Annotated in this window: 98 protein-coding genes, 4 tRNA genes, 1 other RNA gene and 3 pseudogenes (1 of these 106 running past the window's edge); 43 read left to right on the plus strand and 63 right to left on the minus strand. The window is 62.7% G+C overall.

From position 1 onward, the window contains the following. Window positions 1–77: 77 nt before the first annotated feature. Both CCZ28_RS11285 and CCZ28_RS11290 read left to right on the plus strand, forming a co-directional pair. On the plus strand, window positions 78–878 hold the full coding sequence (locus CCZ28_RS11285) for a cytochrome C assembly family protein (protein ID WP_058763829.1): 801 nt from the start codon (window positions 78–80) through the stop codon (window positions 876–878). Window positions 879–1,067: 189 nt separating this feature from the next. Then, a complete protein-coding gene (locus CCZ28_RS11290; RefSeq protein ID WP_140218077.1) occupies window positions 1,068–2,369 on the plus strand; it encodes an MFS transporter in 1,302 nt (433 codons plus the stop codon). Window positions 2,370–2,417: 48 nt separating this feature from the next. On the opposite strand, the pseudogene CCZ28_RS11295 reads toward CCZ28_RS11290, so the two are convergent. The 4 genes and pseudogenes from CCZ28_RS11295 to CCZ28_RS11310 form a co-directional block, all read right to left on the minus strand. Beyond that, window positions 2,418–3,746 (minus strand): annotated as a pseudogene (locus CCZ28_RS11295) (IS4 family transposase). Window positions 3,747–3,868: 122 nt separating this feature from the next. Beyond that, entirely contained in the window at window positions 3,869–5,050 is a 1,182-nt protein-coding gene (gene purT / locus CCZ28_RS11300; protein ID WP_058767427.1) for a formate-dependent phosphoribosylglycinamide formyltransferase, read from the minus strand. Window positions 5,051–5,071: 21 nt separating this feature from the next. Beyond that, window positions 5,072–5,269 (minus strand): DUF1289 domain-containing protein, encoded by a 198-nt coding sequence (locus tag CCZ28_RS11305; protein ID WP_058763835.1) that lies wholly within the window; start codon window positions 5,267–5,269, stop codon window positions 5,072–5,074. A 77-nt stretch (window positions 5,270–5,346) separates the two neighbouring features. Beyond that, entirely contained in the window at window positions 5,347–5,934 is a 588-nt protein-coding gene (locus CCZ28_RS11310) for a CoA pyrophosphatase (RefSeq protein WP_140218079.1), read from the minus strand. 127 nt (window positions 5,935–6,061) lie between these two features. On the opposite strand from CCZ28_RS11310, the gene CCZ28_RS11315 reads away from it, so the two are divergent. Next, window positions 6,062–6,616 (plus strand): NUDIX hydrolase, encoded by a 555-nt coding sequence (locus tag CCZ28_RS11315; protein WP_140218081.1) that lies wholly within the window; start codon window positions 6,062–6,064, stop codon window positions 6,614–6,616. 86 nt (window positions 6,617–6,702) lie between these two features. Beyond that, on the plus strand, window positions 6,703–7,176 hold the full coding sequence (locus CCZ28_RS11320; RefSeq protein WP_437179218.1) for a L,D-transpeptidase family protein: 474 nt from the start codon (window positions 6,703–6,705) through the stop codon (window positions 7,174–7,176). A gap of 46 nt (window positions 7,177–7,222) precedes the next feature. Here the strand turns inward: CCZ28_RS11320 and CCZ28_RS11325 are convergent, their stop codons facing one another. Genes CCZ28_RS11325 through CCZ28_RS11340 form a run of 4 tightly spaced genes read right to left on the minus strand, consistent with a single transcriptional unit; the run spans window position 7,223 to window position 10,673 of the window. Beyond that, complete coding sequence (locus CCZ28_RS11325) at window positions 7,223–8,377, minus strand: ABC transporter ATP-binding protein (RefSeq protein ID WP_140218085.1); 1,155 nt, start codon at window positions 8,375–8,377, stop codon at window positions 7,223–7,225. A 10-nt stretch (window positions 8,378–8,387) separates the two neighbouring features. Then, window positions 8,388–9,047, minus strand: a complete 660-nt coding sequence (locus CCZ28_RS11330) for an ABC transporter permease (protein WP_058763843.1) — start codon at window positions 9,045–9,047, stop codon at window positions 8,388–8,390. A 3-nt stretch (window positions 9,048–9,050) separates the two neighbouring features. Beyond that, entirely contained in the window at window positions 9,051–9,953 is a 903-nt protein-coding gene (locus tag CCZ28_RS11335) for a glycine betaine ABC transporter substrate-binding protein (protein WP_140218087.1), read from the minus strand. A 9-nt stretch (window positions 9,954–9,962) separates the two neighbouring features. Next, window positions 9,963–10,673, minus strand: a complete 711-nt coding sequence (locus CCZ28_RS11340) for an ABC transporter permease (RefSeq protein ID WP_058779883.1) — start codon at window positions 10,671–10,673, stop codon at window positions 9,963–9,965. Window positions 10,674–11,403: 730 nt separating this feature from the next. Here CCZ28_RS11340 and CCZ28_RS11345 point away from each other — a divergent pair. From CCZ28_RS11345 to CCZ28_RS11360, 4 genes are all read left to right on the plus strand, one after another. Further along, window positions 11,404–11,586: a hypothetical protein gene (locus CCZ28_RS11345; RefSeq protein WP_140218089.1), complete on the plus strand. Its 183-nt coding sequence runs from the start codon at window positions 11,404–11,406 to the stop codon at window positions 11,584–11,586. 457 nt (window positions 11,587–12,043) lie between these two features. Further along, on the plus strand, window positions 12,044–13,093 hold the full coding sequence (locus CCZ28_RS11350) for a glycoside hydrolase family 5 protein (RefSeq protein ID WP_140218090.1): 1,050 nt from the start codon (window positions 12,044–12,046) through the stop codon (window positions 13,091–13,093). A gap of 287 nt (window positions 13,094–13,380) precedes the next feature. Then, the gene (locus tag CCZ28_RS11355) at window positions 13,381–14,556 is read left to right on the plus strand and encodes an acyltransferase family protein (RefSeq protein WP_140218092.1); all 1,176 of its coding nucleotides are present in this window, start codon (window positions 13,381–13,383) and stop codon (window positions 14,554–14,556) included. 135 nt (window positions 14,557–14,691) lie between these two features. Beyond that, on the plus strand, window positions 14,692–15,561 hold the full coding sequence (locus tag CCZ28_RS11360; protein WP_140218094.1) for a hypothetical protein: 870 nt from the start codon (window positions 14,692–14,694) through the stop codon (window positions 15,559–15,561). Between the two features lie 429 nt (window positions 15,562–15,990). Here CCZ28_RS11360 and CCZ28_RS11365 read toward each other — a convergent pair whose 3' ends face one another. After that, the gene (locus tag CCZ28_RS11365; protein WP_140218096.1) at window positions 15,991–16,734 is read right to left on the minus strand and encodes a hypothetical protein; all 744 of its coding nucleotides are present in this window, start codon (window positions 16,732–16,734) and stop codon (window positions 15,991–15,993) included. A gap of 345 nt (window positions 16,735–17,079) precedes the next feature. Continuing rightward, on the minus strand, window positions 17,080–17,223 hold the full coding sequence (locus CCZ28_RS24440) for a hypothetical protein (RefSeq protein ID WP_167509232.1): 144 nt from the start codon (window positions 17,221–17,223) through the stop codon (window positions 17,080–17,082). Window positions 17,224–17,436: 213 nt separating this feature from the next. Between CCZ28_RS24440 and CCZ28_RS11370 the strand changes: the two genes are divergently transcribed. Then, a complete protein-coding gene (locus tag CCZ28_RS11370; RefSeq protein ID WP_140218098.1) occupies window positions 17,437–19,020 on the plus strand; it encodes a peptide chain release factor 3 in 1,584 nt (527 codons plus the stop codon). Window positions 19,021–19,098: 78 nt separating this feature from the next. Then, window positions 19,099–19,173, plus strand: a non-coding RNA gene (locus tag CCZ28_RS11375) — sX9 sRNA. A 74-nt stretch (window positions 19,174–19,247) separates the two neighbouring features. Here the strand turns inward: CCZ28_RS11375 and rmuC are convergent. From rmuC to recC, 4 genes are all read right to left on the minus strand, one after another. Further along, window positions 19,248–20,813: a DNA recombination protein RmuC gene (gene rmuC / locus CCZ28_RS11380; protein WP_140218100.1), complete on the minus strand. Its 1,566-nt coding sequence runs from the start codon at window positions 20,811–20,813 to the stop codon at window positions 19,248–19,250. 74 nt (window positions 20,814–20,887) lie between these two features. Beyond that, window positions 20,888–22,969: an exodeoxyribonuclease V subunit alpha gene (gene recD / locus CCZ28_RS11385; RefSeq protein ID WP_140218102.1), complete on the minus strand. Its 2,082-nt coding sequence runs from the start codon at window positions 22,967–22,969 to the stop codon at window positions 20,888–20,890. Continuing rightward, window positions 22,962–26,624, minus strand: coding sequence for an exodeoxyribonuclease V subunit beta (gene recB, locus CCZ28_RS11390; RefSeq protein WP_140218103.1), 3,663 nt, complete (start codon window positions 26,622–26,624; stop codon window positions 22,962–22,964). The genes recD and recB overlap by 8 nt, the downstream gene beginning before the upstream one ends. Beyond that, window positions 26,621–30,052: an exodeoxyribonuclease V subunit gamma gene (recC, locus tag CCZ28_RS11395; RefSeq protein ID WP_140218105.1), complete on the minus strand. Its 3,432-nt coding sequence runs from the start codon at window positions 30,050–30,052 to the stop codon at window positions 26,621–26,623. Before recC ends, recB begins: the two co-directional genes overlap by 4 nt. 181 nt (window positions 30,053–30,233) lie before the next feature. On the opposite strand from recC, the gene CCZ28_RS11400 reads away from it, so the two are divergent. After that, window positions 30,234–30,731 (plus strand): hypothetical protein, encoded by a 498-nt coding sequence (locus tag CCZ28_RS11400; RefSeq protein ID WP_140218107.1) that lies wholly within the window; start codon window positions 30,234–30,236, stop codon window positions 30,729–30,731. 13 nt (window positions 30,732–30,744) lie between these two features. Here the strand turns inward: CCZ28_RS11400 and yacG are convergent, their stop codons facing one another. The 5 genes from yacG to pilB all read right to left on the minus strand — a co-directional run bounded on the left by yacG (window position 30,745) and on the right by pilB (window position 35,539). Next, on the minus strand, window positions 30,745–30,942 hold the full coding sequence (gene yacG / locus CCZ28_RS11405; protein ID WP_058767413.1) for a DNA gyrase inhibitor YacG: 198 nt from the start codon (window positions 30,940–30,942) through the stop codon (window positions 30,745–30,747). After that, a complete protein-coding gene (coaE, locus tag CCZ28_RS11410; RefSeq protein WP_140218109.1) occupies window positions 30,939–31,550 on the minus strand; it encodes a dephospho-CoA kinase in 612 nt (203 codons plus the stop codon). Before coaE ends, yacG begins: the two co-directional genes overlap by 4 nt. Further along, entirely contained in the window at window positions 31,547–32,419 is an 873-nt protein-coding gene (locus CCZ28_RS11415) for a prepilin peptidase (RefSeq protein WP_140218111.1), read from the minus strand. Before CCZ28_RS11415 ends, coaE begins: the two co-directional genes overlap by 4 nt. After that, window positions 32,419–33,636 carry a type II secretion system F family protein gene (locus tag CCZ28_RS11420; RefSeq protein ID WP_140218113.1) on the minus strand — a complete coding sequence of 406 codons (1,218 nt, stop codon included), beginning with the start codon at window positions 33,634–33,636 and terminating at the stop codon, window positions 32,419–32,421. The genes CCZ28_RS11415 and CCZ28_RS11420 overlap by 1 nt, the downstream gene beginning before the upstream one ends. A gap of 208 nt (window positions 33,637–33,844) precedes the next feature. Next, entirely contained in the window at window positions 33,845–35,539 is a 1,695-nt protein-coding gene (gene pilB / locus CCZ28_RS11425) for a type IV-A pilus assembly ATPase PilB (RefSeq protein ID WP_140221328.1), read from the minus strand. Between the two features lie 212 nt (window positions 35,540–35,751). Here pilB and CCZ28_RS11430 point away from each other — a divergent pair, with 212 nt between their 5' ends. The 3 genes and pseudogenes from CCZ28_RS11430 to CCZ28_RS24695 form a co-directional block, all read left to right on the plus strand. Further along, the gene (locus CCZ28_RS11430; protein ID WP_140218115.1) at window positions 35,752–36,288 is read left to right on the plus strand and encodes a pilin; all 537 of its coding nucleotides are present in this window, start codon (window positions 35,752–35,754) and stop codon (window positions 36,286–36,288) included. Between the two features lie 166 nt (window positions 36,289–36,454). Further along, window positions 36,455–37,308, plus strand: a pseudogene (locus tag CCZ28_RS24835) (IS5 family transposase). Between the two features lie 176 nt (window positions 37,309–37,484). Then, window positions 37,485–37,727 (plus strand): annotated as a pseudogene (locus CCZ28_RS24695) (IS481 family transposase); the annotation flags it as partial. A 263-nt stretch (window positions 37,728–37,990) separates the two neighbouring features. Here CCZ28_RS24695 and CCZ28_RS11440 read toward each other — a convergent pair. Beyond that, entirely contained in the window at window positions 37,991–39,058 is a 1,068-nt protein-coding gene (locus tag CCZ28_RS11440) for a hypothetical protein (RefSeq protein ID WP_140218117.1), read from the minus strand. Window positions 39,059–39,277: 219 nt separating this feature from the next. On the opposite strand from CCZ28_RS11440, the gene CCZ28_RS11445 reads away from it, so the two are divergent. The 6 genes from CCZ28_RS11445 (at window position 39,278) to cyoE (ending at window position 44,532) form a co-directional block, all read left to right on the plus strand. Then, a tRNA-Thr gene (locus tag CCZ28_RS11445) sits at window positions 39,278–39,353 on the plus strand. A gap of 407 nt (window positions 39,354–39,760) precedes the next feature. After that, window positions 39,761–40,684, plus strand: coding sequence for a ubiquinol oxidase subunit II (cyoA, locus tag CCZ28_RS11450; protein ID WP_140218119.1), 924 nt, complete (start codon window positions 39,761–39,763; stop codon window positions 40,682–40,684). A gap of 3 nt (window positions 40,685–40,687) precedes the next feature. Further along, on the plus strand, window positions 40,688–42,676 hold the full coding sequence (gene cyoB, locus CCZ28_RS11455) for a cytochrome o ubiquinol oxidase subunit I (RefSeq protein ID WP_140218121.1): 1,989 nt from the start codon (window positions 40,688–40,690) through the stop codon (window positions 42,674–42,676). 4 nt (window positions 42,677–42,680) lie between these two features. Beyond that, entirely contained in the window at window positions 42,681–43,295 is a 615-nt protein-coding gene (locus CCZ28_RS11460) for a cytochrome o ubiquinol oxidase subunit III (RefSeq protein ID WP_140218123.1), read from the plus strand. Further along, entirely contained in the window at window positions 43,295–43,633 is a 339-nt protein-coding gene (gene cyoD / locus CCZ28_RS11465; protein ID WP_059316080.1) for a cytochrome o ubiquinol oxidase subunit IV, read from the plus strand. The genes CCZ28_RS11460 and cyoD overlap by 1 nt, the downstream gene beginning before the upstream one ends. A gap of 11 nt (window positions 43,634–43,644) precedes the next feature. After that, window positions 43,645–44,532, plus strand: a complete 888-nt coding sequence (gene cyoE, locus CCZ28_RS11470) for a heme o synthase (RefSeq protein WP_240795263.1) — start codon at window positions 43,645–43,647, stop codon at window positions 44,530–44,532. A gap of 69 nt (window positions 44,533–44,601) precedes the next feature. Here the strand turns inward: cyoE and CCZ28_RS24555 are convergent, their stop codons facing one another. The 11 genes from CCZ28_RS24555 to rluD form a co-directional block, all read right to left on the minus strand. Then, entirely contained in the window at window positions 44,602–48,519 is a 3,918-nt protein-coding gene (locus CCZ28_RS24555; protein ID WP_240795264.1) for a pilus assembly protein, read from the minus strand. Continuing rightward, a complete protein-coding gene (locus tag CCZ28_RS11480) occupies window positions 48,516–49,124 on the minus strand; it encodes a pilus assembly PilX family protein (RefSeq protein ID WP_140218125.1) in 609 nt (202 codons plus the stop codon). The genes CCZ28_RS24555 and CCZ28_RS11480 overlap by 4 nt, the downstream gene beginning before the upstream one ends. Beyond that, a complete protein-coding gene (locus CCZ28_RS11485; protein WP_140218127.1) occupies window positions 49,121–49,915 on the minus strand; it encodes a PilW family protein in 795 nt (264 codons plus the stop codon). The genes CCZ28_RS11480 and CCZ28_RS11485 overlap by 4 nt, the downstream gene beginning before the upstream one ends. 3 nt (window positions 49,916–49,918) lie before the next feature. Then, window positions 49,919–50,515 (minus strand): type IV pilus modification protein PilV, encoded by a 597-nt coding sequence (pilV, locus tag CCZ28_RS11490; RefSeq protein WP_140218129.1) that lies wholly within the window; start codon window positions 50,513–50,515, stop codon window positions 49,919–49,921. Then, window positions 50,516–51,049: a GspH/FimT family pseudopilin gene (locus tag CCZ28_RS11495; protein WP_140218131.1), complete on the minus strand. Its 534-nt coding sequence runs from the start codon at window positions 51,047–51,049 to the stop codon at window positions 50,516–50,518. 330 nt (window positions 51,050–51,379) lie between these two features. Next, window positions 51,380–51,455: transfer RNA gene (locus tag CCZ28_RS11500), tRNA-Lys, on the minus strand. Window positions 51,456–51,460: 5 nt separating this feature from the next. Further along, window positions 51,461–51,537 (minus strand) — tRNA-Pro (locus tag CCZ28_RS11505). A gap of 10 nt (window positions 51,538–51,547) precedes the next feature. After that, window positions 51,548–51,623 (minus strand) — tRNA-Asn (locus CCZ28_RS11510). Between the two features lie 162 nt (window positions 51,624–51,785). Further along, complete coding sequence (gene clpB / locus CCZ28_RS11515) at window positions 51,786–54,350, minus strand: ATP-dependent chaperone ClpB (RefSeq protein WP_140218133.1); 2,565 nt, start codon at window positions 54,348–54,350, stop codon at window positions 51,786–51,788. Window positions 54,351–54,480: 130 nt separating this feature from the next. After that, window positions 54,481–55,212: a peptidoglycan editing factor PgeF gene (gene pgeF / locus CCZ28_RS11520; protein WP_140218135.1), complete on the minus strand. Its 732-nt coding sequence runs from the start codon at window positions 55,210–55,212 to the stop codon at window positions 54,481–54,483. Then, complete coding sequence (gene rluD, locus CCZ28_RS11525) at window positions 55,209–56,168, minus strand: 23S rRNA pseudouridine(1911/1915/1917) synthase RluD (protein ID WP_058779643.1); 960 nt, start codon at window positions 56,166–56,168, stop codon at window positions 55,209–55,211. The genes pgeF and rluD overlap by 4 nt, the downstream gene beginning before the upstream one ends. Before the next feature lie 188 nt (window positions 56,169–56,356). Between rluD and CCZ28_RS11530 the strand changes: the two genes are divergently transcribed. Further along, entirely contained in the window at window positions 56,357–57,382 is a 1,026-nt protein-coding gene (locus tag CCZ28_RS11530; RefSeq protein ID WP_140218137.1) for an outer membrane protein assembly factor BamD, read from the plus strand. Between the two features lie 111 nt (window positions 57,383–57,493). Here CCZ28_RS11530 and CCZ28_RS11535 read toward each other — a convergent pair whose 3' ends face one another. Further along, window positions 57,494–59,116 carry an NAD+ synthase gene (locus tag CCZ28_RS11535; RefSeq protein WP_140218139.1) on the minus strand — a complete coding sequence of 541 codons (1,623 nt, stop codon included), beginning with the start codon at window positions 59,114–59,116 and terminating at the stop codon, window positions 57,494–57,496. A gap of 134 nt (window positions 59,117–59,250) precedes the next feature. On the opposite strand from CCZ28_RS11535, the gene CCZ28_RS11540 reads away from it, so the two are divergent. From CCZ28_RS11540 to CCZ28_RS11550, 3 genes are read left to right on the plus strand one after another with little or no spacing between them, the layout of a single operon-like run. Further along, complete coding sequence (locus tag CCZ28_RS11540; RefSeq protein WP_140218141.1) at window positions 59,251–59,499, plus strand: PP0621 family protein; 249 nt, start codon at window positions 59,251–59,253, stop codon at window positions 59,497–59,499. Then, on the plus strand, window positions 59,483–61,045 hold the full coding sequence (locus CCZ28_RS11545; protein WP_140218143.1) for a sensor histidine kinase: 1,563 nt from the start codon (window positions 59,483–59,485) through the stop codon (window positions 61,043–61,045). Before CCZ28_RS11540 ends, CCZ28_RS11545 begins: the two co-directional genes overlap by 17 nt. A gap of 2 nt (window positions 61,046–61,047) precedes the next feature. Further along, window positions 61,048–62,388 (plus strand): sigma-54-dependent transcriptional regulator, encoded by a 1,341-nt coding sequence (locus CCZ28_RS11550; protein WP_140218145.1) that lies wholly within the window; start codon window positions 61,048–61,050, stop codon window positions 62,386–62,388. On the opposite strand, the gene thiO is transcribed toward CCZ28_RS11550, so the two are convergent. Continuing rightward, complete coding sequence (gene thiO, locus CCZ28_RS11555; protein ID WP_140218147.1) at window positions 62,389–63,492, minus strand: glycine oxidase ThiO; 1,104 nt, start codon at window positions 63,490–63,492, stop codon at window positions 62,389–62,391. A gap of 97 nt (window positions 63,493–63,589) precedes the next feature. Here thiO and CCZ28_RS11560 point away from each other — a divergent pair, with 97 nt between their 5' ends. The 7 genes from CCZ28_RS11560 (at window position 63,590) to CCZ28_RS11590 (ending at window position 71,124) form a co-directional block, all read left to right on the plus strand. Further along, window positions 63,590–64,117: a GspH/FimT family pseudopilin gene (locus CCZ28_RS11560; RefSeq protein ID WP_167509297.1), complete on the plus strand. Its 528-nt coding sequence runs from the start codon at window positions 63,590–63,592 to the stop codon at window positions 64,115–64,117. A 90-nt stretch (window positions 64,118–64,207) separates the two neighbouring features. After that, the gene (locus CCZ28_RS11565; protein WP_240795265.1) at window positions 64,208–64,702 is read left to right on the plus strand and encodes a GspH/FimT family pseudopilin; all 495 of its coding nucleotides are present in this window, start codon (window positions 64,208–64,210) and stop codon (window positions 64,700–64,702) included. Then, a complete protein-coding gene (pilV, locus tag CCZ28_RS11570) occupies window positions 64,699–65,202 on the plus strand; it encodes a type IV pilus modification protein PilV (protein WP_140218151.1) in 504 nt (167 codons plus the stop codon). Before CCZ28_RS11565 ends, pilV (CCZ28_RS11570) begins: the two co-directional genes overlap by 4 nt. Next, window positions 65,199–66,227 (plus strand): PilW family protein, encoded by a 1,029-nt coding sequence (locus tag CCZ28_RS11575; protein WP_140221331.1) that lies wholly within the window; start codon window positions 65,199–65,201, stop codon window positions 66,225–66,227. The genes pilV (CCZ28_RS11570) and CCZ28_RS11575 overlap by 4 nt, the downstream gene beginning before the upstream one ends. Beyond that, the gene (locus CCZ28_RS11580) at window positions 66,224–66,694 is read left to right on the plus strand and encodes a pilus assembly PilX family protein (RefSeq protein WP_140218153.1); all 471 of its coding nucleotides are present in this window, start codon (window positions 66,224–66,226) and stop codon (window positions 66,692–66,694) included. The genes CCZ28_RS11575 and CCZ28_RS11580 overlap by 4 nt, the downstream gene beginning before the upstream one ends. A gap of 15 nt (window positions 66,695–66,709) precedes the next feature. Further along, window positions 66,710–70,681 (plus strand): pilus assembly protein, encoded by a 3,972-nt coding sequence (locus CCZ28_RS11585; protein WP_140218155.1) that lies wholly within the window; start codon window positions 66,710–66,712, stop codon window positions 70,679–70,681. 2 nt (window positions 70,682–70,683) lie between these two features. Then, a complete protein-coding gene (locus CCZ28_RS11590) occupies window positions 70,684–71,124 on the plus strand; it encodes a type IV pilin protein (protein WP_140218157.1) in 441 nt (146 codons plus the stop codon). Window positions 71,125–71,139: 15 nt separating this feature from the next. Here the strand turns inward: CCZ28_RS11590 and ispH are convergent, their stop codons facing one another. The 6 genes from ispH to murJ all read right to left on the minus strand — a co-directional run bounded on the left by ispH (window position 71,140) and on the right by murJ (window position 78,463). Further along, the gene (gene ispH, locus CCZ28_RS11595; RefSeq protein WP_140218159.1) at window positions 71,140–72,084 is read right to left on the minus strand and encodes a 4-hydroxy-3-methylbut-2-enyl diphosphate reductase; all 945 of its coding nucleotides are present in this window, start codon (window positions 72,082–72,084) and stop codon (window positions 71,140–71,142) included. A 34-nt stretch (window positions 72,085–72,118) separates the two neighbouring features. Next, window positions 72,119–72,565 (minus strand): FKBP-type peptidyl-prolyl cis-trans isomerase, encoded by a 447-nt coding sequence (fkpB, locus tag CCZ28_RS11600; protein ID WP_140218161.1) that lies wholly within the window; start codon window positions 72,563–72,565, stop codon window positions 72,119–72,121. After that, complete coding sequence (gene lspA / locus CCZ28_RS11605) at window positions 72,558–73,058, minus strand: signal peptidase II (RefSeq protein WP_140218163.1); 501 nt, start codon at window positions 73,056–73,058, stop codon at window positions 72,558–72,560. Before lspA ends, fkpB begins: the two co-directional genes overlap by 8 nt. Continuing rightward, window positions 73,051–75,885, minus strand: a complete 2,835-nt coding sequence (gene ileS / locus CCZ28_RS11610; RefSeq protein ID WP_140218165.1) for an isoleucine--tRNA ligase — start codon at window positions 75,883–75,885, stop codon at window positions 73,051–73,053. The genes lspA and ileS overlap by 8 nt, the downstream gene beginning before the upstream one ends. A gap of 1 nt (window position 75,886) precedes the next feature. Beyond that, the gene (gene ribF, locus CCZ28_RS11615) at window positions 75,887–76,834 is read right to left on the minus strand and encodes a bifunctional riboflavin kinase/FAD synthetase (RefSeq protein WP_140218167.1); all 948 of its coding nucleotides are present in this window, start codon (window positions 76,832–76,834) and stop codon (window positions 75,887–75,889) included. 90 nt (window positions 76,835–76,924) lie between these two features. Next, window positions 76,925–78,463: a murein biosynthesis integral membrane protein MurJ gene (murJ, locus tag CCZ28_RS11620; RefSeq protein ID WP_140218169.1), complete on the minus strand. Its 1,539-nt coding sequence runs from the start codon at window positions 78,461–78,463 to the stop codon at window positions 76,925–76,927. Window positions 78,464–78,777: 314 nt separating this feature from the next. Here murJ and rpsT point away from each other — a divergent pair, with 314 nt between their 5' ends. Further along, window positions 78,778–79,056, plus strand: coding sequence for a 30S ribosomal protein S20 (gene rpsT / locus CCZ28_RS11625; protein ID WP_058760758.1), 279 nt, complete (start codon window positions 78,778–78,780; stop codon window positions 79,054–79,056). A gap of 193 nt (window positions 79,057–79,249) precedes the next feature. On the opposite strand, the gene CCZ28_RS11630 is transcribed toward rpsT, so the two are convergent. The 5 genes from CCZ28_RS11630 to rplU form a co-directional block, all read right to left on the minus strand. Further along, complete coding sequence (locus CCZ28_RS11630) at window positions 79,250–79,657, minus strand: VOC family protein (protein ID WP_140218171.1); 408 nt, start codon at window positions 79,655–79,657, stop codon at window positions 79,250–79,252. A gap of 136 nt (window positions 79,658–79,793) precedes the next feature. Continuing rightward, window positions 79,794–80,912 carry a glutamate 5-kinase gene (gene proB / locus CCZ28_RS11635; RefSeq protein ID WP_140218173.1) on the minus strand — a complete coding sequence of 373 codons (1,119 nt, stop codon included), beginning with the start codon at window positions 80,910–80,912 and terminating at the stop codon, window positions 79,794–79,796. A gap of 15 nt (window positions 80,913–80,927) precedes the next feature. Next, a complete protein-coding gene (gene cgtA / locus CCZ28_RS11640) occupies window positions 80,928–82,139 on the minus strand; it encodes an Obg family GTPase CgtA (RefSeq protein WP_058772405.1) in 1,212 nt (403 codons plus the stop codon). A gap of 102 nt (window positions 82,140–82,241) precedes the next feature. Then, window positions 82,242–82,502, minus strand: coding sequence for a 50S ribosomal protein L27 (gene rpmA, locus CCZ28_RS11645; RefSeq protein WP_058760761.1), 261 nt, complete (start codon window positions 82,500–82,502; stop codon window positions 82,242–82,244). 26 nt (window positions 82,503–82,528) lie between these two features. Beyond that, complete coding sequence (rplU, locus tag CCZ28_RS11650; RefSeq protein ID WP_007160791.1) at window positions 82,529–82,843, minus strand: 50S ribosomal protein L21; 315 nt, start codon at window positions 82,841–82,843, stop codon at window positions 82,529–82,531. Window positions 82,844–83,243: 400 nt separating this feature from the next. Here rplU and CCZ28_RS11655 point away from each other — a divergent pair, with 400 nt between their 5' ends. After that, window positions 83,244–84,218, plus strand: a complete 975-nt coding sequence (locus CCZ28_RS11655) for a polyprenyl synthetase family protein (protein WP_140218175.1) — start codon at window positions 83,244–83,246, stop codon at window positions 84,216–84,218. Between the two features lie 139 nt (window positions 84,219–84,357). Further along, complete coding sequence (locus CCZ28_RS11660) at window positions 84,358–84,612, plus strand: hypothetical protein (RefSeq protein ID WP_140218177.1); 255 nt, start codon at window positions 84,358–84,360, stop codon at window positions 84,610–84,612. A gap of 4 nt (window positions 84,613–84,616) precedes the next feature. Here the strand turns inward: CCZ28_RS11660 and CCZ28_RS11665 are convergent, their stop codons facing one another. From CCZ28_RS11665 to CCZ28_RS11695, 7 genes are all read right to left on the minus strand, one after another. Next, window positions 84,617–85,234: an FKBP-type peptidyl-prolyl cis-trans isomerase gene (locus CCZ28_RS11665; RefSeq protein WP_140218178.1), complete on the minus strand. Its 618-nt coding sequence runs from the start codon at window positions 85,232–85,234 to the stop codon at window positions 84,617–84,619. Between the two features lie 41 nt (window positions 85,235–85,275). Then, entirely contained in the window at window positions 85,276–85,434 is a 159-nt protein-coding gene (locus tag CCZ28_RS11670) for a DUF2256 domain-containing protein (protein ID WP_140218180.1), read from the minus strand. Further along, the gene (locus CCZ28_RS11675) at window positions 85,431–86,981 is read right to left on the minus strand and encodes a cryptochrome/photolyase family protein (protein WP_140218183.1); all 1,551 of its coding nucleotides are present in this window, start codon (window positions 86,979–86,981) and stop codon (window positions 85,431–85,433) included. The genes CCZ28_RS11670 and CCZ28_RS11675 overlap by 4 nt, the downstream gene beginning before the upstream one ends. After that, on the minus strand, window positions 86,978–87,283 hold the full coding sequence (locus CCZ28_RS11680; RefSeq protein WP_058760766.1) for a DUF6482 family protein: 306 nt from the start codon (window positions 87,281–87,283) through the stop codon (window positions 86,978–86,980). Before CCZ28_RS11680 ends, CCZ28_RS11675 begins: the two co-directional genes overlap by 4 nt. A gap of 299 nt (window positions 87,284–87,582) precedes the next feature. Then, complete coding sequence (locus tag CCZ28_RS11685; RefSeq protein WP_058760767.1) at window positions 87,583–88,071, minus strand: TIGR00645 family protein; 489 nt, start codon at window positions 88,069–88,071, stop codon at window positions 87,583–87,585. 74 nt (window positions 88,072–88,145) lie between these two features. Next, on the minus strand, window positions 88,146–88,487 hold the full coding sequence (locus tag CCZ28_RS11690) for a hypothetical protein (RefSeq protein ID WP_140218185.1): 342 nt from the start codon (window positions 88,485–88,487) through the stop codon (window positions 88,146–88,148). 162 nt (window positions 88,488–88,649) lie between these two features. Further along, window positions 88,650–91,094 (minus strand): Lon protease family protein, encoded by a 2,445-nt coding sequence (locus CCZ28_RS11695; protein WP_140218187.1) that lies wholly within the window; start codon window positions 91,092–91,094, stop codon window positions 88,650–88,652. 227 nt (window positions 91,095–91,321) lie between these two features. Between CCZ28_RS11695 and CCZ28_RS11700 the strand changes: the two genes are divergently transcribed. From CCZ28_RS11700 to CCZ28_RS11710, 3 genes are all read left to right on the plus strand, one after another. Beyond that, entirely contained in the window at window positions 91,322–91,666 is a 345-nt protein-coding gene (locus CCZ28_RS11700; RefSeq protein ID WP_140218189.1) for a hypothetical protein, read from the plus strand. Between the two features lie 69 nt (window positions 91,667–91,735). Then, entirely contained in the window at window positions 91,736–92,599 is an 864-nt protein-coding gene (locus tag CCZ28_RS11705) for an EamA family transporter (protein ID WP_140218191.1), read from the plus strand. Window positions 92,600–92,640: 41 nt separating this feature from the next. Continuing rightward, a complete protein-coding gene (locus tag CCZ28_RS11710; RefSeq protein ID WP_140218193.1) occupies window positions 92,641–93,135 on the plus strand; it encodes a gluconokinase in 495 nt (164 codons plus the stop codon). Window positions 93,136–93,152: 17 nt separating this feature from the next. Here CCZ28_RS11710 and CCZ28_RS11715 read toward each other — a convergent pair whose 3' ends face one another. From CCZ28_RS11715 to CCZ28_RS11755, 9 genes are all read right to left on the minus strand, one after another. Continuing rightward, window positions 93,153–93,947 (minus strand): thymidylate synthase, encoded by a 795-nt coding sequence (locus tag CCZ28_RS11715; protein WP_140218195.1) that lies wholly within the window; start codon window positions 93,945–93,947, stop codon window positions 93,153–93,155. 206 nt (window positions 93,948–94,153) lie between these two features. Next, window positions 94,154–95,050 (minus strand): ABC transporter permease subunit, encoded by an 897-nt coding sequence (locus CCZ28_RS11720; protein ID WP_140218197.1) that lies wholly within the window; start codon window positions 95,048–95,050, stop codon window positions 94,154–94,156. Then, window positions 95,047–95,955 carry an ABC transporter permease subunit gene (locus CCZ28_RS11725; protein ID WP_058793478.1) on the minus strand — a complete coding sequence of 303 codons (909 nt, stop codon included), beginning with the start codon at window positions 95,953–95,955 and terminating at the stop codon, window positions 95,047–95,049. The genes CCZ28_RS11720 and CCZ28_RS11725 overlap by 4 nt, the downstream gene beginning before the upstream one ends. Next, the gene (gene potA, locus CCZ28_RS11730; protein ID WP_140218199.1) at window positions 95,952–97,106 is read right to left on the minus strand and encodes a polyamine ABC transporter ATP-binding protein; all 1,155 of its coding nucleotides are present in this window, start codon (window positions 97,104–97,106) and stop codon (window positions 95,952–95,954) included. Before potA ends, CCZ28_RS11725 begins: the two co-directional genes overlap by 4 nt. A gap of 55 nt (window positions 97,107–97,161) precedes the next feature. Beyond that, on the minus strand, window positions 97,162–98,202 hold the full coding sequence (locus CCZ28_RS11735) for a polyamine ABC transporter substrate-binding protein (RefSeq protein WP_205894675.1): 1,041 nt from the start codon (window positions 98,200–98,202) through the stop codon (window positions 97,162–97,164). A 170-nt stretch (window positions 98,203–98,372) separates the two neighbouring features. After that, a complete protein-coding gene (locus CCZ28_RS11740) occupies window positions 98,373–99,473 on the minus strand; it encodes a polyamine ABC transporter substrate-binding protein (protein WP_140218203.1) in 1,101 nt (366 codons plus the stop codon). Between the two features lie 106 nt (window positions 99,474–99,579). Further along, on the minus strand, window positions 99,580–100,938 hold the full coding sequence (locus tag CCZ28_RS11745) for an aspartate aminotransferase family protein (protein ID WP_140218205.1): 1,359 nt from the start codon (window positions 100,936–100,938) through the stop codon (window positions 99,580–99,582). A 22-nt stretch (window positions 100,939–100,960) separates the two neighbouring features. After that, the gene (locus CCZ28_RS11750) at window positions 100,961–102,319 is read right to left on the minus strand and encodes a glutamine synthetase family protein (RefSeq protein ID WP_140218207.1); all 1,359 of its coding nucleotides are present in this window, start codon (window positions 102,317–102,319) and stop codon (window positions 100,961–100,963) included. A gap of 34 nt (window positions 102,320–102,353) precedes the next feature. Further along, window positions 102,354–103,103 carry a gamma-glutamyl-gamma-aminobutyrate hydrolase family protein gene (locus tag CCZ28_RS11755; protein ID WP_140218209.1) on the minus strand — a complete coding sequence of 250 codons (750 nt, stop codon included), beginning with the start codon at window positions 103,101–103,103 and terminating at the stop codon, window positions 102,354–102,356. A gap of 407 nt (window positions 103,104–103,510) precedes the next feature. Between CCZ28_RS11755 and CCZ28_RS11760 the strand changes: the two genes are divergently transcribed. Next, entirely contained in the window at window positions 103,511–104,887 is a 1,377-nt protein-coding gene (locus tag CCZ28_RS11760) for a glutamine synthetase family protein (protein WP_140218211.1), read from the plus strand. A gap of 225 nt (window positions 104,888–105,112) precedes the next feature. Beyond that, window positions 105,113–106,210: an agmatine deiminase gene (gene aguA, locus CCZ28_RS11765; protein WP_140218213.1), complete on the plus strand. Its 1,098-nt coding sequence runs from the start codon at window positions 105,113–105,115 to the stop codon at window positions 106,208–106,210. Window positions 106,211–106,273: 63 nt separating this feature from the next. On the opposite strand, the gene CCZ28_RS11770 is transcribed toward aguA, so the two are convergent. The 3 genes from CCZ28_RS11770 to desA form a co-directional block, all read right to left on the minus strand. Further along, window positions 106,274–107,635, minus strand: coding sequence for an OprD family porin (locus tag CCZ28_RS11770; protein ID WP_140218215.1), 1,362 nt, complete (start codon window positions 107,633–107,635; stop codon window positions 106,274–106,276). 221 nt (window positions 107,636–107,856) lie between these two features. Beyond that, window positions 107,857–108,834, minus strand: a complete 978-nt coding sequence (locus CCZ28_RS11775; RefSeq protein ID WP_140218217.1) for a GGDEF domain-containing protein — start codon at window positions 108,832–108,834, stop codon at window positions 107,857–107,859. A 114-nt stretch (window positions 108,835–108,948) separates the two neighbouring features. Then, window positions 108,949–110,136: a delta-9 fatty acid desaturase DesA gene (desA, locus tag CCZ28_RS11780; protein WP_140218219.1), complete on the minus strand. Its 1,188-nt coding sequence runs from the start codon at window positions 110,134–110,136 to the stop codon at window positions 108,949–108,951. A 251-nt stretch (window positions 110,137–110,387) separates the two neighbouring features. Here desA and oscA point away from each other — a divergent pair, with 251 nt between their 5' ends. The 4 genes from oscA to cysW all read left to right on the plus strand — a co-directional run. Then, on the plus strand, window positions 110,388–110,573 hold the full coding sequence (gene oscA / locus CCZ28_RS11785) for a sulfur starvation response protein OscA (protein WP_058785345.1): 186 nt from the start codon (window positions 110,388–110,390) through the stop codon (window positions 110,571–110,573). Window positions 110,574–110,650: 77 nt separating this feature from the next. After that, a complete protein-coding gene (locus tag CCZ28_RS11790) occupies window positions 110,651–111,652 on the plus strand; it encodes a sulfate ABC transporter substrate-binding protein (RefSeq protein ID WP_140218221.1) in 1,002 nt (333 codons plus the stop codon). Between the two features lie 105 nt (window positions 111,653–111,757). Then, window positions 111,758–112,570 carry a sulfate ABC transporter permease subunit CysT gene (cysT, locus tag CCZ28_RS11795; protein ID WP_140218223.1) on the plus strand — a complete coding sequence of 271 codons (813 nt, stop codon included), beginning with the start codon at window positions 111,758–111,760 and terminating at the stop codon, window positions 112,568–112,570. A gap of 10 nt (window positions 112,571–112,580) precedes the next feature. Continuing rightward, window positions 112,581–112,869 carry the beginning of a sulfate ABC transporter permease subunit CysW gene (cysW, locus tag CCZ28_RS11800; RefSeq protein WP_140218225.1) on the plus strand. It continues 578 nt past the right edge of the window, so only the first 289 of its 867 coding nucleotides appear in the window; it begins with the start codon at window positions 112,581–112,583; the stop codon falls past the right edge of the window.

Here is a 112,869-nt window from a genome sequence, read left to right on the forward strand (position 1 = left end):
AGGGTATCCGCCAGGCTTTCTGTGCCGGCCGGTCTGTGCCACACTCGCCTGCTTTCCGCTCTGCTGAAACCGGACTCATGCACGCCCTGCTGCCCACCCTCCTGGCCGCCGTCCTGTACCTCGCCGCGACCCTCTACCAGGGCAGTTGCCTGCTGCGCAAAAGGCCTTCGAGCAAGCCCCTGGTCCTGGGTGCCGGCGTGCTGGCGCTGTTGCCCCATGCGCTGGCGGTCTATCTGCAGATGACCCTCGAGCCGACCCTGAGCCTGGATTTCTTCGACGCCTCCAGCCTGATCGCGGCGACCGCCATCGCGCTGATGCTGATCGGCTGCCTGCGTATGCCGCTGCAGCCGCTGCTGGTGCTGGTCTATCCCCTCGGCGCGGTGACCGCGCTGCTGGCCGAATTCGTGCCGCCCGGCACGGTGGCGCCGCTGGACGTCTCGCCCAGGATCGTGGTGCATGTGCTGCTGTCGATCGTCGCCTACGGCCTCTTCACCCTGGCGGCGCTGCAGTCCTGCCTGGTCCTGTTGCAGAACCATCAACTCAAGAACAAGCACCCCTCGGGACTGATCCGCAGCTTCCCGCCGCTGCAGACCATGGAAAGCCTGCTGTTCGGCTTTCTCTGGGCCGGCTGGGTGGTGCTATCGCTGGCGCTGATCTCCGGCTGGTTCTTCGTCGAGGACATGTTCGCCCAGCACCTGATCCACAAGACGGTGCTCTCCTGCATCGCCTGGGTGGTGTTCGGTATCCTGCTGTGGGGCCGCCATCGCCTGGGCTGGCGCGGTCATAGAGCGATCCGCTGGACGCTACTGGGCTTCATCCTGCTGATGCTGGCTTATTTCGGCAGCAAGCTGGTGCGGGAATTCATCCTGCATCGTTGACAGCCGTCCTTCCGCTACCCGCATAATCGGACGACCGACCCACGTTCGGCGCGCTCCGGCCAACAGCCGCTTCGCGCCAGGCACGTCATAATCAGGTCGTCCCGCCCGTCCCCATCCTCGGACAGTCGCTGCCCCATCGGGCCGCTCCGGCAGACGCCTCCTACAAGAACGACTGCCCGGTACCTCTGCATGTCCACTACCGCCGCCTTCGACGCGTCCACGCCCGTTCCGCGCAATTCCCCGACCCGCGTGGCCACCGCCAGCTTCATCGGCACCGCCATCGAGTTCTACGATTTCTACGTCTATGCCACGGCCGCCGCCCTGGTGATCGGCCCGGTGTTCTTTCCCCAGGGCTCGGGCGTGGCCCAGACCCTGAGCGCCTTCATCACCTTCGGCATCGCCTTCCTGGCGCGTCCGCTGGGTTCGCTGCTGTTCGGCCACTTCGGCGATCGCATCGGCCGCAAGTCCACCCTGGTGGCTTCATTGCTGCTGATGGGGATCTCCACCACCCTGATCGGCGTCTTGCCGGGCTATGCCAGTATCGGCGTCTGGGCGCCCGTCCTGCTGTGCGTGCTGAGATTCGGCCAGGGGCTGGGACTGGGTGGCGAATGGGGCGGTGCGGCGCTGCTGGCGACCGAGAATGCGCCGCCCGGCAAGCGTGCCTGGTTCGGCATGTTTCCCCAGCTCGGCCCCTCCATCGGTTTCCTGATGGCCAACGGGCTGTTCCTCGCCCTGGCGCTGCTGCTGGACGATGAGCAGTTCCGCGCCTGGGGCTGGCGCATCCCCTTCCTGCTCAGCGCCCTACTGGTGGTGGTCGGACTCTATGTACGGCTGTCGCTACACGAGACGCCGGTATTCGCCGAGGCCATGGCGCGACGCGAGAAGCTGCGCCTGCCCATGGCCGAGACCTTCGGCAAGCATGGCAAGGCCGTGCTGCTGGGGGCCCTGAGCATGGTGGTCTGCTATGCCCTCTTCTATATCTCCACGGTGTTCTCGCTGAGCTACGGGGTGAAGAATCTCGGCTACAGCCGTCAGGAATTCCTCGGCCTGCTGTGCATCGCGGTGCTGTTCATGGCCCTGGCCACGCCGCTGTCGGCCTGGCTGGCCGATCGCTTCGGGCGCAAGCCGGTGCTGGCGGCCAGTGCTCTCGCCGCGCTGCTGTCGGGCTTCGCCATGGAGCCGCTGCTGACCCAGGGCTCCAGCCAGGCCGTAGGACTGTTCCTGGCCCTGGAGCTGTTCCTCATGGGCATGACCTTCGGTCCCATGGGCGCCCTGCTACCGGAGATCTTTCCGACCCGGGTGCGCTACACCGGCGCCTCGGCGGCCTACAACCTGGGCGGCATCCTCGGTGCCTCTCTGGCACCCTATGCCGCGCAGCAGCTGGTGGAAGCCGGTGGCCTGAGTTGGGTGGGCGGCTACGTCTCGGCGGCGGCAGCGATCAGTCTGCTGGCGGTGCTGTTCATGCGCGAGACCCGCGACCAGTCGCTGTAGCTTTTTTTAGCACAGTGAAAAGGGCCCCGCGAGGCTAATGCCAGTCAGTTAAGCCTGACTGGCATTTTTCTTTCTGGTCGGATATTTCGAAGGCTTGGGCTTGATGACCCGCGGATAGGCACGGTAATCGCGCCTATGCGGCAGCACGAAGTGCGGTGCCAAAGCATGCAGGTCGGCGAGATAGCGTGGGATGTTGCCAGGACTGTTCAGCGAAAGGCTCAGCAGGAATTTTAGAATGGCCCAGCTGCACGCGGAGAAGCTCATCTCGCAGGGATAAACACCCGGGCACTGGCGACTCATCTGCACCATCTGATAACGCAGCAGGTTGTATCCCAGGAGCAGCCCCCAAAGCTCCTGCTCCACCATGTCCGGTGTTTTGCTGCGTAGCGTGTAGCGGCCATCGAGCAGGCCTTGCTTGATCTCTCGGTAGCCCAGCTCGATTTCCCAGCGGTGGCTGTAGAGATCGACGATCTCGTCGCAGACGAAACGCCTAGGGTCCGTCATGGAGGTGAGTATCTGGTACTGCTTGCCCTTGATGGTCTTACTCAGCAGTCGCGCCTGTAGGGTGTCCGGCAGATCGGGCCATTGTCGGCGGGCCTGTGGCGAGGTTCGAAGGCTGACCAGGGCATCCTGTTTGCCCCATGCACGGACTACCTCGTACTGGGCGCCTTTGCGCAGCGGTAACAGCCAGTGCCGTTCGTGGCCCATTCGCTGCCAGCGATGTAGCAGGCCTAACGAGTAGAAGCCCTTGTCGAACAGGGTCAGTGAATGGTCGGGCGTGCTTTCGATCAATCGCTCGGCCAGCTTCATCTCATTGCTTGCGTAAGCGTCGAAGGCGCTACTCACCAGTAGATGGCTGGTCAGCTCCATCTGACACACCATGCGGACCTGGGGAAAGCCGGTTTCACCCTGCTGATTGGTCGCCGAGCCGTAGCGCGCACGATTGTCGAGCGTATCCGGTGTACGCCAGACCACGCCGTCAACCCCGAGCAAGCGCAGTCCCTGCCAGCCCGGATGTCCGGCTGTCTCGTGCCAGCGCTGTTGGGTCAGTTGGAAGACCTAACGGACAGCGTTGACTCCCAGTCGCTGGCGGCCTTGCACCACGGCACTGGGGGCTACCAAGGGCTTCTAGCCGGGCAACATGATGTCCAACTGATTGACCACATCCCAGGCCGACAGGCGACGAAACAGGGCCAGGCCGATGACGCACCAGAGCATGGACTCCAGCGGCAGCCGACGTTTGCGTAGGGTAGCCACCCCGGCTGTTTCCAGCGCGGTCTTGATCAGGTCGGGATCGAGCAGCTCACCCAGGGCCTCAAGTGTCGTCGTGGTTGAGGACAACTCGCGAGTCATTTCCAGGGCTTGAGCAATACGCATAAAAAATCCGGTGCTTGGAATCAAGCACCGGATTCTGTGCGCTGCCAGTCAGGCGTCAAGGCCGAACTCTTAACTGACTGGCATTACCCCGCGAGGCCCTTTTTTATGACGCGAAGACAGCGTTACAGCTCGACCTTCACCGCCTGGGAAGCACGCACGGCCTTGGCCCGAGCGGCCTCGATGCTTTCGTCGCGCGCCAGGGCCACGCCCATGCGGCGCTGGCCCTTGACCTCGGGCTTGCCGAACAGGCGCAGCGCGGTGTCGGGCTCGGCCAGGGCCGCGCCCAGGTTGGCGAAGGCGGTCTGGCGCGACGCGCCATCCACCAGGATCACCGCCGAGGCCGAGGGGCCGAATTGGCGGATGGCCGGGATCGGCAGGCCGAGGATGGCGCGGGCATGCAGGGCGAATTCGGACAGGTCCTGGGAGATCAGGGTCACCAGACCGGTGTCGTGGGGGCGCGGCGAGACTTCGCTGAACCAGACTTGGTCGCCCTTGACGAACAGCTCCACGCCGAACAGGCCGCGGCCACCCAGGGCCTCGGTCACGGCGCGGGCGACCCGCTCGGATTCGGCCAGGGCCTTCTCGCTCATGGCCTGGGGCTGCCAGGACTCATGGTAGTCGCCCTTGACCTGGCGATGGCCGACCGGCGCGCAGAAGGAGGTACCACCGACGTGGCGGACGGTCAGCAGGGTGATCTCGTAGTCGAAATCGACGAAGCCCTCGACGATCACCCGGCCCTTGCCGGCGCGACCGCCTTCCTGGGCGTACTGCCAGGCGGCCTGCAGCTCGTCGGCGCTGCGCAGCAGGCTCTGGCCCTTGCCCGAGGAACTCATGATCGGCTTGACCACGCAGGGATAGCCCAGCGCCTCGGCGGCGGCGGCGTAGTCCTCGTAGGTGTCGGCGAAATGATAGGGCGAGGTGGGCAGGCCCAGTTCTTCGGCAGCCAGGCGGCGGATGCCTTCGCGGTTCATGGTGAGCTGGGCCGCGCGGGCGGTGGGCACCACGGTGTAGCCCTCGCCTTCCAGCTCCACCAGGGTAGCGGTGGCGATGGCTTCGATTTCCGGCACGATGAAATGCGGCTGCTCTCGCTCGATCACCGCGCGCAGGGCGGCACCGTCGAGCATGTCGATGACGTGGCTGCGATGGGCGACCTGCATAGCTGGCGCATCGGCGTAGCGATCCACGGCGATGACTTCGACGCCCAGGCGCTGCAGTTCGATGACGACTTCCTTGCCCAGCTCGCCGGAGCCGCAGAGCAGCACGCGGGTGGCGCTGGGGGACAGGGGGGTACCGATACGGGGCATGGCAGATCTCTCCGGCTGATGTCAGGTGAGGAAGGCCGCACCGGCCGCTCGCGCCCGCTCGTCGCAGCGCACCAGCACCTCGCGGCGCTCCTGGTCGCTCATGGACATCCAGCGGGTGATCTCGGCGGCGCTGCGTTGGCAACCGATGCAGATGTCCTGCTCGTCCAGGGCACAGACATGGACGCAGGGCGAACGCACGGGTGAATCGGCGGTGGTCATGCGGCTTCCCTCGAATGGCCGCGCATTGTGCCCGTTAACGTCTGAATTGGCATGTGCCTTTACCTTGTCGCCAACACTCAATCCCGCCGGGGCGGCGCCTGGAGCACGATGCCGGCGTCGTACAGCAGGTTGACCAGTTCGACGATGATCACCGCGGTCAGGCCCCAGATGCGGTACTCGCCGTACTGGTAGCTGGGCACCTGCCAGCGCAGGCCGTCTTGGTCGACCCTAAAGGTGAAATCCGGCGGCACCTCGCAGAAGAACCGCAGCGGCACGGTGAAGACCGCGGCGATTTCGGCTTCGCTGGGGACGTACTCGAGCTGGTCGGGAATCAGGGCGACGATGGGCGTGACCGCCAGGCCATAGCGCGACACCAGCGGACTCAAGGGGGCGATCACCTCCACCAGCCCCGGCGGCAGACCGACCTCCTCCTGGGCTTCGCGCAGGGCGGTGGCGACCAGGTCGGCGTCCTCGGGATCGCGACGACCGCCGGGCAGCGCCACCTCGCCGCCGTGGGTGGACAGGTTGCTGGCGCGCAGGGTGAGCAGCAACTCGGGGTGCTCGCCACGGATGATGGGCACCAGCACCGCCGCTTCCTGGTAGGTCTCGTTGCCGCTCAGGGTGCGCGGCTGATAGTGACGCAGGCGCTGGAGCAACTCATCCACGCCGGAATTCTCCCTTGGTCATCGTATCCACTGGATCATGGCACGCTCTCCGGGCAATCCCAAGCCCAGCCATCGCTTGCGAGCCGCGGGACCACCCCGGCACACTGCAACAAAACGAGGACTGTCCATGAAGCATTGCAACCACTGTGGCGGATTGCTGGAGGAACGCATTCCCGCCGGCGACAACCGGATGCGCCTGGTCTGCAGCCAGTGCGGCTCAGTGCACTACCAGAATCCGCGAGTGGTCGCAGGTTGCCTGGCGACCTGGGAGGGCAAGGTGCTGCTCTGCCAGCGCGCCATCGAACCCCGACGCGGCTACTGGACACTGCCAGCGGGCTTCATGGAGAACGGCGAGACCACCACCGAGGCCGCCGCCCGCGAGACCTTCGAGGAAGCCGGCGCCTTGGTGCAGGGCCTGGAGCTCTATACCCTCTTCGATCTGCCGCACATCGACCAGATCTACATGCTGTTCCGCGGCGAACTGGTCGACGGGCGTTTTGGCGTGGGCGAGGAAAGCCTGGACGTGCGCCTTCTGGACGAAGCCGACATCCCCTGGTCGTCTCTGGCTTTTCCGACCATCAAGCGAACATTAGAATGCTTTTTCGCCGACCGCCGCCATGGCCTCTTCCCGCTGCGCCATGAAGGTATGGCCCCCATGGTGGTCGAGCACAAGCCTGCCTGAGCTTTTCCGAGGATCTTCCCGACATGCGTCCGTTGCACCTGTTGTTGGCGCTCTGCTATGTGCTGTGCGGTTCCTTGCTTCCCCAGCTGGCTCAGGCCAGTACCAGCGTCACGGTGATCCGCCAGCCGGCCGCGCCGCTGATCGACAAGGTGCTGGTCATCAAATCGCGCAACCAGTTGCAACTGCTCAGCGGCAATACGGTGATGAAGTCCTATCGCGTCTCGCTGGGCAAGAATCCCCGCGGCCCCAAGCTGCGCGAAGGCGACCAGCGCACCCCGGAAGGCTTCTATTGGATCGACTGGCGCAAGACCAGCGACAAGTTCAACCTGGCCATGCACATCTCCTACCCCAATCGGGAGGATCTGGTCCGTGCCCATAAGGCCGGAGTGCCGCCCGGCAGCATGATCATGCTGCACGGCACCCCCGTCGACGAGGAGTACCCGGAGTGGTACTTCAACACGCTGAACTGGACCAATGGCTGCATCGCCCTGACCAACCACGACATGCGTGAGATCTGGGGGCTGGTCAAGGATGGCACCCTGATCGAGATCCGTCCCTGATCGTCCCGGCAGCACCGATCAGTCGATCGGTGCCTACCGCCCTTCTCTACCCTGCTACCTGCTCCGCCGGCGAGACGATGTTGGTCTTGCCGCGTGAGCGGCCGCTGCTCAAATAGTCGGCGATGGACTCCTGGGTGACCTCGCCGAGGAAGTCGTTGTCGGCGCTGAGCACCGGCAGCCAGGAGCTGTTGAACTGGTACATGCGCGACAAGAGGATGCGCAGGTGCTCGTCGAAGGCCGCGGTGGCCTTGAACGGGGTGACGAAGGGTGCCACCGGGCCGCTCTGGCCGCGCAGGTCGCGGCGGCGCACGTAGCCCAGGCCCTTATTGGCGGCATCGGTCACCACCAGGTAGCGGCGGTCGTGCTCTTCCATCAGTTCCACCGCATCACCGATCAGAGTTTCGGCCTGAATCGAAGGCGCGTTGTCGGCGGCATCCTCGGCGCGGATCAGCAGCAGGCGCTTCAAGGTGCTGTCCTGGCCGACGAAGTTGCTGACGAAGTCATCCTTGGGATGGGCCAGCAGGGTATCCGGATGGTCGAACTGCACCAGGCGCCCGCCGCGGAACACGGCGATCTTGTCGCCCAGGCGGATGGCCTCGTCGATGTCGTGGCTGACCATGATCACCGTCTTGTTCAGCGCCCGCTGCATCTGGAAGAACTCGTTCTGGATGGCATCGCGGTTGATCGGATCGACCGCACCGAAGGGCTCGTCCATCAGCAGCAGCGGCGCCTCGGCGGCCAGGGCGCGGATCACGCCGATGCGCTGTTGCTGGCCGCCGGACAGCTCGCGTGGATAGCGCGACAGGTATTGCTTGGGATCGAGCTGCACCATGCTCATCAGCTCGGTGGCGCGCTCACGGCACTTCTTCTTGTCCCAGCCCAGGAGCTTGGGCACCACGGTGATGTTTTCCTCGATGGTCATGTTGGGGAACAGGCCGATCTGCTGGATGACGTAGCCGATGTGGCGTCTCAGCGTCACCTCGTCGATGCCGGTGGTGTCCTCGCCATTGATCAGCACCCGCCCCGAGGTGGGCTCGATGAGGCGGTTGATCATCTTCAGGGTGGTGGTCTTGCCGCAACCGGAGGGACCGAGGAAGACGCAGATCTGGCCCTCCTCGACGGTGAGGCTCACGGCGTCCACTGCGGTCACGTCCTTGCCGTGTTGCTTGAAGGTCTTGGTCAGGCGGTCGAGTTCGATCATCTGGGGCTCCTTAATGGGCGCTGCGCAGGCCGCGCGGGGTGAGGCGGCGTTGCAGCCACTGCAGGACGAGGTCGGCGACGATGGCCAGCAGGCTGACCAGCACGGCACCCACGATGAGGGTGGCCATGTCGCTGCGGCTGATGGCGGTGAGGATGAGCACGCCCAGGCCACCGGCACCGATGGTGGCGGCGATGGTCATGACGCCGATGTTCATGACCACGGCGGTGCGCACCCCGGCGAGGATCACCGGCAGGGCGATGGGCAGTTCGACCATGCGCAGGCGCTGCCAGAAGGTCATGCCGATGCCGGCACCCGCTTCACGGATACCCGGTTCGACGCTGGTCAGCGCCAGGTAGGTGTTTCTCAGGATCGGCAGCAGCGAATAGAGGAACACCGCGGTGATGGCCGGCAGCGGACCGAGGCCCTGGCCGAACTTGGAATAGAACGGCAGCAAGAGGCCGAACAGGGCGATGGAAGGCAGCGTCATGACCACCGTGGCGACCGCCTGCAGCGGTCCGGCTAGCCAGGGATAGCGGGTCATGAGGATGCCCAGGGGCACGCCGACCAGGATCGCCAGGGTCACGGCGATACCGACCAGGGTGATGTGTTGGCGGGTCAGTTCGAGGACCTGTAGCCAGTCGATGTGCTGGAAGGAGGTGACGAAATCCATGGGTCATTGCCCTCCGCTTAGGGGGTGCTGGGCGAGGAAGTCGCGCGCCACCTGGGCCGGTGTCTGCCGCTCGATGTCCACCTTGGCGTTGAGCTGGCGCATGGTGGCCTGGTCCAGGCTTTCCGCCAGGGGCCTCAGCAGCTCGGCGAGATCCGGGTGCTTTTCCAGATACTTGGCGTTGACCACCGGGGCGGCGGTGTAGTCGGGGAAGTAGCCCTTGTCGTCTTCCAACACCTTGAGTTTGAAGGCGTCCAGGCGGCCATCGGTGGTGTAGACCAGGCCGGTGAACACCTGGCCATTGCGCAGGGCGGTATAGACCAGCCCCGGATCCATCTGGCGGATATCGTCGCGGGTGTAGCTCAGGCCATAGGCCTTTACCAGGCCGGCGAGCCCGTCGGAGCGATTGGCGAATTCGATGTCCAGGGCCGTCAGATGGCGCTGCTTCGGCTCGGCCGCGAGCAGCCGGGCCAGGTCGCTGATGCTGTTCAATTCTGGATGGGCCTGGGCGACCTCTTCCGGCAGGGCCAGGGCATAGGTGTTGTTGAAGCGAGTGGGCGCAAGCCAGGCCAGCCCAACCTTGGCATCCAACTCCTTGACCCGCTGGTAGGAGGCGGCCTTGTCCAGCCGTTCGGTGACATGGTTGTAGGCCACCAGCGAGGTGCCGGTGTATTCCCAGGTGAGGTCGAGCTGGGCGTTCTTCACGCCGTTCCAGGCGATGGTGCTGCCCAGGCCACCGACGATCTCCGGCTGGTAGCCATGCCGGGCCAGGTACTGGCCGGTGAGTTCAGCGAGGATGACCTGTTCGGTAAAGACCTTGGCGCCGATGCGGATGGGGTCGGCCTGGGCGCCACTGACCAGGGCGAGGCCGAACCAGGCCGCGCCGAGGGCGATAAACAACTTTTTCATCTCGTCTCCTTAGCGGGCCAGGCCGCGCTCCAGCCAGAGGCGGCTGGCGAGCAGCACCAGGCCATCGAGCAACAGCGCCAACAGGGCGGTGGCGGCGGCGCCCAGCAGTAACTGCGACTGGTTCTCCAGGGCGATGGCGGGAAAGATCAGGCTGCCCAGGCTGTTGGCGCCGATGAGGAACACCAGGGGCGTGGTGCCGACGTTGATCGCCAGGGCGACCCGCACCCCGCCGACGATGATGGGCACGGCATTGGGCAGCTCCACCTTGGTCAGCACCTGGGTGGGCGTCATGCCGATGCCAGTGGCGGCCTCCTTGAGCGAGCCGGGTACGTTCTTCAGGCCTTCGTAGGTGTTGCGCACGATGGGCAGCAGGGAGGCGAGGAACAGCGCCAGGATGGCCGGGCCATCACCGATGCCGACGAGGCCCAGGGCGATGGCCAATACCGCCAGCGGCGGCACGGTATTGCCGATGTTGAATACCTGCATGAAGCGCTCGGCGCTGTGGGCGAAACGCGGCCGGCTGAGCAATACCCCGGCGGGGATACCCACCAGCAGGGCCAGGACCATGGAGACGGCCACCAGGTAGAGATGGGCCTGAAGGTAGAACAGCAGATCGGCGCGATAGGTGCGCAGGGTATCCATACCGATCCAGTGCACCAGCAGTGCCAGGATCACCGCTCCCACGGCTGCGCCGAGCAGGAGGGTCTTGAATTTCGCCATGTCAGGCTCCTTCAACGAGCGGACAGGCGACGTGCCTTCCAACGGCGGAACTCGCTGCGAGGCGAGGTGCACGACGGCTGCCCGGGTTCAGGGTCGAGACGCAGCGGGGCATGGCGGGAATGCCGGCTGGACCAACGGGGCACGGGCGGAGCGTTAGGCTCCGTTGCACCCTTGAGTGCCGCTCCAAAGGAACGGCATGGCACTTTGCCTCGACCGGTGGTTGACGTCCAAAACGAGTCGATAGTTCGCCAACTTCTTTTCAGGCTAACCCAATAGACTGACTCAATGCCAATCCGGCTTGAGGAATTGCCAGTCTGGAGCAACCGGATGGGCCGGCTAGAGAGGCGGATGGTGGCGAGAAGGCGGGAGGCGCGAGCTAGACGATGTGGGCAGAAACCGGAAGATAGACTTAATCCAGTTTTTGCTACCAGACGCACAGTATTTATCTGACCAACTTCACATTGTGCCAGCTGAACCCTTTCAGTTTCGTGCAAAGCCACACAAGTCAGCTGACGTATGGTCATGACTGAAACATCTTTCTGTGAGCCAGTGCGACGCCATCCCTTTGGCACCTCTTTACCATTCTGACGAGTGGCTGACGCTTTGAGGGATCATTCAGCCATCACAAGGTCAATAGGTGGCCCAGTGATAGCACTCAACGCCGTTTCTGGTACCGCTATAACAACAGACTAATCACCGAGCTAACTTCAAAGGGAACGTTATGAATGACATGACGGCTTGTGCATCGTTGGACTCCGCTACTCTCTCCCCTGCCCCCGTACTGCTACTGCAACCCAAGGTGGAACATTGGGTGGTGGTCTATGCTCACGGTGGCCTGATCGCTGAATTCAACGACGAGGCCTCGGCCCGCCGCGAAGCCGAGCAGTGGGCCGGGATCTGTCTGCGTCGCTAGTGTGGTGTTTCAGAAATTGACTGCACAATTTTGCGCGGCACTTTTTTGTCCTTGGCGGCGTTGCCACTCCTCGCCATAGCCCTGCTATGACTCGTCCCGGCGCCTGGCCAAAGCCAAAAAATCACTCGCCAATTCTTGTGCGAACTTCTAAAACATCACACTAGCGAACTCATCCGAATGATCTGCCCTGCGCCGTCGCCTGACGGAAAGCAGTCGCGGGCAGCTCATCACCCGCTCCAAGCTCTCGCGCCGCTCTTGCTCGGGTGATCCGACCTGGTCCAAGCGATCTGTCGTATACCCTATCCAGCTCTCATTTCTGACCTGCTCGCCGGCCTTAACGTTGCCTAGCGCACCTTCTGCGTACGGGCGCGCAACTTAACCACTCCCATTCAGGCCTCATAAGCGAATCGAGCACCTCTCTGCTCGCCGTCTTCCGTCACTGTCTGAGACCTTGCCGATGACGCTTCGCCTGAAATCCGCTTTCGCAACTCTCTTCGTCCTCCTCTTCAGCCTGGGAACCGCACCGGCGCTGCAGGCTGCCCCCCGGGACTTCCCTACCGATCTCATCGGACTGAATTTCTCCGGTGCCGGATTCGCCCCCCAGGTCCTGCCCGGAAAACCTGGAACCAACTACTTCTTTCCCGAGGCCAGCCATTACCGCCGCTGGAGCGCCAAGGGTATCCGGGTGATCCGCTTCCCCATCATCTGGGAACGCCTGCAGCCGCAGTTGGGCAAGGACCTGGACCCTACGTACGTCAAGCTGATCGACCAGACGCTCGACAATGCCAAGCGTTACCGCATGAGCGTGGTGCTCGATTTGCACAACTACATGAGATATCGCGGCCAGATCATCGGGAGTCAGGCCGTGTCCTACCAGGCCTACGCCGACGTACTGCGGCGGATCGCCCAGCGCTGGCATGGGCATCCCGCGCTGGTCGCCTACGACATCATGAACGAGCCCCATGATGCGGTAGAGCAGTGGCCGATCGCCGCCCAGCACGGTATCGACGCCGTGCGCAGCGTGGATCGCGCCCGGCCGATCCTGGTCGAGGGCAACGGCTGGTCCAGCAGTTACCTCTGGCCGCGCTATAACGCCAAGCTACTCGACCTCAAGGATCCGGCGGACAACCTGATCTTTTCCGCCCATGTCTATTTCGACAACGACGGCGGCGGCAAGTACCTGAAGAAGGACCTGACCGCCTTCGATCTGGATGTCGGCATCCGCCGCGTGGAACCCTTCATCACCTGGCTCAAGCAGCACGGCAAGCGCGGTCATATCGGCGAATTCGGCGTGCCGGACAACGATCCGCGCTGGCTCGCCGCCATGGATCGCCTGCTGGCGCGGCTGCGCCAAGAATGCATTCCGGCCATGTACTGGGCAGCCGGCCCCAACTGGGGCGACTACCCGCTGGCGATCGAGCCGGTGAATGGCAAGCCGCGCCCGCAATGGGCCGTCTTGCAGAAGTACGTCAAGCCGTCCGACTGCGAAACGCTCGGCCCGCGCTGACGGCAAGCGCCGCTGGCCACGCCAGCGGGCGCTCCCCGGCGATCACCGAAGACCTGAAGGCAAATCGGTGATCGCACTCACAAAAGTCTCGACCCTGTAGAGAACTCTTAAGGTTTTGGCGATCAAACCGTAACAGAAAGCAATAGTTCGACTATTGAAATCGTCGCGACAACAAGAGCCAGGATGCCATGCCCTCTTCCGCCTTCCCTTCCCCAACCCCTCATTCCCTTCCCTAACGGCGGCCATTGCTCATCTGCCTTCACCCGTCGCACCGTCAGGGAAATCCCATGGAAAGATTCACCGCTCTGGATAGTTTTCGCGGCCTTTTGGCCGTGGCCGTGGTCCTGTTTCACACCTATGTCGCCCAGGCGGCATCGGAAAATCCGCTGATCGCCAACGCCTATCTGTTCGTCGAGTTCTTCTTCGTGCTCAGCGGCTTCGTCCTGATGCACACCTACGAGACCCGTCTGCGCTCCCTGGACGACTATCGCGACTTCACCATCAGCCGCTCGGCACGCATCCTTCCGCTGCACCTGGCCATGCTGGGGCTCTATATCCTGCTGGAGACCGGCCGCCTGCTGGCCGAGCAGCTGGGTATCAGCTTCAACGATCCGGCCTTCAGTGGCGCCACGGCTCCCGAACAGCTCCTGCCCAATCTGCTGCTGCTGCAATCCTGGCTGGGCGAGGCCATCACCGGCTCGTTCAACTATCCGTCCTGGAGCATCAGCATCGAGTACTACCTCTATCTGGTCTTCGGACTGCTGGTCCTGAAAGGCCAGGGACACCACCGCCAGTGGTTCCTGGTGATCGCCCTGCTGGCCTTCCTGCAGCTGCTGTTTCCCATCCTGCCGCTGAAGACCGAGATCTTCCGTGGGCTATCGTGCTTCTTCGCCGGCGCCTGCACCTATCGCCTCTATGTCTGGATCAAGACACACCACCAGGGGCAATTCGGCGGCACCCTGCTGGAGGTGGCCTGCCTGATCGCCGCCGCCGCGGTAATGACGTCCGAGCTACCCGTCGCCAAGAAAGGCGTGCTGGCCAGCCTGGTGTTCTGCGTCACCATCCTGACCTTCGCCTTCGAGCGTGGCCTGGTCTCGACGGTGCTGCACCAGGGCATCTTCGTCCGGCTGGGCATGCTGTCCTATTCGATCTACCTGGGCCATGCCGCGGTGATCTTCCTGTTCAAGAGCGCCTTTATCGTGCTGGGCAAGCTGCTGCATCGAGACCTCACGGTAGTGGCGCCTTCCCACGACGCCCCGGTGCCCTTCATGATCCGCTACATCGCCACCGGCAGCCCGCTGCTGGACAACCTGGTGGTACTGCTGGAACTGGTGGTGGTCTTCGCCCTGGCCTGCCTGACCTACAGATACATCGAGCTTCCCGGCATGGCCCTGGGCAAGCGCCTGGTGCGCCAGAGACGTACCCCGCCGTTCTGCGAGGGCAAGATCCAGCCGCAGCCCTGAGCGAGCCTCAAACCCACTCACTTCCGGCAGGTGCCAGCATTGTGCAGTCGTAATGCTGGATGCATCCTTAAGGCTGGCAGCGAAAGGTAGGAGATAGACGTCTTCGCTGGTGACGCGACAGGGATGGATCCTGACATGCAGCGACACTACGACGAGCTGGTGCGGCTCTGCTACGAATGCGTTTTGGACGAGAGCCGCTGGGATGTTTTGTTGGAGCGCCTGATTCCGCTCAGTGGGCGGCAGCAGGGAGGAGTGGTGATCCAGGCGCAAGGCGAGCGCTATGGCAAAGTCACCCAGTACCATAGATGCAGCGAAACGGCGGTCCAGCGCTACGCCGAGTATTTTCATCAGTTGGACCCCGGCCTGGACTGTATGCCTCAGCGCCAAGTCGGGCTCTGGTATCACGACTGGCAGCACCTGAGTGCCAAGACCCTGAGCCTCCATCCCTACTATCAGGAGTTCATGCGGCCAGTCGAAATGGGACGCAACTCCTACGTCAAGCTGTACGAAACACCCAGTCAGACAGCATATTTGACGCTGATCACCGAGGTTGGCCAGAGCACGCCTGCTCTCGACCGACAGAAGTTACTGGAGCGCCTATCACCGCACCTACAACTCGCCGGAAACTTCGCGAGCCGATTAGCAAATACCGCAAGGCAACTGCAGTACCAGTCACTTCTGCACTGTAAATCTGATCAATGCCTCTGGCTGGTCGATGGGAACAGTCGCCTGGTATTCGCAAATCAAGATGCCGAGGCCATGCTGCGACTGCCCAACCCACCTTTATTCGTTCATCAGGGACGCCTCAAAGCACAGCGTATTGAGACATCCCTGGCCAAAGCGATTCAAAAGGCAGTGGGAATGCCAGGGCCTGCGAGCGCCAGCCTGGTCAGACTCGAAGGGAACGGCAGCCACGATCTGGTGGTGGTACCCGTCGCGGCCGACAAGCTTCCAAACGGCAGTCCCCCCCTTGGCCATGGTGACATTACCGAAATCAAACTTTGACCTTAACCTTCCGCGCGAACTCTTCAAATTCACCCCCGCCGAAACTCGGCTGGCTCAGCTATTGATGCGCGGCCTGGCACCCGAGGCTTATGCGTCAAGATTGAACGTGAGCATCACGACCGTTCGATCTCAATTAAGGGCTCTATTGAGCAAAACCAATACTGAACGCCAAGCCGAGTTTGTAGCGCTGCTGGCAAGACTTGCTCTTTAGCCTGAGCTGCAAATAAGTAAGAGGGCGAGACGCAAGCCTAATATTCTCCCTCCGAGTGATCGAGTGGCAGTTTCCCCACACCCGAACCCGGTAAGCGCCCGCAACTATGCGAGGGAGTGGTTTTTGAAGCCTTCCCGACTCACCTGCTATGTGAAACAGCAACCAAACACAGAGACCACCTGGCACAGGGAAGCATATTTGATGTTAAAAATCGAGATCTAGTTAACACCGCCTGCAACAGACGCAGGAATGATACAACGAAAGCTTATTGCATCACCGAACTGCATAACATCTATATCAGCGGGAGAAACGCACCCAGCCGTTTTAACCTTTATGGACCCACCAGGCTTTAAATGACTACTTACATCAACAGATTGACCAGGCGCAAATACATGCCCAAAATTTCCAGCTCCTCTTGCGCAATTATTATTCCCTTCTAACACAGCATACTGCTCCTGAGCGATACAGTAGGCTCCTGAAATGGAATAGGAACACACATTGCGCAGAACAAATTTCTCGCTACTACCATAAACTAAAGAATCACGACCAATTGACTCAACCTTCAAACAGCTAGCATCGGCAATCTTACCCATCATTTCTTGGCTTTGATATGGCTTGGAAATAGCAGATTCTAAAGAACCATATCCAGCAGATGAATCGGATAAATTTCTAGTTCTTTGCATCGCCTCCGAGCTCGTCTGATATCTAGGATTACTTGCCGCAGCAATTGCCGGAACAGCAACCTGGCTGACCTGTTCCGGAGAAGTCAAAGATCCACCCAAGGTAAAGACATCCATTATAGGGCCTATGGCCAACGCAATCGGTAACTGGACTGTCCCCGCAACATAGTTCCCCCGAGAATAGTTATTCCCCACGCTCTCCAACATTTCCCCCGTTGTGCAGGCGCCCAAAAAAACACCCACAAAAAAGACAACCAGCATTCTTTTTACGACCACCATCATCGCATACCACCTCAATGAGTTAATTTTCCTAGCCATATCATGAAATTTGCTAGACCGGCACCAAGAAGCCTTTGAAACCTCTTCAGACGTATAGCAATTCAAACCACAACCATTAACGCATGACGCAACGACAATCCTAAGGATTTCACTCACCGCTCTATATACATGCGCACGCAGAATTCCGGACCTAAAAACCCACCACAATGCTCAATACACAATTTCTTCGAGGAGCGGTCTAGGAAAACATCTGTAAATGTATTGCAAGTTAGCGAGCACTTACAGGCTGACAGCCTTCAGCACGAGAGCAGTTATTTCCACTGACCATCCATCCTGAAATATCAGGATCTATCCGACCGGATTCACCTGGAAATTGCGGTATAAATCGTCCGCTGCACACAAATTGCGTACTTCTACTTTCTCATCAGAAATAGGATTGGCCGCTCGGACCTTTAACGACATGCCCGATGCTCCAAGGATGTTGGTCGACATGGAAAAATTTCGTTTTTAAACTTCCTAATTAGCTCGATGGGCATCTCCCATCGCATTTCGACTTCATGGGTGAGATGCTAGGTCGTCTCTAGTAGTCCGGCATCCTTCATTTAGAGGATGCCTGCCGATTTTCGTATTAGGGGCAGACACGGGATGTCTTGTCTCTCTGCTATACTCCGCCCCCTCTTTTTTCGCTCTCGCCCAGGCTCATCCATGACCACCCAGGCCGCCGAAGTCGCCAAGCGCCGTACCTTCGCCATCATCTCCCACCCCGACGCGGGCAAGACCACCATCACCGAGAAGCTGCTGCTGATGGGCCAGGCCATCACCGTGGCGGGCACGGTGAAGTCGCGTAAGTCCGACCGCCATGCGACCTCCGACTGGATGGAGATGGAAAAGCAGCGCGGCATCTCCATCACCACCTCGGTGATGCAGTTCCCCTACCGCGAGCACATGATCAATCTGCTCGACACCCCCGGCCACGAGGACTTCTCCGAAGACACCTACCGCACCCTGACCGCGGTGGACTCGGCGCTGATGGTGCTCGACGGTGGTAAGGGCGTCGAACCCCGGACCATCGCCCTGATGGATGTCTGCCGGCTGCGCGACACCCCCATCGTCAGCTTCATCAACAAGCTGGACCGCGACATCCGCGACCCCATCGAGCTGCTCGACGAGATCGAGGCGGTGCTCAAGATCAAGGCCGCGCCCATCACCTGGCCGATCGGCAGCTATCGCGACTTCAAAGGCGTCTATCACCTCTCCGACGACCGCATCTACGTCTACACCCCAGGCCACGGCCACGAGCGCATCGCCACCAAGACCATCGACAAGCTAGATTCCGACGAGGCCCGCGCCCACCTGGGCGATCTCTATGAGCGTTTCGTAGAGGAACTGGAGCTGGTGCAGGGCGCCTGCCACGAATTCGACAACGACGCCTTCCTGCGCGGCGAGATGACCCCGGTGTTCTTCGGCACCGCCCTGGGCAACTTCGGTGTCGACCAGGTACTGGACGCCGTGGTCGACTGGGCGCCGCGCCCGCTGTCGCGCGCCGCCCACGAGCGCGTGGTGGAACCGGTGGAAGAGAAGTTCTCCGGCTTCGTGTTCAAGATCCAGGCGAACATGGACCCCAAGCACCGCGACCGCATCGCCTTCATGCGCATCTGCTCGGGCAAGTACGAGAAGGGTATGAAGCTGCGCCACGTGCGGATCAAGAAGGACCTGAAGATCGCCGACGCCTTGACCTTCTTCTCCAGCGAGCGTGAGCACCTGGAAGAGGCCTTCGCCGGCGACATCATCGGTCTGCACAACCACGGAACCATCCAGATCGGCGACACCTTCACCGAAGGAGAGCAACTGGGCTTCACCGGTATCCCGCACTTCGCCCCGGAACTGTTCCGTCGGGTACGTCTGAAGGACCCGCTGAAATCCAAGCAGCTGCGTCAGGGCCTGCAGGAGCTGGCCGAGGAAGGCGCCACCCAGGTGTTCTTCCCCGAGCGCAACAACGACATCGTGCTCGGAGCGGTGGGCGTGCTGCAGTTCGACGTGGTCGCCAGCCGCCTGAAGGAGGAATACAAGGTGGAGTGCGCCTACGAGGCCATCAACGTCTGGTCGGCGCGCTGGATCGAGTGCGACGACAAGAAGAAGCTCGAGGACTTCAAGACCAAGGCCTTCGAGAACCTGGCGGTGGACGGCGGCGGTCACCTCACCTACCTGGCGCCGACCCGCGTCAACCTGGCGCTGATGGAAGAGCGCTGGCCGGAGATTACCTTCCGCGCCACCCGCGAGCACCACTAAGAGCAACCAGCAAAACTACTGCGCGTCCGCCAGACGGGCGCGTGCAGTGCTCGGAATCCTCATGTACCGCTCGTACACTCGTGCGCGAGCACGGTCCGGTTCCTGCGCGCCGCGCGCACCCGCCTGACAGCCGCTCGCTACGTTTTGTTAGCCGCTCTGCACCTCATATCCCCGGCCGGCGGACCTTCCGCCGGCCAGCGGCCTCTGCTCTACTGCCCAGCCGCTAGTCAGCTGCGGTCTGCCAGCTCCACCACGTTGAGTTCCAACTCCGCTCGCTCGGTCCACTGGCCATCCAGCTCGGTGCGTACCGCCACGCCCAGTTCCTTGAAGTCCGCCACCTGCTTGACCAGGTTGCCCGGGCCGCCCACCAGTTGCCCGCAGGCCTTGCGATAGGCTTCGCCGGCCTTTTCCAGGCTCTTGCCGATGCCGTCCATGCTGCCAAGGAAGGTGCGCAGCTTGTCGTAGACCTTGCCAGCGCGGTCGGCCAGTTCGGCGGTGTGGCGATTCTGGTCCTCGAAGCGCCAGAGCTGGCGGACGATGTTGAGGCTGGTCAGCAGGGTGGTCGGCGTGGCCACCAGCACGTTCTGCTCGATGGCGCGCTGGAACAGACTCTCGTCGGCCTTGAGCGCCTCGACGAAGGCCGATTCGATGGGGATGAACAGGAAGACCATCTCCGGCGAATTCAGCCCCGGCAGGCTGAAGTACTCACGGTCGGCCAGTTCGCGGATGCGCTCGCCCACGGCGCGCACGTGCTCGCCCAGGGCCAGGCGGCGCTCGCCCTCGTCTTCGCTGTTGACGTAGCGGGTATAGGCGTTGAGCGACACCTTGGCGTCCACCACCAGATGCTTCTTCTGCGGCAGATGGACCAGCACGTCCGGCCGACGGCGCCCGGTCTCGGTAGTGAAGCTGCGCTCGCGGACGAAGTCGCGCCCTTCGCGCAGGCCGGAGCGCTCCAGCACGTTCTCCAAAATGAGTTCGCCCCAGTTGCCCTGGGCCTTCTTCTGGCCGCGCAGGGCGGTGGCCAGGTCGTGGGCTTCCTGGGTGATCTGGCGGTTGAGTTCCTTAAGATCGAGCAGTTGCTGGCCGAGGGCCGCCTGCTGCTGGACGTCCTTGTGGTGAATGTCTTCGACCTTGGCGCGAAAGCCTTCGATCTGCTCGCGGAAGGGCCGCAGCAGGGCATCCAGCGACTGCTGGCTGTGCCGGGCGAAGGCCTGGCCCTTGGCTTCGAAGATGCGTCCGGCCAGTTGTTCGAACTCCAGCTTGAGCTGCTCGCGACTCTCGCGCAGCAACAGATGCTGTTCCTGGAAGTGCTGTTCCTTCTGCTCCAGGGTGGTTTTGAGAGTGGCGTGCTCTTCCGCCAGGCGCGCGTGGCGTTCCTGCACCTCGGCGTGCAGTTGTTGCTCGCGGTGCTGGCGCTCACGCAGCTCGGCGAGTTGCTCCTGGATGCCCTGCAACTGAGCGCGGGTGGCCTCGGCCAGGGCGTGCTGCTCGGCGGCCTGCAGCTGGGCCTGGCGGGTCTGCTGGCGCAACTCGGCCTCCAGCTCCCGATTGGCCTCCAGCTGACGCTGCAGGGTGGCGGTGCGTTCGCGCTCGGCGCCCAGCTCCACCACCTGGCGGCCATTGGCCAATTCGGCCCGCTGCAGGTCGTCGCGCAGCATGTCGTAGCGCTCGGCGGCGCTGTCGAGTTGCTGCTGGAGATAGCGCTGGCGGCCGGTCAGCCAGATTGCCGAACCGGCCCAGCCGGCCAGCAGCAACAGAGGAAGCACAAGGGAGGCGAAAGGCAGGGAAGTCATGGCGCTCTCATCACGGACGGCTCCCCCTCACCTTAGGCAGGCCAGGCGGGAGCGTCCAGCAGTTATCTGTATATTTACACAGTATTTCGCAAATCCAGGTCCAGCCCACTGACGCGCCGAACCCGCCGCGCCACCGCCTCGGCGAAGATGCCACCACGGGCCTCGATGAGGGTAAACTCATCACGCGCCCGGGTGATGCCGGTGTAGACCAGCTCCTTGGTCAGCACCGGGCTGAGTTGCTCAGGCAGGAGCAGCGCGGTATGGGCGAATTCCGAGCCCTGGGACTTGTGCACGGTCATGGCGAACACCGTCTCCACCGCCGCCAGGCGACTGGGCAGGACGAATCTCAGGCCGCCGCTGCCATCGCCCCGGGGAAAGGCGACCCGCAGCACCTTGCGCCCCGGCTGGGTGGCGTCGGGCAGGCAGAGGGTGATGCCGATGTCGCCGTTCATCAACCCCAGGCTGTAGTCGTTGCGCGTCACCAACACCGGGCGCCCTTCGTACCAGCCATGCTCGCCACTGAGCAGGCCGGCGGCCAACAGGGCACTGGCGGTGCGCAGATTGAGGCCTTCCACGCCCCAGGGACCCTTGCGCACGGCGCAGAGCAGCTGGAAATCGTCGAAGGCGGCGAGCACCTGACCGGCCCAGCGTGTCCAGGCCGGATCGTCCAGTGAGGTATCCGCCTGGGGCCGCGCCTGGCGCAAGACCTCCAGATAATGCCGATAACCGCGAGCACGCCCGCGGCCCTCCAGCACCAGGCGCTCCAGGGCCCGATCCTCCGGCCCCTTGAGCAGCACCCGATGGAGATCGGCATAGCCGCCGTCGATCAGCACCTGCTGCGCGCCCAGCCCATCCTGGGCATTGACGCGGCGCGCCAGCTGGCCGATACCGCTGCCGGCGCCGAAGCGGCGCGAGCGGCGCAGCATCACCACCTGTTGGGCCAAGGCGTCGGCCTGGTCATCGCCGACGGCCAGGTCGGCTGCCGCCAACGACTGGCCGCTCACCGCTTCCAGCCAGGCGCGGGTGGCGGGGCTGTAGCGTCCGGCTTCGGCATCGCGGCAGAGATCGCCCAGCACCGCCCCCGCCTCCACCGAGGCCAACTGGTCCTTGTCGCCGAGCAGGATGAGGCGCGCCCGCGGCGGCAAGGCCGCCAACAGGCTGGCCATCATCTCCAGGTCGATCATCGAGGCTTCGTCCACCACCAGTACGTCCAGCGGCAGTGGCTGTCCGCGGTGATGGCGGAAGTGGCGGGTGTTGGGGCGACTGCCCAGCAGCCGATGCACCGTGGTCACCCCAGTGGGAATGTGCCGGCGCAGCTCTTCATCCACCGGCAGGCGGCTGACCTGGCCGCCGATGGATTCGGTAAGACGGGCAGCGGCCTTACCGGTGGGCGCGGCCAGGCGGATGCGTAAGGGCCGACCGGCTGCCACCGCCGGTGCCTGGAGCAGCGCCAGCAGGCGAACCACGGTAGTCGTCTTGCCGGTGCCGGGACCGCCGGTGACGATGCTGAAGGCGCCCCGCACCGCCAGGGCGCAGGCCAGTTTCTGCCAGTCGGGCTCGCCGTCGGCCTCGGCATCCGGCGGAAACAACCGGTCGAGGCGCTCGGCGAGATCCGCCGGCAGAGGCTCCCGCGTGGCCAGCCGCTGGCGCAGGCTGGCGGCCACCTCGCGTTCGTAATTCCAGTAGCGGCGCAGATAGAGGCGCTCGCCACCCAGCACCAGGGGTCGCTCCGGCGCGCTGCCGTCGCCATCGACCAGGGCGCTGGCCAGCAGCGCCTGGCGCCAGGCCTCCAGGCTGTAACCCTGCAGCAGTTGCGATGGCAGCAGCGAGTTGCGCGCTTCATCGCCCTCGGGTGGCAGCGACAGGGCCGCATCGGGATTGCGCAGGGTGGCGGCAAGATCCAGGCAGACATGACCATGGCCGAGCTGATGACTGGCCAGGGCCGCGGCCAAGAGCACCGCCGACTCGCCATTTGGTTCGAGTTCACCGAGAAAGCTGGTGAAGGCGCGGTCGACCTGGCGCAGCCAGCCGCGCTGGACCCAGAGTTCCAGCAGGCGAAAGAGGTCGTCACGGCGGCTCAGGGGCGACAACGGGCTTTCCGGAACCAAGGAGGCCAGGCGCAACAGGCGTTCGGTAGCGGCGCTGAAATCAGACATGGGCAGGCTCCGCACCGCTGAACAGCAGATCCAGGGTCTCGATCAGGGCCTGGGCGGGGCGCTCGACGAAGACGCCGTGGCCGGCCGGATCGCAACCGCGCAGGAAGAGGTAGACGGCCCCGCCGAAGTGGCGCTCGTAGCTGTAGTCGGGCAGCCGCGCCTTGAGCAGCCGGTGCACGGCCAGGCTGTAGAGCACGTATTGCAGGTCATAGCGCTTGGCGAGGACGGCGCTTTCCATGGCCGTGCGGGTATAGGCCGCGACCTCGGCGCCCAGCCAGTTGGATTTGTAGTCCACCACGAAATAGCGCCCCTCGTGCTCGAAGACCAGGTCGATGAAGCCCTTGAACAGGCCGTTGAGCTGCCCCGGTTCGAGTACCGGTCGCGCCTGGCCGCCATGGGTACCGCGGCGGACCAGCTCATCCAGGCGTTCCAGATCCACGCCATGGGTGGCGAACCAGAATTCCATCTCCACCTGGTAGCGCGCCAGCTCACCCAGGCGCTGGGTGCCGCCCGGCAGGGGCAGCGGCAAGGCCAGCAGCTGGCGTAGCCAGGTCTGCAGGATGGGAATCCAGTGATTCCAGCCGCGCCGCTGGCAGCGCCGGGCGATCAGGTCGTCGAGCCGCTCGGGGGCCGCCTGGATGGCGGTGAAGCCTTCCTCGCCGACCCACTCCAGAAGGCTGTGCAGGAAGGTACCCGGACCGGGACCGCGGGGGAAGCGATGCAGGTCTTCGCCAGCGGCAGGCTGGCGGGCCTCGTCCGGGGCGAGACGGTCGTCGTCGAACAGCTTCTGGGCCGCGGGCGTATCCAGGTCCAGCTCCAGATTCAGCTGGCCCTCCTCCCGTGCCTCGCCCAGGCGCGTCCCGATGCGCAAGGCACTGTAGGACGCGATCCACCAGTCCTCGCGGGCCGCCCGCCGGGCGGTCAGCGCCTTGAGGATCACCGGGGCCTCACGCGCTTCCGGTAGCCGGTCAGCACTGGCCTCCGGCAGCGGCAGGATGAGGCTGTCGGGCTGGGTGCCGATCAGGGTGCTTAGCGCAGTGGTCAGGGCGGCCGAACTCGCCAACGGCTCGCCACCGGTGGCCAGATAGCCCAGGGCACTGCGGGCGAAGCCGGAGTCCTTGCTGCGTCCACGCTTGAGATCGGCCACCCCGACCCAGCAGGCATGCCGGGCACGGGTCAGGGCGACATAGAGCAGCCGCAGATCCTCGGCCAGGCGCTCATCATCGGCGCGGGCCAGCTCCTCGGCGGAGGGCTTGAAGGTACGGCGCAGCTGGCCCTGGTCGTCGTGATAGCGCAGCGGCAGGGTGGTGCCCTCTTCGGGGCGATAGGCGCAGGCGAAGGGCAGGAACACCAGCGGATATTCCAGGCCCTTGGACTTGTGCACCGTTATCACCTTGACCAGTTCGGCGTCGCTTTCCAGCCGCAGGATCTGCTCGTCGGCGGCGCCCTGGGCGGCCAGTTGCTCGGCCAGGTGGCGGATCAGCGCCTGCTCGCCATCCAGCTCGCCAGCGGCGCGCTGCAGCAGTTCGGCGAGGTGCAGCAGGTTGGTCAGCACCCGCTCGCCGTCGGCGCGGGCCATCAGCCGCTGCGGCAGACGAAAGTCCTGCAGCAGGCGGCGCAGCATGGGCAGCACGCCCTGGCCACGCCAGAGCTGGCGATAGCCGCGGAATTGCAGCACTCGCTCCTCCCAGGCCTGCTCGTCGTGGTTGAGGGCGTCCAGTTCAGCCAGCGGCAGGTCGAGGGTCAGGCTGCCCAGGGCGGCGCGCAGGCGGCGATCCACGTCGGGCTCGGCGCAGGCCTTGAGCCAGTCCAGCAGGCAGCGGGCCTCCTGGGCGGCGAACACCGAGTCCTTGTCCGACAGATAGACGCTGCGCACCCCGCGGCGCACCAGGGCTTGGCGCACCGCCTGGGCCTCGCTGCCGGCGCGCACCAGGATGGCGATATCGGCCGGTCGCAGCGGCTTGAGCTCGCCGCCTTCGTGACGAAAGCCCGCGCGCCCGTCGGCGGCCAGGGTCAGCAACCGGACGATCTCGCTGGCGGTACTCTCGGCCAGGCTAGCGCGATAGGCGGTGCCGGCCAGGGGCTCGTCGCCGGCCAGGTGCCAGAAGGTCAGGGCTGCACTCGTTAGGCCATCGATTTCCAGCTGCTCACGTCGCCCCTGGGCGCGGACCGGCTCGAAGGGCACCGGATTATCCTCACCCTGGCGGAACAGGAAGGCCGCGCGCGGCGCCGTCGCCTCGCCATGCAGGAACACCTGGTTGACTGCGGCGACCATGGCGGCAGTGGAGCGGAAATTGGTGTCCAGCGAATGCAGGTTGCCGGCATTGGCGCGGCGGGCCTGTAGATAGGTGTGGATATCGGCGCCCCGGAAGGCATAGATGGCCTGCTTGGGATCGCCGATCAGGAACAGCCCGGTGCCCTCGCCCGCACCGTAGACAGTGCTGAAGATGCGGTACTGGACTGGGTCGGTGTCCTGGAATTCGTCGATCAGTGCCACCGGGAATTGCTCGCGGATCAGCGCTGCCAGTCGTGCGCCGGCGCCATCGGCCTGCAGCGCTCTATCCAGGCGGGTGAGGATGTCGTCGAAACCCAGCTCGGCGCGGCGTAGTTTCTCGCGCTCGAACTTCTGCTGCACCCAGGCCGCCGCGTGCTCCAGTAGCGGCACCTCGGGGCTGGGCAGCTCGGCCAGTTGCCCGGGCAATCGCGCCATGGCCGCCAGGGCGGGGTGATCCGGCGGGGTGGCCTTGGTCCAGACCTCGGCGAAGCCCTCCTCGGTCAACCGGGTGAAACCGGTGCCGATATCGAGGGCCTCACTGGCGGAATCTGCCGCCCAGGCGCCCAGCTTATCGCACCAGGGCCCGAAGAATCTCTTCTGCAACTTGCGTCCATCGACCACCTTGGCGTCGCAGCCGGCCTGGCAGAGATCACGCAATTCTTCCGCCCAGGCCGCCCAGGGCGCCTTGAGTGTTGCCAATCGCGCTTGGCGCTCGGCCAGGGCCGTGGCCAGCAGCGTGGCGGGATCGCCCTGGGGCGCGCCCAGGGGTTCGCCCAGCAAGGGTCGTAGGCGCGCAGCCAGGGCACGGGGTTCGCCCCAGTGCTCGATGACCCAATCCAGCGCCGCGCCTTCGAGGGGATAGCAGAAGCGCCGCCAGTAGTCGCGCACCACCTGGGCGAGCAATTCGCTCTGGTCCTGCTCCAGGTTCTGCACGAAAAGGCTGCCGCTGTCGAAGGCATGCTCGCGCAGCATCCGCTGGCACCAACTGTGGATGGTGGAGACCGCCGCCTCGTCCATCCACTGGGCGGCGATGTCCAGGCGCCGGGCGCAATCGGCCCAGGCCTCGAAAGGGAAGTCCTCGCGCAAGGCGTCGAGCAGCGGATCGGGCGCTGCGATCTCGTCACGGAAGAACCGTGCCCCCTCGGCCAGCCGATGGCGGATACGGTCACGCAGTTCCTGGGTGGCCGCCTCGGTAAAGGTCACCACCAGAATCTGTGGCGGCAACAACTCGCGGCCGAACGCTGTCTCGGCCGTGCCATGGCCCAGCACCAGGCGCACATAGAGCGCGGAGATGGTGAAGGTCTTGCCGGTCCCGGCACTGGCCTCGATGAGCTGATTGCCCTGCAGTGGAAAGCGCAGAGCGAGCGGACGTTGACTCATGCCTGCCCCTCCCCGCCGACCACCTGCCAGCCGGCAGTGAAGACCGGTGCATAGAGCGTCTGGCACCAGCCATCGAATTCCTCGTCGGCCAGCAGGGCGGCGAAATCCGGATACTGGCGGCGCAGTGCCGGATGGGTCGCCGCCTCGCCCTGGTAGGCCTGCTCGGCAAAGGCCAGGGCCTTATCCGGCTCATTGGCCAGCCAGGCGAAGGCGGTGCGCGGCGCGACGGGTAGCGGGCGCCGCTGACCCAGCGCCCAGGCGTCGAGCAATTCGTTGAGCTGACGGCTGGCCAGCTCGGCGTCCAGCGGTGGTAGCAGCAGGGTCAGATCGGTCGCCACCACGGCGGTGGTGAGCTGCAGACCACCGGCCGCCGCGACCAGGTGCTGCACCCAGGGTCGCAACAGCCGATGCCACTTGCGGGTACGGGCATTGCCCAGGCCATTGGCCTGGGCAGTCAGGGCCAGCAGCCCTTCGGGGCCGCGGCGCAAACGTTCAAGGTTGGCCACCAACTGCACTTCGCGATGTTCGAGATCCAGGGTCACGGCCTCTTCCAGGGGCTCGGGCCAGCGCAGGGTCAAGGCCTCGACCTGGGCCACCACGGCCGGCAGTGGCTCGCGCAACGCCCGTCCGGCCCGCTCGCCAAAACCCGCCAACGGCAGGCGACCACTGCCGCGTAGGCGTTCGGCCGCCGCGGTGAGCGCTCGGTCGACGGCTTCCGGCTCGGCCAGCGCCGCCGCCAGCAGGCCTTCGCCCAGTTGGTAACGGGTCAGGGCGTCCAGACCGAAGGGTTCCTCATCTTCCGCCGGGGCATCGGGCGCCTCGAAATGCACCTTGAGTCGATTGGCGAAGAACAGATCCACCGGCCCGCGTAGAAAGCGCGCCAGGTCGTCGAGGCCCAGCGGCTCTTCCAACACCAGCGGCGGCAACAGGGCGTCCTCATCCCGCGTGGTACGGTCGTGCACACCCAGCCACTCGGCGGCAAAGCTGAAATAGCCGCGTTCGCCGCGGAAATAGCGGGCACTGAAGGGTTGCAACGGATGCTCCTGGGTCAGGGCCGCGAGCAGACGCTCCGGCTCCTCTTCATGGCCGGCCAGCCGCCAACCGGCCTGAAGATGATCGCGCAACTGGGCGATCAGCACCGACGGCGGTCGCTCGCTGTTGTCGCGGATGCTGCGCCCCACCCAGCTGACATAGAACTGGTCGCGCGCCGAGAGCAATGCCTCCAGCAGCAGATAGCGGTCGTCTTCGCGCCGCGAACGGTCACCGGGGCGATAGTCCTGGGCCATGAGGTCGAAATCCAGCGGCGGATGAATGCGCGGATAGGCGCCATCGTGCATGCCCAGCAGGCAGACCACGCGGAAGGGAATGGCGCGCATGGGCATCAGGGTGCAGAAGTTGACCGCCCCAGCGAGAAAGCGCTGGGCCAGGCCGCCGGCATCCAGCCCGGCCAGCCAGGCCTCGCGGACCACAGTGAGCGGCAGCTCTTCATCCAGCGCCACGTCCTCGCACAGCTCCAGCCAACGCTCGCGCAGATTTTCCAGCTGCTCCAGCAGGTATTCGTCATGCTCGTCCTGGGCGCTGAAGAACAGCGCCAGCAGCGCCTGCAAGCGCGCGCCCCACTCCGCCGGTCGGGCCGGTTGCGCCAACGCCGCCTGAGCCGCGTCCAGGGCATCGAGCAGATCGACCAGCGGCCCGACCAGCGCGGCGTCCAGGCCACCCACCTCATCGAAGGGCTCGATGTCGCCCAGGGCGGCGCCGCCGCCTACCGCATAGCCCAGCAGCATGCGCCTCAGGCCGAAGCGCCAGGTGTTCTGCGTCAGGCCTTCGGGCAGGTCGAGACGACTGCGCTGCGCGGCATCCAGCCCCCAGCGCACGCCGGCGCCTTCCAGCCAGAGATGCAGGGTTGGCAGATCGCCTTCGCGCAAGCCGAAGCGCGCACGGAGCGCCGGCACGTCCAGCAGATCGAGGATTTCACTCAGGGCAAAGCGGCTGTCGGGCAGTTGCAGCAGGTGCTCCAGGGCGATCAGCAGCGGCTGGAAGCCGCGCTGGTGCTGGTCAGCCAGACTGAAGGGAATGAAGCGCGGATCGCTACGATCGAGTTGACCGAACACCGCGCGGATGTGCGGCGCGTAGGCATCGATGTCTGGCACCATGACGATGACATCGCGCGGCCTGAGACTCCCATCGCTGCTGAAGCGCGCCAGGAGCTGGTCATGAAGGATCTCCACCTCGCGCTGCGGACTGTGGGCCACATGGAAGCGCACGGACCTGTCCCGCGCCGGGTCGACCGCCGGCCAACGCGCGCGCGTCTCGGCCAGGGGACGCAATTCTAGGATATCGTCCTGCAACTGGCCGAGTAGATGCTGGGGTTCGGTCTCGGCGAAGAGATCGATGCGGCCGCCGTTGAGATCCTCGAACAGGCGGCGATAACCATCGGGTTCGTCGAACTCGTCCAGCAGATGGATGTAGTCGCGACCCTGCTTGCCCCAACTCGCCAGCAGCGGCTGGCCGTGCTGGTGCAGCGCCTCGGCGTCCAGGGTCTGGGGCATGCCCGGCTTGCGCTGCTGGCGGCGATAGTTCTGCCGCAGCAGATCCTGGTCGGCGACGATATCGGACCAATGATGGCGACAGGGATTGTGCACACAGAGCAGCACCTGGCTGAAGCGCGCCAGGGCGGCCAGGGCTTCGAAGGTCTGCGCCGGAATCGCTGATAAGCCAAAGATCACCACCCGCCGCGGTAGACCGGTCGGCGCTTCGGTCGCCGCCTGCATGACCTCCAGAAAACGCCGATGCACCCCGGCCCGACTCCGGGCCAGACCGCCGTCGCCGACATCGGCCAGCAGGGCGCGCCACAGCTGCGCCTGCCAGCGACAACTCTCCGGCAAGGGGCGCCGACTGTCACGCAGACTGGCCAGCAGATCCCGGCCCTCGGCCCAGTCGTTGAGCCAGTCGGCGCGATAGACCTGGTAGCCGTCGTAGAGATCGGCCAGGCGCTCGGCCAGCTGATAGCGCTTTCGCAGATCACCATCATCATCGAGAAAGCGCCGCAGCGCGGCGAAGTCCGGTTGCGCCAATAGCGTCGGCAAGAGCCGCATCAAGCGCCAGGTCAGAGGCGCTCTATCCAGCGGCGAGGATGGCGGTACGTTGTCCCGGCCCAGCACCTGGCGATAGGTGCGCCAGAGAAAGGCCGCCGGCAGTTGCACCTCAAGGGCCGCGGCCACTCCGCAACCCCCTTCGTCGTCCCCGCGCGGATCCTCGGCCAGCGCCAGCTTCAGCCACTGGGCGATGCCGTTGCTCTGCACCAATACCTGTTCGTTTTCCAGTGGCGCCAGGGGATACCGACGCATCCAGCCGACCGCCAGGCTGCGCAGCTCTTCGAGCCGATTGCCGTGTACTACCATGAATCCGGGAGTGAGCACCTCGGACATCCTACGCCTCGCTGTTCGCTATCTGCGGCAAGGGTAAGGATCACCCGCCCTGGACACCAGCCCGCAATGTGGTCGCCTGCGCATGACACAGTGCACAGCCGCCTCTTCCACCCGCCTGCAACGGGCCGCCAGCCGGTAGACTTACCGCCTATCGGCCGCCGGCCCTCGACAGGATGTTTTCATGCGTTTCCTCGTTGCCCTTCCCCTGCTCCTGGGCGCCGCCCTCGCCCAAGCCGACAATGGCGATCCCGTCGACTGCGCCAGCCTCCAAGCTCAGTTGCCACTGCCGCTACTCCAGCAGACCTCCGGCCTGCCCCTGGCCTACGCTCGCCAGATCGCCGGTGGTTGTGCCTTCACCGATCGCGACACCGGCCAACCGGCCAACTATCTGCTGGGCCTGTCCGCAGGCTACGAGAATGGCGGTCGGGCGCTGCCCAAGTTGCGGCGGCAGGTGCAGTCGCTCAGCGAACAGCTGGACTGCAAGGCCGTCGACGGCCTCGGCGAAGGCGCCACTGCCTGCAGCAAACCCCTGCTGGGCACCCAGATCTTCTTCATCAAGCGCGACCGCATCCATACGGTCACCGCGTCCAGTCCGCTGGAATACGAAAAGCCCGAGCTGGCCGGCAAGTTGCGCCAAGCGGCCCAGGCGACCGCCCAGGCCTGGGCGCAACGGCTGTGAGGGAAGGCGCGCCCTAGTGGCCGCGCCGATTGAGGTCTTCGGAGTAGAGATCATCTTCGAGCTCGTTGCCAGGAATGGCATGCTCTTCCGCCGCCCAGGCGCCCAGATCGATCAGCTTGCAACGGTCGGAGCAGAAGGGCCGATTAGGGCTCTTCTCGCTCCATTCCACGGGTGCGCCGCAGGTGGGGCAGTCCACGGTGAGAGTGCTCATGCTTGGCCTCCGTCAAGGGTCAGGTAAAAGGAATGCAGACGCTCCACTTCGGCATGGAGCGCGGCGAGATCGCTGTCATTGCGGATGACGTCATCGGCCTTGGACAATCGCTCGGCCCGCGGCAGTTGCGCTGCCAGGATGGCCCTTACCTGGGCTTCGTCCACCCCATCACGGCGCATGGCCCGTTCGAGCTGGAGCTCTTCCGGCACGTCGATCACCAGGCCACGTTGCACCAAGGCGCGCTGCCCCGATTCGAACAGCAGTGGCGACACCAGGATGGCATAGGGCGACTGCGCCTGTGCCAGGACCGCCAGGATCTCCTGACGAATGATGGGGTGCAGCAGGGCCTCGAGCCAACGCCGTTCGGCCGGATCGGCGAAGATCGCCGCCCGCAACGCCGCCCGGTTCAGGCTGCCGTCCGATTGCAAGACCGCCGGCGAAAAATGCCTGGCGATCTCGGCCAGCGCCGGTCGTCCCGGCTCGACCACCCAGCGGGCAGCCTGATCGGCATCGACACAGGTGATGCCCAGACGGGCGAAATGCTCGGCAGCGGCGCTCTTGCCGCTACCGATGCCCCCGGTCAGGCCGAGGGTCCAGGCAGAAGTCATCGGAATCCGGCGAAGTTCAGGTACAGGCCGGTTATTTGATCACCCCAGAGCAAGGCAATCCACCCCGCCACGGCGAGATAGGGACCGAAGGGCAAGGGCGTACTGGTTTCCGCCCGGCGCAAACGCAGGGTGATGATGCCGAGGATGGCTCCCACCAGCGACGACAGCAGGATGGTCAAGGGCAGGATCTGCCAACCACCCCAGGCCCCGAGCAAGGCCAGCAGCTTGAAGTCGCCATAGCCCATGCCTTCCTTGCCAGTCACCAGGCGAAAGAGCTGAAACACCAGCCACAGACTCAAATAGCCCACCACCGCGCCCCAGACGGCATCGACAAGCGTAGCGAACAGCCCGAACTGATTGGCGATCAAGCCCAACCACAGCAGCGGCAGTACGATGATATCCGGCAGCAACTGATGATCGGCGTCGATCAGGCTGGCAGCCAACAGTCCCCAGGTCAGCAGCAGAAATGCCCCGCCCTGCCAGGTCACACCCAGATGCCAAACGACCCAGGCGGACAACAATCCACAGGCCAGCTCGACCAACGGATAACGCAGGCCGATGCTCGTCTGGCACCCCTTGCAGCGACCGCGCAAGAGCAGATAACTCACCACCGGCACGTTTTCCCAGGGCCGCACGGCGCGCTGGCAATGGGGACAACGCGAAGCGGGACGTGCCAGGTTGAAAGGGGCGCCGGCTGGCTCAGGCGGCAGGTCCAGCACCTCGCGCGCCTCGGCCTGCCAGTCCCGCCTCAGCATCACCGGCAAGCGATACACCACTACATTGAGAAAGCTACCTACCAGCAGCCCCAGGAGCAGCGCACACAAGGCCGCGGCCAGCGGCGCGCCGGCCAGGAAGTCCAGCAGCGCCATCAGACCACCGAGCCGAGTTGGAAGATCGGCAGGTACATGGCGATGATCAGACCACCTACCAACACCCCCAACACCGCCATGATCATCGGCTCCATCAGGGTGGTGAGGTTGTCGACCATGTTGTCGACCTCGTCTTCATAGAAGGTCGCGACCTTGGACAGCATCTCGTCCAGCGAACCCGACTCTTCACCGATGGCCGTCATCTGGATGGCCATGGAGGAGAACACGCCAGTGGTGCGCATGGAGAAATTGAGTTGCATACCCGTGGAAACATCAGCCTTGATCTTTTCCACCGCATTGCGGAAGACCACGTTACCCGTCGCACCAGCGACTGAATCCAGAGCGTCTACCAAAGGCACACCTGCGGCAAAGGTGGTAGCCAGGGTACGGGCATAACGGGCAATGGCCGACTTATAGAGAATGGAGCCGATCAGCGGGATCTTCAGCAGGCCACGGTCCGTGGCATCACGGAATTTCTCCGACTTCTTGTAGAAATGTCGCAATACAAAGCCAAGCACGAACATGGCGCCAAGCACCAGCAGCCACCACTCCTGCAGGATCTCGGAAATGCCGATCACGAACAGCGTGAACGCCGGCAACTGGGCACCGAAGCCTTCGAACACCGACTGGAATTGCGGCACCACCTTGATCAGCAAAATGGCCGACACGATCACTGCGACGACCACCACAGCCGCCGGATAGGTCATGGCCTTCTTGATCTTCTTCTTCAGCGCCTCGGTCTTTTCCTTGTAGGTCGCGACACGATCCAGCAGGGTCTCCAGCGCACCTGATTGCTCACCGGCATCCACTAGGTTGCAATAGAGATCATCGAAATACTGGGGTTGTTTGCGCAGGGAGTTGGCCAGGCTGTTACCCGCGGCGACATCCTGCTTGATGTCGTCCACCAGCTTGCGCATGTTGGGATTGTCGAAACCCTCGCCAATGATATCGAAGGCCTGCAACAGAGGTACGCCCGCGCTCATCATGGTCGCCAGCTGGCGGGTGAACAGTGCGATATCCAGGGGCTTGATCTTCTTGCCCTTGCCGAACAACGACACCGACTTCTTGCGTACCCGAGTCGGGTTGATACCCTGCTTGCGCAACTGCGCCTTGATCAGCGCCGGATTCAACCCGATCATCTCGCCCTTCACCTTGGTCCCTTTGCGATCGGTCCCCTCCCAGGTGAAGCTGCCCATCTTGATTGCTTTATCGGCCATGGCCTCGACTCGTCAAAGACTCGGCCCGCCTTGGCGAACCCGTCAAAAGAATGCTCTTTGCAAAGCTGTTGCCTCTGCTAAGGCAAGCATCGCGCCAAATGCCGGCACGCTCAGTGCTCTGTGAGGCTTAAAGCCTGCTAATGACAACTGCCCCCGCTCCGCTCCAGTCCCCTCTCCCTCAGGGAGAGGGCTAGGGTGAGGGCGCACGTTAATCCTTGGTCACCCGATTGATCTCTTCCAGACTGGTAATCCCCTGCATCGCCTTCACCAGGCCGGAGCGCCGCAGATCGTTGAACCCCTCCGTCCGCATCCGCGCCGCGATCTCGATGGAGTTGCCCTCCTCCATGATCATCTGCTGCAACGCGGGAGTGATCTTCACCACCTCATAGATCCCTACTCGACCGCGATAACCCCCGTTGCAGTCCTCGCAACCAATGGGCTGATACAGCGTGAAGCTGCCAATCTCTTCTTCCTTAAACCCCTCTGCCAGCAAAGCCTCATGAGGAACCTCATGGACGCGCTTGCACTTGGTGCACAGCTTGCGAGCCAGCCGTTGGGCGATGATCAGGTTGACCGAGGTCGCCAAGTTGAAGGCTGGTACACCCATATTACGCAAGCGTGTCAGGGTTTCCGCTGCACTGTTGGTGTGCAGCGTCGACATCACCATGTGACCGGTCTGGGCCGCCTTGATGGCGATCTCCGCCGTCTCAAGATCACGAATCTCCCCCACCATGATCACATCGGGGTCCTGGCGCAGGAAGGCGCGCAACGCCTGGGAGAAGTCGAGCCCCTGCCGTGGATTGACGTTGACCTGGTTGATGCCTTCCAGATTGATTTCCACCGGATCTTCCGCAGTGGAAATGTTGATGTCTTCGGTATTGAGGATATTGAGGCCGGTGTAGAGCGACACCGTCTTGCCCGAACCCGTCGGTCCGGTTACCAGAATCATCCCCTGCGGCTGCTTGAGCGCCTGTAAGTAGAGCTCCTTCTGGACATCCTCGTAGCCCAGGGCATCGATCCCCATCTGAGCACTGGAAGAGTCGAGAATCCGCATCACGATCTTCTCGCCCCACAGCGTGGGCAAGGTATTGACCCGGAAGTCGATGGACTTGGTCTTGGACACCTTGAGCTTGACCCGACCGTCCTGGGGCTTGCGGCGCTCGGAGATATCCATGTTGGACATCACCTTGAGCCGCGCCGAGATGCGCGAAACGAGCTGCACCGGTGGCCGCGCCGCCTCGTGCAAGATGCCATCGGTACGAAAACGCACCCGGTACATCTTTTCATAGGGCTCGAAGTGGAGGTCGGACGAGCCCTTCTTGATGGCGTCGAGCAGCATCTTGTTGACGAACTTCACTACTGGCGCATCGTCGGCATCGATACCGGCTACAGCCTCCTGAGGCCGCTCACCGCCATCAGCTTCCAGATCAAGATCAATATCGCCTAGGTCCAGGCCCCCCGTGCCGGTATCCAGATATCGCTCGATGGCCTGATGCAGCTTGTCATCCTCAACCAGCACGACCTCGACCGCCAGCTTGCTGCCAAAAGACACATCATTGATGGCCTGCTGGTTGGTAGGGTCAGAGAGTGCGATGAAAAGCTTGTTGCCTCTCTTGCTCAGAGGCAGGAAGTGATGCTGCTGCATCAGCTTCTCGTTGACGATGTCCTTGGGCAGTTGATCTTTATCAATGGCGGCCAGATCGAGAAAAGGCACACCAAATTCCTGAGCGGCTAACTCTGCCAGAGGCCGGCTTTGTACCAATCGCTGCTGAACGAGATAGGTCACCAGCGGTATCTTGGCCTGCTTGGCCTTGACCACCGCCTGCTGCGCGGCCGGCTCTGCCAGCAACTGCGCATCCACCAGCTGCCGCGCCAACCCCGACAGCGTCACTATCTCGTTCATCATGTCACCTGCGCTTGCGTTAGCTGGCCTTATAGCACTCCCCCGCTCCACCCGCAAAATGGCGCCAAATGGCTGACATTTTTTGTCACCACCTGCCCATTTGCCGAACACCATCACAAACAGAACGTGCCGTAGTCGCCACTTTTCTTTGGCATGGCCTATGCTTCACCCCTGACAGGCACGTTGGCCTAACCCAACCTTGGAGATTTAACATGAGAGTTCAAAAAGGCTTCACATTAATTGAACTGATGATTGTAGTGGCAATCGTTGGTATTTTGGCAGCAGTAGCAATTCCCGCTTACCAAGACTATACGGTAAGAGCTCGTGTGACTGAAGGCCTTAACCTTGCCGAATCCGCTAAGATGATGATTGCCACCGAAGGTTCCGCATCAGCTGCTGACTTGACTCGTGTGGTTACCACTTGGAACGCTCAAAACAATAACACTGGCGCAAACAGTAAATATGTAAACAGCGTCATAATCGCGGCGAGCGGCGCTATTACTGTAACTTTCAACCCAACACGAGTAGGTCTAGCAGCAGCTCAAAACACCATTGTACTTTCGCCTTATGTGAGAACTGCAGCCGCGGGCACCGCAGTGACGCTTGCTGCAGCTCAAACAGCTGGCACTACCGGCTCGCTGGACTGGGCCTGCGCATCTGCTACCCAAGTAACTTCTACCAGTGCCGGCATGACCGGCGCCGCCGCGGGCACCCTGCAAGCGAAATACGCACCGGCCTCGTGCCGATAAACGCCTAGCGGCCCTACAAGAAGTGCTTATTATAAAAATAAGCACTTCTTATTGCCGCACTCAAAAAACACAAGAAAGCCAAAATTCACCAACCTGCAGCCATCCTGAGAACGCAAACGACTTAGAGCATGTTCAAAATCTTTTCCCTCTGCGCGATACTGTCCAGATGAGAAAGAACTATCCAAGTGATATCAGTCGTGAGCAGCTTGAGCGCGTGAAGCCGCTGCTGGAAGGTGCTCGGAAGAAGACGCGGCCAAGGACAGTGGATCTGTACGAGGTGTTCTGCGCGGTGTTGTACGTGCTCAAGAGCGGTTGCCAGTTGCGGATGCTCCCCGAGGACTTTCCCAAGTGGCGCACGGTGCACGCGTACTTACAGATCTGGAGTGAAGTGGACAAGGATGGAATGAGCCTGCTGGAGCGGGCGCTCAAAAAGTCAGGTTGGCGCGGTCCGCGAGAGACAGGGGCGCAACGCCTCAAGTACGCTCTTGATCGTGGACGTGCAGAGCGTGAAGAACACGGACACGGCCGGTCAGAAGGGCTATGACGCCGGCAAGAAGGTGTCGGGGATCGAGCGGCACATTGCCGTGGATACGCAAGGCTTGCCGCATGCCATCGCCGTGACGACGGCCGACGTGACCCGACCGCAAGGGCGCCCTCAAGGCGTTTGCACGTTGCAAGGCGGGTCTGGGCAAGGTGCGCAGCGTGCTAGCGGATAGTGGTTATGTCGGTCGGCCGTTTGCTCAAGACGTCCAGGCGATCCTGGGGGCGCACGTGACAGTGCAGATCGCCAAGCGAAGCGAACTGCACACGTTCAAGGTCATGCCCCAGCACTGGGTCGTCGAGCGTAGCTTTGCCTGGTTGGAGAAACACCGGAGGCTATGGAAGAACTGCGAGCGCACGCTCAACATCAGCTTGCAGTTCATCCATCTGGCTTTCTTGGCACTTTTACCAAAAGATTTTGAACAGGCTCTTAGAGCAAACAAGAGCCAACCTAAGCAGGGCCACCACCGAGAAATATAAAACCAAAACAACCCATCTCCAGCAAAGTTTAGCAAAACATCAATATACCCATAAACTTCAGCATAAAAATTATGCCCCACACTTTAGCCCCGACTTAAAACCTTAGTCTCCAGCATAAGTTACTTGACCAGGTGTGTAGCCCGGAATCTGATGGTGCATCATTACCCCTGAGTCGGATGCCCTATGGGAAGCGTATTCACGGCAGCGCCCGCATAACGCCGCGTGTTCGAGCCGAGCTCCAAGCGTCGAAAGAGAGCATACGAGTCCTTGCCACTCGCTACGGCCTGCCCCCAAGACAGTGGTCAAGTGGCGCAAGCGGTTCGCAACGATTGATGCGCCGAGGGGACAGAAGGCGCCGAAGTACGGTGCTGATACCCGCGAAGGAGGCCGTCGTCGTGGCGCTCCTACAGCAGACGCTGTCTGCAATGGCGCCCCACTACAAGGTCATCTGCGACGCCTGGAGAAAGACCGATCAATCTTCAAGATCGACCCGCACCAGCTCATTCCGGGACCACACACCTAAAGTTTCCCCAAAGCGCTTGACTACCCCCATCAGATTATAAAGGCTAAGCAAACCCTAATGAGAACAGCCCAGACAGCGCATATAAACCACTATAAATCCAAACATGCTGAGTCACCAGATCTATCTGACAAGCATCACAGCAGTCAGGCGTTCACTATCTTACAGCTCCCCCAGCATGGCCTGCAAAGCCGCCAGCTCGTCCTCACGTCGACCGTCATAGCGAGCTTCCAGATATGGCCTAAGGGTGGCGATACTGGTAATGGAGCGCGTGATCTGCTCCTCCTTGCTCGCATCGCGCTGCAACTCATCGCGGCTATGCTTGAGCTTCTGCTGACGAAGCTTGGGATTGCTGCCGTAATAGTGCTGATAGAAATGGCTACGCAGCGGGGTGCGGTGGAGGATCTCCTGCTGCTCGTCACGCAAGCGGGCAGTCTGCGCCTTTAGGAGTTCGAGCACGGCCTCCTTGTCACCCAGTGCGCTTAGAGGCGATTCGCCGATGTGGCGCTCGTAGAGCTCCAGCAAGGTGAACACATCCTGCTGGTCACGCGCTTCAGTCAGTTCCTGCATCTGCTGGCCGCGCTGCTGCTTGAGCTCGGGGTCCAGCTCACGGTCTGGATGCAGGCGGCGGGCCAACTGGCGAAACAGGTCGTTGACCGAGGAGCCGCGCAAGACCTTGTCCAGAGCGGACTGGCGTTCGCGCTGGGCCTGGGCGGTTGCATCGTCCTGATGGAAGTCATCATCAAATGCAAATTCGTCCAGCTCTTCGTCGTCGAGATCGCTATCAAAGGCTTCGCCCATCAACTCCCGGTCAAACGCTTCTATGTCCTCGTCCGTCATCGGCGCCGCGGGATCGAGTCCAGCCAGGGCACTCTCCAAAGTGGCGGTAATCTCTTGCACCAATGTCTCAAGGGCCAGCGGATCGATGCAAGGCGACGCACTCAGCAACTCGACATTTTCCTGGATCCAGTCGATCAGCTCGAAGCGTTGCCATTGCGCCAGGGTCTTGCGCAGGGCGAAACCGCTCAGGTGGCGAGTCTGCTCCAGCAACGCGTTATTCATACGCTCTTCGGCAGGACGCAGCGCTTCGAGGCACTCTTGCTCGAAGGCCTGCATGTCTTCTTCCAAGCGCTGATTCCGTTTGCGCAATCTGGCGACTCGCTGCCACTCCTGCTCCAACGGCGACAGGGCTGCGGCTTGTTTAACCGCTGAGCTTTTCTTCAATTTCAAGAGACTCTCCTCCTGTAGCGTTGACGGACAGAGACTTCAAGGTACCGAGTCGAGATCGGAACGCAATACGCGAGCTCGCAAGGCGCAGTCGTCGCCCGCATCCGAGGGATGCAGCGATAGCACCTGCCTCGCTGCGACACATCGCCACAGGCGCGACTAGGCAGTCGATACATGGGCTTGCGCGTCGAGCCATTCGGACCTTAGAATTGAAAGCTTCGTGCCGGTGTAGCTCAGTTGGTAGAGCGGCGCATTCGTAATGCGAAGGTCGTAGGTTCGACTCCTATCTCCGGCACCATCTCCCCGCGCTTCTTTTCTCCCGCCGTTTCAAAGGCTTCAAGGCCGCAGCCGCCTGACGATGCGCCTTTTCAAGGCCTTCCTCACCCTAGAACCCTTTTGCCCGGGCCACTGAAAAGCGGTCAGTCAACTGGCAGCCGCGTCTCGCTCGACTACTCTTACCCGGCGCATGACAGTGCCTTACCCCGCCTGACTTCGGCTTTCTTGACGGCCGGCAATAGCTGAACGGTGGCTGACCAAAGGGTCGAATCTCCAGGCCCTCTGTGGCACCATACCGCGCTGCGAAATCCCGCAATTTCCGCAATCCATCAGCCTGCCGCACGGATGCCTGTCCGTTGCGGAGCGTGAGGCTGGCGACAGGCACGTTGAGAGAATAACCACGATGAGCCGCTCTACTGAGGTCGTGAGATGAAACTGACGAAGTATCTAAAACCAACCGGTTGGCTTCTAGCCGGTGCCGCCGCGCTGCTGCTCAGCGGGTGCGATGCCGTGCTGCTGGATCCGAAAGGCTCCATCGGCGTGCAAGAACGCAACCTCATCTACACAGCGTTCGGCCTCATGCTGATCGTGGTGATCCCGGTCATCGTGATGACCTTCCTGTTCGCCTGGAAGTACCGCGCCACTAACAAGGACGCCAAGTACACCCCGAACTGGGCTCACTCCTACAAGATCGAAGCCGTGGTCTGGCTGGTCCCCCTGGCCATCGTGGTGTTCCTGAGCATCTTGAACTGGAAGACCTCCCACGAACTGGATCCGTTCAAGCCTATCGAAAGCTCCGAAAAGCCGCTGGTGATCGAGGCGGTCTCGATGGACTGGAAATGGCTGTTCATCTACCCGGAGCAGGGCATCGCCTCGGTCAATGAGATCGCCATTCCGGTCGGTCGTCCGGTGCAGTTCAAGATCACCTCCGAGTCGGTCATGAACACCCTGTCCATCCCGGCCCTGGGCGGCATGATCTACGCCATGTCCGGCATGCAGAGCCAGTTGCACCTGATCGCCGATCATCCCGGTGTATTCGAGGGTCGCTCGGCCAACTACAGCGGCGCCGGCTTCTCCGACATGATCTTCACCGTAAACGCGGTGCCGACCGCAGGCGACTTCGACGCCTGGGTTGCCAAGGTCAAGCAGTCGGGTGGCAAGACGCTGGACCAGGCGAGCTACGCGCAGCTGGCCAAGCCCAGCGAGAAGCAGCCGATCTCGTACTACTCGACGGTCGAGCCGGATCTGTTCAGAACCATCATCAAGAAGTTCATGAAGTCCGACTTCAGCAAGCAGACCGACCACGTGATGGACATGAGCCAGCACGGCGGTCAACACGGTACCGAGGAATAAGTTATGTTCGGTAAATTAACTCTTGCGGATATTCCGTATCACGAGCCGATCATTCTCGTGACGTTCGTCGTGGTCGCCCTCGGTGGCCTGGGGCTGGTGGGCGCCATCAGCTACTTCGGCAAGTGGGGCTATCTCTGGAAAGAGTGGCTGACCACCGTCGACCACAAAAAGATCGGCGTGATGTACTTCATCGTCGCGCTCGTCATGTTGCTGCGGGGTTTCTCCGACGCCATTCTGATGCGTAGCCAGCAGGCCATCGCTTCCGGCGGCGCCGAAGGCTACCTGCCACCGCACCACTACGACCAGATCTTCACCGCCCACGGCGTGATCATGATCTTCTTCGTGGCGATGCCCTTCGTGGCCGGCCTGATGAACGTGGTGACGCCGCTGCAGATCGGCGCTCGCGACGTGGCCTTCCCCTTCCTGAACTCGCTGAGCTTCTGGCTGTTCGTGGCCGGTGCCGTGCTGATCATGCTGTCGCTGTTCGTGGGCGAGTTCGCCGCGACCGGCTGGGTGGCCTATCCGCCGCTCTCAGGCATCCAGTACAGTCCAGGCGTAGGGATGGACTACTACATCTGGGCGCTCCAGTTGTCTGGTATCGGCACGACCCTGACCGGTGTCAACTTCTTCGTGACCGTGCTGAAGATGCGTACCAAGGGCATGACCCTGATGCGCATGCCGATCTTCACCTGGACCTCCTGGTGTACTGCCATTCTGATCATGGCATCTTTCCCGATCCTGACCGTGACCCTGGCGCTGCTGACCCTGGACCGTTACCTGGGCTTCCACTTCTTCACCGCGGAAGCCGGCGGCAACCAGATGATGTACACCAACCTGATCTGGGCCTGGGGCCATCCCGAGGTATACATCCTGATCCTGCCGGCCTTCGGCGTGTTCTCGGAAGTGACCTCCACCTTCAGCAAGAAGCGCCTGTTCGGCTATGTATCGATGGTCTGGGCCACGGTCGCCATTACCGTGCTGTCCTTCATCGTCTGGCTGCACCACTTCTTCACCATGGGTTCGGGCGGTAACGTCAACGCCTTCTTCGGCATCGCGACCATGATCATTGCGATCCCGACGGGGGTGAAGATCTTCACCTGGCTGTTCACCATGTACCAGGGCCGTATCCAGTTCACCTCGCCGATGCTCTGGACCCTGGGCTTCATCGTGACCTTCAGCATCGGCGGCATGACCGGCGTACTGCTGGCGGTACCGGGTGCCGACTTCGTACTGCACAACAGCCTGTTCCTGATCGCCCACTTCCACAACGTGATCATCGGCGGCGCCGTGTTCGGCTACTTCGCTGGCATGATCTACTGGTTCCCGAAGGTGTTCGGCTTCAAGCTGAACGAGCGACTGAACAAGCAGGCCTTCTGGTGCTGGTTGATCGGTTTCTATGTCGCCTTCATGCCGCTGTACATGCTGGGCTTCATGGGCATGACCCGTCGTCTGAACCATTACGACAACCCCGATTGGCACCCCTTCCTGATCACCGCCGCCATCGGCGCCGGCATCATCGCCATCGGTATCCTGAGCCAGCTGTGGATGTTCTACGTCAGTATCCGCGACCGCAATCTGCCGGAAAACGTGGACGTGACTGGCGATCCGTGGGATGGCCGTACCCTGGAATGGTCGACCTCCTCGCCGCCGCCCTTCTACAACTTCGCTGAAGTGCCGGAAGTGCACGACATCGACGCCTACTGGGGCATGAAGGAAAAAGGCATCACCGAGAAGAAGGATGCGGACTACAAGCAGATCCACATGCCGCGCAATACCGCCGCCGGCATCGTGATCAGCCTGTTCGCCCTGATCCTTGGCTTCGCCTTGATCTGGCACATCTGGTGGCTGGCCATCGCCAGCTTCGTGGGCAGCATCGTCACCGCGGTGATCCGCAGCTACGACGACGATGTCGACTACTACGTACCAGCGGAAGAAGTGGCGCGCATCGAAACCGCACGCATTCAGTCCCTGGCGAAATTGAAGCAGGCCTAATCCAATGGCGAATCAAGTTATGCATAACGAAGTAGCCCATGCCGAGGAGCATGGGCACCACGACGCCGGATCGATGAAGACGTTCGGCTTCTGGTCCTACCTGATGACCGACTGCATTCTGTTCGGGACGCTGTTCGCGACCTATGCAGTGCTGAGCGGGGCCCATGCCGATGGCCCCTCCCAGAAGGACATCTTCGAACTGCCGTTCGTACTGGTGGAAACCTTCCTGCTGCTGTTCTCCAGTATCACCTACGGCTTTGCCATGATTGCTCAGCATCATGGCAGCAAGGGTGGTGTACTCGGTTGGCTGGCGGTTACCTGGCTGTTCGGTGCCGGCTTCATCGGCATGGAACTCTATGAATTCAACCATCTGATCCACGAGGGTTATGGCCCGGATCGTAGCGCCTTCCTGTCCGCGTTCTTCGCGCTAGTCGGTACTCACGGTCTGCACGTGAGCTCGGGGCTGATCTGGATGATCGTGTTGATGCTGCAGATCTCTTCCAAGGGTCTGACCACCACCAACGTGACCCGCCTGTCGTGCCTGAGTCTGTTCTGGCACTTCCTGGACATCATCTGGATCTTCGTCTTCACCATCGTCTATCTGATGGGGGTGCTGTAATGGCGCACGACCATAACGCCCACGGGCACACCGCCGAGAGCCATGGCACTTTCAAGAGCTACATGGTCGGCTTCATCCTGTCGGTCATCCTGACGGTCATTCCCTTCGGCCTGGTGATGTTCCCCACCTTCTCCAAGGGCGCGACCCTGGCGATCGTGGTGATCATGGCGGTGGTTCAGTTGCTGGTGCACCTGTACTTCTTCCTGCACCTGAACACCTCCGAAGAGCAGCGTTGGAACGTGATCTCCTTTGGTTTCACCGTGGTCATCGTCGGTATTGTGGTGGTGGGATCCCTGTGGATCATGTACCACATGCACCACAACATGATGATCCACTGAACCGGGCCGACGTGATGATCAAGAAGTACCTTCTCGTGACGAAGCCGGGCATCATCTTCGGCAACCTGATCTCGGTTGCCGGCGGGTTCTTCCTGGCTTCCAAAGGGAGCATCGACCCGCTGTTGCTGCTGGCGACGGCTATCGGGGTGTCGTTGGTCATTGCTTCCGGCTGTGTGTTCAACAACGTGATCGACATGGACATCGATCAGAAGATGGAAAGAACCCGTAATCGCGCCCTGGTCCAGGGCACGATCTCCTCGAAGGTGGCGCTGGCCTATGCCACCCTCCTCGGCCTGGCCGGGGTAGGGCTGCTGTACGGGGCAACCAATCTGGTCGCCACCGCCTTCGCGGTGATGGGTTTCGTGGTGTACGTGGGGCTCTACAGCCTGTGGCTGAAACGCACCTCGGTGTACGGCACCCTGGTCGGCAGCCTCTCGGGTGCCGCGCCGCCGGTGATCGGTTACTGCGCCGCCAGCGGCCAGTTCGACAGCGGCGCCGCGGTGCTGCTGCTGATCTTCTGCCTCTGGCAGATGCCGCACTCCTACGCCATCGCCATCTTCCGTCTCAAGGACTACACCGCGGCCTCGATTCCGGTCTTGCCGGTGGCCAAGGGTATCTCGGTGACCAAGCGCCATATCGTCTGGTACACCGTGGCCTTCCTGGCCGCCACCCTGCTGCTGACCGTGCTCGGCTACGCCGGCTATGTCTATCTGGCAGTGGCCGCCGTGATCGGTGCCTGGTGGTTGCGTCTGGCGTTCATGGGCTACCAAGCCGAGAACGACGTGCAGTGGGCACGCAAGCTGTTCGGGTTCTCCATCATCGCCATCACGGCCCTTTCCGTGATGATGTCGGTGGACTTCCAGATCCCGGGCGATGTGCTGTTGACCTACGCGCGCTGAGACGAAGTTCGCTGAAACAGCCCGGCCTGGTGCCGGGCTTTTTCATGGGCGCTCGTCAACGAAAGCGGGTCAATCCTGATTGGTGATGACCCTCCAGGTCTGCCGGCGGCTGGCGGGTAGCTCACCGCCCAGACTGGCGTCGGGGGATTTACCGTCGCTGCCGTAGAGCGCGGCATCGGCCAGGGTGCCCTCCATGCTGAAGCTGCCATCGCCATAGACGAACGGCACGATGCCGCCCAACAGCCCATCCATCTGGATACGACCATAGACCGTGTCCAGGCCGAGGTTGAACAGGCCGCTGTTGTTGCCGCCCGTGTAGGGGTCCAGGGCATAGAGGTAGGTCGTGACACCGCTGGCGCAGGCATCGGTGCTGGGCACCAGCGAACTCATCAGCAGGGTGCCGCTGAACAGTTGGGGCTTGTTGACCACCAATTCACCGTTCAAGGGCAGATTGAGATACCAACCCTGCTTGCCGTTGGCCGCCGTTGCCGGGTCGTACCAGTTCACCGAGGTGGTGGAGACGGTATTGGCCGTGCTACTGACACTGGCACCGCTGGTACCTCTGTAGTTGATCGACTGATCGGTGCCCAGGGTTTGTTGCTGGAGGTTGGCGATCGTCAGCGTTGGCGTGCTGCCAGCGGCCGAACCATCGGTCTGGCGGTCCCAGATACCGTAGAGGGTCATGGCCTTGTTGGGGTTGGCGATGGCATCGCTGGCTTCCAGATATTTGCCGGTACCGAAGATCACCAGATGGCCGACGCCACTCGGATGAGCGATTACCGCGGGACTCGCCGTGATCGGCTGGACCAGATTGGTGGTGCCAGGCGCCACGCTGCTGGCCTGGGCGGTATAGAGCGGTCGTCCGCCGAAGGCGACGCGAAAATTGTCCGCTGCGGCCACGGCAGTCAGAGAGGTGCCGATCAGATCAAAGCGCCAGAGATTGCCGTGCAGGTCACCGGCGTAGGCGTAATCGGCGACCAGGTCACCGTCGATATCGGCCACGAATGGCGAACTCAAGCCGTTGGGCGTGGCGACATTGTCGCTGGCCGGCAAGGCTTTGATCAGACTGCCATCGGCCATATTCATCACGTAGAGCACGGCGTTGTCCCGGGCGCTGTTGTACCCGTTGCTCATCACCACACCCCAGCCACCCGTGTGCAGCCGGGCGATGACGGGACGGGCATAGGTGAAGCCCAGGTCCGCATAGTCGGGATCGCTCGCGGATTTCTCCCAGAGCAGTACCGGCGCATTCGGATTGGTGATGTCCAAAGCGAAGATCCCCTGCCCTCCCCCGCGCAGGGTACCCACCAGGACAGTTCGCCAGGCGCCACCCATATAGACATCGCCCACGACCGGGGTGTTATCGACGTAGGACTGATGACCACCCCCGGCGTAGCCGCGATCGGTGAGCCGGTTCAGGTTGCCGATCACGGCGCTCGGCACGAAGGCGAAGACTTCCTGCCCCTGATCATTGAAGGCATGCAGCATGCCGTCGTTGGCACCGACATAGATGCGCCGCTCGCGATTCAGGTTGGCGGTACGAAAGGTGGCGTAGGAGTTATCGCCGACCGTGGCGTTCATCAGGGCGATGGGCTGGGTAGGTGCCGCCACCACCACGGGCGAGGAATTCACGATATCGCCAAGGATATGGTTACGCGGGCGGAAAGAAGGCGTCGTACCGGGCGCTTCCAGGCTGCGATCACCGCGTAGGTAATCGACGCGGCGGCTGCCGTGGGTGTCGGTGGCACCGGCGGAGGTGCGATTGAGGCTGGCCTGTTGGGTCGCGGTCAGATTGGCCCAGGTGAAGTCGGTGAGCGCGCCGCGACTGGCCAGGTAGATCTTGCGCCCGGAGTAGGCGTTATTGCCCGAGGTGAAACGGTTGTCGAGTAACTGACCCGCGCTCCAGAGACGCGTCCGGGTGGTCGCGGTGCGCTGGTACTTGATGAGATCGCCGCTCCAATCGGTGCTGGAGAAAGATGGCTCATAGGTATAGAGCGAAGTGCTGTCACCCTCCTGGGTGGGCGAGACGGTCTGGCTGGCGCCCACGCTGGTGGATTGGGTGATACGGGTGATCACCGAACTCAGCGAGGTGATGAGATCGCTGGCGTCTTCCGCACTGAAGAACTCGCCACGCGAGTTGAGGGCCGCGTGCCAGAGATCATAGACATTGTTCTGGTTGACGGAATTGTCCGCGCCGGCCACCGGCCAGGAGGTGGTGCCCGCCGCCAAACCGCTATAGCCGCCAGCGAAGGTGTCGCCCCCCCAGGCCGGATTGACCAGGGCACTGCTCAGACCTATCCCGACATAGAACCCCGTGAGGTGCTGCCAGGTAGCCGGATCGTTGCGGGGATTCCAGTAGGGTGCCAGTGTCCGGGTGCCCTGGACCTCATCGCTGGTGACGGTGTTGTAGGGCGGCACCCTGTTGTTCAGATTGGGCTGGGCATCGTTGCGCCAATAAAGGAAGGCGAGGTCAGCCAGAGTGTTGGCCGTACTGTCCTGGAAGGGGGCCTGGGGCGAATACTGCTGGCCGTCTGGCAAGGTGGCCGAGCTCCCATCGAAGTTGCCCGAATTCAGGGCCGCATTCCAAATGCCGTCGGTGACCACCAGGCTATAACTGGCACGGCAACCGTAGACCGGCGTCTCGCTAGTGCCCGGCTGATAGGCATAGGGGCTGTCGTTGCCGGTCACCTTGAGCAGTTCTCCCACCCGGGCGACAGCCTGTAGCAGAGGCGTGCTCTGGTTGTAATAGACATCCCCCAGCCAGGTGAAGAAGGCTGCCCGATGGGCGCCCGTGAAAGGCCGCAGACGATTGTCGTAGGTCGTCGAACTCGCGTTGCTGATGCCACGGCAGTTGGCGTTGGCTGTGACCAGGACGCAACTGTCGTTGGTGCCCAAGGCCTGCCAGCCGACCCGGATGTTCTCGGACGCATCCGCCAGCGCCAGGTTGGTCGCCGTCTGCGCGGACAAGGCACGGCTGCGATAGAAGGAATACCAGTTGGCGAAGTTCTGCCGCTCGTCCGTACCGTTGGGACCCGAGGAGGCGCTGACCAGCACGCGACGATAGCAGCCGTCGGTCTGCAAAGAGGCCGGGATACAGGTGGCCAGGGTGGTGTCGTAGAGATAGTAGTAGGCCGGGACGCCCACGTTGGCAGCCAAGGTATTGGTGTTGGCCGTGATGGTGTAGGTCACCGACGAAAATAAGCCACCCACACCGTAGTTCACGTTACGCGTGCAGGTGACGTTGCTGTAGGTGACGGATGCGGTGTTGGCGATGGTCGCCGTGCACCCTCCGTTCAGCGGCTGGTTCCCCAACAACCAACCGAGTAGGGACGAGTCGCTGATGGAGACCTGGGCACCATTGATGGTTTCGGTAAAGCCTGCGCCCAGCAGGATGTCCAGCAGGGTCAAACGGCCATAGGTACGACTGGTACCCTGGTAGGTGCCGGCACTTTGGAAATCCTGTGATGGATTCTCCGCCAGCATGCTCGGACTGTTGTTCTGCAGTCCCGGATTCCCGTAGGTACTGCCGCGCGCCACATTGGGATCGGTGGTGACTAGATTGGGGTTGTAGCTCCAGCTCACCCGGTAGTCACTGGCCAGATTGACACTCCCCAATCCAGGCCGATAGCCGTTGACATAGGCACTGGTGAAGCTGGTAGTCAGCCGGGTACGGGTCAATCCACCGGTACTGCTGTAGCTCACCGCATAGGGTGCCGGATAGGTAATCGCCGGGTTGTAGTAAAGGCTGTTGAAAGCCGCCGACTTGGCGCGACGGGTGGGACGGATGGCGTCCGTATTCGAAGCATCCGGCACCACCGCCATCTGCATGCTGGTGGAGTTGTCCAGGGTGACGAACAGATTGGGACCGACGCTGTTGGTCAGAAACAGCGGCTGCTGGCTGAGATTCAGGGCCGCGGCCTGAACGCCTGGCGTGGCCATGGCGGACAGCAGGGCCAGAGACGCCATACCTAGCGCGGCTCGACTCATGGCACCTCCAGGGAGACGACGCTCTGCAGGATCACGGGAAAGCGTCCGCCACGATCCTGGGCGACAGCGGTCACCCGGAACAGAGTGGTGGCAGGCGCGGAGACATCGACGGAGTTGCTGCCGATGGCGGTGACCACCCAGCGTGGTGTCCGGGTGAAGGTCGAGCCGCCATCGGAGCCGCGATAGGCCACCGACCGCGAGGTGGCCGTCATGCCGGTGGCCTGCAGCGCCGTCGCCGCCCAAGTCTGCGTCAGGGCGCTGGTAGCCAGATCGTTGCCCTTGGTCAGGATGCACAGATCGCCACTGGGAGGCTTGGCGAAGGCGCTCCGGATGAGGGATACGCTTTCGGTACAGCTGGCGAATCCAGCACTGAACGCGGTGAAGGTCGGCTGTCGACTGAGGGCCATCAGCCGTCGCTCGCCCTCGCGTAGCGCCGCTTCGGCAGCATTGAAGGCTTGGGTATTCTCCATCGCTGCACCTCCGCTACGCGCCTGCAACAAGGTCTGGCGCATGCTGGACGCCGCCAGCAGCGAGAGCAGCAGTAACATCACCAAGGCGACCAAGAGCGTAGCGCCACGCTGGCCGCTGCCGAGGCGGGTCCTCATAAGGCAAGATTCCTCAGGGTGACGGTGCTCTGCAGCATCTGCATGGGTCGACCGGTATCGTCGAGCTGCTGGCCAGTGAGCGTCTTCCAATTGGCCACCGCATTGCTCGCCACATCGCTCGGTAACGCCTCGCTGGTACTGAGCAGCGCGGCATAGCGCACCGCAGGCGAATCCGCGCTCGGCGGAATGGACCAGCGAAAGTCGCGCAGTCCCTGCACCAGTATCCCACTCCCCTTGCGGGTCAGGGCGCCGTTCCGCTCGCTCCAGACGGTACAGCTCAGGGTACCCGTGCCCGGCGTGGCACCGGCGAGGTAGCGTAGCTTGAGCAGGACGTTGCCCCCGGTATTGAGATTCACCCGCGGGATGGCGCTGCCCAGGCAGTCCAGATCCTTGCCGTCCAGCCCACCCTGATAGCGAATGCAGACTCCCGTGGGCGCATTGACGCTATCCGTGGTGGCAGCGAAGGTGACCCCGGCGTTGAATGCCGGACAGCTCACGCCATCGGTATCCGCCACGGCACTGACCGCCGGAAAGGCCGCCCGCAAGGTGCCTTGGTAGCGGATATCGGCGCGAAAGCCGGTCCGCGCCAGTTGCCGGTCGAGTATCTGCAGGGTCAATTGGGCGTTGTTTCTGTTGCCGGTCTGACCCTGCTGGAAAAGAAAGCTGCGCTTGTTGTCGATGTAGATCTGCGAGACGCCCAGTACCAGAAAGGTACCCACGGTCAGGGCGATCATCATCTCGATGAGGGAGAAACCCTTCTGTTTGTCACCCTGTCGACGCCAAGCCTTCATGACTCACAACTCCGAGCGCAGGGCGTAGTAGCAAACGCCCTTGGGGCAGTTCACCGGATCATTGCTGGCGTCCTGCCAGGCGATCACCACCATGATCGTCGCGCGCGCGGCGTTCTCGCAGGCGCTGAGCGGCGTGGTGTTGCCTGACGCATCGCTGGCCGGTAGCGGCGGTATGCCCGATGCAGGGCAGACCGCGAAACTGCTGGTGATCAGGGCGTCCGTCACCGGCAACAGCGCCTTCACCTGGCTCAGCCAGCAACCAAGGTCCTGGCCCGCCACCGTCTCGCCGCCGGCCGAGCGATCCCGGGTCAGGCAGGTCTTGCCGGCATCGAGCGCCTTCACCTGGAAGCTGCGCCCTGGTTGCTTGGCGTAGCTGCCATCGGGCTTGACCTTGTCGCTCGCCAGCACCTGATCGCGATTGCTGCGCATCAGTTCGAGCAGATCGTTGGCCAGCACCATGGCGTTGCTGCGCTGCACCGAGTCCTGGGACAGCGCCACGCTGCGGGTCTGCAAGGCCACCATGCCGAGCACACCGATGCAGATGATCACCAGACTGACCAGCACCTCGATCATGCTGAAGGCCTTCTGCCGGAGCTTCATCTAGCTGCACCCCACGGCGCTGGCCTGGGTGGGCACATAGTCCGTCACACTCAGGACCCCACCCACGCTGAGCGTGAACTGCTTGCCGGGCGTCAGGGCATTGGTGGCGCAGATGCGAATGATGGCTTCCGAATTCATTCGCAGACTGCCATTGGGTTGGAAGGTCAGACTGGTCAGGGGACTGCCGCCCAGGGCGCCGGTACCGTTGACGCCATTCCCCAGGCCACCGGCGTACTGCCGCAATACTTCGGCATTGGGCAGGACCACGGTCTTGGCGGTACTGATCTTGAGCGCGCCCGTCCAGCCGTTAGCGTCTTCCGGATCAGTGGTGACGATGACATTCACCCCCCGGCTCATGGCTTCACTGCGCGCGTAGTAGAGCGCACGCTGCAACTCCCCTGCCGCAGCCTGCACTCGATTGCTCCGGATCAAACTGGCAAAACCTGGCGCAGCCAAGGCAGTGACGATCCCCAGCAAGGCGACGACGACCAGAACCTCGATAAGAGTGAAACCCGAGAGGTGTTTAGACTGCATCCGCACCGCCCTGAAACTTGATTCCTCACTTGATAGTAGTCAGGCGTACGGCTGTCATTACTACCGAATATCGCCTCGCTAAGCGCTGGAAGACGCATGAATCAAGGCGTTCGACGCAAAGGAGCGAAATAGAGCGGAATCTCGTTAGGCCAGGATCAGAAACATAGATAAAAAAGAGCGCCCTGGACTTCAGTGGGACGGGATGCCAGGAAACAGGTACCGACCAGCGAAAGATTCATCCTCGGACAGGGAAGCCTGGAAGACGTCAGGATATGAAATCCAACGCCCAGAAACGCAAAAACCCTCCTTGCGGAGGGTTTCTGGTGGATATGGTGGGTCGTGTAGGATTCGAACCTACGACCAATTGGTTAAAAGCCAACTGCTCTACCGACTGAGCTAACGACCCAAATATGGTCGGGGTAGGGGGATTCGAACTCCCGACATCCTGCTCCCAAAGCAGGCGCGCTACCGGGCTGCGCTATACCCCGAGAATGGAAGTGGCTCCGCGACCTGGACTCGAACCAGGGACCCAATGATTAACAGTCATTTGCTCTACCGACTGAGCTATCGCGGAATTTTGATCTTCCAACCCCTCTTACGTCACTGCCTTTCGGGCTTTGCCGTAAGTGAGGTGCGCCATTTTACGGAAGTAGAAACAGACGTCAACACCTAGCCTGCTGTTTTTTCACAAATTTATGTGGAAAGCCGGGCGACCCTGGGGTCGCCCGGCCTTTTCCTAGGCGAAGACGATCTCGTCGTCCTCCACCCTGCCCTGAATGCGGCTGCCGGGTGCGAAGGCACCGGAGAGGATGCGCTGGGCCAGCGGGTTCTCGATCCAGCGCTGGATGGCACGCTTGAGCGGGCGCGCGCCATAGACCGGGTCGTAACCAACCGCCACCAGCTTGTCCAGGGCTTCCGGCGTCAGCTCCAGTTGCAGGTCGCGCTCAGCAAGGCGCTGACGCAGGTGGTGCAGCTGGATCTCGGCGATGCCAGCGATCTGTTCGCGGCCCAGGGGCTCGAACACCACTACCTCGTCGATCCGGTTGATGAACTCGGGGCGGAAATGACTGGCCACCGCATCCATCACCGCCGCGCGCTGGGCGTCATGGTCGTCGACCAGTTCCTGGATCTGCGCCGACCCCAGGTTGGAGGTCATGACGATCACCGCGTTGCGGAAGTCCACGGTCCGCCCCTGGCTGTCGGTCAGACGACCGTCGTCCAGCACCTGCAGGAGGATGTTGAAGACGTCGGGATGCGCCTTTTCCACCTCGTCCAGCAAAACCACTGAATAGGGTTTGCGCCGCACGGCCTCGGTCAGGTAGCCGCCCTCCTCGTAGCCGACGTAGCCGGGCGGCGCGCCGATCAACCGGGCCACGGAGTGTTTCTCCATGAACTCGGACATGTCGATACGGATCATGGCGTCCTCGGTGTCGAAGAGGAACTCCGCCAACGACTTGCACAGCTCGGTCTTGCCCACCCCGGTCGGGCCGAGGAAGAGGAAGGAACCGCTGGGGCGATTCGGATCGGACAGCCCCGCCCGCGAACGGCGCACGGCATTGGCCACGGCGGTGACCGCCTCATCCTGGCCGATCACGCGGTTGTGCAGGGCCTCTTCCATACGCAGCAGCTTGTCGCGCTCCCCTTCGAGCATCTTGCTCACCGGGATGCCGGTCCACTTGGAGACCACTTCGGCGATTTCGTCCTCGGTGACCTTGTTGCGCAGGAGCTGGTTGGCCGGCTTCTCGTGCTGGTCGACCATCTGCAGGCTGCGCTCCAGATCGGGAATGGTGCCGTACTGCAGCTCGGCCATGCGGTTGAGGTCGCCCTTGCGGCGGGCGGCTTCCAGCTCCGTACGTGCCTGCTCGATACGCTGTTGCAGCTGGGCCGAATCCTGCACCTCGGCCTTCTCGGCCTTCCACACCTCTTCCAGGTCGGCGTATTCCTGTTCGAGACGGGCAATGTCCTCGTCGAGCTTTTCCAGGCGCTTGCGCGCGGCCTCGTCCTCTTCCTTCTTCAGTGCCTGACGCTCCACCTTGAGCTGGATCAGGCGGCGATCCAGGCGATCCAGAGCCTCAGGCTTGGAGTCGATCTCCATACGGATGCGGCTGGCAGCCTCGTCGATCAGGTCGATGGCCTTGTCCGGCAACTGACGATCGGTGATATAGCGATGGGATAGTTTGGCCGCCGCGATGATGGCACCGTCGGTGATGGCCACCTTGTGGTGCACCTCGTAGCGCTCCTTGAGGCCCCGCAGGATGGCGATGGTGTCCTCTTCGCTCGGCTCGTCCACCAGCACCTTCTGGAAACGCCGCTCCAGGGCCGCGTCCTTCTCGATGTACTGGCGGTACTCGTCGAGGGTGGTGGCGCCTACGCAATGCAGCTCGCCACGAGCCAGGGCCGGCTTGAGCATGTTGCCGGCGTCCATGGCGCCCTCGGCCTTGCCGGCGCCGACCATGGTGTGCAGTTCGTCGATGAACAGGATGACGCGTCCTTCCTGCTTGGCCAGTTCGTTGAGTACGCCCTTGAGGCGTTCCTCGAACTCGCCACGGAACTTGGCACCGGCGATCAGGGCGCCCATGTCCAGGGCCAGCAGGCGCTTGTCCTTGAGGCCGTCCGGCACTTCGCCATTGATGATGCGCTGGGCCAGCCCCTCGGCGATGGCGGTCTTGCCGACGCCGGGCTCGCCGATCAGCACCGGGTTGTTCTTGGTGCGCCGTTGCAGGACCTGGATGGTGCGACGGATCTCGTCGTCACGGCCGATCACCGGGTCGAGCTTGCCGTCCTCGGCGCGCTTGGTGAGGTCGACGGTGAACTTGTCCAGGGCCTTGCGGCTGTCTTCGGCATTGGGATCGTTGACCGCCTCGCCGCCACGCAGGTTGTTGATGGCATTCTCCAGCGCCTTGCGCGAGACGCCCTGCCCCAGCAGCAACTTGCCGAGCCGGGTGTTCTCGTCCATGGCGGCGAGCAGTACTAATTCACTGGAGATGAACTGGTCGCCCTTCTGCTGAGCCAGGCGATCGGCCTGATTGAGCAGGCGCGCCAGGTCCTGGGAGAGATTCACATCACCCGTGGGATTCTGGATCTTGGGTAGCTTGTCCAGCTCTTCGGCCAGGGTCTTGCGCAGGCTGGCCAGATCGAAACCAACCTGGCGCAGCAGCGGGGGAATGGAGCCGCCCTGCTGGTCGAGCAAGGCGGAGAACAGGTGCAGCGGCTCGATGGCCGGATGATCATGGCCGACGGCCAGGGACTGGGCATCCGCCAGGGCGAGCTGCAGTTTGCTGGTGAAACGGTCTATACGCATGGGTAAGGTCCTATCTGAGACGCGGGACAGCGCGGCAGAAGGCGCTTTCGATTACCCGCGGGAATGACCTTTAGATAGGGGCGATGAGCAACGATTCAAGCATGGCGCATGCGCCATGTCGGAAAAGACGTCAGGGCTTGATCCAGATCAGGCTGGCGAAACGTCCGGTTCGTGCGGAACGCCGATAGGAGAAGAAGCGCTCTTGATCGGCGAAGGTATCCAGACCGCCACCGTACACCGCCGTGATGCCCTGGGCGGCGAGGCGCAAGCGGGCCAGGGCATAGAGGTCACCCAGGTACTTGCCTTCTTCCCACGCCACGAAGCAGGACTCGGCTTCGACGTGCTGGGCGATGAAGGCCTCGCGCACTTCAGCGCCGACCTCGAAACTAGCCGGACCGATGGCCGGCCCCAGCCAGACCAGCACCTCGGCGGGTGCCACGGCCAGGCTGGCCGCAGCGGCTTCCAGAACGCCACCGGCAAGACCGCGCCAGCCGGCATGGGCTGCCGCGACCCGGGAGCCATCGCGGCGGGAGAACAGGGCCGGCAGGCAATCCGCGGTCATCATGGTCACGGCGATACCCGGCGTCGACGTCCAGGCCGCATCGGCGCGCAGCACCTGGGTGGGATCGGCCTCGACCACCGCGGTGCCATGCACCTGCTCCAGCCACGCCGGCTGGCAGCCCAGGGATTCACCCAGGCGCCGACGATTCTCGGCGACCGCGGCCGGATCGTCACCGACATGGGCACCCAGATTGAAGCTGGCGAAAGGAGGCTGACTGACACCACCCGCCCGAGTGGTGACGCAGGCCTGGACGCCGACCGGCGCCGGCCAGTCAGGCCGCAGCCAGTCGGCGCCACTCACTCGAAGGACTCCCGATCCTGGCGCAGCAGATCCAGCAGCCAGACCAGGTCTTCCGGCAACGGTGACTCCCAGCGCAGGCGCTCACCGGTCTCCGGATGATCCAGCTCGAGAAAGCGCGCGTGCAACGCCTGGCGCGGGAATTCGCGCAGGGTCTTGATCAGGGTCGGGTTGGTCGCCGGCGGAATCTTGAAACGACCGCCGTAGACCGGATCGCCCACCAGCGGAAAACCGACATGGGTCATGTGCACGCGGATCTGGTGGGTCCGCCCGGTCTCCAGTTTGACGCGGGTATGGGTGTAGGCGCGGAAGCGCTCCAGCACCCGATAGTGACTGATCGCGGGCTTGCCGCCGGCGATCACCGCCATCTGCTGGCGCCGCTGGGAATGGCGGCCGATGGGCGCATTGACCGTGCCACCCGCGACGATCACCCCGGCGACGATGGCTTCGTAGATGCGGCTCACCGAGCGGGCCTGCAACTGGGCCACCAGGTTGGTATGGGCTTCCAGGGTCTTGGCCACCACCATGAGGCCGGTGGTGTCCTTGTCCAGGCGATGGACGATACCGGCGCGCGGCACGTGTTCCAGCCCCGGCACATGATGCAACAGGGCATTGAGCAGGGTGCCGTCGGCGTGGCCGGCGGCCGGGTGGACCACCAGCCCGGCCGGCTTGTCGAGCACCAGCAGGTGATCGTCCTCGTAGACGATGTCCAGCTCGATATCCTGGGCCACCCACTCACCCTGGGCTTCGCGCTCGGCGCGCAGCGCCAGCTGGGCACCGCCGTGCACGGTATCGCGCGGACGCAGCACCGCGCCGTCGACGGTCAGGCTGCCGTCCTTGATCCAGGCGGCGAGACGCGAGCGGGAGTGTTCGGCGAACAGCTGGGCAGCGACCTGGTCGAGGCGCTGGCCACCGAGTTCGGAGGGGACTTCGGCATTGAGAACGATGGATTCGGACATGGATCTGCGCGGGCAATGGCAGGGCTTTTGGAATCGGCCCGACCCTGTGGTTAAATACGGCGACTTTTTTGCCCCGGCACTCCGGGTCGATCATCATAACAGGACGGTTCCGGCCCCGTCACAGGCTAGGTGAGAGCTCTCCGCCCTCATCCCTGCACCGCCGACCGTTTCGGGGAATCCAAGCCGCCATGCAATTGAAGCACCTGCTGCTGGTCACCAGCCTAGTCCTCACCGCCGCCTGCTCCTCGAAAGCGCCCGAGGTTCCGGAGAACATGCCGGAAGGCGAGCTCTACAGCCAGGCCCAGCGCGATATCGCCAACAGCAGCTACACCGACGCCATCAGCAAGCTGAAGGCCCTGGAGTCGCGGTACCCCTTCGGTCGCTATGCCGAACAGGCCCAGCTCGAGCTGATCTACGCCAACTACAAGAATGGCGAGCCCGAGGCGGCGCGCACGGAAGCGGATCGTTTCATCCGTCTGCATCCGCAGCATCCCAATGTCGACTACGCCTACTACATGAAGGGCGTGTCCTCCTTCGACCAGGACCGTGGCCTGCTGGCGCGCTTCCTGCCGCTGGACATGACCAAGCGTGATCCGGGTGCCTCGCGCGATTCCTTCAACGACTTCGCCCAGTTCACCAGCCGCTTCCCCAACAGCCGTTATGCCCCTGATGCCAAGGCGCGCATGATCTACCTGCGCAACCTGCTGGCGGCCTACGACATCCATGTCGGTCACTACTACCTGACCCGCAAGGCCTACGTGGCCGCTGCCAACCGCGGTCGCTACGTGGTGGAAAACTTCCAGGACACCCCGTCCGTGGGTGATGGCCTGGCCCTGATGGTCGAGGCCTATCAGCACATGGGGCTCAACGAACTGGCCGCGTCCAGCCTGGAAACCCTGAAGCTGAACTATCCGAACAACGTCAGCCTGAAGAATGGCGAGTTCCAGCTGCGCGAACCCGACGACAAGGACCAGCAGCGCTCCTGGCTGACCCGCGCAACCCTGGGCCTGATCGATCGCCCAAGCGATCCGCTGCCGCCCGGCGAGACCCGTGCCAGCCAGGACATCCAACGCAAGTACCAGGAAGAGCGTGACAACCTGGCGCCCGAGCTGCGTATCGTCGACCCGGCCGAGGCTGAGAAGGCTGGCGGTGCGACACCCGCACCGGTCAAGCGCTCCTGGTTCAGCCGCCTGACCTTTGGTCTGTTCGACTGATCCAGCGCTGGACATGAAAAAGGGGAAGCCAGGTGGCTTCCCCTTTTTTATTGCCCGCCATGGATAGCGCCAATTCTGGCACCGGATCGCAGGGATCCGGTGCCGGGCAACCTAGTCGCCGATCCGCCAGCCCGAGGTGATCGGATAGCGCCGGTCCCGGCCGAAACCGCGCTGGGTCACCCGGGCGCCAACCGCCGCCTGCCGCCGCTTGTATTCGTTGAGATCCACCAGGCGCAGCACCTTGCGCACTACCTCCTCGTCGAAACCGGCGGCGACGATATCCACCGCCGACAGGTCCTGCTCGACGTACAGGCGCAGGATCTCGTCGAGTACCGGATAGGGCGGCAGCGAGTCCTCGTCCTTCTGGTCGGGCGACAGCTCGGCGGACGGCGGCCGATCGATCACCCGCTGGGGAATCACCTCGCCGGCGCGATTGCGATACTCACAGAGACGGAACACCAGGGTCTTGGGCACATCCTTGAGCACGTCGAAGCCGCCAGCCATGTCGCCATAGAGGGTGGCATAGCCGACTGCCATCTCGCTCTTGTTGCCGGTGGTGAGCACCAGGTAGCCCTTCTTGTTGGAAATGGCCATCAGCAGGGTGCCACGGCAACGCGCCTGCAGATTTTCCTCGGTGGTGTCCCGACCGAGCCCGGCGAACTCACCGGCCAATGTCTGCTGGAAGGCCTCGACCATGGACGCGATGGGCAGCACGCTGTAGCGCACGCCTAGGGTCCGGGCCTCGGCTTCGGCATCGTCCAGGCTCATCTGGGCGGTGTAGTGATAGGGCATCATCACCGCCTCCACCTGCTCCGCCCCCAGCGCATCCGCCGCTACCGCCAGCACCAACGCCGAGTCGATACCCCCGGACAGCCCCAGTACCACGCCCTTGAAGCCATTCTTGCGCACGTAGTCGCGCACCCCGAGCACCAGGGCGTCGTAGACGCTGGCCTCCAGCGAGGCAATCGGAGCGGTAGCGGCAGGTAGCGGATTCAGATCAGCATCGAAGGAGACCGTATAAAGGCCCTCGACGAAGGCCGGCGCCCTTTGGGTGACCTGACCCTGGGCATCCACCACGAAGGAGTGGCCGTCGAATACCAGCTCATCCTGGCCACCCACCTGGTTGACGTAGACCACCGCCATGCCACCTTCGCGGGCCCGCTCGCCCACCACGGCTTCACGCTCCGGTTGCTTGCCGCCGTGGAAGGGCGAGGCGTTGAGGTTGAGCATCAGCCGCGCGCCAGCCGCCCGCGCCTTGGCCATGGGCTCGGCGAACCAGATGTCCTCGCAGATGGTGACGCCGATGGGGACGCCCTTGAATTCGAACACCGCCGCGCTATCGCCCGGCTCGAAATAGCGCTTTTCGTCAAATACTCGATAGTTGGGCAGTTGCTGCTTGCGGTAGAAGGCCAGTTGCACGCCGTCGCGATAGACCGCGCAGGCGTTGTAGCGCCGCCCCTCTTCCAGCCAGGGAAAGCCGACCAGCACATGGATGCCGCCGATCTCCGCGCGAATCCGCTGCAAGCCCTGCTCGATGCGACGCTGCATGCTGGAGCGCAGCAGGAGGTCCTCCGGCGGATAGCCACACAGCGATAGCTCGGGAAAGACGATCAGATCGCCGCCTAGTTGGTCGCGCGCCTCTCCGGCCGCCGCTATGATCCGATCGACGTTGCCATGGATGTCGCCCACCTTGAGGTTCAATTGCGCCATCACGACATTCAGCAGCTGACTCATGAAAACTCCCTAGCCCGGTTTATCGGGTCATTTTCCAGCATGCAGCGAAGCCGGACAATCGGAGCCGCACGGCGATCTCCCAGCACCTGGCGGCCCTGCTAAACTCCCTCATCTTTTACGCAGCGAGATCATCCATGGGTCTGTTTCGCCTGCTGTTGTGGCTCGTCCTGCTGGGCGCGCTGTTTTGGCTGATCCGGCGCTGGTGGCGGAGCAAGATGCAGCCCTCTACCGGCAAGGCCCGCCCGCTGCCGCCCAATCCGATGGTGCGTTGTGCCCATTGCGGGGTCCATGTGCCCCGGGACCGCGCCCTGGCCGATGGCGACAGCCAGCGCTGGTACTGCAGCGCCGAACATCGCCGGTTGCAGCATGAGCGCCGAGACTGATCCCGATATCCTCAGAGCCGACGCGGTCCTGCGGCTCTATCACCTCTATCGCATCGTCATCGGGCTGGCGCTGGTCCTGCTGATCTCCAGCGACCTGGACCAGCACTGGCTGCGCACCGTGGATGGCCAGCTGTTCCGCCAGGCCAGTTGGGCCTATCTCGCCGCCAACACGGTATTGGCTGTCTGTCACCAACCGCTACGCCAACATGCCTTCACCCTGGCGTTGATCGACATCATCGCCCTGGGTGGCCTGTTCTTCCTGGCCGGCGGTATCGCCAGCGGCATGGGTAGCCTGCTGGTGGTAACGGTGGGCGTGTCCAACGTCCTGATCCGAGGTCGCCGCGGCCTGTTGATCGCCGCCCTGGCCGCGATCGCCTTGCTGCTCGCCACCATCTACCTGGACCTGCGCCGCGGCGACGGCGGCAGTGGCTACGTCCAGGCTGCGGGTCTGGGCACCCTGTGCTTCGCCACGGCGCTGCTGGTGCAGGGCCTGGTCCGGCGACTGCTGGACAGCCAGGCACTGGCCGAAACCCGCGCCACTACCGTAGCCGAGCTGGAAGCGCTGAACGCTCTCATCCTCGAACGGATGCGTACCGGCATCCTGGTGTTCGATGCCGAATACCAGGTGCTGCTCGCCAATCCAGCGGCACGCCGCCTGTTGGGCGTGGACGATGACGGCAGCATCACGCCCCTGAGTAGCGTCCTGGCCCAACGCCTGGAGGAATGGGAGCGCAACCCCAGCATCCGCCCGGCAGCGTTACGCGCCTACGCCAATGGTCCGTTGTTGCAGCCAACCTTCGCGCGCCTGCAACAGGGCGAGGGTGAGCGCGTGCTGACCTTTCTCGAAGACGTCTCGCGGATTGCCCAACAGGCGCAACAACTCAAGCTCGCCTCCCTCGGCCGCCTCACCGCCGGTATTGCCCACGAGATCCGCAACCCGCTGGGCGCCATCAGCCACGCGGCGCAACTGCTCCAGGAGTCCGAGGAGTTGACCACTCCGGATCGCCGCCTGGCGCAGATCATCCAGGATCAATCGCAGCGGATGAACCGGGTGGTGGAGAACGTCCTGCAACTTTCGCGGCGGCGCCAATCGGCGCCCCAACTGATCGACCTGCGCTACTGGGCCCATCGGTTCGCCGGTGAGTTGCGCCCTACCCTGCCCGCCGACCAGAGGATCCACGTCAAGGCCGAACCCGGCACCTTGCAGACCCACATGGATCCCCACCAGTTGGGGCAGATCCTCACCAACCTGGTGCAGAACGGCCTGCGCTACAGCGTTACCGGTCAGGTCTGGCTCAGCGTGTACCGCGAACCGGACAGCGACCTGCCCATCCTCGACGTGGTCGATGACGGCCCCGGGGTCGCCGCCGAGCAACTCGACCACCTGTTCGAACCTTTCTTCACCACGGAGAACAAGGGCACCGGCCTGGGGTTGTACATTTCCCGTGAGCTTTGCGAAAGCAACCAAGCCAGACTTGGCTATCATCCCTTGGCGAGCGGCAGCTGTTTCCGCATCACCTTCGCCCATCCCCGCACAATGAGCTGAGCATGGCCAGACAGAAAGTCCTGATCGTCGACGATGAGCCCGATATCCGCGAACTCTTGGAAATCACCCTGGGACGGATGAAACTCGATACCGCCAGCGCCAAGAACATCGCCGATGCGCGTGCCATCCTCGAACGGGAAAGCTTCGACCTCTGCCTGACCGACATGCGCCTGCCCGATGGCTCGGGCCTCGAACTGATCAACTTCATCCAGCAGCGACTGCCGCAACTGCCAGTGGCCATGATCACCGCCTTCGGCAGCCTGGAAACCGCCGTGCAGGCGCTGAAAGCCGGCGCCTTCGACTACCTCACCAAACCCGTGGATCTGCCGCGCCTGCGCGAATTGGTCGGTACCGCCCTGCGCCTGTCCGGCCCCGCCACGCCAGCAACCGGCTCCAGCGAAACCCAACTACTGGGCGAATCGCCCCCCATGCGCGCCCTGCGCACCCAGATCGCCAAACTCGCCCGCAGCCAGGCACCGGTCTATATCAGTGGCGAATCGGGCAGCGGCAAGGAACGCGTGGCCCGCTTGATCCACGAACAGGGCCCGCGCGCCGGCAAGCCGTTCGTGCCGGTCAACTGCGGCGCGATTCCTTCGGAGTTGATGGAAAGCGAATTCTTCGGCCATCGCAAAGGCAGCTTCACCGGCGCCATCGAAGACAAGCAGGGGCTGTTCCAGGCGGCCCAGGGCGGCACCCTGTTCCTCGACGAGGTGGCCGACCTGCCGCTGCCGATGCAGGTCAAGCTGTTGCGCGCCATCCAGGAAAAGGCCGTGCGCGCGGTGGGCAGCCAACAGGAGATCAGCCTGGACGTCCGTATCCTCAGCGCCACGCACAAGGACCTCGCCGCCGAGGTGGCGGCCGGCACCTTCCGCCAGGATCTCTACTATCGGCTCAACGTCATCGAACTACAGGTGCCGGCCCTACGCGAGCGCCGCGAGGACATCGGCGCGCTGGCCAACTACATGCTCGAACGCCTGGCACGCGATTCTGGCCTGGCTGCCGCGACGCTGGGTGAGGATGCCCTGGCCAAACTCAAGAGCTACCGCTTCCCGGGCAACGTCCGGGAACTGGAGAACATGCTGGAACGCGCCTACACCCTCTGCGAAGGCGATGTCATCCGCCCGAACGACCTGCGCCTGGCCGATGCGCCCGCTGCCACGGCCGCCGGCGAGGCGAGTCTGGCCAATATCGCCAACCTCGAGGATCACCTGGAATCCATCGAGCGCCAGCTGATCATGCAGGCACTCGAAGAGACGCGCTGGAACCGCACCGCCGCAGCGGAACGCCTGGGCCTGTCGTTCCGCTCGATGCGCTACCGCCTGAAGAAGCTCGGTATCGACTGATCAGCTCAGTTGCAGGCGCGATGCCGGTGCATAGGGCGCCGGATCGATGATCGGCGTGCGCTCGGTGAGCAGGTCGGTCAGCAGTTGGCAGGAAGCCGGCGCCAGCACCAGGCCATTGCGATAGTGGCCGCAGTTGAGCCAGAGCCCAGGCAGCTCCGCCACCGGACCGATGAAGGGCACGCCATCCGGTGATCCCGGCCGCAACCCCGCCCAATGGGCGACCGGTGCCTGAGCAGCCAAATCGGGCAACAGCTCGGCAGCCGACGCCCGCAGGCTGTCCAGCGCCTGGGCGGTCGGCGTCTTGTCGAACTCGGAGTGCTCCAGGGTACTGCCGATCAGGATATGACCGTCCCGCCGCGGAATGGCGTAGCGCCCCTTGGCCAGCACCATGCTGGTCAGATAGCCCACCGACTGCCGATAGAGCAGCATCTGCCCCTTAACCGGACTCACCGGCACCGCCAACCCCAGCGTACGCAGCAACTCACCGCTCCAGGCCCCCGCACAAACCACCACGGCCTCCGCCTGCAGCGTCTCACGCGCGGTCTGCACCCCCACGACCCGCTCCCCGTCGCGGACGAAGCCCGTCACCGGCGCATCGGTCAGCAGCGTCACGTTGGGCATGCGCAGCAGCGCCTCGCGCAGCGAACGCACCAGCCGCGGATTGCGCACATTGGCCACCCCGGCCATGAACACCGCCCGCGCATAACCGGGCCCCAACACCGGCACCCGGCTACGTACCTCGTCCAGCGACACCGACGACAGCGGTCTGACATTACGCCGCGCCCAGTCCAGCGCCTCGGCCTCGTCCTCCAGATCCAGCCAATACAGGCCGGTGACCTCCACCTCCGGATCCACCCCGGTCTCCTGACGCAACCGCTCGCCCAGCACCGGATAGAAATCCTGCGACCAATGCGCCAGGGCCGTCACGGCGGGCTGGTAGCGCCACGGATAGAGCGGCGAAACGATGCCTCCGCCGGCCCAAGACGCCTCCCTCCCCGGCTCGCCCCGCTCCACCACCACCACCCGCCGACCGCTCAAGGACAGGTGATAGGCAGATAACAGACCTATGGCACCGGCCCCTATTACAGCTACATCGAAACTCACGTCACACCTCTACAACCGGGGAATTGACTGTTCCATCGCCATGACGCAAAACGACGCTGGCGGCCAGGACGGCCGCCTCCCACACAAGGACGTCACCATGGCCTATCGCGACTCGCGAGGCGTCAGCCTCTTTGAATTACTCATTTGTCTCAGTGTACTCGGCATCGTCGTCTCTCTGGCGGTTCCTGCCTTCGGTGGAATACTGCAGCGCAATCGACAGCAGATTGCCATCCAGCAACTGAGGGAAACGGTGAGCTTCGCCCGCGCGACAGCCATCAGCAGGAAAAGCAGCATCTCCATCTGCCATGCACCAGAAGGCACTTGCGAAGCATCGAACGTTTGGTCAGCCAGCACCCGCGTCTTCGAGGACCTCGACCGAGACGGCCTCCAGTCCGCACAGGAAACGACACTGCTGATCAGTGAGCAGCCGCCAAGGGACTTCCACTGGCGCTGGAACAACTTTCGCGCACAGCCTCATCTCACCTTCCTGAACAACGGCACGACCGACGCCCTCAACGGCAGTTTCATCCTCTGCCAGGGAAACGTCCCCCGTGCGCGACTCGTCCTGAACAAAGCCGGAAGGATCGAAACGGCCGCGCTCCGTGAGCGCGACCGTTGCGCTTAAACCACCGTACCAGACACCTTCCTGTTTCGACCGGATGTCTGTAGTCAGCTGCTACATCGCCTGGTAATCCCCCATGCTACGAATCCCAGCATGGCGAAGCAGAAGATGCGTACCCAGTACGGTTTCACCCTTATCGAAACGATGGTAGCGATCGCCATTCTGGCGATCGTGATCAGCATCGCCGCGCCATCTTTTAACCGCATGCTGCAGAGCAATCGTGCGGCAGTGTTAAGCAACGAACTGCTGGGCACCCTGCAAATCGCGCGCTCCGAGGCCCTCAAGCGGCGGACCAGCGTCGTGCTCTGCCGTAGCACTACGAGCAGCAACACTTGTGTGAACGGCACGGACTGGTCGTCCGGCTGGCTGCTGATGCAAGGCAACACCGTATTACGCACCTGGGAGCCCATCAGTGGCGGCACCCTCGTCGGTCCGAGTACGGGCATGACCTATCAAAGCAACGGCCTGACCACGCTGGCAGGTGGCGCCCAGGCAACCTTCACCATAACGACCTCCCCCACGTGCAGCCGTACCATTCAGATCAGCACGACCGGCAATGCCACAGTCGGCGCAGGTGGTTGCCCATGACCGGTTCTGCACGACAACGCGGCGCCACCCTCATCGAGGTACTGGTCGCCATGCTCATCCTGGCCATCGGCCTGCTCGGCCTGGCCGGCTTGCAGACGGTGAGCGTGCAGAGCAACCAGGGTGCCTATTTCCGCTCGCAAGCCACCATCCTGGCCAATGACATCGTCGATCGCATGCGAGCGAACCGGGTTGCCGCCCTGGCCGACCGAAGCAGCTACTCGGTCAGTTTCCCAACTTCGAGTAGTAACAATGCGGTCACCGGCACCGTTGCCCAGCAGGACGTCAACGGCTGGCTGAATGCCCTGGCTCTCAGCCTTCCCCAAGGCACAGGTAGTCTTAGCCTGGATAATGCCAACAACGTCACCGTCACCATCTGCTGGAACGATCGTCGAGCCGCCATTAAATCAGCCCAGGCGGTGGCGGCGACGAACGACAGCTGCAGCAGTCCTGCCAGCAGCAACGGTAGTTTCGAGCGCTTCACTTACAGGACACAGCTATGAGGGCCGCCTCAGCACAACGCCAACGTGGTCTTTCCATCATAGAGTTGATGATCGCGCTACTACTTGGGTTACTGCTCATGGGCGGGGTATTGCAGCTTTTCCTGTCATCCAAGCGCACCTACCAAACCAACGCTGCGCTGTCCCAGGTGCAGGAATCGGGGCGTTTCGCGCTGGAGTTCCTGGCCTTCGATCTGCGCAATGCGGGTTATCACGGCGAATGCATGAGCCCACTGGACGAAAGCTTATTACCAGCGAGTCTCGCCAGACCCAACGGCCAAACCGATATCCGCTACGACCTGGGTGCGGGTATCCAAGGCTGGAGCACTGCGAGTAATACGCAGAATCCGGCAAACACTCCCGCTTGGCTGACTACGATCTTTAACAACCGCGCCAACAGCTCCGATGTCATTCTGCTCAAGCATACAGCGGACCCGGTGAGCACCCAGATTACCGGTGCGACCGTTACCCAGATCTCTACAGATCGAGCCACTGGACTAGCGCAAAATAGGCTTCTAGTCATAGACGATCCAGGCGCCTGTTTTCTTTTCGCGAATCAAAGTGGTCCCACTGACAGTCGCGTATCTGTCGCGGGGAGTACCGGTTTCGGTCGTACGTACCGGAATACCGCCCACCTGCTGCTCTACCAGAGCGCCCTCTACTATCTGCAGAACAATCCAGATACAGGTGTACCGTCACTGTGGCGACAGGTCTACAACGGCTTGAACCAGCCCGCGGAAGAATTGGTATCAGGCATCCAGCAACTGCAGATTCGCTATGCCGTAGGTGATGCCAATGGCCAGATCAAGGTGGATGCCAACGGTCAAGCCTACCAGGACGCCAGCACCATCACCGACTGGCAGAGCGTGGTCGCCGCCCGGATCAACCTGATCGCGGTGAGCAGTGCTACCAACGTCGTTACACCTAATCAGCAAGTTCTTTTCAACAACGCCTCGGTGACCATCCCTAATGGCCGCCTTGCCCAGGTGTTCACCCTGACCGTCAGCCTGCGGAACCATCTACCATGAATCCGCCACCCTCATCCCAGCGCGGCGCGATCTTGATCGTCACCCTGGTAATGCTACTGCTGTTGACCCTGCTGGCCTTGGGAAGCATGCGCGGAACAACCCTGGAAGAACGCATGGCCGGCAACCTGCGCGATGAAAGCCAAGCCTTCCAGGCGGCGGAAATGGCACAGCGTACCGCCGAAGCTGTATTGCTGAGTCGTTCTATTACCCAACTCCAGGGAATGACCTCACCCGAGACGGTTACGTTAAACCCAACGGGCTTGCAACCTACCACCTATACCTTGGTGCCACTGCCGGGAGTACGCGTACGCCCTCCCGGCTCAAGCGTCGGTGCTGACGAACAAAGCGACAACAGCGTCATCCGGATCGTCAGCACAGGCAAAGGTGCTGCGCAGGACACCGGCTCGGACGGTACCCCCGCGCCCAGCTCCAACGTCACCATCAATACCCTCTATCTCAGGCGTTAGGTTTCGGAGAATCCCATGCATAGCTCTTACGCATCCCGAATTCGCCGTTACAGCCTGGGCATCCTGGCCTGCGGCGTCACGGCCCCGTTCGCCCAGGCCACGCTGACCCCGTCGACCACGACCACGACCACGACCACGACCACGCAGCCTGCGGTATCCCAAACCCCTTTGGCGAGCGGAGCCAACATTCCAGGCAGTCTGGCTCTGGTACCCTCGGTGGAATGGCCTACTGTGCTGTCGGTAGCCAATCTCGGCAGCTATAGCTCCGCTAACACCTATAGTGGTTATTTCGATTCCAACAAGTGCTACGTCTACACCTACGCCAATCCATCTGCCCAGTCTGGCGATGGTAGTACCAACTTAGACAATAGTTGGTTCCAGCCCCAGACCTCAGCCAGCAATCACCAATGCAATGGCGCCAGGCAGTGGAGCGGCAACTTCCTGAATTGGGCTGCTACTCCTACCATCGATCCCTTCCGTAGTGCTCTGACCGGTGGCGAGCGTATTCGGGACACCGAAGGCCTCACGGTCCTGCAAAAAGCACGTCATGATGGCCAGAACAGTGCCGGCAACCGACTGAGCACTGATCAAGGGCTTATCCCTCACTCCGAAATCGCGGGCGCCACGCCCTTTGCCGCCACCTGGGACAATCTCTATGTCCGCCTGGAAGGCCAGGGTTTCGACATGCTGTTTTCCAACTGGAATGACCGTATTGGCGGCGGTGGCTCCAGAGATTATGGCTATGGCAATAATTGGCCGAGCGTCTGGACCGATCTCGATCCTAACAATACTCGCCAATGGGATGGCAACAGCCTCAGAAGAGACTATTACCCGGGAGGTGGTGCAACCAACACCAACAGCGTCTATCGCGTGCGCGTCCAGGTGCAGGTCTGTAATCCGGCTGTGGGCCTCGAGAGCAACTGCAAGGCTTATTCGGCATCGAACTACAAGCCCGAAGGGCTGCTGCAGCAATACTCCGATCGGCTGCGCTATTCCGTCGTCAGCTATCTCAACGATTCTGATGTGCTGAGGGATGGCGGGGTACTACGTGCCAAACAGACCTTCATCGGCCCGTTGAATCCCGACCAGACGACCAATACCAATGCGGAATGGAATGCCCAGACCGGTATCCAAAGTCTCAATCCACGTCCTGCGGAAGCCAGTAGTACTCCGGGCACCACGGGAATCACCAACAGCGGTGTCCTCAACTATCTGAACAAATTCGGCTCCATGCCCTATGACAGCCAAAAAGACTATCGCAACCTAAAGAGTTTCGACCCAGTCAGCGAGCTTTATTACACGGCAATCCGTTATTTCAAGCACCAGGGCAACGTCGCCGCCTATAGCAATCTCACAGGCGATGCCACCAACCGCTATGCCCAAGCCGATGGTTTCCCGGTAGTCACGAGCTGGGACGATCCCATTACCTACTCTTGCCAGAAGAACGTGATCCTCGGTATCGGCGATACCAATACCTGGGACGATAAGAATCTGCCGGGAGGCGATACCTCGTCCGGCGGCGAACCGGCAAGGCCCGCAGAGGTGACGGCGGACACCACGGTGAATGTGCAAACCGCTACTCAGAAAATTGCATCACTCGAAGGCATCACCATAAACACGCCTTTCACAGGCCGCGGCAACTCAGCCTATATCGCCGGCCTCGCCTACGATGCCCATACCCGGGATCAACGGCCAGACCTATCGGGTAATCAGACCATATCCACCTATTGGATGGATGTTCGGGAAAACCAAACGCTCGCGGGCAAAGCCCAAAACCAATACTGGCTCGCAGCCAAATATGGTGGTTTCAGCGTCCCACAGAACTTTTCTCCTGACACTGCTACCAGTGCTAGTATCACCGACAATCTCTGGTGGACCAGTGGCGATATTCTTCCCACAGGGGACAAAAGACCCGATAACTTCTTCGTAGCCAGCGATGCCCAGGCTATGACTACCAGCCTGAAAAAAGCCTTTGCCCAGATCGCCAGTGAAACAAGTAATACGAGTACTTCGATCGGTGCCAGCAGTTCGGAACTCAACACCGGTACGGCACTCTTCCAGGCGAGTTATAAGCCGAAATTCTGGAGCGGTGATCTGGTCGCCCAGGCTTTCAATGCAGATGGCACTCTGAGTCCAACCGCTACCTGGAGCGCAGCCGCGAAGCTGGATGCCCGGGACTTTTCCACGCGTAACATCGCCACCGGCAATGCACCAGCCAGCGGAAGTTTGGTCGCAACAGGCGGGCGCGACCTCTCTTGGACTGGGAGTAATGCCTTGGATGATGACGCCAAGGCGGCGCTTCGCAACAATGGTGACGGTACCCAAGTCAACGACGCAGAAGGCCAGCGACGCCTGAATTACCTGAGAGGTGATCGTAGCCCTGAAACAGCTGCCACGAACCCCTTGCGCACCCGTGCCAGCCGCTTAGGCGACATCGTTAACTCCGATCCGCTTTATATCGGCCAGCCGGATTACGGTTACAACCTTTTGCCCGGCCAAGCAGGAAATAGCTACCTAGACTTCCGAGCAACAATCAAAACTCGGGCGCCCATCGTGGTGGCCGGCGCCAATGACGGCATGCTGCATATATTCAATGGCAGCCTTGGCGACTCTGGCGGCAGTGAGCTTTTCGCCTATGTTCCGCGGGCCATTTTGGGCAATCTTTATCAATTAACGCGACAAGACTATAGCCATAGGTATTATGTCGACGGACCTGCGACTTCTTCCGACGCCTATTACGACGGTGCCTGGCATACCCTGCTGGTCGGAACGACGGGTGCCGGTGGCAATGCCGTCTTTGCTTTGGACGTGACAAATCCCAGTGGCATGAATAAGGATAAGGTGCTTTGGGAATTCGCCTCACCTGATATGCATTATCCCGTACAAAAGCCGGCCATCGTCGCCCTACCCAACGGCAGTTTTGGCGTCATCGTCACCAGCGGCTTCAGCGATGGCCCCGTGACCTCTGGCAAGGTATGGATTCTCGATGCCGGTACCGGCCAGGTAATCAAGGTTTTCACCCTGACCACCACGGGAGGCCTGGGTGCGCCTCTGGCCGTCGACCTGAACAATGACCGCATCGCGGATTCCCTCTATGTAGGCGACACGGCTGGCAACCTCTGGAAATTCGATATTTCCAGCACCGATCCAAACAACTGGCAGACACCCACTACGCCACTCTTCACTGCTACCACAGGTCCGGACTACGGTAACGTACCACAACCCATCACCGCCCCTTTGGCAGCGGCATTGAATACCGACGGCAAGGCCATCATCCTCTTCGGCACCGGTAGTTATTATCGCATTGGCGACAACATCATTCCGGCACGGCCAAGGCTGGAGAGTTTCTATGCCATTATCGACCGGGGCCAGGCTGTTACGCGTAATCAGTTACTCGAACAGCAGATCATCGCTCAGGGCACGGTCGGTACCAACCGGGCGAGAGCCGTCAGCGACAATACCCTAGGCTCAGGTCAAGCCGGCTGGTTCATGGATTTAGTCTGGAAGACACAAAACGGCGGGCCAGGAACGCTTACCGGAGAAAGAGTGATAGCCAAGGCTGCCCTAAGTGGTGGTGCGGTCGTCTTCACCAGCATGACGCCTTCAAGTGACCCCTGTACCGGTGGAGGAACCAGCTGGATCATGGCGGTAAACGTTCTGACCGGCAGTCGGTTCAACTACAGCTATTTCGATCTCAACGGCGATCATCTGCTGGATGCAAGCGACTATGTACTCAATGGAAATGTGCGGATTCCTGCATCAGGCTTATTAAATGGAGGAGGAGCATCCAAAGGTGTTTACATTGGTAGTCCGGCTAACGGATCGGCTAACGGATCGGCTAACGGATCAGATGGTTCTTTAAATAGCCAAGGACCGAAAAACAGCGTGGCCTGCGTCTCGCTAGCTAACGGGCAAATAGATTGCAAAGACATTTCATCCGGAAACCGCACCTCCGGAAGAATGTCTTGGCGAGAGATCAGAAATTAGCGATGAAGAAATCTACCAAGCCCCTACAAAGAGGCTTCACCCTTATCGAAGTGATGATCGTGGTGGCCATCGTCGGCATCCTGGCCGCCATCGCCTACCCGTCCTATGTGGAACATATCCGCAAAGGTAATCGCGCCGATGCCGAAGCATCGCTCATGCAGCTGTCGCAGTTCATGGAGCGGTACTACACAGGGGCGGGGCGCTATTCGAAGACGGTCGGAGGGACGGATGTGCCGGACAATCCGGCACCGCCCTATCCTACGGGAACCAACTACACCTTCACCATTACCGTGGGTAATGCAGGTACGTCCTATACCGCCACCGCCACGCCGAACAACACTGGGGTGATGGCCAATGACAAATGTGGTGCTCTGACGCTCACCAACACCGGCCTCAAAGGCCAGGCCAGTACCGCCACCACTGCCGACTGCTGGCGCCGCTAGGGCGCCAGCGGCGTCCTATACCGCCTTCACCCTGAGCTCCTTCGGCAGGGTAAAGGTGATGTTCTCGGGCTGGCCTTCCAGTTCCACTTCGCCGGTAGCACCCCAGCGCTGTAGCCGGTCAATGACACCGCGCACCAGCACTTCAGGAGCCGAGGCGCCGGCGGTGACGCCGATGCGTTGCACGCCTTCGAACCAGCTCTGCTGCATATCCTCGGCGCCATCGATCAGGTAGGCCGGGGTGCCCAGGCGTTCAGAGAGTTCGCGCAGGCGATTGGAGTTGGAGCTATTGGGACTGCCGACCACTAGGACCACATCGCTTTCCAGCGCCAGGGTCTTCACCGCATCCTGGCGGTTGGTGGTGGCGTAGCAGATATCGTTCTTGCGTGGGCCGTTGATCAGGGGAAACTTGGCGCGCAGGGCGTCGATCACCTTGCGGGTGTCGTCCATCGACAGGGTGGTCTGGGAGACGTAGAACAGGGCCGCGGGGTTGCGTACCTCGAGTTTTTCTACGTCTTCCTCGTCTTCCACCAGGTAGATGGCACCGCCGGCACGGTCGTCGTACTGGCCCATGGTGCCCTCCACTTCCGGATGCCCGGCGTGGCCGATGAGGATGCATTCCTGGCCGTCGCGGCTGTAACGCGCCACTTCCATGTGCACCTTGGTCACCAACGGACAGGTGGCATCGAACACCTTGAGACCCCGTTCGGCCGCCTCACGGCGAACCGCCTGGGACACGCCGTGAGCGCTGAAGATGAGGATGACGTCGTCCGGCACGTCGGCTACGTCCTCGACGAAGACAGCGCCACGGGCGCGCAGGTTGTCGACCACGAACTTGTTGTGCACCACCTCGTGACGCACATAGATGGGCGGGCCGAAGACGTCCAGCGCCCGGTCGACGATGTCGATGGCGCGGTCCACGCCGGCGCAGAAGCCGCGGGGATTGGCGAGCTTGATCTGCATAGGCTCCTCTGCCCGCTTCACGGGCGGCGGTAGATCAATGGGAGACGGCAGGCTCGATGGCCAGGATTTCCACGTCGAAGGTCAGCACACGGCCGGCCAGCGGGTGGTTGAAATCTATGATCACCTGCTCGTCGTCATAGCTCTTGACCACGCCGGGCATCTCGCCGCCAGCGGCGTCGCTGAAGATGATCAGCAGGCCCGGCGACAGCTCCATGTCGGTGAAATCATCACGCGCCATGGTCTGCAGGTTGCCATCGTTGGGTTGGCCAAAGCCACGCTCCGGCGGGATGGTCAGGCTGGTCTTGGCGCCGGCCTGCAAGCCGAACAGTGACTGTTCGAAACCAGGCAACAAATTGCCGTCCCCGACGGTGAAGGTGGCTGGCGCCTTGTCGAAGGTGCTGTCCACCACATCGCCGTTCTGTAGCTTGATGGCGAAATGCAGGGTGACCCGGGTATCCGGGCCGACGGTGATCTCAGCCATGGGCGACCTCCGGCTTCTTACGGAACATGTCCAGGGCCAGCATGATGGCGCCGACGGTGATGGCACTGTCGGCCACGTTGAAGGCCGGGAAGCGCCACTCCTGGCGCCAGTGCACCAGGATGAAGTCGATGACGTGGCCCAGGACCATACGATCATAAAGGTTGCCCAGGGCACCGCCCAGGATCAGGGCCAGGGCGATGGCGGTCCAGGTGTCGTTGCGCAGGCGCTTGAGCCAGACCACCAGCACCACGCTGACCACCAGGGCGATACCGGCGAAGAACCAGCGCTGCCAGCCGGAATGGTCGGCCAGGAAGCTGAAGGCGGCACCGGTGTTGTAGGCCAGGGTCCAGCTGAACAGGTCGGGAATCACCGGCACCTGCTGGTAGAGCGATAGGTTGTTCTGGAAGTAGGCTTTGCTCAGCTGATCCAGCAGGATCACCAGCACGCTCAAGGCCAACCAGGGCAAGGCGCCGAAGCGCTGAGCCTCACGCATGCTCACGCACCTCGCCAGCCCCATAGACGTTGGTCACGCAGCGGTCGCAGATTTCCGGATGCTCGGCATGCTGGCCCACGCTGTGGCTGTGATGCCAGCAACGGGCGCACTTGGGTGCTTCGGACTTGCGTACCACCAGCTTGAGACCGCTCAGCTCGCTGGCCACGGCGCCTTCGGGTGCCTGCTCCAGCGGCTGGACAGCGGCCTGGGAGGAGATGAGTACGAATCTGAGTTCGTTGCCCAGGGCCTCCAGTACGGTCTGCAGGGCACTGTCGGCGTAGAGGGTGATCTCCGCCTGCAGGCTGCCGCCCAGGGTCTTGGCGGCACGCTGGTTTTCCAGCTCCTTGTTGACCGCGGCCTTGACCGCCATGACCTGGTCCCAATAGGCGCGATCCAGGGTCGCACCTTCGGGCAGGGCGAAGAGGCCGTCGTACCAGGTGGTCAGCATCACCGACTCTTCCCGCTCGCCCGGCAGGTACTGCCAGATCTCGTCGGCGGTGAAGGACAGGATGGGGGCGATCCAGCGCACCAGGGCCTCGGCGATGAGGTACAGCGCCGTCTGGCAGGAGCGGCGCGGCAGGCTGTCGGCACCGGTGGTGTACTGGCGGTCCTTGATGATGTCGAGGTAGAAGCCGCCCAGCTCCTGCACGCAGAAGTTGTGCACCTTCTGGTAAACGTTGAGGAAGCGGTACTCGGCGTAGGCCTGCTCGATTTCCTTCTGCAGCAGCAGGGCGCGATCCACCGCCCAGCGATCCAGGTCGATCATGTCCTCGGGGGCGACCCGGTTGACCGCTGGATCGAAGCCAGACAGGTTGGAGAGCAGGAAGCGCGCGGTGTTACGGATGCGGCGGTAGGAATCGGCGCTACGCTGCAGGATCTGCTCGGAGACCGCCATCTCGCCGGTGTAGTCGGTGGAGGCGACCCAGAGGCGCAGGATGTCGGCGCCCAGGCTGTCGATGACCTTTTGCGGGGCGACCACGTTGCCCAGCGACTTGGACTGCTTGCGGCCCTGCTCGTCCACGGTGAAGCCGTGGGTCAGCAATTCCTTGTAAGGCGCATGGCCGTCGATGGCGCAGCCGGTCAGCAGCGAGGAGTGGAACCAGCCACGGTGCTGGTCGGAGCCTTCCAGGTAAAGGTCAGCGACCGGACCCTGGGTATGCGCCAGCTCGGCATGGGAGCCGCGCAATACGTGCCAGTGAGTGGTGCCCGAGTCGAACCAGACGTCGAGGGTGTCGCGGCTCTTGTCGTACTGGCCGGCTTCTTCGCCGAGCAGTTCAGCGGGATCGAGCTTGAACCAAGCTTCGATGCCCTCGCGCTCGACGCGCTGGGCGACGGCTTCCATCAGTTCGACGGTGCGCGGGTGCAGCTCGCCGCTTTCCTTGTGGGTGAAGAAAGGAATCGGCACGCCCCAGTTGCGCTGACGCGAGATGCACCAGTCGGGACGGCCGGCGATCATGCCGTGCAGACGCGCCTGGCCCCAGGCCGGGACGAAATTGGTCTGCTCGATGGCCGCCAAGGAGCGCTCACGCAGGGTAGCGCCCTCGTTGGGCTGCTTGTCCATGCCGACGAACCATTGGGCGGTGGCGCGATAGATCAGCGGCGTCTTGTGGCGCCAGCAGTGCATGTAGCTGTGGTTGATCGTCTCGTGCTTGAACAGGGCGCCCGCCTCTTCCAGCGCGCCGACGATGGCCGGATTGGCCTTCCAGATGAACTGGCCACCGAACAGCGGCAGCGACTCGGCGTAGACGCCGTTGCTCTGCACCGGATTGAGGATGTCGTCGTTGCTCAGGCCGTATTGCTTGCAGATGCGGAAGTCGTCCTCACCATAGGCGGGCGAGCAGTGCACCACGCCCGTACCGGCACCCAGCTCGACATACTCGGCCAGGTAGATGGGCGACAGCCGCTCGTACAGCGGATGACGGAAGTTGATCAGCTCCAGGGCGGTACCCGGCGCGGTGGCGATCACCTCGCCCTGCAGGCCGTAGCGTGCCAGGCAGCTTTCCACCAGTTCTTCGGCCAGCACCAACAGACGATCACCGACGTCCACCAGTGCATAGGTGAATTCGGGGTGCACGTTGAGCGCCTGGTTGGCCGGGATGGTCCAGGGAGTGGTGGTCCAGATGACGATGGCGGTGGGCTTGGCCAGGGCGCCCAGGCCGAAGGCGGCCGCCAGCTTGTCGGCATCGGCGACCGGGAAGGCCACGTCGATGGCGTCGGATCGCTTGTCCTGGTACTCCACCTCGGCCTCGGCCAGGGCGGAGCCGCAGTCGAAGCAGAAGTTGACCGGCTTGAGGCCCTTGAAGACGAAGCCGTTCTTGACCATCTCCGCCAGGGCGCGGATCTCGCCGGCCTCGTTGGCGAAGTTCATGGTCAGGTAAGGATTGCTCCAGTCACCGAGCACGCCCAGGCGGACGAAGCCGGCCTTCTGCTCTTCGATCTGCTCGCTGGCATAGGCCCGGCAGCGCTCGCGGGTCAGGTCCGCCGGCTGATTCTTGCCGAAGGTGGTCTCCACCTTGTGCTCGATGGGCAGGCCATGGCAATCCCAGCCCGGCACATAGGGGGCATCGAAGCCGGCCAGAGTCTTGGAGCGGGTGATGATGTCCTTGAGGATCTTGTTCAGCGCATGACCGATGTGGATGCTGCCGTTGGCATAGGGCGGACCGTCATGCAGGATGAAGGTCGGCCGGCCCTTGCCGATAGCGCGCAGCTTCTCGTACAGCCCGATGTCCTGCCAGCGCTGCAGCATCTCCGGCTCGCGCTGCGGCAGGCCGGCTTTCATCGGGAATGCCGTTTCCGGCAGATTGAGCGTCGCTTTGTAATCGGTCATGTCAGTCCAGGCTCGTTGACGGTTGCCCCTGCCAGAAGGCGCGGGCCGTGGCGACGTCCGCTTCGATCGCCGCCTTGAGGGCCTCCAGAGAGGCGAATTTCTGTTCGTCGCGCACCTTCTGCACGAAGGTCACGCTGAGATGGCGGCCATAGAGGTCGCCGGCAAAATCCAGCAGATGGATCTCCAGGTGCGGGCGACCATCGCCCTGCACCGTCGGACGCTGGCCGATGTTGGCCACGCCCGGGACTACTCGCCCATCGATCAGGCTGCTGACCAGATAGACGCCGCGCAATGGCGGGCGGCGCCGCTTGAGCTGGACATTGGCGGTCGGCCAACCCAGCTGGCGTGCCAGTTTCTGACCATGCAGTACCCGCCCGGAGAGGCTGTAGGGCCGACCCAGCATGCGCTCGGCTAGTGCCAGATCTCCGTCGGCCAAGGCTTGGCGGATCAGGGTACTGCTGACTCTCAGGCCATCCAGCTCCACGGTAGTGGCGGCTTCCAGAGTGAAGCCATGCTCGCGGGCGGCCAAGTTCAAATAGGTGAAGTCGCCGGCGCGATCGCAGCCGAAACGGAAGTCGTCACCGATCTCCAGGTGCTTCACGCCCAGCCCCTTTACCAGCACCTGCTGGACGAAGGCCTCGGCGGACAGCTCGCGCAACCGCCGATTGAAGTTCAGGCACAGCACGTTGTCGACGCCCAGGCGTGCGAAGCATTCCAGCTTCTCGCGCAGGCGGGTCAGCCGCACCGGCGCGATGTCGGGCAGGAAGAATTCGCGGGGCTGCGGCTCGAAGATCACCACGCAACTGGGCACCCCGAGCTCCGCCGAACGCTCACGCAGCCGCGCGAGGATGGCCTGGTGCCCCAGGTGAACCCCGTCGAAGTTGCCGATGGTGGCAACGCAGCCCTTGGGAAAGGCGTCGAGATGATGGAGACCGCGAAACAGCTGCATGGGTAGGTATTGCTCAGAAATTAATCGATTATATCCGGATGCCCGCCGTGAGGACAGGCGCACGCCCGGCTTCATGCGATCCCCTGGCCACTACATCACCGCCCGCCGGTTGAAGTCGCGCAGCCGGAAACCGAGCAGGAAGAGACTGGCGAAATAGGCCAGTACCCCAGCCGCCACCAAGCCACCGAGACGCAGCAGGCGCTGCCACATCAGGCCTTCGCTCCAGTTGGGCAATATCTGCATGAGTCCGAACAGCACGGCGCTCATCACCATCACGGCGACCAGCAGCCGCAGCAGGAAGCCCAGCCAGCCAGGCTGGGGCATGAACAGGTTATGGCGGCGCAACTGCCAGAATAAAAGGCCCGCGTTGAGACAGGCCGCCAGACCTATGGCCAGGGCCAGGCCCACGTGCTGCAGCGGACCGATCAGGATCAGGTTGAGCACCTGGGTCACCACCAGGGTGAAGATGGCAATCTTCACCGGCGTCTTGATGTTCTGCTGGGCATAGAAGCCCGGCGCCAGCACCTTGACCAGGATGATGCCCAGCAACCCCACCGCATAGGCGATCAGGGCGCGCTGGGTCATCAGGGCGTCATGGGCATCGAAGCGACCATACTGGAACAGCGATACCGTCAGCGGCTCGGCCAGCAGCGCCAGGGCCGCGGCGCAGGGCAGCACCAGCAGGAAACACAGCCGCAGGCCCCAGTCGAGCAGGCGCGAGTATTCCTGGCGATCGGCCTTGGCATAGGTGCGCGACAGGGCCGGCAGCAGGATGGTCCCCAGGGCCACGCCGAGCACCCCGGAAGGCAGCTCCATGAGGCGGTCGGCGTAGTACATCCAGGACACCGAGCCGGCGGCGAGGAAGGAGGCGAAGATGGTGTTGATGATCAGCGAGAACTGGCTGACCGAGACCCCGAGGATCGCCGGCCCCATCTGCCGCATGACCCGCCAGACACCGCTATCGCGCAGATTGAGGCGTGGCAGCACCAGCATGCCGATGCGCTTGAGGTGCGGCAGCTGATAGAGGAACTGAGCCAGACCACCCACCAACGTCGCCCAGGCCAGCGCCATGATCGGCGGATCGAAGTACGGCGTGAGGAACAGCGCGAAGATGATCATGCTGATGTTGAGCAGCGTCGGCACGAAGGCCGGCACGCTGAACCTGTTCCAGGTATTGAGCACCGCGCCGGCCAGGGACGCCAGGGAAATCAGCAGGATGTAGGGAAAGGTCACCCGCAAAAGACTGGAGGTGAGCGCGAACTTCTCCGGGGTATCGGCGAAGCCCGGCGCGGTGATCCAGATCACCAGCGGCGCCGCCAGCATGCCCAGGACCGTGACCACCGCCAACACCAGGGTCAGCAGACCACTGACGTAGGCCAGGAAGGTCCGGGTGGCCTCCTCGCCCTGCTGCGACTTGTATTCGGCGAGGATGGGCACGAAGGCCTGGGAGAAGGCCCCCTCGGCGAAGATGCGACGCAGTAGGTTGGGCAGCTTGAAGGCGACGAAGAAGGCATCGGTGGCCATGCCGGCGCCAAAGGTTCGGGCAACGATGGTGTCACGCACGAACCCCAGCACGCGGGACAGCATGGTCATGGAGCTGACGGCGGCCAGGGACTTGAGCAGATTCATGAAAGCACTCGATGGCGAGGGGCATTACGGCCAAGGGCCGCAGACCCTCTCGATTTCGGCGAATATTGACAGCGGGGTAAGCCGGCGAATTAGGCATGTATTGACGCGCAGGCCCACGCTTTCGATCGAATTAGCCATATATTGGCGGCTCGCGAGTGTAACCATCCCGCATGTCGGCGACCAGCCGGATATCCATCCAGACGGCCTTGACAGGCGCCGCCAGGGACGTCAAGATTCGCGACCTTAATTTAGCTCTGTACTTGCTACAGAGTTCGCTCTGTACCTAATACAGTCTTTTTCGAAGGAGCTCCACGGTGGCTAACTCCCCCTCCGCCAAAAAACGCGCCAAACAGGCTGAGAAGCGTCGCAGCCACAATGCGAGCCTGCGCTCCATGGTGCGTACCTACATCAAGAACGTCGTCAAGGCGATCGAAGCCAAGGACCTGGAAAAAGCCAAGTCTGCTTATGTTGCTGCCGTTCCGGTCATCGACCGCATGGCCGACAAGGGCATCATCGACAAGAACAAAGCCGCTCGTCACAAGAGCCGCCTGAACGCGCACATCAAGGCCCTGGCTATCCCCGCCGCTGCCTGATAAGCGTTCGAATAAAAAAACCGGCCTAGGCCGGTTTTTTTATTGCCTGGATTTTGTGCAATAACCGAGCTGCAGGCTCTCGCGCAGTCACCCCATCAAAGATGGCGGACCGACGTCGCTGACAGCGCATGAACAGGCAAACGTGATCACGGGCCGGCCATGCAGCTGAAACACCGCCCATACCATGAATTCATCAGGATACCGACATCCTACTTTTCCATGACGAATTCTGCACCACCACCCGATAGCGATCCTTGTCCTGGAACGTCGCCCCGCTTTTCGCCCAATAAGGATTGAGCGGCGCTACCTCTTCGAAGCCCGCGCGCACTAGCGCTGAACAACGCCGCCGCCACTGCTCCTCATCCGGCAGATACAGCACCAACAGATCCTCTGCGGTCGTCGCAGGCTCGACAGGGTGATGATGGCAAAAGGTGAACTCCAGATGCCAGGATAGCGATTCGTCGCCCAGCATCACGCCACTAAAGCCATCGTGATCGGCAAATCCACCAAGGCGGGTGAGCCCCAAGCCTGCGCAGTACATAGCGCAACTTATCTCAAGATCACTGACCGGCCGCGCGATACGCAGCTGCTGAATACTCATAACTCCCCCCCAAACCCTAAAACGCCGTTAACGATCAACGCGACTCAAGGCTCAACGGCGCTATTTATAAGGTATTGGCAGCCAGGACGTTTCCCACCGGCAGATCCCGATCGGTCGCGACCGATCGGACTTACCCTCAGACCAGGACCAGATTGTCCCTGTGGATCAACTCGGGCTCATAGACATAGCCGAGCTCGACGACGATGGCATCCGAAGGTCTTCCCAGGATACGACGCGCCTCGGTTGCACTGTAGTTGACCAGGCCACGCGCCACTTCACGCCCATCGGGCCCGACACAGGCGACCATTTCGCCCCGGCGGAAATTGCCTTCCAGCTCCTGCACGCCTACCGGCAGAAGGCTGCGATGACCGCCGACCAGGGCCTGGACCGCGCCAGCATCCAGCCGCAGCGTGCCACGCACCTGCAGATGCCCTGCCAGCCACTGCTTGCGCGCCGCCACCAGGCCACGCTCGGGTGACAAGAGGGTACCCAGTTGCTCGCCCTGCTGCAGACGGCTGAGGACCTGCTGGATACGCCCACCGACGATAACCGTATAGGCGCCGGAGCGGGCCGCCAGCCGCGCGGCGCGCAGCTTGGTCTGCATGCCGCCACGCCCCAAGGCACCGCCGGTACCGCCAGCGACCAGATCCAGTGCCGGATCGTCCGCTCGCGCCTCGCTGATGAGACTGGCATCGGGATTACTGCGCGGATCGGCATCGAACATGCCGTCGCGATCGGTGAGGATGACCAGCAGATCAGCCTCGACCAGGTTGGCCACCAGGGCGGCCAAGGTGTCGTTGTCGCCGAAGCGGATCTCGTCGGTGACGACGGTATCGTTCTCATTGATCACCGGCACCACGCCCAGACTGACCAGGGTGCGCAGGGTGCTGCGGGCATTGAGGTAGCGCTTGCGGTCCGACAGGTCATCATGAGTGAGCAGGATCTGCGCCGTCTGCACCTGGTGCTCGGCGAAACTGGATTCCCAGGCCTGCACCAAGCCCATCTGCCCTACCGCGGCGGCGGCCTGCAACTCGTTGATGGCGGTTGGCCGCTGGGTCCAGCCGAGCCGACTCATGCCAGCCGCCACCGCACCCGAGGACACCAGCACCAGCTCGATACCGGCCTGGTGCAGCGCCACCATCTGCTCAACCCAACCAGCCATGGCGCCGCCATCGAGGCAACGTCCATCGTCGGTCAGCAGGGCGCTGCCGATCTTCACCACCCAGCGCTGGGCGCCAGACACCTGATCACGCATGGGCAAGCTCCTTTCTTACCGTACGTAGAAGATTTCCGGACCGTCGCCGTCGTCTTCGTCATCATCGAAGTCGTCGTCTTCGTCAACCGCCTTGACGCCCGAACGCCGCAGGGCACGCTGGTCATCCAGCGCCTGCAGCCGCGCCCGCGCCTCGTCCTCGATCCGCTGATCGAGTTCTTCCAGCGCCTCGGCGTAGGCTGGATCCTCAGCGATGCGCAGGGAGCGCTCGTCCAGGTACTGCATGATCGCTTGGCAAAGCGCCTCGGTCCCCTCGCGCTCCAGCGCGGAGATGACGAAGACCGGCCCTTGCCAGTCCAGACGCTCGACGACTGCCTTGAGGCGCTCTTCGCGCTCTTCGTCGAGCAGCTGGTCGGCCTTGTTCAGCACTAGCCAGCGGTCACGCTCGCCCAGGGCCGGACTGAACTTGGTCAACTCGTTGATGATGGTCTCGGCCGCCTCGGCCGGATCACTTTCATCCAGGGGCGCCATGTCGACGAGATGCAGCAGCAACCGAGTCCGTGCCAGGTGCTTGAGGAAACGAATCCCCAAGCCCGCGCCTTCGGAGGCCCCCTCGATCAGCCCCGGAATGTCGGCGACCACGAAGCTCTTGAAGCGGCCCACGCTGACCACTCCCAGATTCGGCACCAGGGTGGTGAAGGGATAGTCCGCCACCTTGGGCTTGGCGGCCGACACCGCGCGAATGAAGGTGCTCTTGCCGGCATTGGGCAGGCCGAGCAGACCGATGTCCGCCAGCACCTTGAGCTCCAGCTTGAGATCGCGCTCTTCGCCGGGCTTGCCAGGCGTGGTCTGCCGCGGCGCGCGGTTGGTACTGGATTTGAAGCGGGTATTGCCCAGGCCGTGCCAACCGCCCTGGACGACTCGGATGCGCTGGCCGGGCTGAGTCAGGTCACCGATGATTTCCTGGGTCGCCGCATCGATCACCGTGGTGCCTACGGGCACGGGCAGCACCAGGTCTTCACCCTTGGCGCCGGTGCACTCGGTACTACCGCCCTTTTCACCGTTCTGCGCGGTGAAGCGACGGGTGTAACGGTAATCGACCAGGGTGTTCAGATTAATGTCGGCTTCGAGCCAGATCGAACCGCCATCGCCACCGTCACCACCATTGGGGCCACCCTTCTCGATGAATTTCTCCCGGCGGAAACTCATCATGCCGTTGCCGCCGTCACCCGCTTTTACGTGTATGGATACTTCATCGACGAATTTCATCTGGACCTCCCGCGCTCGCGGGCCGCTGCAAACAAGAAAATAGCTTAACTACAAACGAAAAAGCCCCGTCGGGTAGACAGGGCTTTTCTTTCGTCACAGGCCTTAGGCGGCGGTGACGATGCTCACGTAACGACGGCCGAAGGCGCCCTTCACGTCGAACTTGATCACGCCGTCCACTTTCGCGAACAGGGTGTGATCCTTGCCGAGGCCCACGCCGTAGCCGGCATGGTACTGGGTGCCGCGCTGACGCACGATGATGTTACCGGCCTTGACGACCTGGCCGCCGTACAGCTTCACGCCAAGGCGTTTGCTTTCGGAATCGCGACCGTTACGAGTAGAACCACCCGCTTTTTTGTGTGCCATGAGTCAATTCTCCGTTAGAGGCGAGATCAGGCCTGGATGCCAGTGATCTTGATTTCAGTGAACCACTGACGGTGGCCCTGACGCTTCATGTGATGCTTACGACGACGGAATTTGATGATGGTGACCTTGTCGTGACGGCCCTGGGCGGTCACTTCGGCGGTCACTTTGGCACCATCAACGACCGGCAGACCGATCTTGACGTCGTCACCGTTGCCAACCAGCAGAACCTGGTCGAAGGTGACGGTTTCACCGGTGGCGATGTCGAGCTTCTCGACCTTCAGGTATTCGCCTTCGGCGACCTTGTATTGCTTGCCACCGGTAACGATAACTGCGTAGGACATGGTAAATCTCCGTTAAACCTGCTCACCCGGTGCTTTATAAGAGGTATCGTCGACCGGCATGGCTGCACGGGATCGGAAGGAGCGCCGTGCAATTGCGTAAGACAGGGGGTCAACCCTAGGAATGTTCAGGGCCCGCGATTCTACGCAAGCAACCGCGCGGAGGCAAGAGCCTCCAGCCCGCGCCTTGACAGCCCCCCACCCCACCCCTAGCATGCCGCGCAACCTCGTTCAGCGGCCATGCCGGGCCGGTGCCTGTTTGAAGCGGCAGGTGCGGCGAGCCGCGGGAGCGCGATGGCAGTCCTTGGGCATGGCACTTTGGCCGGTCCCTAGGGCATAGTCTGGCGGTCATGCGCCATCCGGCCGCCTGAATATTGCCCGGAACTCCAGTGGACACCTCTCAATGACGCAGCAATCCCAGTCCTTCTATCGCGTGGTGACGGACGATTTCGCCGCCGTAGACGGCATCATCCGCCAGCAGCTGACTTCGCGTGTGCCGCTGGTCGAGAAGATTGGCGACTACATCGTCTCCGCTGGCGGCAAACGTCTGCGTCCGCTCCTGGTGCTGCTGGCCGGCAAGGCGCTCGGGCGCGCCGACCATGACCTCCAGTTGTTGGCGGCCACCATCGAATTCCTGCATACCTCCACGCTCCTGCATGACGACGTCGTTGATGCCTCGGGTATGCGCCGTGGCCGCTCCACCGCCAACGCGCTATGGGGCAATGCACCGAGCGTTCTGGTCGGCGACTTTCTCTACGCCCGCTCCTTCGAGATGATGGTGGCGCTGGGTTCGATGGAGGTGATGCGCATCATCTCCCAGGCGACCCGCGTCATCGCCGAGGGCGAGGTGCTGCAACTGTCGAAGATTCGCGACGCCAGCACCACCGAAGAGATCTACATGGAGGTCATCCGCGGCAAGACCGCCATGCTCTTCGAGGCCTCCACCCATAGCGCGGCGATCCTGGCCGGGGCGAGTCCCGAGCAGGCGGAAGCCTTGCGGCGCTATGGCGATCACCTGGGCGTAGCCTTCCAACTGGTGGACGACCTGCTCGACTACCAGGGCGACGCCGCCACCCTGGGCAAGAACGTCGGTGACGATCTGGCCGAAGGCAAGCCTACCCTGCCGCTGATCGTGACCATGCGCGAAGGCACGGCCGATCAGGCGGCGCTGGTACGCCAGGCGATCCGTCAGGGCGGCAGCCAGGACCTGGAAAGCGTTCGCGCGGCCGTCGAAGCAGCCGGCGCCCTCGACTACACCGCCCGCAAAGCCCAGGAATTCGCCGAACGGGCCATCGAGTGCCTGGAGATCCTGCCGGCCAGTCCCTATCGGGACGCCTTGGCCGAACTGGGGCGCTTCTCGGTCGCCCGCACCCACTGATACCGGCGATCCATCGCCAGAGCCCGCCGTCGTCGTCGACCGCGGGCTTTTTCATGTCCGACTAAAAAAGTCAGGTAATCCGCTTGCTATTTGGCGAATAAGAATTATTCTCATAAATAGCAGCAGAGGAGCCCTGCCCATGACTTATCTGATCGACGCCTGGCTGGACCGGCCCCATCCCTATCTGCGCATCCTCAACCGGGAAACCGGCAAGGTCTGCGCGGAACTGGACGAGACGGCCCTGGAAGAATTCAAGGACCTGGGCGAGTTGGATCTGCATAGCCTTACCTCCAGCGAGCCGCGGGTAGTGAAGGAGCAGATCCGCCAGGTCTTCCTGTTCAGCTACGCCCTGGCGCTGCGCCCGGAAAACGAAGCGCTGCGCCTGGACGTCTGACCACTTAGAGGACGTCGAGGAGTTCGACGTCGAACACCAGCACGCTGTGTGGCGGAATGCTGCCAACGCCCTGGGCACCGTAGGCCAGCTCGCTGGGTACGTGCAGCCGCCACTTGCTGCCGGCAGGCATGAGTTGCAGGGCCTCGGTCCAGCCAGCGATCACGCCGCCCACCGGAAACTCGGCAGGCTGGCCACGCTCGTAGGAGCTGTCGAACACGCTGCCGTCGATGAGGGTGCCGTGATAGTGGGTGCGCACCTGATCTTCACGGGTAGGCGTAGCGCCCTCCCCCTGAGTCAAGACTTCGTATTGCAGACCGGACGGCAGCACCACGACACCGGGTCGCTCGGCGTTGGCCTTCAGGTAGTCGACACCCTCCTGAGCGGCAGCGGCGGCCTTGACCTTGGCCTCTTCCTGCATGCGCTCACGGATGACGCGGAAGCTGGCGTTGAGCGCCTCGACGTCCACCTTGGAGGCCTGGCCATCGAAAGCTTCGGTGAGGCCGGCAAGCACGGCGGCCAACTGCATGCCGGAGACCGGATTCTGCCGCAACTGATCGCCCAGTTGGCGGCCGATGCCGTAGCTGACGCGGGCTTCGTCGGTGTCGAGCAGGATGTCGTTCATAGCAGCCTTTCCATCGTGAAAAAGGAGCCGAGCCTAGCACATCAGGGGTGCGGCTCGCCGCCACTCGGGTGGCCGCGCTGACGTCGACAGCGCTCGGAGCAGTAACGTACCTCGCCCCAGTTCTTTTCCCACTTCTTGCGCCAGGCGAAGGGGCGCTGGCATACGGGACAGACCTTGGTAGGGAGATCGCTCTTTTTCATAGGGATTCTCCGGCATCCAGACGCGCCAGCAATTCCTCGCCCCGCTGCCAGAGCGACTGCTGCCGTTCCGGCGCCTGCCGGTCGAGATTTCGATAGAGATTGTGCATGCGGGGATAGCTGGCGAAACGGCGGCGATGGCGGATCAGGAAGTGCCAGTAGAGGGCATTGAAGGGACAGGCCGTCTCGCCCAGAGACTCGCTGACCTGATAGTGGCAACCCTTGCAGTAGTCGGATTGCCGCCGGATGTATTGGCCACTGGCGCAATAGGGCTTGCTCGCCAAGTAGCCACCGTCCGCATGCATGACCATGGCCTGGGTGTTGGGCAGCTCGACCCACTCGAAGGCATCCAGGTAGACCGCCAGATACCACTCGCCGAGGGCCTGGGGGACGATACCCGCCAGCAGGGCGAAATTACCGGTGACCATCAAGCGCTGGATGTGATGGGCATAGGCCAGCTCCAATGTCTGGCCGATGGCCTCACGCATGCAGGCCATGAGTGTCTCACCGGTCCAGTAGAACTCGGGCAAGGGGCGCGTATTGCCCAGGGCATTCAACTCGGCGTATTCGGGCATGCGCAGCCAGTAGATCCCACGAACGTACTCGCGCCAGCCGATGAGCTGTCGCAGGAACCCCTCGGCACTGTTCAGCGGCACCCTGCCCTCGCGATAGGCAGCATCCAGGTCGGCGCAGAGACGACGCAGGTCCAGCAGGCCAACGTTGAGGGCGGCGCTGATACGGGCATGATGGAGATAGGGCTCGCCCCTTGCCATGGCGTCCTGGTAAGCGCCGAAATCGTGCAGCCCGGTGTCCAGGAAGTGTTGCCACAGCCGCTCGGCGTCCCCGCGCGTCACCGGATAATCGAAGCCTTCCAGCCGGCCATAGTGATGGGTGAAGGCTCGGTCGACCAGTTCGAGCACCTCCCGAGTGCAGGCATCGGGAGGACAACCGAGCGCGGCGGGAACGACATGGTCCCTGGGCAGCGCCTTGCGATTCTCCTTGTCGAGGTTCCAGGTGCCGCCACAGGGCTCCTCGGGCCCCGCCATCAGCCAGCCATGGCGCCGACGCATGCCACGGTAGAAGGTCTCCATCCTCAGGTTGGTGCGCGAGCCGGCCCAGCGGGCGAAAGCCGCTCGGCTGCAGAGAAAACGATCATCGCCGTACCACTGCAGCGGCACCGCCAGCTCGAGCTGCCGTAGAGTCTGCTCCAGACGCCATTCGCCGGTTTCGGTGACACCCACCTCGGCTACGTTCAATTCGCGAGCCCAAAAGGCGATCTCGGCAGCTAGCGAACCCTGGTTCTGGGGATCGTCGAGGGTGCGGTACTCGACCCGAAAGCCACGCTCGCGCATCTCGACGGCGAAATGACGCATGGCACTGAAGATGAAGGCGATCTTGCGCGGATGATGAGGCACGTAGGAGGCCTCGCTCATGACCTCCGCCAGCAACAGCACGTCTTGCGCCGGATCGGCAGCGCGCAAGGAAGCCAGTCCTGGGCTCAGCTGATCGCCAAAGACCGGCAGCAGGCGCCGGACGGCGCCCTCGCTCAAGAGGCGTTCCGGTAGTTCAGCGGGATCTTCAGTGGCTCGGCGGAGCGTGGCGCCATGCCCACCATCTCGTCGTAGGCGCTGTGTTGGATGAGAAAGCACGGCAGCGCCGGCAACTCGGCCAGCAGACGGCGAGCCTGGGCGGCCGAGCCGAGGCGGTAGAAGTGCCCATCGCGCCCCGTCAGCCGCGCACGGCCATCCTGGGTGAGCACCTCGAGAACATAGAAGCCGCCTTCGATGGAGAGCAAATTGAGTTCACGGACCTCTCCGGCCTGGGCGCGCTGGGTCAATTCCGGCAATTGCATGGGGACCTCCGGGTCGAGGTCGGCGCCAGGAGCGGCGCCGATCCGTATTCGACAACCTAGTGTGGTGTTTCAGAAGTTCGCGCAAGAATTGGCGAGTGATTTTTTGGCCCAGACCAGGCGCCGCGACGAGTCATAGCAGGGCTATGGCGAGGAGTGGCAACGCAGTCTGCGACGAAAAAGCGCCGCCAAAATTGTGCAGATAACTTCTGAAACACCACACTAGGACAGACAAGCGCAGCGGCGCAATCCACAAAGCGTAAGCAGAGATACCAGCGGTAGACGAGCGGTGAGCTCTGTCGTCAATGCTTGGTCAGGCGATCCAGATAACCCATGGCGAAAGCCGATATCACGAATACCAGGTGGATGATCACGTACCACTTCAGGTATTCGGGATTGGTGTTCTGGGCATCCATGAAGATGCGTAGCAGATGGATCGAGGAGATGGCGACGATGGACGCGGCCACCTTGTTCTTCAGCGAACCCGAATCCATCTTGCCCAGCCAGCTGAGCTTTTCCGAGCCTTCGTCGATATCCAGTTGGGAGACGAAGTTCTCGTAGCCGGAGATCATCACCATGACCAGCAGGCCACCGACCAGCGCCATGTCGATGAGCGACAGCACCAGCAGGATCAGCTCGGCTTCAGTGGATTCAAAGATATGCGGCAGGACGTGGAAGACTTCCTGGAAGAACTTGAGCGCCAGCAGGATCAGGGCCAGCGACAGCCCCATATAGATGGGCGCCAGCAACCAACGGGAGGCGTAAAGGACTTTTTCGATCAGACGTTCCATGCAGACTCGCTCGGTTCAGGACAGCCGCGCGAGTATACCTACACCATTACCGACGACAATGCGACGCCTTGTCGTCAGGCGTCGGGACCGACCTGGAAACGCACCTGATGATGGGCGCGTTCACCGTTCATCTTGCGCAGCTCGCTCTGCATGTGCAGGCGCCAGATCTGGGTTTCTTCGACCTGGATGTAGCCTTGCTCGACCAGGTTCTCGGCGATGGCGGTCATGACGCCCTCGGCGGCCTTGGGTCCGTGGAAGGGGCCCTGGGCCTTGATGGCAGTTGGCTGCTGGCCGTTGAGACCAGCGGCGCACAGCAGCGTCCACAGACCCTGCTCCTGACCGAGCGGCTTGATCTCGCATTCGATGCGGGTGACGAGGCCCAGGCAGGGACGGATCAGGGTGATAGTGCGGGACATGGCGTCATCCTCTCGAAGCGCTCGATACTCACCGGTCCTAAGGCCAGAGGTATCCACACAAGCTGTGGACAACTCTGTTGGTCAACAGGGGGCAAGCGGGTCTGGGCGCCGTGCTGCTTGGGCTGCAGCGCCTTGTACAAAATCCGACCTGCCCCCTGGGACTCAGTTCTGCTCCGTTTCGTTGTTTTTGGCTTTTGCCTTGGAGTTATCACTGAGTTTGTCAGCCAGTTCATCTTCCAGTTCGAGCTCGGCAATGTCCTTGAGACGCTGCACCACCCGCGCGTTGACACTGCCCTCGGGGAAGCGGCCACGGGCGTCGGGTGCGCCGGCCGGCTCGCCGACCAGCAACGACAGGGCCTCGTCTGCCTGACGGACGGCATAGACATGGAACAGCCCTGCACGCACCGCTTCCAGCACGGTTTCGTCGAGCATCAGGTTGGTCACGTTGGCGCGCGGAATGATGACGCCCTGCTCGCCGGTGAGGCCACGGGCCTGGCAGAGACGGAAGAAGCCTTCGATCTTCTCGTTCACGCCACCGACCGGCTGCACCTCGCCAAACTGGTTGATGGAGCCCGTGATGGCGAAGCATTGCTTGAGCGGGGTGCGCGACAGCGCGGAGATCAGGGTGCAGGCCTCACCCAGGGAGGCACTGTCGCCGTCGACATAGCCGTAGGATTGCTCCAAGGCGATGCTGGCCGAGATCGACAGCGGGAATTCCTGGGCATAGCGACTGCCGAGGTAGCCGGTGAGGATCATCACGCCCTTGGAGTGGATGGGCTGGCCGAGACTGACCTCGCGCTCGATGTCGAGGATGCCGCTGGCCCCGGGATAGACGGTGGCGGAAATCCGCGCCGGCATGCCAAAGGCGGAATCGGCCACCTCCAGCACGGTAAGGCCGTTGCACTTACCCACCGCCGCGCCCTGGGTATCGATTAGGATGAGCCCGGTGAGCATGTCGTCCAGCACCCTGGCGCAGACGCGTCCGGTACGGGTCTCCTTGGCCTTGAGGGCACGCTCGACGTGGCCCTTGTCGGTGCGCTCGTCCCCCGCCAGCTGGCGGATGAAATCGGCCTCGCTGACCAGTTGGAACAGATCGCCGATACGAGCCGACAGCCGACCCTGATGCTCGGCCAGCCGCGCGCTGTAGGTGGCCAGGCGGGCGACGGCAGCGGACGTCAGGGGCGCCATGCCCTCCTCCGAGGTGCGCGTCTTGAGCAACTGGGCGAATTGCTCGAGGCTTTCGTCGCGCAGCGGCAGCTCTTCATCGAAGTCCACCAGGACCCGGAACATCTCTTGGAAGTCCGAATCGACCTCTTGCAGGGTGTAATAGATGTTGCGCGAGCCGATGATGATGACCTTGAGCTGCAGCGGGATCTGCTGCGGCGCCAGGCTCATGGCGGTGAGCCGCCCCAGTTCGGCCAGCGGCGATTCCATCTTCAGTTGGCGCGAATGCAGCGCGCGCTTGAGAGCGTCCCAGACGAAGGGCTCGGTCAGCAGCTTTTCCGCCTCGACGATCAGGAAGCCGCCATTGGCGCGATGCAAGGCACCCGGGCGCAGCTGCCGATAGTTGGTGTAGAGCGCACCCTGGTCGGACTGATATTCGATGCGACCGAAGAGATTGTCGTAGGTCGGATGGGGCTCGAACACCACAGGCGCGCCGCCGGTGGCGTGGTGGCCGATGATCAGATTGGGCTCGTACTGCTCGCGCAGCTCCTTGCGCCTTTGCATGTCGGGCTTGGCGTCGTCGGCCAGTTGCTCGACCACCGTCTTGAGCAGGTCCACCTGCATGGCCTGCAGATAGGCGCAGACGCCGGGGTTGTCGTTGTACTTCTCCGACAACGGCGCCAGCAGTGGTTGCAGGGCCTGGATGATGGTGTCTTCGTTCAGGGCCCGTAGCTGGTTGCTCGATTCCCGACGCCATTGCGGCAGGCTCGACAGCTCTTCGTTGAGCTGCTCTTCGAGACTGGAGATGTCGGCGTGGAAGCGCTCGCGCTCGGCCTCGGGCAACTGGGCGAATTCGGCTTCATCCAGCGCCTTGCCGTCCTTCATGGGGGTGAAGGCGACATTATTGGCATCGCGGTAGAGGGCGATCTCCTTTTCCAGGGCGAGCTTTTCCACCACGTCCAGCGCCTGGTCGTAGCGCTGGTTGAAGGCGCGCTCGATGGCGTTCTTCTTCTGCTGGAAGGCCGGATGCTCGAACACTGCCGGAAAGGTGGCCAGCAGGTTGTCGATGAAATGGGCGATGTCGGCCACGAAGGCCTCGCCCTCGCCGGGCGGCAATTCCAGGACGCTGGGTGCACGGGGTTCGTCGAAATGATTCAGGTAGACCCAGTCGTTCGGCGTGGGCTGACGCTTGGCTTCGGCCTTGAGATAGCGCTGGACGAAGGAGAAACGACCGGTGCCCGGTTCGCCCATGACGAAGACGTTGTAGCCGGGCCGCGGCATGGCCACCCCGAACTGCAGGGCTTCCACCGCGCGCTCCTGCCCCAGGATGCCGCGGAAGGGTTCGAGCTGATCGGTATCGGTGAAGGAGAATTGTTCGGGAGCGAAGGGGCGGGTCAGCTCATCGGGAGCGAGCCGGAGACCGGCCGCGACGGGATCGTGCATCGTAAGTCCTTGTCAGGCATGCAAGCAGTGTCCGCATTCTGCGACCGGTTCGACGAGGTAGGCAAGGCGAGCGGCGCTCTGCCGTGCAATTTGTCAGCGCGCCGAAAGCGGTTGCAGCGACGTCCGTCGGCCATTTGCCACGGCTGCGTTTTTTGACGAATTTCTCACAGGACGCTGGCTAAGCTGTAGGTATGGGGGTCAGTCGTTGGATCCCGTGAGGAGGCCCGATGGCTGTCTTCCGTCGTATCGCTCTGTTGTCCGCCCTGCTGTCCATGCTGACGGCCTGTGCCAGCTACCACGATCAATTGATCGCCCAGGGTTATCCACCCGCCTATGCCGATGGCTTCAGCGATGGCTGCCAGACCGGCAAGCAGGCAGTGAACGGCATCGGCTACGTGCACAAGGATCTACGCCGTTTCGCCGGGGAGAAGCCCTATCAGCAAGGCTGGGACGCCGGCTACGCACAATGCGTGCAGACCGCCCAACGCGATGAGCAGGAGCGCTTTCACGAGCAGATACGGGAGAATCGTGAAAGCCCCGAGCAACTTCACCTGCGCTCCAAAACACGCTGAGGTCGCCGTCGTCCTTGCGTGCCCGGGGAGATGACCTATGCTGGCGGGCCCGCTAGTCGAGCCCTGCCGATGTCTTCCCGCTCCCCACTGTTCGCCGTCGCCCTGCTGCTGGTCGCCATGACCTCGATCCAGGCGAGTGCCAGCCTCGCCAAGACACTCTTCTTGCGCCTCGATCCGGTGGGCGTCACCACCTTGCGGCTGATCTTCGCCGCCTTGGTCTTGCTGGCCGTGCTGCGCCCCTGGCGTACTTTCCGACGCGAAGCCCTGGGCAGTCTGGTGGGCTATGGCGTTGCCATGGGCGTGATGAACCTGAGTATCTACCTGGCCATGCAGCGCCTGCCGATCGGTATCGCCGTGGGCCTGGAGTTCGTCGGCCCGCTGGTGGTGGCGCTGTGCGCGCTGCGCCGCTGGCTGGATCTGCTGTGGATCGCTCTGGTGATCGCCGGGCTGGCGGTGCTGCTGCCCTTCGGCCACAACGCTTCGGCCCTGGACCCGCTGGGCACGGCCCTGGCCTTGGGCGCCGGCGCCTGCTGGGCGCTGTACATCGTGCTGGGCAAGCGTGCCGGTGCGGTGCATGGCACCGCTACCGTGGCCCTGGGTGCCACCATCGGCGCCCTGGTGATCCTGCCCCTGGGCATCGTGCACAGCGGCAGCAACCTGTTGAAACCAGAAATCTGGCCGCTGGCCCTGGGGCTGGCGCTGCTGTCCACCGCCCTGCCCTATGCCTTGGAAATGATGGCCCTGACCCGCCTGCCGGCCGCGACCTTCGGTACGCTGATGAGCCTGGAACCCGCGCTGGGCGCTCTCTCCGGCTGGGTATTCCTCGGCGAGATCCTCGGCATCGCCCAGTGGTTCGCCCTGGCCTGCATCATCGCGGCCTCGATTGGCGCGACCTGGAGCAGTCGCCTGACCCCGGAGCAAACGCCGCTCTAGAGACTCTATAACGAAGCGAATCCTCACGCGGAGTACCGGCGATGATCTATCTGATAATGGGTGTCTCGGGCAGTGGCAAGACCACCCTGGGTGAAAAGCTCGCCAACCGACTGGGCTGTCGCTTCGACGATGCCGACACCTTTCACAGCCAGGCCAACAAGGACAAGATGGCGCGCGGCATCGCCCTCACCGACGAGGATCGTTGGCCTTGGCTGGATGCCATCCACGACGCCATGCAGCAGGCCCAGGCCGAGGGCACGACCCGGGTGTTCGCCTGCTCGGCGCTGAAAAAAGTCTATCGCGACCGCCTGCTGAACGGCCTCGAAGGCGTCCGCCTGCTGTTTCTCAAGGGCTCACCGGAGCTGTTGGCCGAGCGCATCGGCAGCCGCCGCGGGCACTTCTTCGATCCCAAGCTGCTGCAAAGCCAACTCGATACCCTGGAAGCGCCCGACCATCTCGAAGCCCAGGTACTGGACGTGCGCAAGTCGCCCGAACAGTTGGTGGACGAGGTGCTGGCGCCCAGCCATAGCGCCTGAGCGCCTCGACCGCCGTCTCAGACCGCGACCGGTGCCTTGATGTGCGGATGGGCCTGGTAGCCTTCCAGCTCGAAGTCCTCGAAACGGAAGGCGAACAGGTCCTGCACCTCTGGATTGAGCTTCATGGTCGGCAACGGCAGCGGCTCGCGCGTCAGTTGCAGATCGGTCTGCTCCAGATGGTTGGCGTAGAGATGGCAGTCGCCACCGGTCCAGATGAATTCGCCGGGTTGCAGGCCGGTCACCTGGGCCACCATCAGGGTCAGCAGCGCATAGCTGGCGATATTGAAGGGCACCCCGAGGAAGATGTCGGCGGAACGCTGGTACAGCTGGCAGCTCAGGCGACCGTCGGCCACATAGAACTGGAACAGCGCATGGCACGGCGGCAGGGCCATCTCGTCCACCAGCGCCGGATTCCAGGCCGAGACGATCAGCCGGCGCGAATCGGGCTTGGCGCGGATCATGTCCACCACCCCGGCGATCTGGTCGATGTGCCGGCCATCCGGTGCCGGCCAGCTGCGCCACTGGTAGCCGTAGACCGGACCCAGCTCGCCGTTCTCATCGGCCCATTCGTCCCAGATGGAGACGCCGTTTTCCTTCAGGTAGCGGATGTTGGTATCGCCCTGCAGGAACCACAGCAATTCATGGATGATGGATCTGAGGTGGCACTTCTTGGTGGTGACCAGCGGAAAGCCCTCGGCCAGGTCGAATCTCATCTGGTAGCCGAACACGCTGTAGGTGCCAGTGCCGGTGCGGTCGCTCTTGAAGGTGCCGTGTTCGCGCACATGGCGCATCAGGTCGAGGTACTGTTTCATGGGGCCGCTTATTCGTTGCGTTGCAGTGCTTCGAATTTTAGCAAACAACGGCCCTCACCCTAACCCTCTCCCAGTGGGAAAGGGGATGAAAGGCTCCTGAGCTGCTGGCCAGAGACGGCTACGAACCGCTGCAGTACAGTTCCGTGCAGTACCTGCAATGGCCCTCACCCTAGCCCTCTCCCAAAGGGAGAGGGGATGAAAGCCGCTCAGCTGTTGGCGGGGGGTGCCGTGAGGGTCGCCGTTTCGCGGTCGCGCTGGGTGATCTCCGAAGCCGTGGCATCCATGGCTTCCTGCAGCCCTTGCAGGCGCTTCTTCTCGGCGCGCCGGGTGAAGTACCAGGCGAAGAAGGTGAACAGCGAGACCGCCAGCAGGATGAGGCTGGCGATGGCGTTGATCTCCGGCTTCACGCCCAGCCGCACCGCCGAGAACACCTCCATCGGCAGGGTGGTCGAGCCGGGGCCGGAGACGAAGCTCGCCAGCACCAGGTCGTCCAGCGACAGGGCGAAGGACATCATGCCGCCGGCTGCCAGCGAGGGGGCGATCATGGGAATGGTGATCAACAGGAACACCTTCCACGGCCGCGCCCCCAGGTCCATGGCCGCTTCCTCGATGGACAGGTCCAGCTCGCGCAGGCGCGCCGACACCACCACCGCCACATAGGACGAGCAGAAGCTGGTGTGGGCAATCCAGATGGTGGCCACGCCGCGATCCTGCGGCCAGCCGATCAGTTGCGCCATGGAGACGAACAGCAGCAGCAGCGACAGACCGGTGATCACCTCGGGCATCACCAGCGGCGCCGTAACCATGCCACCGAACAGGGTGCGACCGCGAAAGCGCGGGATACGGGTCAGCACGAAAGCCGCCAGGGTACCCAGGATCACCGAGGAGATGGCCGTGTAGAAGGCGATTTCCAGGGAGCGGAACACGGCACCCATCAGCTGGCTGTTGTCCACCAGGCCGACGTACCACTTCACCGACCAGCCACCCCAGACGGTCACCAGGCGCGACTCGTTGAAGGAGTAGATGACCAGGATGACCATCGGCAAGTAGATGAACAGCAGCCCGAGCACCAGCATCAGGTTGGTGAACTTGAGGCCTCTCATAGCTTGCCCTCCAGCTCTTTAGCCTGGTTGCGGTTGAACAGCACGATGGGCACGATGAGGATCAGCAGCATCAACACCGCCAGGGCGGACGCCACCGGCCAGTCGCGGTTGTTGAAGAATTCCTGCCAGAGCACCCGGCCGATCATCAGGGTTTCCGGGCCCCCGAGCAGCTCGGGAATGACGAACTCGCCCACCGCCGGGATGAACACCAGCATGCAGCCGGCGATGATGCCGTTCTTCGACAGCGGCACGGTGATCTTCCAGAAGCTGGTGAAGCGGCTGGCACCCAGGTCCGCTGCGGCTTCCAGCAGGGTCAGGTCGTGCTTCACCAGGTTGGCGAACAGCGGCAGGATCATGAACGGCAGGTAGGAATAGACGATGCCCAGGTACACCGCGAAGTTGGTGTTGAGCATCTGCAGCGGACTGCTGATGACGCCCAGGCTCATCAGGAAGCTATTGATCAGGCCGTTGGTGGAGAGCAGCCCCATCCAGGCATAGACGCGGATCAGAATCGCTGTCCAGGTCGGCATCATGATCAGCAGCAGCAACACCGTCTGCTTTTCACGACTGGCCCGGGCGATGGCATAGGCCATGGGATAGCCGATCAGCAGGCAGATCAGGGTGCTGATGCCGGCTATCTTCAGCGAGCCGAGATAGGCGTCCAGATACAGCGGATCGCCGGTGAACATCAGGTAGTTGCCGAAGTTGAGCGCAATGTTCAACTGTTGGTCGGCGTAGCTGAACAGCTCGGTATAGGGCGGGATGGCCACGTCCGCCAGCGAGAAACTGATCTTGAGCACGATCAGGAACGGCAGCAGGAAGAACAGGAACAGCCAGACGAAGGGCACGCCGATGGTCAGGCGGCGGCCGTCCAGCAGGCGCTTGAGCAAGGGAGGTTTGGTCATGCTTGCAGTACCACGCCGCTGTCGTCTTCCCAATACACCACCACGGAGTCGTCCCAGGTCGGCCGCTTGCCATGCCGCTCGGCGTTGGCAATGAAGCACTGGACGATCTGCCCGGACGTGAGCTTGACGTAGTAGACCGAGTGCCCGCCCAGATAGGCGATGTCGTGCACGGTGCCGCTGGCCCAGTTGTAGTCGGGATGCTCGTGGTCTTCGGGCAACTTACTGGCCATCAGCAACTTTTCCGGGCGCAGGGCATAGGTCACGCGCTTGTCCTGGGCCCGGGTGCTGATACCGTGGCCGACATAGATGGGCCGCTCGAGTTGTGGGCTGGCAATGGTTGCCCAGCCTTCCCAATCCTCCAGCAGCTCGCCGTCGAAGATATTCACGCTGCCGATGAACTCGCAGACCAGCCGGCTCGCCGGGGTCTCGTAGATGTCCATGGGGCTGCCCACCTGGGCGATCCAGCCCAGGTGCATGATGGCGATGCGCTCGGCCATGGTCATGGCCTCTTCCTGGTCGTGGGTCACCATCACGCAGGTCACGCCCACGCGCTCGATGATCTCCACCAGCTCCAGCTGCATCTGCGAGCGCAGCTTCTTGTCCAGGGCACCCATGGGTTCGTCGAGCAAGAGCAGCTTGGGCCGCTTGGCCAGGGAACGTGCCAGGGCCACCCGCTGGCGCTGGCCACCGGAGAGCTGGTGCGGCTTGCGCTTGGCGTACTGGGTCATGTGCACCAGCTTGAGCATCTCGGCCACCCGGGCGTCGATCTCGGCCTTGGGCAGCTTGTCCTGCTTGAGGCCGAAGGCGATGTTCTGCTCCACGCTCATGTGCGGGAACAGCGCATAGGACTGGAACATCATGTTGATCGGCCGCTCGTAGGGCGGCATGTCGGTGATGTCCACCCCATCGAGGAAGATGCGCCCTTCGGTGGGCCGCTCGAAGCCGGCCAGCATGCGCAGCAAGGTCGACTTGCCCGAGCCGGAGCCGCCGAGCAAGGCGAAGATCTCGCCCTTGTTGATGGTCAGGGAGACGTCGTCGACCGCGACGGTTTCGTCGAATTTCTTGGTGACCCGGTCGATCTTGACCAGGACTTCCTTGGCTTTCTTGTCGCCGGTGGCGGCTTTCTTGAAGGCACTGGTGGCAGTCGCCATGTACATCTCCCCAGGAAAATCGGGGGACCGGCCGGGCCGGTCCGCTTAGCGTTGGTTATTTGCCGGACTTGACCCGCGTCCAGCTACGGGTCTCCAGGCGCAGGATCTGCGGGGGCAGCTCCTTCATGACGTACAGCTTGTCCATCACCGCGGGTGGCGGATAGACGGTTTCGTCCTGCCGCAACTCGGCATTCATCAACTCGCCCGCCTTGGGATTGGGGTTGGCGTAGCCGACGTAATCACTGACCTTGGCGATCACCTCGGGCCGCAGCAGATAGTTGATGAAGGCATGGGCCTCCTTCACGTTCTGCGCATCCTTGGGGATGGCCAGGAGGTCGAACCAGAGGTTCGCGCCCTCCTTGGGAATCGCATAGCCGATGTTGACGCCCTTCTTCGCTTCCTCGGCACGCGAACGCGCCTGAAAGACATCGCCGGAATAACCGAAGGCCACGCAGATGTTGCCGTTGGCAAGGTCCGAGATGTACTTGGAGGAATGGAAATAGGTGATGTACGGCCGGACCTTGAGCAGTTGCGCCTCGGCCTTCTTGTAGTCGTCAGGGTTGGTGCTGTTGGGGTCGAGCCCCAGGTACTGCAATACCGCCGGATAGACCTCATCGGGCGAATCCATGAAGGAGACACCGCACTTGCTCAGTTTCTTGAGGTTCTCGGGTTCGAACAGGATGGCCCAGGAATCGAGCTTGTCGGTGCCCAGGGCGGCCTTGACCTTGTCGACATTGTACCCGATCCCGTTGGTACCCCACAGGTAAGGCACGCCGTACTGGTTGCCCGGATCGCTTTTTCCCAGCTGCTTGAGCAGCGCCGGATCGAGATTCTGCCAGTTCGGCAACTGGCTCTTGTCCAGTTTCTGGAAGGCGCCTGCCTTGATCTGCTTGGCCAGGAAGTTGCTCGAAGGCACCACCACGTCGTATCCGGTATGCCCGGCCAGCAGCTTGCCCTCGAGGGTCTCGTTGGAGTCGAAGACATCGTAGACCGGCGTGATGCCGGTAGCCTTCTGGAAGTCCTCCAGCGTGGTCTCGCCGACGTAATCGCTCCAGTTGTAGACACGAACCGTCGGCTCGGCAATGGCAGTGCCCATGACGGTCAAGGTGGTCACGGCCAGCAGGGTTTTACGCAACGAAGGCACAGGCGGCTCCTTTACTTGATGGGCATCGGTGCTGACGCCTTTTTCAGCGGTCCATACAGACGTACGGCACGCCGGAGGGGTCTCCGGCGTGCCGTCCTTTCATCCGCACGCGGCGGCAGACATCACTTGCCGGACTTGATGGTGGTCCAGGTACGGGTCATCAGACGCTGGGTCTTGGCCGGAAGATCCGGGAAGGCGTACAGCTTGCCCATGGTTTCCGCGGTCGGGTAGATGCCCGGATTGGTGCGGATCTCTTCGGCCACCAGCGGGGTCGCCGCCTTGTTGCCGTTGGGATACTGCACGTAGTCGGTGATCGCGGCGATCACCTTGGGCTCCATGATGTAGTTAATGAACTTGAGCGCGCCCTCAGGATTCTCGGCATCCTTCGGAATGGCCATGGTGTCGAAGAAGGTACCGGCGCCTTCCTTGGGAATGTTGTAGGCCACGGTCACGCCGTTCTTGGCGTCGGCCGCGCGGGCCTTGGCCTGGGCGATGTCGCCGGAGTAACCGACGGCCACGCAGATGTTGCCGTTGGCCAGGTCCGAGATGTACTTGGAGCTGTGGAAATAGGTGACGTACGGACGGATCTTGAGGAACAGCGCTTCGGCGGCCTTGATCTCCTTGGGATCCTGGCTATCCGGCTTGTAGCCGAGGTAGTGCAGGCCGGCCGGGATGATCTCGGTGGGCGAGTCCAGCATGGCGACACCACAGCCCTTGAGCTTGGACAGGTTCTCGGGCTTGAAGATCAGGTCCCAGGAATCCACCGGGGCGTTGTCGCCCAGCGCAGCCTTGACCTTGGCCGGGTTGTAGCCGATGCCGATGGTGCCCCACAGGTAGGGAATGGCGTACTTGTTGCCCGGGTCGCTGACTTCCAGGGTCTTCATCAGCTGCGGGTCCAGGTTGCCGTAGTTGGACAGCTTGGACTTGTCCAGCGGCTGGTAGACGCCGGCCTTGATCTGCTTGGCCAGGAAGGAGTTGGACGGCACCACCACGTCATAGCCCGAGTGACCGGCGAGCAACTTGGCTTCCAGGGTCTCGTTACTGTCGTAGACGTCGTAGACCACCTTGATCCCCGACTCCTTCTCGAAGTTGGCGATGGTGTCGGGGGCGATGTAGTCGTTCCAGTTGTAGACGTGCAGAACCTTGGGATCAGCCGCCAATGCCTGGCCAGCGAACAGGCCGGCCAGGCTTAGGGCCAGCAGAGTCTTGCCGAAAACTTTCATGCGGTGGTGCTCCTCAAGTCATCGTGTGGTCTTTTGTTTCGGTGCGCGGCCAGCGCCCGCGCGCAGTCTGGCAAGGTCCGCCGCTCGGCTCAAGCCTTGCGGGCCATCAGCCACGTCCGCGCAGCACCTCGTAGGTCTGATCGAGACTCCGGCGAGCCAAGGTGACCAGCTCGTCGATGGACTCGTGGGTGATGACCAGAGGGGGCGCGATGATCATGGTATCGCCCACCGCCCGCATCACCAGACCATTGCGGAAGCAGTGCTCGCGGCAGAGCATGCCGGCGCCACCTTCGTAGCGCGCTCGCGTCTGCTTGTCGCGTACCAGCTCCAGCGCGGCAACCATGCCAACACCGCGGGTCTCGCCCACCAAGGGATGGTCGGCCAGCTCCGCCCAGCGTTTATGCAAATAGGGTGCCGTGCTGCTGCGGACGCGGTCGACGATGCCTTCGTCACGCAGGATGCGGATGTTCTCCAGCGCCACGGCGGCGGCCACCGGATGCCCGGAATAGGTGAAGCCGTGATAGAACTCGCCGCCCTCGTCCAGCACCTTGACCACTTCGTCGCGCACCACCACGCCGCCCATGGGCACGTAGCCGGAGGTGAGGCCCTTGGCGATGGGCATCAGATCCGGGGTATTGCCGTAGTACTGGCTGCCGAACCACTCGCCGGTCCGGCCGAAGCCGCAGATGACCTCGTCGGCGATGAACAGGATGTCGTACTTGGCGAGGATCTGGCGTACCCGCGGCCAGTAGCTTTCGGGCGGAATGATCACACCACCGGCGCCCTGGATCGGCTCGGCGATGAAGGCGGCGACCCGCTCCTCGCCGACTTCGAGGATCTTTCGCTCCAGCTGATCGGCCGCCCAGATGCCGAATTCCTCCGGACTCTTCTCGCCGCCTTCGCCGAACCAGTAGGGCTGCGGGATGTGCACGATGTCGGGGAGCAGGCCACCCTGCTCGTGCATCGCCGCCATGCCGCCCAGACTGGCACCCGCCATGGTCGAGCCGTGGTAGCCATTCCAGCGGCCGATGACCACCCGCTTCTCCGGCTGGCCCTTGATCGCCCAATAATGGCGCACCAGACGCAGTACGGTGTCGTTGGCTTCCGAGCCCGAGCCGGTGAAGAAGACGTGGTTCATTCCTTCCGGTGCCAGTTCGGCGATGGCCTTGGCCAGCTCCAGCGCCGGCGGGTGGGCGGTCTGGAAGAACAGGTTGTAGTAGGGCAGCTCGCGCATCTGCCGGCTGGCGGCCTCCACCAGTTCCTCGCGGCCATAGCCGACGTTGACGCACCACAGCCCGGCCATGCCGTCGAGGATGCGCTGGCCGTCGCTGTCCCAGAGGTGAACGCCAGCGGCCTTGGTGATGATGCGCGCGCCCTTTTCGTTGAGCTGGCGGTAGTCGGTGAAGGGCGCCAACAGATGCCGACGACTCAGATCCTGCCAATGGGCGGTGGTAAAGGTAGTCACGAAGCCTCTCCTCGGATCGCGCTCAGACGCTGAGCAGCAGGAATTCCCGCTCCCACGAACTGATCACGCGCTTGTAATTCTCGTGTTCGGCGCGCTTCACCGCGACGTAGCCGCGGGTGAAGCGATTGCCCAGATAGCGTTCCAGGGTCGCCGACTGCTCCATGCGCTCCAGGGCCGCTTCCAGGGTCAGCGGCAGACGCAGGTTGCGCCGCTCGTAGCCACGCCCCTGTACCGGCGCGCTCGGCTCGACGCCTTCCACCATGCCCAGGTAGCCGCACAGCAGGCTGGCCGCGAGAGCCAGATAGGGGTTGGCATCGGCACCGGCCAGGCGATTCTCCACCCGGCGATTCTGCGGATCGGATTCCGGCACCCGCAGGCCGACGGTACGGTTCTCCTCACCCCACTCCACGTTCACCGGCGCCGAGGTATCGGGCAGGAAGCGGCGGAAGGAATTGACGTTGGGCGCGAACAGCGGCAAGGCCTCGGGGATGTACTTCTGCAAGCCGCCAATGTGGTGCAGGAACAACTCGCTCATGCTGCCGTCGGGATTGGAAAACACCGTCTTGCCGGTCTTGAGGTCCACCACGCTCTGGTGCAGGTGCATGGCACTGCCCGGCTCGCCGGTCATGGGCTTGGCCATGAAGGTGGCGGTCACGTTGTGCTTGAGCGCCGCTTCGCGCAGGGTCCGCTTGAAGACGAAGATCTGGTCGGCCAGGTGCAACGGATCGCCATGCCGGAAATTGATCTCCATCTGGGCGGTGCCTTCCTCGTGGATCAGGGTATCCAGATCCAGTTCCTGGGCCTCGCACCAGTCGTACATGTCTTCGAACAGCGGGTCGAATTCGTTGGCGGCATCGATGGAAAAGGACTGTCGCCCGGTCTCCTGGCGACCCGAGCGCCCCACCGGCGGCTGCAAGGGGTAGTCCGGGTCGTCGCTGCGCTTGGTCAGGTAGAACTCCATCTCCGGCGCGACGATGGGCTGCCAGCCGCGCTCGGCATAGAGTTTGAGTACCTTCTTGAGCAGATTGCGCGGCGACAGCTCGATGGGAATGCCGCGCTTGTCGTAGGTGTCGTGGATCACCAGGGCGGTGGGCTCCAGTGCCCAGGGCACCAGGAACACCGCGCGGTCGTCCGGCCGGCAGTGCATGTCGATATCGGCCGGATCGAGCAACTCGTAGTAGATGTCGTCGTCGACGTAGTCGCCGGTCACGCTCTGCAGGAGCACGCTCTCCGGCAGGCGCATGCCCTTTTCATTGAGGAACTTGGCGGTGGGAGAAATCTTGCCGCGGGCGATGCCGGTCAGGTCGGCGACCAGGCATTCCACTTCCGTGATCTTGCGTTCTTTCAACCAGGCGGTCAGCCGGTCAAGCGGGGTGCTCATAAAGACCTCGAAGGTTCGAGCGGGATAGATAGCCTCAACGAGCGGCAGCGCGCTCCTTGCAAGCGGTGCCGAACGCCTTGAACAAGGCAAGGTACACGGGATGGCTGCGCACCTTCCATTCCGGGTGCCACTGCACGCCGCAGGCGAAGGTACGGGCATCCTTGACCGAGACGGCCTCGATCAGGCCGTCGGGGGCGAGCGCCTCGGCACGCAGGCCAGGCGCGAGGCGGTCGATACCCTGGCCGTGGATGGAATTCACCTCGAAGCGTGCCGGCAGCGCTAGCGCCTCGAACAGGCCACCAGGCTGGACCTCGACCGGGTGGTGCAAGCCGTAGTGCTCTTCCAGCGTCTCGCCGCGCTCGCGGTGATCCATGAAGGGGCCGGCTTCGTGCACCTTCTGGTGCAGGCTGCCGCCGAAGGCCACGTTCATCTCTTGGAAACCCCGGCAGATGCCCAGTACCGGAACACCGGCGGCCACGGCTGCACGCAGCAACGGCAGGGTCACGGCATCGCGCGCGGCATCGTGCAGGGTACCGGGCTCGCTGGGAGTCCCCTGGTAGTGGTGGGGCTCGACATTGGACGGCGACCCGGTGAACAGCAGGCCGTCGAGGCGCTCGACCAGCGCCTCGGTGGCAATCAGCTCGGCCAGGGCGGGAATCACCAGGGGCATGCCCTCGGCCCCCTCCACCACGGCCCGCAAATACTTGTCGCCAGCGATGTGAAAGGGATGCAGACCGAGTTGCTTGGTACAGGCTGTAACACCGATGAGCGGCAGCGCAGGCATGGGACACCGGGGGTGATCGGGGATCATCCGAGCCTAGTCTTGTTCGTTTTTTTTCACAACCACCGGCAAAAACTTTCGAGATTCTGCACAGACTCGCCCAAACGCACCCTATTCCAGGCCAGCAAATGCGCCAAAAATAGGCACCTTCGCACCACCCGCGGGCACACCTGCCTCCAGTTGACTTTGGCCTGCCTTTCGGATTGACTCCAGTGTGGTAACTCCGCTGATTGATATTTTTAACAGGGGCGCTGGCAAAGCGTCGGAGCGCAGGCGAGACCGTACTCTCAGGTCGCTGTCGGATCGACAGCGGGCACTCGTGCCCTCACTGCGGTTGGCCCACTGGGCAAACAGGCGCGTCAGGCGCTAACCGTTTTGTCGAGCGCAGCCAAAAGCAAAGGTGTTTCATCATGTCGGTACCCCCGCGTGCCGTTCGTTTGGATGAAGCGACCGACTTCCTCAGGGAACATCCTGAGGTCCAGTTCGTCGATCTTCTGATTGCGGATATGAATGGCGTGGTGCGTGGCAAACGCATCGAGCGCAACAATCTGCCCAAAGTCTTCGAGAAAGGAATCAACCTCCCCGCTTCGCTCTTCGCCCTCGATATCACCGGCTCCACCGTCGAAAGCACCGGCCTCGGGCTCGACATCGGCGACGCCGACCGCGTCTGCTTCCCCATCACCGGCACCCTCTCCATGGAGCCCTGGCAGAAGCGCCCCACCGCGCAACTGCTGATGACCATGCACGAGATGGAAGGCGAGCCCTTCTTCGCCGACCCCCGTGAAGTCCTCCGCCAGGTCGTCCAACGCTTCGACGAACTGGGCCTCACCGTCTGCGCCGCCTTCGAGTTGGAGTTCTATCTGATCGATCAGGAGAACATCAACGGCCGCCCGCAACCACCGCGCTCGCCCATCTCCGGCAAGCGGCCCCAGTCGGTCCAGGTCTATTCCATGGACGATCTGGACGAATACGCCGACTGCCTGCAGGACATCATCGACGGCGCCCGCGCCCAGGGCATTCCGGCCGATGCCATCGTCGCCGAATCCGCGCCGGCCCAGTTCGAGGTCAACCTCAACCACGTCGCCGATCCGATCAAGGCCTGCGACTACGCCGTGCTGCTCAAGCGCCTGATCAAGAACGTCGCCTATGACCATGAGATGGACACCACCTTCATGGCCAAGCCCTATCCGGGCCAGGCGGGCAATGGTTTGCACGTGCACATTTCCCTGCTGGACAAGGACGGCCACAACATCTTCGCCGGCGAGGATCCCGAGCAGAACGCCGCGTTGCGTCACGCCATCGGCGGTGTGCTCGAGACCCTACCGGCCTGCATGGCCTTCCTCTGCCCCAACGTGAACAGCTACCGCCGCTTCGGTTCGCAGTTCTTCGTGCCCAATGCACCGAGCTGGGGCCTGGACAACCGCACCACCGCCCTGCGTGTCCCTACCGGCACGCCGGAAGCGCACCGTATCGAGCATCGGGTGGCTGGCGCCGATGCCAACCCCTACTTGCTGCTGGCTGGCGTCCTCGCTGGCGTTCACCACGGCCTGACCCGGCAGATCGAACCCGGTCCGGTCACCGAGGGCAACTCCTACGAGCAGCACGAGCAGAGCCTGCCGAACAACCTGCGCGACGCCCTGCGCTACCTGGACGACAGCTCGGTGATGGCGGAGTACATAGATCCCAAGTACATCGACATCTTCGTCGCCTGCAAGGAGCACGAGCTGGAGGAGTTCGAGCACTCCATCTCCGACCTCGAGTACAACTGGTACCTGCATACCGTGTAAGCAGGGCCTGCCGACCGGTTCCGCACCGGTCGGCCATTGTCTCCGCCAGGCACCGATCGCCCTAAGGGCCACTTGCTCGCCTGACGCTCCTAGCCCCATAGGAGATAGACTGCGCATCACGAATCATCCTTGTACTCGCCGCAGCCCTCGCGTGTTCGCACCCGAGGCGTCTTGCCGGCCTTTCCCTTTTCAGCCCACGAAGACTCTGGACGGAGAGCCTTGCCCATGACCACCCTCACCACGCCGCGCGCCGACGGCTTCCACATGCCGGCCGAATGGGCCGACCAGCGCCAGATCTGGATGGTCTGGCCCGAGCGCCCGGACAACTGGCGCCTGGGCGGCAAACCCGCCCAGGCAGCCTTCACCGCGGTCGCCCAGGCCATCGCCCGCTTCGAGCCGGTCACCATCGGCGCTTCGGCCGGCCAATACGAGAATGCCCGCGCGCGCCTGCAGCACCCGAACATCCGGGTAGTGGAGATCAGCAACGATGACGCCTGGTGTCGCGACACCGGCCCGACCTTCGTCAGCGACGGCCAGGGTGGCGTGCGCGGCGTCGACTGGAGCTTCAATGCCTGGGGCGGCCTGGACGGCGGTCTCTACTTCCCCTGGCAACGCGATGACCAGGTCGCCGGCAAGATCCTGGCCATCGAGAACCTGCCGGGTTACCGCACCCCCGATTTCGTTCTGGAAGGCGGCTCCATCCACGTGGACGGCGAAGGCACCCTGATCACCACCGAGGAATGCCTGCTCAACGCCAACCGCAATCCGCATCTGGATCGCCAGCAGATCGAGCGCTACCTCAGCGACTACCTGGCGGTGGACAAGGTCATCTGGTTGCCCCACGGCCTCTACAACGACGAGACCAATGGCCACGTGGACAACTTCTGCTGCTACGTGCGTCCCGGCGAGGTTCTGCTGAGCTGGTGCGACGACGAAACGGACCCCAACTACAGCCGCTGCCGCGAAGCCCTCGCCGTGCTTGAGCGCGAGACTGATGCCCGTGGCCGTGCCTTCAAGGTGCATCGCATCGTTACACCGGGCCCGCTGTTCTCCAGCGAGGAAGAGTGCCGCGACGTGGATGCCTGCCTGGGTACCCAGCCCCGCCGCGCCGGCGAGCGCCTGGCGGCCTCCTACGTCAACTTCCTGATCGTCAACGGCGGCATCATCGCCCCGACCTTCGATGTCCCCGAGGATGCCGAGGCCCTGCGCACCCTGCAGGCCTGCTTCCCGGAGCACGAGGTGGTCCAGGTACCCGGTCGCGAGATCCTGCTGGGCGGCGGCAATATCCACTGCATCACCCAGCAGCAGCCGACCGGTCGCTGAGTTTTTTCTGCGGCAATGAAAAAGCCCGTCTTGCGACGGGCTTTTTCTTGACCTGGACGCGGCTTAGAGCAGCGGCAGGGTGTAGCTGACGATCAGACGGTTCTCGTCCTGATCACGCTGGCTGGCAGCCGGCAGATCGGTACGGTACATCGCGTTACGCCAGGTGAAGCCCAGACCTTTCAGCTGGCCTTCCGGAATGACGTAGCTGACGGTCAGATCGCGCTCCCACTCCATGGAGTCACCGGCAGCGGTACGGATGTTGTCGCCACGCTGGTAGATGACACCAGCGGTCAGGCCTTTCGCGCCCAGCTGACCGAAGTCATAGGAGTAGCGAGCCTGCCAGGTGTCTTCGCCGGAACGGGTGAAGTTGTTGATCTGGATATCGGTGATGGTGTAGGTCGAAGCGCCACCAGCCTCGTTCAGATACGGGAAGTTGCTCTTGCCATTGGTGCTCTGGTAACCCAGGCCCAGGGTGTGACCGTAGATGGAGTAGGTAAACAGGCCGCTGTAGAGACGGTTATCCACTTCGCCACGGGTACGGCCAGCGCCATAGTAGCCAGAAGCGCCATACAGGGCGCCCTGGGTGTCGGCGTCCTTGTTGTCGCCGTTACCCTTGCTGTTGAAATAGCGCAGGTCGGTCTTGAAGGTACCGTCGCCCAGCTTGACGTTGTGGGTCAAACCCAGGAAGTGCTGGTTGTAGAAATCTTCCAGCTGACCGAAGTAGTACTGCAGGGTCAGGTCTTTGGTGACCTTGTAGTCACCGCCAATGAAGTTGAACTTGTTGCTGTCACGCGCAGTGGCGCCGCTATTGGAGCCGGCGATGGACAGTTGGTCCTGATCAGTGGAGTTGCGGTTCTTCGCGCTCTGCAATTGGCCGGCGGTCAGGGTCAGGTCCTTGATGTCCTTGGACGTGACCTGGGCGCCCTGATAAGTCTGGGGCAGCAGACGACCATCGTTGTAGACCGCGACCGGCAGCTTGGGCATCAGGGTGCCGTAGCGGAACTCGGTTTCGGAGATCTTCATCTTGGCGGTGGCGCCAACGCTGGAGAATTCGTGCACGGAGCTGTTGTCCGTATCACGCGGGAACATGGTGCCCGGCTGGTTGGAGTTGGTGGAGCGACCGGCATGGCCGCTGCCGTCGAGGCGCAGGCCCAGCATGCCAACGGCGTCGACGCCGAAACCAACGGTGCCCTGGGTGAAGCCCGACTGATAGTTCAGCAGGAAACCCTGACCCCACTCTTCTACCTTGGAGGGGTTACGCGCAGCGTAGGAAGCCTCGTTGCGGTTGTCGTTGTTGTAATAGAAGTTGCGCAGACTGAGGGTCGCTTTGCTGTCTTCAACGAAACCGGCAGCGTGGGATGCGGCAATCAGGGACAGGTTCAGGCAAGCCGCGGAGACCGCGACTACCAAGGGCTTCTTGACCATATGTGCTCCAGGGGTGAATCGTTGTTATGCAGCCACCAGAGGTGTCAGCGCCTGCTGGTGATATGCCCGACGGGCTATGCGGAAGGGAAAGCTAGAGGGCTTTTGTTTCAATTTGAGGAATTTTTCTGTGCCTGATCGACTTTTTGAAACACGACCTAGAGCACAGTCCCCCCGCCACTGTCTTCCACGTTGCGAAAGCTAATTGCAAAAAAGCATTTCGTCTAGCCGTGAACGATCTGATCTTTACCCTGACGTTTAGCCTGGTACATAGCTTCGTCTGCGCGTACATACAGGGTATCCAGCGACATATCCCCCTCCCGCAGCACGGCTAAACCCTGACTGATGGTTACTTTGAGTGGACCGTCGGTCGTGGGCACGGCGAGCTGGCGTACCGCCCGCTGTAGACGGCTTCCGATCTGTAGCGCGAGGTCGGCATCACAGCCGGGCAGCAGCAGTGCGAATTCCTCGCCGCCGATGCGTCCGAAGAGGTCGCCACGACGGGTCGTCTGAACACCACACTCGGCAACACGCTGCAACACCTGATCGCCCATCTGGTGACCGAAGCGGTCGTTGATCTTCTTGAAATCATCGATATCGAGCAGCAGGAAAGCCAGCGGCTCCCCTTCACTCTGGGCGAACTCGAAGGCGCGTTGCGCGCTCTCGAAGAAATGCCGGCGATTGCTGCTGCGGGTCAGCACATCGGTGGTAGCCAGCCGCTGCAACTCTTCCTCCATGCGTTTCTTGTCGGTGATGTCTTCGGCGATGCCCACCACCAGCAGCGGCATGCCCGCTTCGCTGCGCTGGCTAACGAAACACTTGTCGCTGAGCCAACGGATTTCGCCATCGGCGCGAATGATGCGGTACTCGCGCGATTCGATGGCGCCCTGCTCGATCACCTGCTCCAGGGTACGCTGGGCGTATTCGAGGTCGTCGGGATAGATGTTGTTGAGCCAGGTGCTGTAGTCGCTCAGTACCAGGGACTGGGAGCGGCCAAAGATCTGGGCGTAGGCGGGGCTGACGTAGATGATCTGGCGGGTGCGCCAGTCCAGGGCCCAGAGCACCGCGTTGACGCTTTCCAGAAGGGCGCTGAAGAGCTGTTCGCGGTCGCGCAGGCGGTCGGCCTCAGCCCGCGAATGCAGGAGCGCCAGAAGATTCTCTTCGGGGGTCGGAAGAGCGGACAGCGAGGGTTGTTCATCCATATACAGGTGCGCCTAGAGCGGGGTCCTAAAGGCGTTAGAGACCGCCAGGACCAGCCAGGTTCAATCCGTACTAGGGGTAGCCCACCGGCTCGGTGGGCTTTTGTGAAACCCTTCTCAAGCGGTACCGGCGGGCCGCAGGGAGTAGGTCTTCAACTGTTCGGCGAACTCACGCAGGGACTGGATGCCACTGGCCTCGGCCTCGCCGATCCACTGCCGGGTCGCGGCCAGCATGTCGTGCCCGTTGGCACTGGTCCGCGCCCAGATCTGCTGCAGCGCCAGGCGCTTCTCGTAGATCAGCTTCAGCGTCTGGCTGTGCTCGAGCAATTCGTCGATCCGTACCTTGTGCCGGGTCTTGAGCAGGCTGGTCTCACGTGCCAGCAGGCTACGAGCGCGACGGAACAGCGGGCGCTGGGAAGGGGTGGCACTCACCCGCTCCTGACGCAGCAGCGGTCCGATCACCTGTTTGCGGTATTGCGCCATGATCTGGAAGCGGTTGTTGAGGATGGCCATGGCGGTATCCATGTCCAGCTGGCCCTTGCCTTCGACGCGATGGGCGATGGGCGCGATGCGATTGACCTTGGCCAGACGCAGCCAGGTGAACAGCTTGATCCAGGCCCAGCCCATGTCGAACTCCCAACGCTTGACCGACAGCTTGGCCGAGTTGGGATAGGTGTGATGGTTGTTGTGCAGCTCTTCGCCACCGATGAGGATGCCCCAGGGCACCAGGTTGGTCGCGGCGTCGCGGCACTCGAAGTTGCGATAGCCCAGGGCATGGCCCAGGCCATTGACCACCCCGGCGGCCCAGAACGGAATCCAGATCATCTGTACCGCCCAGACCGTCAGGCCCAGCGCGCCGAACAGGGCCAGGTCGATCAGCAGCATCAGACCGACGCCGAGGTTGCGGTGACGGGAATAGAGATTGCGCTCGACCCAGTCGTCCGGGCAGTTCTTGCCGTAGATGCGCAGGGTCTCGGCGTTGCTCGCCTCGGCCTTGTACAGCTCGGCGCCCTTGCGCATCACGGTGCTCAGCCCCTTGTGCACCGGGCTATGGGGATCGTCTTCGGTTTCACACTTAGCGTGGTGCTTGCGGTGGATAGCGGTCCACTCACGGGTGTTCATGGCGGTGGTCAGCCACAGCCAGAAGCGGAAAGCGTGCTTGAGGGCGGGATGCAACTCCAGCGACCGGTGCGCGGAGTAGCGATGTAGGTAGACGGTGACGCTGACGATGGTCAGGTGAGTCAGTACCAGGGTGACCACCACCAATTGCCAGACCGTCAGGTCGAGCAGGCCGTTATAGCTCATGGACGCAGAGGACCTCGCGCGAGATGGGTAGTGCAGCTGCCACGAAAAGTTCAGTGAACAGGCGTTCGCGCATTATTGCCGGGGTAGAGGAGAAATCCACCCCCACCTTTTGCTACACGGCATGTCCTTCACAGACAGCTAATTCTATAAGCGAATAAACAAAGCATTATTAGCAATTTTAAGAAATAACAACCTCCCTCCTATGATGGCGCCATCTTTCCTCCAACCACCTCACCTGAGGACGCCCGCCCATGAGCTCCGTTCCGTTCCGCAGCCTGGAAAACCAGGACGAAACCGCACTGCTCCGCGATATTCAGCAGGCCTTACGTGGCCTCAGGTTCGGCGCGATCGAGATCACCGTGCACAACGGCCAGGTGGTACAGATCGAGCGCAAGGAAAAATTCCGGCCCCAGACCGGCAATTCAAATAAGCATTGAGTTCACGAGGTCAGCGGACGAGCGGGCAAGACGCCCGCCAGACGGTGTCCGGATTTCTCACTTCAAGGAGCGCTTCCATGTCTATTCGCCGTTTCGCCCTGGCTGCTCTGGCCGGTGCCCTCTTCGCAGGTCAGGTTCATGCCGTCGAATTGCTCAACGTGTCCTACGACCCCACTCGCGAGCTCTACCAGCAGTACAACGCGGCCTTCATCAAGCATTGGAAAGCAGAAACCGGCGAAGACCTGACGATCAAGAATTCCCATGGTGGCTCCGGCAAGCAGGCGCGCTCGGTGATCGATGGCCTGCAGGCTGACGTGGTGACCCTGGCGCTGTCCGGTGACATCGACGCCTTGAATACCCACGGGCAACTGATCGACCCGAACTGGCAGCAGCGCCTTCCGGACAACAGCACGCCCTATACCTCGACCATCGTTTTCCTGGTGCGCAAGGGTAACCCCAAGCACATCAAGGACTGGGACGACCTGGTGAAGAAGGATGTCCAGGTCATCACGCCCAATCCCAAGACCTCCGGCGGTGCCCGCTGGAATTTCCTTGCCGCCTGGGCCTACGCCAAGGCCAAGTACGGCAGCGATGCCGAGGCACTCAAGTTCGTCACCGAACTCTATCGCCACGCCCCGGTACTGGACACCGGCGCCCGCGGCGCCACCATCAGCTTCGTGCAGCGCCAGCTCGGTGATGTGCTGATCGCCTGGGAGAACGAGGCCTATCTCGCCCTCAAGGAAGAAGGTGGTGACCAGCTGGAAATCGTCACCCCGTCCCTGTCTATCCTCGCCGAGCCGCCGGTGGCCTGGGTGGACAAGGTGGTCGAACGCAAAGGCACCCTCAAGCAGGCCAAGGCTTACCTGGAGTACCTCTATAGCCCCGAAGGGCAGCGGATCGCCGCGCAGAACTTCTATCGTCCCCGCGATCCCAAGGTAGCCGCGGAATTCAAGGACCAGTTCAAGCCAGTGAAGCTGGTGACCATCGAACAGGAATTCGGTGGCTGGAAGTCGGCTCAGCCGAAGTACTTCGCCGACGGCGGCGTGTTCGACAAGATCTTCACCGAGATCAACAAGTAAGGCTCTAGCCGGGACGGCTCACGCTGACCGGCCCGGAACAGGTATCGTTCCCCCCTCTGCGCCCTGGCGAATGCATCGCCGGGGCGCCTTGCAGAAGGACGTCTCATGTCTCGCCGCCTCTCCCCGGTCATACCCGGCTTCGGGTTGACCCTGGGATTCACCCTGAGCTACCTGGCGCTGATCGTCTTGATCCCGCTGGGCGCCATGTTCCTCCATGCCAGCCAACTGACCTTCGGGCAGTTCTGGTCGCTGATCACCGGACGCCAGGTACTGGCCGCCCTGCAGCTGTCCTTTGGGACCGCCCTGCTGGCAGCCTTCATCAATGGCATCCTGGGCACCCTGCTGGCCTGGGTGCTGGTGCGCTACGAGTTCCCAGGACGCAAGTTGATCGACGCCATGGTCGATCTGCCCTTCGCGCTGCCCACCGCAGTGGCCGGTATCGCCCTGACGGCGCTCTATGCCCCCAATGGACTGATCGGCTCGCTGTTTCCCTTCAAGATCGCCTACACCCCCATCGGCATCACCCTGGCGCTGATCTTCGTCACCCTGCCCTTCGTGGTGCGCACCCTGCAGCCGGTGCTGGCGGACATCCCCAAGGAAATCGAGGAAGCCGCCACCTGCCTGGGTGCCCGGCCTTGGCAGGTGTTCCGCTACGTGCTGGTGCCAACCCTGCTGCCGGCCTGGCTGACCGGCTTCGCCCTGGCCTTCGCCCGCGGCGTGGGCGAGTACGGCTCGGTGGTGTTCATCGCCGGCAACATCCCCTTCAAGACCGAAATCCTGCCGCTGCTCATCGTCTCCAAGCTGGACCAGTACGACTACACCGGTGCCACTGGCATCGGGGTGTTCATGCTGCTGGTGTCCTTCGTCATGCTGCTGCTGATCAACCTCCTGCAGCGCCGCATCCAGCCCAACATCTAAGGACGTTCGCATGAGCCTCACGAGTTCGACCAAAGCCGATGCGCGGGCCCGAGCGCAGCGCACGCCGGTGGCCATCGCCCTGATCGCCAGCGCCTGGCTGATCTTCCTGCTGATCCTGGTCCTGCCGCTGTACATGGTGCTGACCCAGGGCCTGGCCGAGGGCCTGGGCGTCTTCTGGACAGCCATCAGCGAGCCGGATGCGATTTCGGCGCTGAAGCTGACGCTGCTCGCCACCGCCATCTCGGTGCCGCTGAACCTGGTGTTCGGCCTGGCGGCGGCCTGGTGCGTGACCAAGTTCG

Origin of the sequence: Pseudomonas oryzihabitans (assembly GCF_006384975.1) — a bacterium.
Lineage (GTDB): Bacteria > Pseudomonadota > Gammaproteobacteria > Pseudomonadales > Pseudomonadaceae > Chryseomonas > Chryseomonas psychrotolerans_B.

What these genes read in the sequence shown, in the direction of transcription:
- CCZ28_RS11285 (WP_058763829.1), top strand. Translation starts at nt 78, where the DNA reads ATGCACGCCCTGCTGCCCACCCTCCTGGCCGCCGTCCTGTACCTCGCC.
- CCZ28_RS11290 (WP_140218077.1), top strand. Translation starts at nt 1,068, where the DNA reads ATGTCCACTACCGCCGCCTTCGACGCGTCCACGCCCGTTCCGCGCAAT.
- purT (WP_058767427.1), bottom strand. Translation starts at nt 5,050, where the DNA reads ATGCCCCGTATCGGTACCCCCCTGTCCCCCAGCGCCACCCGCGTGCTG.
- CCZ28_RS11305 (WP_058763835.1), bottom strand. Translation starts at nt 5,269, where the DNA reads ATGACCACCGCCGATTCACCCGTGCGTTCGCCCTGCGTCCATGTCTGT.
- CCZ28_RS11315 (WP_140218081.1), top strand. Translation starts at nt 6,062, where the DNA reads ATGAAGCATTGCAACCACTGTGGCGGATTGCTGGAGGAACGCATTCCC.
- CCZ28_RS11325 (WP_140218085.1), bottom strand. Translation starts at nt 8,377, where the DNA reads ATGATCGAACTCGACCGCCTGACCAAGACCTTCAAGCAACACGGCAAG.
- CCZ28_RS11330 (WP_058763843.1), bottom strand. Translation starts at nt 9,047, where the DNA reads ATGGATTTCGTCACCTCCTTCCAGCACATCGACTGGCTACAGGTCCTC.
- CCZ28_RS11335 (WP_140218087.1), bottom strand. Translation starts at nt 9,953, where the DNA reads ATGAAAAAGTTGTTTATCGCCCTCGGCGCGGCCTGGTTCGGCCTCGCC.
- CCZ28_RS11340 (WP_058779883.1), bottom strand. Translation starts at nt 10,673, where the DNA reads ATGGCGAAATTCAAGACCCTCCTGCTCGGCGCAGCCGTGGGAGCGGTG.
- CCZ28_RS11345 (WP_140218089.1), top strand. Translation starts at nt 11,404, where the DNA reads ATGACGGCTTGTGCATCGTTGGACTCCGCTACTCTCTCCCCTGCCCCC.
- CCZ28_RS11350 (WP_140218090.1), top strand. Translation starts at nt 12,044, where the DNA reads ATGACGCTTCGCCTGAAATCCGCTTTCGCAACTCTCTTCGTCCTCCTC.
- CCZ28_RS11355 (WP_140218092.1), top strand. Translation starts at nt 13,381, where the DNA reads ATGGAAAGATTCACCGCTCTGGATAGTTTTCGCGGCCTTTTGGCCGTG.
- CCZ28_RS11360 (WP_140218094.1), top strand. Translation starts at nt 14,692, where the DNA reads ATGCAGCGACACTACGACGAGCTGGTGCGGCTCTGCTACGAATGCGTT.
- CCZ28_RS11365 (WP_140218096.1), bottom strand. Translation starts at nt 16,734, where the DNA reads ATGATGGTGGTCGTAAAAAGAATGCTGGTTGTCTTTTTTGTGGGTGTT.
- CCZ28_RS24440 (WP_167509232.1), bottom strand. Translation starts at nt 17,223, where the DNA reads ATGTCGACCAACATCCTTGGAGCATCGGGCATGTCGTTAAAGGTCCGA.
- CCZ28_RS11370 (WP_140218098.1), top strand. Translation starts at nt 17,437, where the DNA reads ATGACCACCCAGGCCGCCGAAGTCGCCAAGCGCCGTACCTTCGCCATC.
- rmuC (WP_140218100.1), bottom strand. Translation starts at nt 20,813, where the DNA reads ATGACTTCCCTGCCTTTCGCCTCCCTTGTGCTTCCTCTGTTGCTGCTG.
- recD (WP_140218102.1), bottom strand. Translation starts at nt 22,969, where the DNA reads ATGTCTGATTTCAGCGCCGCTACCGAACGCCTGTTGCGCCTGGCCTCC.
- recB (WP_140218103.1), bottom strand. Translation starts at nt 26,624, where the DNA reads ATGAGTCAACGTCCGCTCGCTCTGCGCTTTCCACTGCAGGGCAATCAG.
- recC (WP_140218105.1), bottom strand. Translation starts at nt 30,052, where the DNA reads ATGTCCGAGGTGCTCACTCCCGGATTCATGGTAGTACACGGCAATCGG.
- CCZ28_RS11400 (WP_140218107.1), top strand. Translation starts at nt 30,234, where the DNA reads ATGCGTTTCCTCGTTGCCCTTCCCCTGCTCCTGGGCGCCGCCCTCGCC.
- yacG (WP_058767413.1), bottom strand. Translation starts at nt 30,942, where the DNA reads ATGAGCACTCTCACCGTGGACTGCCCCACCTGCGGCGCACCCGTGGAA.
- coaE (WP_140218109.1), bottom strand. Translation starts at nt 31,550, where the DNA reads ATGACTTCTGCCTGGACCCTCGGCCTGACCGGGGGCATCGGTAGCGGC.
- CCZ28_RS11415 (WP_140218111.1), bottom strand. Translation starts at nt 32,419, where the DNA reads ATGGCGCTGCTGGACTTCCTGGCCGGCGCGCCGCTGGCCGCGGCCTTG.
- CCZ28_RS11420 (WP_140218113.1), bottom strand. Translation starts at nt 33,636, where the DNA reads ATGGCCGATAAAGCAATCAAGATGGGCAGCTTCACCTGGGAGGGGACC.
- pilB (WP_140221328.1), bottom strand. Translation starts at nt 35,539, where the DNA reads ATGAACGAGATAGTGACGCTGTCGGGGTTGGCGCGGCAGCTGGTGGAT.
- CCZ28_RS11430 (WP_140218115.1), top strand. Translation starts at nt 35,752, where the DNA reads ATGAGAGTTCAAAAAGGCTTCACATTAATTGAACTGATGATTGTAGTG.
- cyoA (WP_140218119.1), top strand. Translation starts at nt 39,761, where the DNA reads ATGAAACTGACGAAGTATCTAAAACCAACCGGTTGGCTTCTAGCCGGT.
- cyoB (WP_140218121.1), top strand. Translation starts at nt 40,688, where the DNA reads ATGTTCGGTAAATTAACTCTTGCGGATATTCCGTATCACGAGCCGATC.
- CCZ28_RS11460 (WP_140218123.1), top strand. Translation starts at nt 42,681, where the DNA reads ATGGCGAATCAAGTTATGCATAACGAAGTAGCCCATGCCGAGGAGCAT.
- cyoD (WP_059316080.1), top strand. Translation starts at nt 43,295, where the DNA reads ATGGCGCACGACCATAACGCCCACGGGCACACCGCCGAGAGCCATGGC.
- CCZ28_RS24555 (WP_240795264.1), bottom strand. Translation starts at nt 48,519, where the DNA reads ATGAGTCGAGCCGCGCTAGGTATGGCGTCTCTGGCCCTGCTGTCCGCC.
- CCZ28_RS11480 (WP_140218125.1), bottom strand. Translation starts at nt 49,124, where the DNA reads ATGAGGACCCGCCTCGGCAGCGGCCAGCGTGGCGCTACGCTCTTGGTC.
- CCZ28_RS11485 (WP_140218127.1), bottom strand. Translation starts at nt 49,915, where the DNA reads ATGAAGGCTTGGCGTCGACAGGGTGACAAACAGAAGGGTTTCTCCCTC.
- pilV (WP_140218129.1), bottom strand. Translation starts at nt 50,515, where the DNA reads ATGAAGCTCCGGCAGAAGGCCTTCAGCATGATCGAGGTGCTGGTCAGT.
- CCZ28_RS11495 (WP_140218131.1), bottom strand. Translation starts at nt 51,049, where the DNA reads ATGCAGTCTAAACACCTCTCGGGTTTCACTCTTATCGAGGTTCTGGTC.
- clpB (WP_140218133.1), bottom strand. Translation starts at nt 54,350, where the DNA reads ATGCGTATAGACCGTTTCACCAGCAAACTGCAGCTCGCCCTGGCGGAT.
- rluD (WP_058779643.1), bottom strand. Translation starts at nt 56,168, where the DNA reads ATGTCCGAATCCATCGTTCTCAATGCCGAAGTCCCCTCCGAACTCGGT.
- CCZ28_RS11530 (WP_140218137.1), top strand. Translation starts at nt 56,357, where the DNA reads ATGCAATTGAAGCACCTGCTGCTGGTCACCAGCCTAGTCCTCACCGCC.
- CCZ28_RS11535 (WP_140218139.1), bottom strand. Translation starts at nt 59,116, where the DNA reads ATGAGTCAGCTGCTGAATGTCGTGATGGCGCAATTGAACCTCAAGGTG.
- CCZ28_RS11540 (WP_140218141.1), top strand. Translation starts at nt 59,251, where the DNA reads ATGGGTCTGTTTCGCCTGCTGTTGTGGCTCGTCCTGCTGGGCGCGCTG.
- CCZ28_RS11545 (WP_140218143.1), top strand. Translation starts at nt 59,483, where the DNA reads ATGAGCGCCGAGACTGATCCCGATATCCTCAGAGCCGACGCGGTCCTG.
- CCZ28_RS11550 (WP_140218145.1), top strand. Translation starts at nt 61,048, where the DNA reads ATGGCCAGACAGAAAGTCCTGATCGTCGACGATGAGCCCGATATCCGC.
- CCZ28_RS11560 (WP_167509297.1), top strand. Translation starts at nt 63,590, where the DNA reads ATGGCCTATCGCGACTCGCGAGGCGTCAGCCTCTTTGAATTACTCATT.
- CCZ28_RS11565 (WP_240795265.1), top strand. Translation starts at nt 64,208, where the DNA reads ATGGCGAAGCAGAAGATGCGTACCCAGTACGGTTTCACCCTTATCGAA.
- pilV (WP_140218151.1), top strand. Translation starts at nt 64,699, where the DNA reads ATGACCGGTTCTGCACGACAACGCGGCGCCACCCTCATCGAGGTACTG.
- CCZ28_RS11575 (WP_140221331.1), top strand. Translation starts at nt 65,199, where the DNA reads ATGAGGGCCGCCTCAGCACAACGCCAACGTGGTCTTTCCATCATAGAG.
- CCZ28_RS11580 (WP_140218153.1), top strand. Translation starts at nt 66,224, where the DNA reads ATGAATCCGCCACCCTCATCCCAGCGCGGCGCGATCTTGATCGTCACC.
- CCZ28_RS11585 (WP_140218155.1), top strand. Translation starts at nt 66,710, where the DNA reads ATGCATAGCTCTTACGCATCCCGAATTCGCCGTTACAGCCTGGGCATC.
- CCZ28_RS11590 (WP_140218157.1), top strand. Translation starts at nt 70,684, where the DNA reads ATGAAGAAATCTACCAAGCCCCTACAAAGAGGCTTCACCCTTATCGAA.
- ispH (WP_140218159.1), bottom strand. Translation starts at nt 72,084, where the DNA reads ATGCAGATCAAGCTCGCCAATCCCCGCGGCTTCTGCGCCGGCGTGGAC.
- fkpB (WP_140218161.1), bottom strand. Translation starts at nt 72,565, where the DNA reads ATGGCTGAGATCACCGTCGGCCCGGATACCCGGGTCACCCTGCATTTC.
- lspA (WP_140218163.1), bottom strand. Translation starts at nt 73,058, where the DNA reads ATGCGTGAGGCTCAGCGCTTCGGCGCCTTGCCCTGGTTGGCCTTGAGC.
- ileS (WP_140218165.1), bottom strand. Translation starts at nt 75,885, where the DNA reads ATGACCGATTACAAAGCGACGCTCAATCTGCCGGAAACGGCATTCCCG.
- ribF (WP_140218167.1), bottom strand. Translation starts at nt 76,834, where the DNA reads ATGCAGCTGTTTCGCGGTCTCCATCATCTCGACGCCTTTCCCAAGGGC.
- murJ (WP_140218169.1), bottom strand. Translation starts at nt 78,463, where the DNA reads ATGAATCTGCTCAAGTCCCTGGCCGCCGTCAGCTCCATGACCATGCTG.
- CCZ28_RS11630 (WP_140218171.1), bottom strand. Translation starts at nt 79,657, where the DNA reads ATGAGTATTCAGCAGCTGCGTATCGCGCGGCCGGTCAGTGATCTTGAG.
- proB (WP_140218173.1), bottom strand. Translation starts at nt 80,912, where the DNA reads ATGCGTGATCAGGTGTCTGGCGCCCAGCGCTGGGTGGTGAAGATCGGC.
- cgtA (WP_058772405.1), bottom strand. Translation starts at nt 82,139, where the DNA reads ATGAAATTCGTCGATGAAGTATCCATACACGTAAAAGCGGGTGACGGC.
- rpmA (WP_058760761.1), bottom strand. Translation starts at nt 82,502, where the DNA reads ATGGCACACAAAAAAGCGGGTGGTTCTACTCGTAACGGTCGCGATTCC.
- rplU (WP_007160791.1), bottom strand. Translation starts at nt 82,843, where the DNA reads ATGTCCTACGCAGTTATCGTTACCGGTGGCAAGCAATACAAGGTCGCC.
- CCZ28_RS11655 (WP_140218175.1), top strand. Translation starts at nt 83,244, where the DNA reads ATGACGCAGCAATCCCAGTCCTTCTATCGCGTGGTGACGGACGATTTC.
- CCZ28_RS11660 (WP_140218177.1), top strand. Translation starts at nt 84,358, where the DNA reads ATGACTTATCTGATCGACGCCTGGCTGGACCGGCCCCATCCCTATCTG.
- CCZ28_RS11665 (WP_140218178.1), bottom strand. Translation starts at nt 85,234, where the DNA reads ATGAACGACATCCTGCTCGACACCGACGAAGCCCGCGTCAGCTACGGC.
- CCZ28_RS11670 (WP_140218180.1), bottom strand. Translation starts at nt 85,434, where the DNA reads ATGAAAAAGAGCGATCTCCCTACCAAGGTCTGTCCCGTATGCCAGCGC.
- CCZ28_RS11680 (WP_058760766.1), bottom strand. Translation starts at nt 87,283, where the DNA reads ATGCAATTGCCGGAATTGACCCAGCGCGCCCAGGCCGGAGAGGTCCGT.
- CCZ28_RS11685 (WP_058760767.1), bottom strand. Translation starts at nt 88,071, where the DNA reads ATGGAACGTCTGATCGAAAAAGTCCTTTACGCCTCCCGTTGGTTGCTG.
- CCZ28_RS11690 (WP_140218185.1), bottom strand. Translation starts at nt 88,487, where the DNA reads ATGTCCCGCACTATCACCCTGATCCGTCCCTGCCTGGGCCTCGTCACC.
- CCZ28_RS11695 (WP_140218187.1), bottom strand. Translation starts at nt 91,094, where the DNA reads ATGCACGATCCCGTCGCGGCCGGTCTCCGGCTCGCTCCCGATGAGCTG.
- CCZ28_RS11700 (WP_140218189.1), top strand. Translation starts at nt 91,322, where the DNA reads ATGGCTGTCTTCCGTCGTATCGCTCTGTTGTCCGCCCTGCTGTCCATG.
- CCZ28_RS11705 (WP_140218191.1), top strand. Translation starts at nt 91,736, where the DNA reads ATGTCTTCCCGCTCCCCACTGTTCGCCGTCGCCCTGCTGCTGGTCGCC.
- CCZ28_RS11710 (WP_140218193.1), top strand. Translation starts at nt 92,641, where the DNA reads ATGATCTATCTGATAATGGGTGTCTCGGGCAGTGGCAAGACCACCCTG.
- CCZ28_RS11715 (WP_140218195.1), bottom strand. Translation starts at nt 93,947, where the DNA reads ATGAAACAGTACCTCGACCTGATGCGCCATGTGCGCGAACACGGCACC.
- CCZ28_RS11720 (WP_140218197.1), bottom strand. Translation starts at nt 95,050, where the DNA reads ATGAGAGGCCTCAAGTTCACCAACCTGATGCTGGTGCTCGGGCTGCTG.
- CCZ28_RS11725 (WP_058793478.1), bottom strand. Translation starts at nt 95,955, where the DNA reads ATGACCAAACCTCCCTTGCTCAAGCGCCTGCTGGACGGCCGCCGCCTG.
- potA (WP_140218199.1), bottom strand. Translation starts at nt 97,106, where the DNA reads ATGGCGACTGCCACCAGTGCCTTCAAGAAAGCCGCCACCGGCGACAAG.
- CCZ28_RS11735 (WP_205894675.1), bottom strand. Translation starts at nt 98,202, where the DNA reads ATGGGCACTGCCATTGCCGAGCCGACGGTTCGTGTCTACAACTGGAGC.
- CCZ28_RS11740 (WP_140218203.1), bottom strand. Translation starts at nt 99,473, where the DNA reads ATGAAAGTTTTCGGCAAGACTCTGCTGGCCCTAAGCCTGGCCGGCCTG.
- CCZ28_RS11750 (WP_140218207.1), bottom strand. Translation starts at nt 102,319, where the DNA reads ATGAGCACCCCGCTTGACCGGCTGACCGCCTGGTTGAAAGAACGCAAG.
- CCZ28_RS11755 (WP_140218209.1), bottom strand. Translation starts at nt 103,103, where the DNA reads ATGCCTGCGCTGCCGCTCATCGGTGTTACAGCCTGTACCAAGCAACTC.
- CCZ28_RS11760 (WP_140218211.1), top strand. Translation starts at nt 103,511, where the DNA reads ATGTCGGTACCCCCGCGTGCCGTTCGTTTGGATGAAGCGACCGACTTC.
- aguA (WP_140218213.1), top strand. Translation starts at nt 105,113, where the DNA reads ATGACCACCCTCACCACGCCGCGCGCCGACGGCTTCCACATGCCGGCC.
- CCZ28_RS11770 (WP_140218215.1), bottom strand. Translation starts at nt 107,635, where the DNA reads ATGGTCAAGAAGCCCTTGGTAGTCGCGGTCTCCGCGGCTTGCCTGAAC.
- CCZ28_RS11775 (WP_140218217.1), bottom strand. Translation starts at nt 108,834, where the DNA reads ATGGATGAACAACCCTCGCTGTCCGCTCTTCCGACCCCCGAAGAGAAT.
- desA (WP_140218219.1), bottom strand. Translation starts at nt 110,136, where the DNA reads ATGAGCTATAACGGCCTGCTCGACCTGACGGTCTGGCAATTGGTGGTG.
- oscA (WP_058785345.1), top strand. Translation starts at nt 110,388, where the DNA reads ATGAGCTCCGTTCCGTTCCGCAGCCTGGAAAACCAGGACGAAACCGCA.
- CCZ28_RS11790 (WP_140218221.1), top strand. Translation starts at nt 110,651, where the DNA reads ATGTCTATTCGCCGTTTCGCCCTGGCTGCTCTGGCCGGTGCCCTCTTC.
- cysT (WP_140218223.1), top strand. Translation starts at nt 111,758, where the DNA reads ATGTCTCGCCGCCTCTCCCCGGTCATACCCGGCTTCGGGTTGACCCTG.